The organism is Rhodococcus jostii RHA1 (assembly GCF_000014565.1).
Lineage (GTDB): Bacteria > Actinomycetota > Actinomycetes > Mycobacteriales > Mycobacteriaceae > Rhodococcus_F > Rhodococcus_F jostii_A.
This window is the reverse complement of sequence record NC_008271.1, coordinates 1-115,343: the sequence shown is the minus strand read 5'-3', so window position 1 is coordinate 115,343 and position 115,343 is coordinate 1. Positions and strand designations below refer to the sequence as shown.

Here is a 115,343-nt window from a genome sequence, read left to right as displayed (position 1 = left end):
GCGTTGGCGGCGAAGGCCCGCGGTCACGGGCACCGCCCGATCGCGCAGCGATTGGGCATCCCGGGGTCCACGGTCCGCGGCTGGTTGCGGGTGGAGGCGGCCCGAGCGGATGCGGTGCGTAGTTGGTTCCTCGCGGTCGCGGTCACGACGGGTGTGGATGTGGCGGTGCCGAGGACAACGGAGTCGGTGTGGGGCGACGTCCTCGCCGCGGTGCACGCGGCACACGGTGCGATCACCGCTCGCTTCGGAAGGTCCGCGGTCCTCGGCGCGGTGACGGCCGCGCAGGTCGCCGTCGCGGCCAGTGCTGGTCGGCTGCTCTCGCCCGGCTGGCCACCGGTCCCGGCATCGGATCCTGCAACACCAGTTGACCCTGCCGCCGACAATGATGATCCGTCATCGTCGCGGGTGTGACTGCCCGGCAACAGGTTCGGGCAGCGCATTCTTCGATGAATGGGGATCGTGTTGCCTACCGATGATGAGAAACGACGTGAGAGAAGCCATGCGGTCGGGTTGTTCCGCTACCAATTGATCTGCCCGGCGCTCGATGCCGGGTTGTCGACGAAGGCCCGGGGCCGGCTGGTGCGGGAGATCGCGAGCCGGCAGCACACCGACCCGTTCGGAACCCGGGTGAGGTATTCGCGGGACACGCTCGATCGGTGGATCCGCCGCTACCGGGCCGGTGGGTTCGAGGAGTTGATTCCCACCACGCGGGCGGGGACTCCGCGGACGGACACTGCGACCTTGGAGTTGGCGGCGTCGCTGAAACGGGAGAATCCGGCCCGCACCGTCGCGCAGGTGCAACGGATTCTGCGGGCCTCGGCGGGATGGGCGCCGTCGGAATCGACGCTGCTGCGCCATTTCCACCGGCTGGAGTTGATCGGCCCCGCCGCCGGGAACGCCCCGACTGTGTTCGGGCGGTCCGAAGCGGAGAACCCGAACGATCGGTGGACCGGGGACGCGCTGCACGGGCCGAGGATCGGTGGCCGCAAGACGTATCTGTTCGCATTCTTGGATGATCATTCCCGGTTGATCACCGGCTACCGGTTCGGGTTCTCTGAGGACACCGTCCGTCTCGGGGTCGCGTTGGAGCCGGCGCTCGCGGCGCGCGGCGTCCCGGGCTCGGTCTACGTCGACAACGGCTCGGCGTTTGTCGATGCGTGGCTGCTGCGGGCCTGCGCGAAGCTCGGTATCCGGTTGGTGCATTCGACCCCGCACCGCCCGCAAGGGCGCGGGAAGATCGAGCGGTTCTTCCGCACCGTCCGGGAGCAGTTCCTCGTCGAGGTCGCCGACACCACCGCCGAGGATCTCACCGCCGCGGGTCTCGATCACCGAACCGCGTTGTTGGAGCTCAACCGGCTGCTGACGGGATGGATCGAAGTCGAATACCACCGGCGGGTGCATTCGGAAACCGGGCAGAGCCCACTCGATCGGTGGGAGTCCGGGTGGTCGCGGCTGGGACGGACACCGGCGATGCCGACGGCCGCCGATCTGACCGAGGCGTTCCTATGGTCGGAGTATCGGACGGTGACCAAGACGGCGACGGTGTCGTTGCACGGCAACACCTACCAGGTCGATCACGCCCTGGTGGGACGGAAGGTCGAGTTGGTGTTCTCCCCATTCGACATGGAGACCATCGAGGTCCGCTACCGCGACGCCCCGCACGGACGGGCGGTGCCGCACAACATCACTCGGCACGTGCACCCGAAAGCCCGGCCCGAGATTCCGGAACGACCCACGCCCGCTGCGACGGGTATCGACTATCTGGCGTTGACGGCCCAGACCCATCATGAGCAGGTTCGCAGCGATCGGCGGATCGGGTATCACGCCCTCTACGGACCCACCGACGACGATAACGGTGGTGAGCAGCTTCCCGGGCAGTTGAGCATTGACGACCTCACCGATGAATTCACCCACCGCGACGGGCGGCCCGCATGAGTATCGAACGCCTGCAGTCCTACTACGGCTTCACCCGAATGCCGTTCGGCCGAGGGTTGGCACCGTCGATGCTGCACCGGCACCCCGGCCACGCCGAAGCCGTCGCCCGGATCTCCTGGTGCGTGGACCAACACGCGTTAGGAGTGATCACCGGCGAGGTCGGCGCCGGGAAAACCGTCGCCATCCGCGCCGCGACAGCGGCCTTGGACCCAGCCCGGCATGTGATCATCTACCTACCGAACCCGTCGGTGGGAGTGCGGGGAATGCTGCATCACATCGTCACCGCACTGGGCCGGGTGCCGAGTTTCTACACCGCGACCTTGGCGCCGCAAGCCGCCGAGGCATTGGCCGCCGAATACGCCGAGCGAGGCCGCACCCCGGTCGTGGTGATCGACGAGGCGCATCTACTCGACAACGCGCAGATGGAAGCCATCCGGATGCTGACCAACCACGACATGGATTCGGGGTCACCGTTCGCGGCACTGCTGGTCGGGCAGCCGACGTTGCGGCACCGGCTGCGACTCGGGGTACTCGCCGCGTTGGACCAGCGGATCGCGGTGCGCTACGCCTTGGCCGGGATGAGCCCGACAGATTCGGCGGACTACATCACCCATCACTGCAAGATCGCCGGCCGGACGGATCCGTTGTTCACCGACGACGCGGTCACCCTGATTCACAATGCGGCCCGCGGATATCCGCGGGCGGTAAACAACCTGGCGGTGCAGGCGTTGACGGCGGCGTTCGCAACGAAAGTGTCCATCGTCGACGAGAAGTCCGCACGGGTCGCCGTCACCGAAAGTGGCCACGACTGAGTCACTGATCGCGCGACGTCACCACGCCGACGATTCCCTTACCACTCCGACGAAGGCCCTCCCCGCGACCGCGGGAAGGGCCCTTCTCATATCGACATCAACGGCATCGACAGTGACGCCATCGTCGGCACGTTCAGCGACGGACAACAGCCGGTAGTGGATTGCCGGGGCGGCAGGTTTAACCGTCGCCCGGCCAGCGGTCGTTACTGACCAGGCGGTCCGCTGGTGTCGTCGCCGGTGGTGGCATCACGGGGGTCGGTGTAGGTGGATCCGCTGGTGCCGCCCCCCAGGACCACCACACGAAAGGACCTGAGTCACAATGCGTCTCCCGTGCCGTCGGAGCCGTAGCTGGGGTCGATGTAGGTGGATCCGCTGGTGCCGCCGCCGGTGCTGCCGGGGTCGGTGTAGGTGGATCCGCTGGTACCGACGGGATCGGGAGCGGTGTACGTGCCCGGATCGGCCCCGGTATCTTCGACGTCGACACCGGCACCGTCTGTCACAGCTTCCTCGGTCGCCGAACCCGCCGGCGGAACAAGACCCGGATCCGTATAGCCACTGGAACCCGCACCGTCTGTCACAGCTTCCTCGGTCGCCGAACCCGCCGGCGGAGCAGGACCCGGATCCGTATAGCCACTGGAACCCGCACCGTCTGTCACAGCTTCCTCGGTCGCCGAACCCGCCGGCGGAACAAGACCCGGATCCGTATAGCCACTGGAACCCGCACCGTCTGTCACAGCTTCCTCGGTCGCCGAACCCGCCGGCGGAACAGGACCCGGATCCGTATAGCCACTGGAACCCGCACCGTCTGTCACAGCTTCCTCGGTCGCCGAACCCGCCGGCGGAACGCCGCCCCCGGAACCAGTCGGATCAGTTCCCTCGCACGGGACAGAAAGGTCAGAAGTGTGGCAGGAGAAGCTGTCGGTACCACCCGGGCACGAGTGGACAGCGCTTTGGCAATAGTAGTCCTCCCCACCGGTACCAGCCGGAGCGGATTCCGCCGGATCCGGCGCGGGCTGCGAGCCGGGCATCGCCGGAGCCTGGGCGACCTGCCCACCGCCACCGGTGCCCGGAGCGGGTTGCGAGCCGGGCATCGCCGGAGCGGATCCAGCGCTGCCACCGACCCCAATTGGAGGGGTTCCGGCGCCTCCCGGGTCTGGGTTTGTGACGACGCCCTCCCCACTGATTACAGGAGCGGGTGGTCCGGGAAGGGTTCCGGTATGTCCAGGGTCGCTTGCGGGCATCGCCGGAGCCGGAGCGGACCCACCGCCATCAGAACCTGCCGGTGCGGCCCCGCCGACCCCGCCGGTACCGGCCGTACCGGAACCATTCGTGGCCGGATCCGACGCGGCGCCTCCACCTTGGTTGGGAGGGGACTGCGCGGCAATGGGCGCAGGCAGGGCGGGAATCGGCGGTACCGCGGCGGGCCCAGGATCGCCCGGAACTGCGGCGGGCTGATTCGCTCCATTGCCGGTCCCTTGGACCGGTTCGACGACGGGGGTCGGCCCACTGGTCGACGGGGTGTCTTGGTGCTGGATCCACACGAGGCCACCGGCGGCGAGCGTAAGCACCGCCGCGAGGGGTGCGAGGGCGTTGGCGGCGGTGCTGCCGAGTCCCCCGGCGCCGGCCGGGGCGAGGCTCGATGTCGGACCGGTCGGTGCGGTGGCGGGTCCGCTCGGTGTCGGTGTCGGTGCCGGCGCCGGCGCCGGGGGGTGCTCGGGAGCATGCACGGCGGGTTCGTCGTGTTCCTTGGCCTTTTCGAGCATTTCCCACACGACCAGGGGTGTGCCGGTGCCTTTCCACCACAGCGCGGCGAACGGCATCAGGACCGGTTGGACCACACCGCCCAGGAATTTCAATGCCTTGACGGTCTTCGAGTCGTTCTCCGCGAATGGAAGTTTGGTTGCGACGAAGTTGATGTAGGCCGCGCTCGCATTGTGCAATCCATCGTTGACCGCGCTCAATGGGAGCCAGGCCGGGGCGGCGACGAATAAGAGGAAATTTGCCGCCGACGTCCCCATCGAGTCCCCTGGATGCGGGGTCATCGCGTGGATGAGGTGCGGGGTAAGGCTTTCGTACGGTACGGGTCCTTGGTCAGACATGGCACTGCCTGCCGCCCGTGTCGGTGGTCGGCTGCCCTCCGGGCAGGGTGGGCGGGCGAGTTGTGGCACGGAGGCCGGTGGGTTTCATGAGATCGGGTCCTGAGAGGTGGACAAGGATGAACAGGCTGATCGTCCTCGGGGGCGTGATGTCCCGGCTCAATCCTCTTCCCGTGTGATCACGCCGTTATCCCCTCCTAGGGTGCGGGGAAGTACCCCCCCAGGGGGCATGGGCTCACCCGAGGGCCACTTGCCGACCGCTCCGAAGGCATGGGCCGTCGCAGAGCGACCGTCAACGGAAGAAGGAGAAATCCGTGGTGGCGGCCAGGAAGAGTTCCAGACATGGCCCTGGTGGCGAAGCCGCCATCGATCCGCCACTTCCCGCCAGATTCGGTTCTTTTCATGGTAGCGGTTGCGCTGCACCACGAGCCCCTGACCTGCGGAATCTCACCGGATTGGCCAATTGGCCACCCAGTGGCCATCCGGGCTGAGATTTGGCCACGATTTCTGATTCCCTACAAGAACTCCGCTGCGCTCCGCCCTGTTGAAGAACATCGTTCGTTTTTGACGTGCTGGCCTTCCGTTCCTGATCGACGGCGGTCCCTGGCGGCGCAAGCGTCGGCACAAGGCTCCGAGAACTTTCTCCACCCGCACTCGCTGGCGCTCGCAGAGAAACTTCCCGGCCCAGGGGTTGCGCCAGGCCCTGATACCGCCGATCCGATTTCAAGTTCTGCCGTCGATTGGCAAGTGCGCCGATCCGACACGGTCAACGCGTAGTCAGGGAGGACGATCTGCGATTCGGAGGTTGTGGGCAGACTCGTTCGACGAGCGGCTCGGGCTCCGGGTGCTGGAGCTGCGACCCACACTGACCGCGGGATCAGGCGCCGCGCTTACCCGCCGTAAGGTGCACCGCCCACAGGGCCGCAATCACCGTGGTGCGCCGCACCGCAGACGGGAACGCAGCGGCATAGGGAGCGTACGGCAGTGGCCAATTCCTACTGGCCGCGACAGTGAGGTAATCGTAGGTCTCGGGGCAGTCGAGGCACGCTCGAACATCAATGGCACTTCGGGTTCGACGCGGCGGACCAGGTCGGGGACGACGAGGGAATCCTTGCCGCCGGGGAACGCAGAAGTACCTGTCGTGGGTGGCGAGATGCGCCTCGATCCGGGCGGCGATGTCCGCGAGTGCTTCCGCGCCGGTCTTCGTCGAGCGCATCGGTGACGTGGGGCACGTCGCTCGGCACGGTGGTGTTCATAGGGACTATGGCTATGGGTGCCAAAATGCTGGTAGCGGTGCGTGGCGTGCTGGATACGGTGCCCGTGGTCCGGCGTGCCCATTCCCAGGATCCACCACCGGCACGATGTTGTGCGGCGGACACGATCTGATTGGCGGCGATGGGCAAGTCTCTGCGGCCAGGGTCTGCTGAGGCCATCCTCCGAGACGACGCCTCGCCCTACCAGATGCGCCGCCGGATCCCCGCCGACCAGAGGGCGGCCGTCTTCGGCAGGTCGTGGCAGGGATGTTGGGAAAGGAGCGTCAACACGAAGTCGGTTGCACTTATAAGTGCAAATCACTACGATTTATGGCATAGGAGGTGCTTGAGATGAGCGCTGTTGTGACCGATCGTGCCGCGAAGACCACCGTCACGGTCACTTCCACGGAGGTCGAGCAGGCCGGCGCTGTCGATCCCAGCAGCCTGGAGTCGGCGGTACCAGCGGAGCTTGCGCGGATTCTTACCGCGGTGGTGGCGGTTGTTGCCGCTGGTGGCACCGTCACGATCGGGTCGGTGCCGAGTGAGGTCACCACCACGACCGCGGCTCAGATGCTGGACATCTCCCGCCCGACACTGATGAAGCTCATCGGCGAGGGGGAGATCCCCGCCCACAAAGTCGGCACCCACACTCGGTTGACGAGCAGTGATGTGATCGCTTACCAAGAGCGGCAGCGTGATGCGCAGCGAGCAGCGTTCGACGACCTTCGCGCTTTCGAAGACGCAGAAGGCATGACGTACTGACCGGTGCTCCGCGTCCACGAGGGCCCCTGCGTTTATCCTCGTCGGGTGAGCGCAGGGGTTCTGACGGATGCAAACGTCCTCTATTCGAGGACGCTCAGGGACTGGATATGCCTGCTCGCCTTCCGGAAGTCGCCGATGTTCCACTTGACGTGGACCGAGGACATCCTCGCTGAGCTGATCTATCACATCCGGAAGAAGCACCCGCACTACTCCGACGCGCAGGTCGGCGGGATTCGGGACCGCATCATCGCGGTGGCGCCATACGGCCGGATCAAGGGCAACGTCATCGATTCCGACCTCGCGTACACCGACGACTACGACGCCCACCTGCACGCCGCCGCCGTGCAGTACGTCGTGACCGACGACAAACGGTTCCTCGACTTCGCGGAGACGAACGACGCGATCCTCAGCTACGAGGTGTACACCGCCGACGACTTCCTCATGCTGGTGAACCAGAGCTCACCAGCGGCGGTACGTGAGGTGCTGCTCGAGCAGATCGACTACCACCGGCGGCGTGGAGGTGCGTTCAATCTCCCAGCCTCGTTGGAGGCTGCTGGGGCAACACATTTCGCACAGGTGATCCGCGAATTGATGCGCAGTCGAGCTGTCGCCGACGCGCTCGCGCGTCCGCTCACCGCCACCGCTGAATGACCGCTACGGTCCGGCCTGGCATTTGATGGTTGCGTTGCGCGTAGATAGTGGCCGCTGGCGTGGTGGCAGCAGACGGTTTCGGCGGCGTCCGTGCGCGGGTGGTGTTCTTGCAGGTCGGGTCGCGTACCGGGCCGGTCGGTGCTTATGCTCGATCTCGGGAGTTTCGCCGAGCGAAGAGGTGCATCAGTATGGCCCGATACAGCGGCAGCCGGCCGGTCGATGGCCCGGAGTTGACGGTCGGTGTCCGGGTGCTGGTCCGCAGGAGCGCCGGGGCCGATCTCACCGGTGAGGTGGCCGAGGACTATGCGGCGGTGACCGACCCGGGCGGCGGCGGGCATGAGTGGGCGCCGGTGCATCGGTGGGCGGTCGCGCTCGACGACGGGCGGCTGGTCTTCGCCGACACCGAAGACCTGACCATCGATCCGGGCTTCCAGCGTTCCGACCCGAACCCGGACCCGGGCCCGGATTCGGCCATGCGGACACCCGGCCGCCACCGGGGAGAATGATCGGCGGCATCCGCCGCCCGCGGAGGCGTTCCGTCCTCAGGATTTCGGGGATGCGGTTGCGCTGCACGTCCGGTGGAGACCAGCGCGGAGCTCCTCTCTCACAGCGAAATCCGACCGCAGCAGCGAGGGAATCTCTCCTCCGATAGGTTTGGACGGAATTCGGATTCCGGTGCCGCGCCGTAGGTCCGTGCCGTCCGCCGCCGTGCTGAAGCAGCTATCGGTTCCGGAGTGGCGCCTGTCCGCGACCGGTGACCGTGCCGCGTGGGTTCCTACCCCAGGTACTGGGTGGGTGTTGTGTCCGGCGTCGGTCACCTGAGCCCGAATCAGGTGGCGCTGCGTTCGGCGGCTCCGACCGCGTCGAGCACGGCGGCACGCGTCGAGACGTGTGGGGTGAGAGCTGTCTCGACGGTTCCGATGTTGAGTAGTTTGCCGCCATTTGGCCTCGTCGAATCTTGCGGTCAGATAGCAGCGGTCGAGCATGGTCACCGTCTGTCCGCGCCAGTCGACCACCGCACGCAGGGTGCGTAGGTAGGCCTCGCACGCGGTGGGCTCGGGAAGTTCGGTCAAGATACGCACCAGATCCGGTGTGTCGTGCAGCGCCGCACCGGGGCGCAGGGCAGTGCCGTGCAGTCGAGTCAACACCGTTCCCACCCATCGCACCGCGGGCACCGCTCCCGGCAGGCGCAGCAATTTCAGTGCCTCGTTGAGGATCGGTGTCGCCGCGAGCCGCAGGAGTGGATGAACGTCCTTGGTGATACCGCCGGCGGAAACCAGGATGAGCCGATCCACCATCTGTGGGAACTGGTAGGCGAACTGCATCGCGATGCCGCCGCCGAGCGAATGTCCGATCACGGTGGCGTGGTCGATTCCCAGGGTCGAGAGTAGATCGCGCATGCCGTTGGCATAGGCGGCGACGGAGTAGTCGGCACGGGGTTTGTCGGAGCGTCCGTGGCCGAGGAGATCGGGTGCGATCACGGTGTAATTCTCGGCGAGGTGCGGGATGATCTCGGTCCATGTCGAGGAGTTGTCGCCGATGCCGTGCAACAGCAGCAGCGCGGGGCCGTCACCGGCCATGCGGAAGGCGCGCCGGTATCCGTGGATGGTGCGAAACAGCATTTGCGGCTCGGTGTCGGGCACCGGCCTGAGCCTGCGTATGCGGCTGGGGTTCATGGCACCCTCCTCGACTGTCGCGTTCTACGTCGATTCTTCGCTGCGCACCCCTCGGCACCCGTGACGACACGCCCCACCCGAGGTGTCGACATCAGGAGGGTTGTTGCCTTTCTCCCGTGCCCCGTAGTGGGCGCGAGAGCGTTCGCTGGTTATTCGCGGTGGAGGCCGCGGCGTTACACGCACGTCGGCGCGATTCGGGTCGAGTGTTGTTTGCTCCCGGACGGGGATCGGATCAGTCCTTGTATGACCCGAAAATAGGATGATGAGTGGGCAGACCGAAGGCACCCGGCTGAGCCGGGTTATGTTGTTCTGCCGCGTTGAGTTTGGGGTCAGGCGGCGGTGTCGGTGATGACGGCTTTGCCGTCGCGGATGGCGATGTGCTGGCCGGTGAGTGCCTGGAGCTGGGTGGCGAGGTCGCGGGCGCGGCGGTGTTTGTTGATCCGGGATTCGTAGTATCCGGGCCCGAGGTCGCAGAATTCGGCGTCTGGGTCCGAGAGTAGGTGGTAGACGACGGTGAGTACCGAGTTGCCGGTGGCGACGATCGCCTTCTGCTTGCCGCGGCGTCGCGCGAGGCGCCGATAGCGGGTGCCCAGGAAGGTGTCGGCGCGGGAGTTGGCGAACGCGATGCGGCCGAGAGTGCCGGCCAGCCATGGGTTGCCCTTTCCGCGGCCCTTGCTCATGGACTTGCCGGCGGACTGGTGGGTCTGCGGGCAGAACTTCGCCCACGACACCAGATGCGCGGCGGATGGGAATCGGGTCATGTCGACCCCGGTCTCGGCGATCAACTCGGCGGCGGCAACGGTGTTCACGCCGACGATGTCAGCGAGGCGGGTCGCCTGTCGGGAGAAAGGCTGATCGCGTCCTCGATCAGCGCGTCGAGTGCGGGATCTGGGCGCCGATCCGGTCGCTGTTGTCGAGCATCATCTTCAGAATCGTCGCGTGGTGGTCGGTGAAGAATCCGCGCAGCGCCTCTTCGAGCTGGTCGGTCTTCTTCCGTGCACCGCTCTTGGCCAGCCGACTGGTCATGCTTCCGACGCGAGCCCCAAGCCGATGCCCGCAGACACCACTTCAGGCGCCGACTCAAGATCCAGGCATTAGCCCTGTAGTACTAGTTCGCGTCGGAGGTCCTCACGCATCTCGTCGAGGCGCAGGGATGCACGATCGGTGAGGGTTTGAGCTCCGGTGGAGGAGGGGTTCATCGGTCAGGAGTTGATAAGGGATCGGTAAGGGCGGGGGCGGATTCTTGGATTTGTCATTCCGCCCCGTTTTGAGGAGTTTCCGCCATGTTTACCCCCCACATCCGCCGTTTTGCCCGTTCGTCGATGTTGTTGTCGGTTATCGGCTTGTCCGTGCTCGGTGGTGTCGGCGCAGCGAACGCGGCTTCGGCCGGCGCGCCGCGCCACACCGACGACGTCTACATCTGCTGGTATGACGACGGTTATTCGACCACGTATTGGTATTGCTGATACGGCTGCCCTGCATTACGTCCGCCCCGGTCCGATGTTGGACCGGGGCGGACGTAGTCGTGTGTGGGGGAGAGGGTTTCGCCGTGCCCGATCAGCGGCGGTGGACCGTACTCCGGGAGGTCGTTGGCCGGGTTGTGCGGTGAGGCAGGGGGTTCACGGTGCGGGACGGCCATACCTGTGCGTGGGCCGCTTCTGCCCGGCGTCGCCTGCGTCCGCGGCGAACTGCCTCGGACGGGGGATTGTGAACCATCCCGAGTCTGATGCACACAGTGTTGTTTGTGTGCGAACGGTTGATCGGCACGGTGTGCAGCGTACTGCTTGACGTCGTACTCGGTGGGCGGGATCCGCCCGGGCCGGTGCATCAGCCGGGCGGTGTTGTACCAGTGTGTCCAACGCCGAAGTGGCCTCCTCGACGTCGCTGACGGTGCGCAACGGCCCGACGCGGAACGGGGAGTGGTCAGCGATGCACTCGGTCGTGTAGGCCCGGCCGTCGTCTCGGTGAGGGCGTTGTCGAAGGCGTCGGCCAACGTCCCGATCGACGGCAGCAGTCCCTTTAAGAACAGGGTCTCCTGCGAAGCGCAGAGCCGTATATTGCGACCCTGATGTGATGAATATTTTTTTCGCGCAATGGGTCACCGGGCATCGTCCGCAACGTGCAGGTTTTCCGCTCGCGCCGCGATCGCGGTCTTGCGTCAGGCGTAGAAGGTCCTCGGGGCGATGGTGCACCGGTGCTCGGTGGGCACCCGGTGGATCGGTGCGACCGGCAGCTGATCGCGATGTTCGGTGATGAATCGGGATCATGTGTGTGTGGGGGGTAGCACTTCCGATCGGATAAAGGCGTTGCAGTCTTTAGTATTTCGATGGTCTTCTCCGGCTCGGCGTTCTTCCTCGCCATGCCTGCAGTTCAGCTTTGGCCTCGGATGCCGGCGCAGCGGGCATGTCGCCATCGCCCGATTCCGCCTTATGGACCCGCACCGCGCCGTATCCGTCTTCGGTGATATCCGCTCGGTGATCGTGCGGATCGCCTCGTACTCGTCAGGTGTACCCGTGGCGGTGCTCGAGGGCCAGGCGCACGGCCTTCCTCCCGTACCTGGGCGCGGTAGCTATTCGGCATGAGGATCACCTGCCCCGAGAAGGAAGGGGTGCATCGAACGCGGGACGATTCATGGTGTCGAGCTCGGTGGCCTGCCTGTCGGTTTCATTCTCGGGCGTTCAAGAATTCGGTAAGGGTTCGATCAGGCCGGTCTCCCAGACTTTCTCTTGTCAGTTTCCCCCGACGAAGACAAAAGGAACGCCTGTCATGTCCATTCGTATCACCACCGCCGCCCGCACCCTGACCCTGGCCGCCGTGATCGGGGTGAGTGCCCTCGGTGCCGTCTCGGTCGCCAACGCCGATACCGCCTCGTCGCTCTCCGGCCAGGACGCGGTGTTCGTCGAGGGCATGGCCGATGAAGGGATCGCGTTCAGCACTGACGACGCCGGGGTCGGGCTGGCCCATCACATCTGCGGCGAATTCGCTGATGGCGCCACCTTCGAGGAGGTCGCTGCGGAAGGTCTGCAGCATTCGTCCCTGTCCGCGTACGAGGTGGGTTACGTCATCGGTGGTTCGGTGTCGGTGTACTGCCCTCAGTACACCGACCAGCTGCCCGTCTGAGCGCGGTCCTCGTGCCCCTGTGCCGCCAGCGGTGCGGGGGCACGGGTGGGTCTGTCCGCGAGAGCAGGTGGAGTGGTTTCTGTGCCCGGACGCGGGCAGCGCCCTCGTTCACGCCGCCCCACCGACGCCGAACGCGAAGGCGGACCCGGAGTTCTCGGCGGACGCATGATCGCGGGTGTTCGGAGGCGCGACGATCCACCTCGGCACCCGTATAACTCGGATACCGAGTTATACTTGGTGGTGCGTTCGAGCGGTCTGCCGGTCGTCCGAGGGACCGCTGCTGCTCGCGTGGCGGGCGTGGCGGGCATGCCGACCATTCGTGGTGCGTGCCATGGATCGGTTCATCAGGCGAGGTGGGGCTCGTGTGGTGGCTGGTCCGTAAGGGCGGCGGTGACCTCGACCGTGACGCTCACGAGGACGACTACTCGTGCACACCGGAAATGAGTGAGGCGGTCTCCTGTGATGGGCAGGGTGGGTGCGTGGGGATGAGCGAGCACGATCTGGTGCCGGGTGCGATGTTCGCCGGATACACGATCGAGCGGGTGCTCGGTACCGGGGGGATGGGCACGGTCTATCTGGCGCGGCACGGGAGTCTGCCCCGGGGGGTCGCGGTGAAAGTTCTCGATGGGACCGCCGACGACTACGTGCGGGCGCGGTTCGTGCGCGAGGCCGAACACGCCGCGCGACTCGAGCACCCCAATATCGTGACTGTATATGACCGGGGCTGCGAGGGGGACCGACTCTGGATCGCCATGCAGTACGTGGCGGGAACGGACGCGGCGACGCTGCTGCGGCGCGGCCCGCTGCCACCGGATCTGGCCGTCCACATCGTCGCCGAAATTGGGCAGGCCCTCGACTTCGCGCACGAGCACGGCATCCTGCATCGCGACGTCAAGCCGGCCAACGTGCTGCTCGCCGGGCGACCGGCCGCCGGCGGCGGGGTGTGGCGAGTGTTGCTGACGGACTTCGGGATCGCGAAGAACCTGGACGAGACCCGGCGTCTGACCAGGACGGGCATGCTGGTGGCCACCCTGGTGTATGCGGCACCCGAGGCTCTGGTGGCGGGGGTCGAACTCGATCCCCGCGCCGACGTGTATTCCCTCGGGTGCATGCTGTTCCAGTTGTTGACCGGTCGGCTCCCGTACTCGGGGTCGGCCGCTGCGGTGGTCGATGCGCATCTCAACCAGCCGATCCCGCGGCCGACCGTGCTGCGACCCTCGCTTCCCGACGCGATGGATCCGGTGATCCGGCAGGCGTTGGCGAAGGACCGCGACACCCGGTTCGACAGTTGCGGCGCGTTGGCGCAGGCGGCGCGCAGCGCCCTGTCGTCCCCCCGGCCGGCGCCCGGACCACGGGAGATCCGGACCCCGCCGACACCCCCGGTACCGGACCGGATCCGCGCCCCGAGCCCTCCTCCTCAGGTCCGGGCGGCGACCCCGCCCCGCCGGGTGCGAATCGACACCCCGCCGCCCCACCGGGGTGTCGAGGGCGCAGACCGGCCGGGCGGCACCCGCGCAGGTGGGCAGGCCGGACCGGTGCGCTGGTGGCGACGCACGACGACGATCGTGGTCGGTGTGCTGGCCGCGATGGTGGTCGTGGGCGCGGGGGTGGGTGCGGTCGCCGCCTATCTCGCGTCGCCGCACCCACCGGCCGCCCGGACCCAGACCGCGCTCGCCTTCACCGGCCTGGCGAGCCCACAGGGGGTCGCGGTCGACGCGGACGGGACCGTGTTCGTCGCCGATTCCTTAAACAACCGCGTTCTCGAACTGGCCAGCGGCGCAACCACCCAGACGGTGCTGCCCTTCAGCGGGCTCGACGACCCGCTGGCGGTGGCGGTGGACGCCCGCGGGAACGTCTACGTCGCGGACACGGGCAATAACCGGGTCCTCGAACTGGTCGCCGGCTCCGCCACTCCCACTACCCTGCCGTTCACCGGACTCGATGAACCCCTTGGGGTTTCGGTCAGCGACGGCGGGGACGTCTATGTCGCAGACGGGGGCAACAACCGGGTCCTGAAACTGGCCGCCGGGTCCGCCACTCCCACCACGCTGCCGTTCACCGGACTCAGCCGGCCCACCGATGTCACCGTGAGCGATGCGGGCGATGTCATCGTCCCCGACTCGCGGAACCATCGGGTCCTCGAGCTCACGGCCGGAGCGTCCACCCCCACCACCCTGCCGTTCAGTGACGTTCACGCACCGAACGCGGTGGCGGTCTCCGACGACGGCGAGGTGCTGCTGACCACCCTGGACTCCAACGACGTGTTCGAACTGGAGTCCGGTTCATCGGCCCCGGCCACTCTTCCGTTCACGGGCCTCGATCGACCCGCCGGAATCGCCACCGGCGACGATGGTCACCTCTACCTCTCCGACCTCGGGAACGACCGGGTGCTCGAACTGGCATAGCCCCTGGCGACCAAGGTGGCCCCTCGACCTGCAGGGAGCCACTCGGATCGAGTGCCGCGCATGAAGACCCCGATCCGCGCTCCATCCGGGTGCGATCCCGCGGGGTCGACGAGAGCGAGAGCCCCTGCCACCGGCGCGCCCGTCAGGCCGTGGTCTTGTCGTCCAGCGCTCGTCGGGAGGTCTGCGGTTTCGCGTCCGCCCGGACCCGGTTGTTGATGGCGGCGCTGGCCTCGGTGATGAATTGATCGATCAGGCGCTGATCGGCGGGGGGCATCGGGTGGTAGACCTCGCCGAGCATCTCGCCGAGTTCCCCGTAGATGCGACTGAATTCGTCGCGGCCGTGGTCGCTGAGCGAGATGAGTCGCTTGCGCCGGTCGGTGGGATGCGGCACCCGTCGGGCGTATCCGGCCTGCTCGATCCGGTCGACGAGTTCGGTCGCGGAGGCACTGGTGATGGTCAGTTCGGCGGCGAGTTCGCTCGCGGTCAGGGGGCCGTTGACGTAGAGATGGCCCAGTGCCACGGTCTCGGTCACGCCGATGCGCAGGTGCCCGCGCGCCGCGTGACCGCGATACCGCTCCACCGCCAAGACCAGATCGCGGACGGCCAGCGCCAAGCGAATATCGCGTTCCATGCCTGTCAGAGTACCCGGGATCGACCAGGGCTCCGTGCCTTCAGGATTCCTTGTGTCTCGGCTACCGAGCTATTAGAGTCGGGGTGGTAGCGCAACGACTTTGTCGGCCTCGCGCGCGAGGCGATCTAGCGATGGAGGGGAATCTGGGCGGGAGCTTCCTCTACAGCGCCGTGGTCCTGCCCGCCGCAACACCAGTCCTGCGCCGATCGCGTGCGCGGCCCGCCCGAGGCGACAGAGGCCACCGCTCGACCTGCACTCCCCGTTCCCCTTGCCGATCACGATGGTCGCCGGCGGAAGGCCGCCTGCGACCATCGCGCCGAAGGGAGTGCAACGATGAGCGGCACCGCGCAGGGATCACGGATCGGTACCCAGTTCGGGCATTACCATCTCAAGAGGCTTCTCGGCAAAGGCGGCATGGGCGAGGTCTACGAGGCGTACGACCTCGACAAGGACCGCACCGTGGCGCTCAAACTCCTCCCCGACGCCTTGGCCGATGACCCGATCTTTCGGGAACGTCTGCGCCGCGAATCGCACGCCGCCGCCCGCCTGCAGGAACCGCATGTCGTGCCGATCCACGACTACGGCGAAGTCAACGGCGTGCTGTACATCGACATGCGCCTGGTGCAGGGCACCGACCTGCGCTCGCTGTTGACCCGCTACGGGCCGCTGGCCCCGCCGCGGGCGGTCGCCATCATCAGCCAGATCGCCGCCGCCCTCGACGCCGCCCATGCCGACAAGCTCGTCCACCGCGATGTGAAACCGGAGAACGTCCTCGTCACCCGGGAGGACTTCGCCTACCTCGTCGACTTCGGCATCGCGAACACGGCCACCGACGAAAAACTGACCACCCTGGGAACCGCCGTCGGTACCTACGACTACATGGCCCCCGAACGCTTCGAGGGCGACGGCAGCGAGGTCACCTACCGCGCCGACATCTACTCGCTGGCCTGCGTTCTACACGAATGCCTCACCGGCGCCAGGCCGTATCCGGCGGACAGCATCCGGGTGAAGATCAGCTCGCACCTGTTCGAGCCACCACCGCGGCCCAGTGTGGCGCGCCCCGGCGTGCCGGCGGGCTTCGATGCCATCATCGCCCGCGGCATGGCGAAGAGCCCGCAGGATCGCTACGCCACCGCCGGCGATCTCGCACTCGCCGCCCACGACGCCCTCAGCGCCGGCGATCAGGACGAGGCCGCCACCCTCATCGAGAAAACCCAGGGCGACGCCGCCGAGCCAGGCCCGCCGGATGTCGCGAGACGGGCCGGCACACCCCCACCGGCGCACACGCCGCCGCCCGCCCCCGCACCACCGACCTACGTCGACACCCCGCCGCCTCTGCCGTACGGAACCCGCACGCCGACACCTCCGACGTACGGCACCCGCACGCCGACACCACCGCCGTACGGCACCCGCACGCCGACGCCACCGCCGTACGGCACCCACACGCCGACACCACCGCCGTACGGCCCCGTGCCACCGCACGAACCCGGTGCCCCGAATGCCAACGCCGACACCTGGATCGACTCGCACTCACCGACCGCGGGGCACGGTGGGGCCGGCGCGCCCCCCGGGTGGGACAGCACGCAGGTCGGCCCACCCCCACCCCCGGGGTGGGGCGGCCCCCAGCAGAGCCAGCCGCCGCGCCCGGGTCCGTCCAAGCGGATGTGGATCGTCTTCGCCGGCGCCGCGCTCGTCGTGGTCGCGGCCGCGGCCGGTGTGGCGATGTGGCTCGCGAAACCGGCACCCACGCCGCCCGCACCGGCTCCCGCGCCGGTGTCCGCACCCCCGACGTCCCCGGAACCGTCCGGCCAATTCACCGCCGCCGATGAGCAGCTGATGCAGGTCATGCCCACCGGATACGGCGAATTCAACTGCCAATCGGAACAGCCGACCCCAGGTGAACTCTCCTCCCTCTCCTGCCAGCCGAACCAAGCCACCGGTGCACCCTCCGCCCGCTTCTTCCTGTTCACCGATCTCGCGGCACTGCAGAGCCATTACGACGATGTCCTCAACGAAACGGAGGTCATTTCCTGCCCGAGCGGTGGCGGCGGCCCCGGCCCGTACAGTTCGCACGGTGAACCCCAGACCGTCGGCCAGGTAGCGTGTTTCATGTCCGCCGACACCCCGCCGGTGCCCGCCATCGCCTGGACGAATGAAGCCGATCTGGCGATCGGAAAGGTCTTCGCGGACGACCCGAACGGCATGACACCCATGTACGAGTGGTGGACCAAGCAGGGGGCATTCGAATAGGACGGGAGCGGCCTGTGGCCGCCGCGCCGTGTCACGGGCACCGCGGGTGCTCGACCGACCGGGGTAGTCGCCGCGCGCCACCGCTGCCGACCCTCCCGCCCGCGGCGGAACCCATTGCCGCCGAGCCGGTATGGATTGCCGCTCGGTGGGTTTTCACCGGCGACTCGCAGGCCCGACCGCACCTGCCGCCTCCGAGGAACACCCCGGTGCGGTGCACGGGAGCAGGCGGGGGTTACGTCGTCATCGCCGCCGGGGGTGTCGGCGCGTTCATCGGTCGACACGACGGCGGGAATCGACTCGGCCGAGCAGCAGAGCGAGTACCACGATCATGATGACGGCGAGGACACCGCAGATCGCGAGGTCGGTCAGCCAGACTCCGGGGGTGTGCCGCCACAGCGGATCGCCGGCTCCGGGAGAGCCCGGCATCGCCGCCAGGTCCACGGTGGAGGCGGCCATCGCATAGGTCCACCGCGACGGGGAGAGCCAGGACAGCTGTTCGAGGGGCACACGCCCGTGCAGCGGGAACAGGCCGCCGCAGAGGATGAGTTGGGCCATGACGACGAGCACCAACAAGGGCATGCCCCGGTCGGCGTTGTCGATCATCGCCGAGATGAGCAACCCGATGATCATCGAGGTGACGGTCACCGCGATCACCGCGATCGCGATCTCGGCTTCACCGGATCCCAGCAGGGCGGCGCCGTCCGGCCCCGGCCGCCCGGCCCATCCCAAGATCCCCAGAACCAGCCCCTGCAGACCGGTGATCACGGTGAGCACCGCAAGCTTGGAGGCGAGATAGGCGTTGCGGGACAGACCGATTGCGTGTTCCCGTCGGTAGATGGCCTTTTCCTTGACGATCTCGCGGACCGCTGCGGCGCAGCCCATCAGGGCGCCGCCGATGATCAGCAGCACCAGTAGCTGGCCGGGCTCGTTCGAGTGCTGGACCGCTGCCTCGGTGAGCGAGAGCCCGGCGGTGCCGGGAACGGCATGGGTGAACAGACTGAGCAGGAGCGGCAGCGCCAGCAGGAAGGCCGTGTACTGGCGGTCGGCCGCGATGACGGCCAGGTAGCGGCGGCACAGGATCGCGAACTGGGTGAGCGCGGATTGTTGGGCGTCCGGGTTCTCGGGCGGGGACCGGTGTCCAGGGGGTGCGGGTGAGGCATCGGTCGGGCGCGGCCCGATGTACACCGGGTACAGCGGCGACTGCCGGAAGCGGGCGGCCCAATCGGTGACGGTGTCGTGCTCGAGCAGCGTGAACAGGTCTGGGAAGTCCTCGCAGCGAAAGTAGGTCAGCGCTTGCCCGGGCGGTCCGAAGTAGGCGAGCCGGCCGCCGGGGGCGAGGACGAGAAGCCGATCGCACAGGTCGAGTTGGGAGACATTGTGCGTCACAACCACCACCGACCGGCCCTCATCAGCCAAGGCGCGCAACGTCTGCATCACCGACTTGTCGTATCCGGGATCGAGCCCGGAGGTCGGTTCGTCGAGGAACAGCAGCGAGGGTTTGGTCAGCAACTCCAACGCCACGCTGGTGCGCTTGCGTTGTCCCCCCGAGAGGCTGGTGATGCGCTGATCCGCCTGCCCGGTCAGCCCGAGCTCACCGAGCACCTCGTCGATGCGCTGCTGCCGGGCCGCGGCGGACACGTCCTGCGGAAACCGGAGCCGCGCCGCGTAGTTCAGTGCACGGCGCACCGTGAGCTGGGTGTGCAGAATGTCGTCCTGCGGGACGAAACCGATACGGTGTCGCAGTTCCGCGTAGTTCGCGTACAGATCACGCCCACCGTAGTGCACGGCCCCACTCGTGGCCGGCCGGAACCCGGTCAGGGCATTGAGCAGGGTGGATTTTCCGGCCCCGGTCGGTCCCACCACCGCCAGCAGGCTGCGTTGATCCAGGGTGAACCCCACACCCGTGAGCAGGACACGTCCGTTTGCGGTGACCGACTCCAAGTCGGTGGCCTCGAAGGACACGTCACCGGTGTCGACGTATTCCTCGAGCCGGTCACCGTTCAGACGCAGCAGTTGATGACCGACGCCGATCACGTCCGGCTCACCGATACGCGCCTGGGACGCCCGGATTCCATTAACGTAGGTTCCGTTGGCGCTGCCGAGGTCGACGATGTCCCAGCTCCCGCCCGAGAACCGCAGTTCCGCGTGGTGTCGGGAGACCAGCAGGTCGTCGAGGATCACATCGTTGTCGTCGGTGCGACCGATCCTGATCCGAGGCTGCTCGATCGCATGAACAGCGGTGGGGGGCCGCGCTGATCGATCGCCCTCCGATTGTGTGGGCGCAGGTTCCGGGGGTGGTGCCGACGGTACGGGACGAAGGTGTAGGACCACACCGTGGGACGGGTTCCCGAGCACGACCGTCGTGGGTCCGTGCACCGGCACCTGATCAACCCGATGCCCGTCCAGGAAAATGCCGTTTCGGCTGTGATTGCTCAAGGTCCAGCCGTGCGGTGTCGTGGTCAGGACCGCATGCGAGCGTGAGATGCGCGGATTGGCCAACTGTGCATCGGCGGTCTCGGACCGGCCGATGGTGAAGGTGTGGCCCGGTGCCGCCCGCCACCGGTGCCCGTCGGCCGCAACTTCCAGTGCTGGTGGCCCGTTGGGTGGGGAGTCGTCGGGGTTCATAGGGGCAGTGCCGGGAGAATATGTGTGTCGGTGCGATGGTCGCGTACGCGAACGTCGAAGTCCGGCGCCCCGCGGCCGGTGGTTGCGTACCGCCCGCGGGTCGTACCTGCGGTTCGTACGCAGGATCTCGGCGTCCGGGCGCCCACCACTGTCATCTCGACGCCTACCGCCGTGATGACGTTCGCATGCCGACCTACTTCCTGCGTATCACCATGTCAACCGAGTCGTTGACGTTTCTCCCAGATCCTTCCTGCGATGTCGAACGCGGGTATCGCGCCGAGAGTCCGAGGTGGGCGCGGCCGGGTGGGGAACCCTCGGCACGAACAGTCGTCGTGAAACAGTCATCTCACTCGGCTGCCTAACAACAAGATTGCCGTAACATATGGCATTCTCATGATACGGACTGGTGCGCGATCGTGGTAGTCGCGTGCAGGTCATGCCGGCAGACCTCGAGAACGCCGGCGTCGATGACGACGCCGGCATTCTCGGGAAGCCTCAGTGAAAGGGCGCCCCGGTGGGCGCCGCACAGTCGATCTCTTCCCGATCGGACCGTCCGAATGATTGCGCACAGCCCGTGGGATCGGCGCGGCGTCGCCGCCACGACGGATCACGAGCTGCGGTCGGCTTCAGGTGGCGGTGCCGGACCGGTAGGCATCGAGCACAGCACCTACAGGGTGATGATCATCTCGAAGTTACTGGTGCTCCAGGAGGCGAGGAACACGTCGAGGCTGATCGTCTCGGCGCGACCGGTGTCGATGCCACTGTCGTTGAGGTAGACCACTCCCGCGGCGAGGTCGATGCCGGTGACGACGACGGCGTGATCGGCGGTGGTCCGGTCACCGCGTTCGCCCCAGATGCTTTCCGCGTTCACCCCGACGATGACCTTCCGGTCAATCGCGAGATCTGCGACGAGTTCCTCGATGCCGGCCGTCGCGTTTTCGGCGTGGCTGAGGACGGCGGCGATGTCATAGTGCGCCAGCAACGCGGGAATGTCCTCGGAGGCCGTCCCGCCGGTGCTGACATCGGCGTCCGCGGGTCCACCGGCCGCGTCGCCGGTGTAGATCGGGCCCGGTTCGACGGTGCTGGGGGTGCTGCGCGCGACCTCGACGATCTCGGCCTCGGAGGGAGCGCGGCCGGTGACATCTCCGACGACATCGGCGACCGCCATCTCCGCGCAGTCGCCACCGTGCTGACGTTGCCAGTATGCGGCGGCTCCTACTGGATCGCCGACCACCACCGAGGCTGACACGGTCGAGACCGCGGCGGGGCTCATCGCGTTCGCGGTGCCGACGAGGCCGAGAGCGGCCACCCCGACAACAGCGGCGGTGATGCAGGTACTTGCGGCGGTGGCGATCTTGCGGGTGAACACGACGGTGGACCTTCTCTCATGGTCTTGCTGGGGACGTGAAGAAGTGTGTGGTCCGCCGCTTATCCGATCCTGATCAAATCCCTATCCCGCATCCGTCGAGCGCATCCCCCGGCGAGCGACGCCGACGCCCCGTGCTGCCGGGCCTGGCAGATCCCGCGTCCGGGACGGCATAATTGATGCCGACGCAACAACCTCGCGCGGGCTCCCGGAGCGAAAAGGCTCGGTGATTGGTGTGGCAGAGAACGTCGAGGCAATACGGCACCGGCTCGGTCTCCACGTCCTGGGTGCAGTGGAGTTGACCATCGATGGAGCGCCGCAGTCCCTGGGGGGCACCAAACCGCGCGCTGTGCTCGCGATGCTGCTCATCCGGCGCGGTCGTGTGGTCGCGGCCGACGCCCTCGCCGCGGCGGCGTGGAATGACGATCCGCCCCCGGACTACCGGGCCAGTCTGCACGTGATCGTGTCCAAACTGCGAAAGGCCCTCGGCGGCGCCGACGTCGACCCCAAGACCGTATTGGCGACCGCAGCACCGGGATACCGACTGTCGGTGGCGGACGACGACTTCGACCTGGCCCGGTTTCGGGCATTGTCGTCGACCGGGGGCCGGCTCGCCGAGGCCGGACAATTCGAGGAGGCGAGCGCCGCACTGTCCCACGCCCTGGACGAGTGGAAAGGGCCGGTCCTCGACGATCTCCGCGGGCACAGCTTTGCCGATGCGTTCGCCGCCACTCTCGAAGAGGAACTGCTGGCGACCGCATCGGCGCGAACCCAGGCCGAAATTGCATGTGGCCGAGCCGAATCAGTAATCTCCACCCTGATCGATCTGACGAATGAGCATCCGCTTCGAGAGCCACTGTGGGCCCAACTGATCACCGCCCTCTACCTGGCCGGCCGGCAATCCGACGCCTTGGACGCCTGCCGGCGGCTACGCACAACCCTCGCTGACGAACTGGGCATCGACCCATCCGGACCACTACAAGACCTCGAAAAACGAATCCTGAATCAGGAACCGTTGACCGTGACGACCGGCGCCATGACGTTGACCTTGATCGAGCAGCAACAGAGAGTGGCCACCGGTCAGCTCCGCGACCGCGCCGGCACGGCGATCCCGATTCCCCCCGGTGGTCTGCGGATCGGGCGAAAGAACACCAACGATCTCGTGCTCAGCCACCGAAACGTCAGCCGGTACCACGCGATCGTCGTGGCTACCGGGCCGCGATACGAAATCCGGGACCTGCAGTCGTCAAACGGCACGCTGATCAACGGCGAGCGCATCATCGACTCCGTCGTTCTCGGCCACGGCGACGTCATCCGCATCGGCAGCACCGAATGGTCGTTCGAGGTCATCGATCCGTAGGGCCAACTGCGCCAACGGCTGTGGCGATGACCCTGTCGCCGCCAGGTGGCGCAGGCTACGCAGCGGGTTCGGGACCGCCAGTCCTGGTGCACCGATGGTGGTTGCCGAGGCGACCGCCGCTCGTCCGGTTGTGCCGGCTGACGCCGACGCAACCGGTTAGATTGTCGTAGCACCTCGCACACGGAAAAGTGAGGATGTCCCGAGCTCCGTGGAACTTCGGTGGCGGCCCGGTGAGTATCACGCTGCGTTCTCCTGATCATTGTGCACGATGGGTGCGACAGATTCGGAGAAGTGGCGTTCGAGCGCGGTGCGGAGTGTTGGTAGGTGCAGGTTGCCGTTGACGCGGCGGAATTGTTTGCCGGCCTCGACCATCCCGGCGGCGCACCAGCGCAGCGCCATCTGTCCGTCTCGCCACCGCTTGACGTTGGTGGCGTACTCGCGGCACACGGAGATCATCGACTCTATGGCGTTCGTGGTGGAGCGCAGCGTCCGGGCAAGGGTGGGCGGCACGCCCAGTCGCAGCACCGTGAGGGTCTCCTCCAGACCTTCGCGCAGGCTGGTCGCCGCCCCGGGGTGGGTGCGATCGAGTTCCTTGGCCAGCGCCACCAACGCGGCCTCGGCCTCGAGCGCCGAGGCGGCGTGGTAGGAGTCGGTCATCTTGCGGCCCACGCTGCTGCGGAGGCGTTCGGGGAGTCGGTCCTTCACGTTCCGAATCTTGTGCAGTTGACAGCGTTGGATGACCGGACGGTCGAGGACGTCGAGGACGGCCTTGCGCAGGGCCTTGGACCCGTCGAGGCCGACCAGCATCGGACGGGTGACGTCCAGGCCGCGTTCGCGCAGGTCCACCAGCAGACCGGTGACCAGGGTGGCGATCTCGGTGGCGCCCTCCACCAGAGCCAGCGGGTGCTTGTTGCCGTCCATGTCGATGCCGAGGGCGACGACACAGCAGGTTTCGGCGAAGTGGACCCCGTCGATCATCAGTGCCACCAGGTCCAGCCCGGACAGATCCTTCGACAGCAGGTCGGCCAGGGCGGTCTCGGTCATCGCCACGAACTTCCGGGAGGCCGCGGATTTACTTGTCGCCGTGGATATTTCGGTCACCTGTTCGCCGACCGGTTCGAGGCCGATCGGGTAGCGGCGGGTGGACAGGCCAGGCCGGCGAGCATCTTCTCCATCGTCATCTTGCCCAGGATCTCGGTCGAGGTGAACATCTCGTACGAGCCGATCGGCAGCTCCCCGGTCCCGTCCGCGGCCCGCACCCGTGGCCGGGTGACCGGCACCCGCCGGCCGCCGAGGGGCGAGGGTGCCGCCGTCCTCGGCGACGGTCACCTTCCAGCCGCCGGCGCGGTGGCGGCGACCGGCGAGGTGGCGTGGTGCCCGCACGTAGGGGGGTGGTGTGCGGGGTGTGTCGTCGTGTCCCGGGCATGATGTACCTCCTCGCTCTTGTTGTACGGGAAGTGCGGGGTATGCGGGAAGTGCGGCCGAGGTGTGCGGAACGGCGCGGGCGCTGCCTGGAAGGCCGCACGGCGGGAGGTGACGGCGGCTGCCCTGGTTCGGGGGCGAGGGTCGGGGTGGCGTGGGTGCGTGCGCCGGGTGGTAGGGCGCCGCATCGCAGACGCGGCGGTGCCGGCAGGGGTGGATCCGAGGTCCCTACCGCCGCCTTCGTGGGGCTGGGGCTTCGTCGCGCGTGCCCACGCACCCTCGGTGGGGGGGTTGCTCGGCCGACGCCCCGGGGGGTGGGGATGCCACAATCATGTCCATGCCCGAAACGCCGAAGGGGAACAATGGCCCGATCGTGCCGGGTGCGCGGGTCCGGGTCCGTGCGGGCAGCGGTGCGCGTTCGGCGTGGGTGCTCGGTGTGGTGGTCGACGACTACGCCGCGGAGGCGGGCGTGAGCGCCGGTCATGAGTGGGCGCCGGTGCGCCGGTGGGCCGTCGCGACGGATGACGGCACTTTGGTTTTCGTCGACGATGGTGCCATCGAGGCTGCCCCCGCAGCGGAGAGTTGAGACGAGGACCGGTCCGGTACTGCTCTCGGCCCCCGCTTTGACACGATGACGACGTGCGGGGCGGGGCGGTCCGCACGCCCGCTGTAACGGCACGCGATCTCCCGAGGGGAGAGGCGGGTTATCGCGGTGGGGTCTCGAGTTGTTTCCATTCGTGTGGCCGGCGCCGCATCCGGTTTCGGTGCAGCAGTGTGCGGGCGAGGGCGGTGGGGGGCGGGACGGTGCCGGCGGCGAGGGCCCAGACTCCGAGTGCGGCGGCCGCGGCGACGATCGTGTTCTCCCCGCTGCTCGAAATCGGGCCGATGGGGTTGCCGTCGGCGTCGATGCTGATGGTGACCGTCTGTCCGGCCTGTGTGGGGTGTCGGTGGGCACGGCGGCGGTGCGATCTCCGTGGGGTGTGGACCAGCGGGCTCGGGCGGTGTTCTGGGCGCCGGCGGTGCGGAGGGTGCCTGCGCTGGTGTCGGGTGTGGGGTGGGTGTCCTCGAGCAGTACGGCCGGCACCTGCTGCCGCTCGCCCGGGCTTGGGTTTGGTGTTCGAGTCGGGTGTGGGTCGCGGTTCAGTATGCGGCGGCGAAGGGGATCGCCAGCAGCACCAGGATCGCGGCGACCAACACGAGGAGGGCCTCAACGCGGTCGCTGGACCGCATCAGGTGGTTGCGGTTCCACGGGCACAGTCGCCACCACCGGATCGGTGTGGGTACCGGTGCGCGCGGTTCCGGTCGCATGGTTCACCCCCAGTTGGATTCCACCTCCTTCTATTTCGATTGTGCGCCGGAATCCGGTGAGGTGCCCTCGCGTGCGGGTCGAGCGGGCCCAGCTGCTGGGGGAGGCGATTCCCCCGACCGTCGACCGGTCCGAAAGCGGCGTCTCGACCTGCGGGGATGGCATGACCCTTTGATGGAGCGTTGGGCACGGTTGCAGCACCGCCAGTGTCTTCCTCGACGCTGCCGAGCGCACGAGTGGGGATGAGCACTCGCTTCACGGCAGGATGAGACCGTGAGCGACCGAACCGTGGCAGACCTCGAGCGTGAACTCGCCGTGCTCGCCTACGTCCGCGAACGCATCCGTGTGTCGGAGGGCGACACCTTCTGTATCCCGACCACCGCGGTCGATCAGGTGCTCGATCAGCTGAACAGTCTTGAACGGCCGCCGTGCGATCCGACGTGATGCCGGGTGAGTACTGGTCGAACTGGGCCAGCCAGTTTCGGTAGTCTGAGGTGCGCACGGCCGGAAGGCCGGCAACACGCATGGGAGCAAGTCACTGGTGTGGTCACCGGTATAGGGCGCTCCCGCGGTGACCCGCCCCTGGGGTTGGGTCCGAGCGTGGCAGGCCGTCAATTTGGGACACTCACGCCTGCCACGCCTTCGCCGTCTCAGGGTTGGGTTCGAATCAGGGGTGAGAGGAAAGCTGTTGGCGTACAACCTCACTCCGGACGCGCCCCCGGCTACCGGTCGACGGCTTCCTATGACGACCGCGCCCAGGAGCGCGATTCGGCTCAGGGAGCTGGACCGGATGGTCGAGGACGCCGAGTTCACCCGCGCCCGCAACGACCTCGAGCGTGCCTTCCCCCGTACCACGGTCCCGGAGGTCTCCGAGCACAAGCGGCGGGAGTTGCTGATTCCGGATTCGGTTCGCCTGCCGCCGAGTTCACGTCAGCGGAGTGCGGTCCGTCAACAAACACCGGGCGCAGTCATCGTTGCCGAAGGTCGGCTACACCGCGGTGCAGAACCTGATCGACACCGCGGAGCACTGGAACACCGTCGGGGAAGCGCTGTCGGCCGTCGTATCACCTTTCGAGGACCCGATCCGACACTCGAATCGGCTCGTTCCTCGTGCTGAGCGAAAACCTGCCTGGTGGCAAGGGTTCGAAGAAGCGCTTTGCGATCAACGGGTTCCAGTGCACGCAGACCGTACAGCATGCACCACTCGCATTGGTCACGCTTGGAATCGCCGCCTTCGCTGTGCAGCCGAACGAAGTCACCGCCGTCCCAAACCGGACCCCGTCACTGTCCTTCGCCGGAACTCAACTTGCGGTCAAATTCCCACGGCCTACTGCTCGACGTCGTCGCGTGATGCCGCCCTGTAGAGACAGCGTCGCGCACCTGCGTCAAACCTCCCGCCCCTATTGTGTTCGGAGCGGGCAGGCCGGGCGCCGGGTCCCCGGATGGGGCATGTGGTGGCACGGTCGTAGGGCGGTGCGCGCAGATAAGGATCCGATCAGGCAGTGTCGGTGGTCTCGGCGCCGATTCCTGCGCCGTGCGTCTGCATTGCGGCGTGGACGGAGATCCGCTGGGGCGGGACGTGCTTCGGCGCTCCGGTGAGCCAGGGTGGCTGGTCTGTGCCTGCCAGGAGCAGGTGTGCGTCCCGTCGTCCCATACAAATTGCGGCGTTGATGAATCCGCGGTCGAAGAGCAGGTAGCTGAGGAGGTCTCCGCGGCGGGCGCCGTCGCCACCGAGCAGTCGACCCAGGAGCAGTAGGTCCGGATTGCGAAGCATGCGCCATGCGCCGGCCGGCCACCGGTTCCGGTCGTCGAATGCCTCGGCGGCGAGGGTGCCGAGGCAACCGCGTGTCTCGGGGCCGAAGAACAGGTAGGGCACATCGACGTAGTGGTGGTGCCGGCCGGTGCCGGTCCGGCGACCATCGGCGACGAGTTCGTTGATCTTGCCGAGGGTGCGCAGATCCTCGACCATCCGATCGACCAGAGCGGCATCGAGCACCCGCACGACCATGTCGTCGACATCCGGTGGTCCCGGCTCCTCGCCGGTGTTCGGCACTGGGGGGTAGACCGCCGGGTGGGTGGCGACGACGACCAACTTGTGCGCGCCCAGGGACAGCGCCGGTTTGAGTGGGGCGTTGAGCCGGATCCCACCGTCCGCGTACCAGCCTCGCGCATCGTTGGGGGTGGATACCTCGACCGCGGGGAACAGTGCCGGAATCGCGGCGGAGGCCCGGACGTGCTCGGCGGTGACCCGCACATCGCGGTAGTCGATCGCGCGGTTGGCGTCCGGTGGCGGGAGCGGGGCGGCACCGTTCCTATCGACGAAGACCACCGTCCGGTTGTTGGCGGCCGAGGTGGTCACCACCGCCAGCGACGTCCGTCGGTCGTCGAGGTTCGCTGCGAGCTGTCGCCAGTCGACCAATCGGTGGGCGGTCCGGGCCAGTGGCGTGGTGTCGACCAGACTCGTCAGGCGAATCCCCGGTATTCCGCAGAGCTGACCGGCCCAGCGTGCGATCGTGGCGGGTCCGCTGTACATCAGTGGCCGGAACACGTCGTCGATGTCCACGCTCCGCCAGACCGCGAGGGCGGCGGCGGCCTGGTCGTCGGCTGGCAGGTGGGCGCCGGCGGCGAACAGCGTCGCATTGATCGCTCCGGCGCTGGTGCCGATGAACAGATCCGGTGTGATGCCGCCCGCGCGCAGGAATGGCACGACGACGGACAGAACGCCGGCCTCGTAGGCTCCGCGCGCTCCGGCACCGGCGACCACCACGGCGACCCGGGACGGATCGGGGCCTGGCCCTGGATTGAGGTTGTGCGGTTCGTGCGGTTCCATCGTCGATCCCTTCGTCGTGCTGATTGCCCGGTCTGTGCTCAGACGGTCGGTGCGGCGAGGCGCGGCACCGGACGGAGTGGGGCGCCCGGCTGCCTCTGCTGTGTCGGTCTGGCCGTCCGGGTCGGGGATGACCGCTGGGGCGAGGTTTAAACCCTGACCCGTCCCGGCGGGCCGGCAACACCTTCTCCCTCAGCACAGCCGATCTCGCCGCGCGGCGGACTCTGTGCGCCACGCAGTTCATTCTGTTAGGTGGCGCTGCCGGATGCCGAGCCGTGACGATGTGCCCCGGGACCTTGTCAGCGCTGAAGGGAACAGGTGCGATGGGGGAGTGGACCGCGGTGTATATCGGTTTGTCCGTGGTTGCCGAGGGAATACTGCGCGGCCAGGCATCGCACCGGACCTGATCGTCCGCACGCGGGCCGTTGGCCGACAAGTCGTTGACGGAACTGGTGTTCGACGAGGATGTCGAGGTGGCGGTCCTGCGGTGGCCAGCGGAACATCATCGGGCTCGGCCGGGGCGCCTCGCTGACGGCGTGCACGTGGGTGGGACTACGCGCAGACCCACCGAACCGCGACCGACATTCTGACCTACACGATCGTCGCGCGGGGGCTGCATTACGAGTGCCGGCACGGATGCACTGAACTCGCGCGCACGCTGGTCGGCGGACGGAAAACCACCGACGCTGATAATGGTGCGGTCGGCGCCGCTCGATGCCGACGGATGGGCCCGAGAGATGGTGCTCGCCTCGCTCCTTCACGATATTCGATCTGACATCGGGATAACGCGGCGACGTACGGGCTGACGCCAGCTGATCGGAGGGAGCACCGGCGGTGTCTCGGCCGGCGCGCGCCCCACTGTTGTCGCGAGGGGTGGCCGTCCCGGTGCCTGTTGATCATCGCGGTGTTGTGTCGAGTTGTCTCCACTCGTGTGCACGGTGCCGCAGTCGGTTTCGGGTGAACCGTGTGTGAGTGCGGTGCGGAAGAGAATGATGCCGGCTGGGGGTGAGCACACTCCGAATGCGGCGGCACGGCCACGACGGTGTTCTCCGGGCGGCTGGGGATGTGGCCGGCGCGGGGCCTTCGCGAGGGAAGGTTCGGTGCCGCTGTGGCCGGAGTCCGGGAGGTGCTGCACCGCCGGAAGTGTGGCGCAGTCTTCGGTGAGTTGGTGGTGGGCCGTCGGGCGCAGACCCTGCTCGGCACCGTGAACACCGGACTCGGCAGTGTCGACCACTCCAACACCGCAGCTGCCGAAGGGATTTCGGGATTTCGGTGGAGAATGGTCCCTGTCGGGGTGCGTCGTGCTCGTCCTGCATGAGGCTCGGTGCGATGTGATTTAGGGCTCGAAGACGATCGTGTGTGGTCTGTCCACATGGACAATGTCTTAAAGACGTTGAATTGTTAGTTCGGTGAGCTTCCGCATTTGCGGGACGAGCCTGCCGTTACTGTGTGCGTTCGACGATTGCCCTGACGTAGAAGGAGAGCACGATGGCGGTATCACCGAGGATTTCCGAAGGTTCGACGAAGGCGGCGACCAAGGAGATCCGCGAGTGGGCGATCGGAGAGGGCCGCGAAGTGTCACCCCGCGGCCGGATTTCGGCCGAGATTGTTCAAGCTTTCCATGACGCTCAGGCAACGAAGGCTCAGGCAAAAGCGGCGCCGGCGAAGAAGGCGGCCGAGGAGAAGATAGTCGCGGGGAAGGCTCCCGCGAAGAAGACGGCCGCGAAGAAGTCGCCGGCGAAGACGACAGGGCCGAAGAAGGCGTCTGCGGGGAAGTCGCCGGCGAGGACGGCTGGGGCGAAGTCGACGTCCGCGGAGAAGTTTGTCGCCACGGAGGTACCGGCGGTGAGCACGGCTCCGGCGAAGTCGACGACCAAGGATATTCGAGAGTGGGCGATCGGAGAGGGTCGCGAAGTGTCTCCCCGCGGTCGGATTTCGGCCGAGATTGTTCAAGCTTTCCATGACGCTCAGGCGACGAAGGCTCAGGCAAGAACGGTGCCGGCGAAGAAGGCGGCCGAGGAGAAGATAGTCGCGGGGAAGGCTCCGGCGAAGACAACGGCCGCGAAGGAGTCGCCGGCGAAGGCGACAGGGCCGAAGAAGGCGGCCGGAGTGAAGGCGGCTGCGAGGAAGTTGCCGGTGAAGACGGCTGGGGCGAAGTCGACGGCTGCGGAGAAGTTTGTCGCCACGAAGGTGCCGGCGGTGATCACGGCTCCGGCGAAGTCGACGACCAAGGATATTCGAGAGTGGGCGATCGGAGAGGGTCGCGAAGTGTCTCCCCGCGGTCGGATTTCGGCCGAGATCGTGCAAGCTTTCCATGACGCTCAGGCGACGAAGGCTCAGGCAAGAACGGTGCCGGCGAAGAAGGCGGCCGAGAAGAAGATAGTCGCGGGGAAGGCTCCGGCGAAGACAACGGCCGCCAAGAAGTCTCCGGCGAAGACGACCGGGCCGAAGAAGACGGCTGCGAAGAAGGCGGCTGCGAGGAAGTCTCCGGTGAAGACGGCCGCGAAGACGGCTCCGGCGAAGAAGACGGCCGCGAAGACGGCTCCGGCGAAGAAGACGGTCGTGGAGAAGGTTGTCGAGAAGGAGGCTCCGGCGAAAAACGCGGCAGCGGGGAAGACGGCCGCGGGGAAGACGGCCGGGGCGACAACGGCCGCGGAGACGACGGCCGGGGCGACGACGGCCGCGGAGAAGGTTGTCGAGAAGGAGGCTCCGACGAAGAACACGGCAGCGAAGAAGACGGCAGCGAAGAAGACGGCAATGAAGAAGACGGCAGGGGCGAAGACAGCAGCGAAGAAGACAGCAGCGAAGAAGACAGCAGCGGGGAAGACGGCCGGGGCGACAACGGCCGCGGAGAAGGTTGTCGAGAAGGAGGCTCCGACGAAGAACACGGCAGCGAAGAAGACGGCAGCGAAGAAGACGGCAATGAAGAAGACGGCAGGGGCGAAGACAGCAGCGAAGAAGACAGCAGCGAAGAAGACAGCAGCGGGGAAGACGGCCGGGGCGACAACGGCCGGGGAGAAGGTTGTCGAGAAGGAGGCTTCGGTGAAGGGAGCGGCGGCGGGTACGGCTCCGGCGAAGAAGACGGCCAAGGAGATTCGAGAGTGGGCGATCAGGGAGGGTCGTGAAGTGTCCTTCCGCGGTCGGATTTCGGCCGCAATCGTGCGTGCCTTCCATGACGCTGCGGCAAGGTTGCCGGCTGTGGGCGAACGGAGTGGTGTCCGCTCTTGAGCGTGACACACCGACTCCGGGTTGCCGGGTTTTCTCTCAATCCGACGGACGTTCAGTGGACGGACCTTGCCTGTCTTTTCGAAGCCAGGCTCACCGAAGATGAGCGCGCCGGTGTCATAGTCATGAACGCGGGCGTACGGTCGGTGCGACTGGTGCGGGAGGTTGCGTTCACGAGCGCTGGTCGACGGTGTGCACCGAGGTTCCGGGCCGGCACTGCCTCTGAATGCTCCCGCTCGCGGTGGCCGGCCGCCGGGGGCCCGGCACGGCCTCCTCCGAGGGCTTCTAACATTGCAATGTATCGCTGTATTGTCTCCGTACATGGCGCCACTGCTTTTCGCAGCAACCGGCTCGCCAGGGCGCAGTGACCGATTGTGGTGGCGGTGGGTGCCCTGGGGTGCGAATCGAGGTCCCGGGACTTACCGGAACAATGGCCGGTGATGAGCGAGACGAACATGGGCCGGGTACCGGTGGGGGATCCGATCCCGCTCCGCTTCGACCAGGAGACCAAGCAACGGCTTGAGGAGTTGGCCGCCGGCATCGGCCCGCGGCGCTTCGGGGCGCTGGTGCGGGTGGCCGCGCGTCGACTTCTCGCCGACGCCGACCGGGTGCCCGAAGCACTGGCCCAGGCCCGCCGAGCCTCCGCCGACGCCCGCCGCTTCCCCTGGGCGGAGCGACACCTCGACCTCGACCCCGCCACCAACACTCGCCTCCACCAGGTCGCCCACGAGTTCCATACCGACCGCAGCGCGATCGTCCGCGTCGCACTGCACCGCTTCCTCACCGGGGCAGGACGATTCCGCCACCCGGTGCTCCGCGAAGACACCCGCACCGATCTGACCTACCGCACCCGCGTGTACCTCAACCGCTCCACCCTGGTCCGCCTCGAAAAGCTGATCAGCCGCAACGGCGACGCCCGCACCGCCGCAGCGATCCGGGTCGCGGTCCGCCGACTCCTCGACAACCCGGGAGACCTTGCCGCCGACCTGGCCACGATCGGCACCTCCCGCGACCTGACCCCGGAAGCCCTCGGCCCGCGCACGAACGTGCACTTCGACGACGACCTGCGCGGCCAACTCGACACCCTCGCCGAACGGCTCGACTCCGACCGAGCCGAACTCATGCGCCTGGCCGCCCGCCAGCTGCTGGCGAACCCGCGGGACCTCGAGAAGGCGGTGACCGAGGAGATCTACCGCGGGGACGCCAACCGGGCCAGGCTCCTCGCCCGGGATACTCGCCGCCGGCAGGCCGCGGCCGCCGACCAACCGGCCCACACGCCCACTCGAGCACCGAGTCCGCAGGGGAACCCGTTCGGGCGCCGGCACGTCTTCCGGTTCGACGAGGACACCAAACGCCGCCTGGAAGAGCTGGCAGACGAGTACGGTCCCCGCCGGGTCTCCGCGCTGCTCCGCGTCGGAATTCGCAAACTCATCGCCTACCCGGCGGCTGGGGAGGCCCTCGCGCAGGCACACCGCACCGCCGCCCCGCCACGCATAGCCCGGGTCGACGTCGCCCTCGACGACGAACTCCTCGCGCACCTCGACGCCCTCGCCGAACGGCTCAGCTCGAACCGCCAGGAGCTGGTGCATCTGGCGGCCACACGCATCCTCCGCTTCCATCACAACATCGAGAACCGGATGCTCGACGAGATGTTCCGCGCCCCGAACAACCGGAAACACCTGCTCGCCAAACATGCCCGCCGTGAGCGGATTCGTCGGAGAGACCGCGGCAGCGGCACCTGACCTGCGAGAATGGGCGGTGGGTCGGGCTGTCCGCCGCCCATCTACTTCGCGCTCGGCCCCTTGAGGGATACCCGGGTGCACACCCAATAGGACCCCCGTCTGCTCCTGCGCCGTACAACCGGCAAGTGACCTGCGGAGATGACACGTCCCCGGGGTCGGTTGCCCTGATCGGCCGCCGCCGCCAGTAGGGTTCTGCCTGCTGTATCAGGCAATGTGAGAGATCGGGGAACTGTGGCGCGCAAGGTAGTTGTCGAACTGGTCGACGACATCGACGGAACCGTCTTCGGTGAGGACGGGGAGAGCATCACCTTTTCCGTCAACGGGGTGGACTACGAAATTGATTTGAAAGGCAAGCACGCCAGCAAGTTTCACAAGCAGATCGGATTCTTCATCGAGCACGCCACCCGGGTCGGTGGCCGGAAACGACGCTCGAATCGGCCCGTCGCCCCGGACGCCCCGCCGCGGCGGGGGAACTCCAAGGAGATCCGCGCCTGGGCGGCCGAACAGGGCTATGAAATCTCCTCGCGCGGGCGCATTCCCGCCGAGGTGGAGCAGGCGTTCCAGGACGCCCACTGAACGCGAAGGAGCGTTGATGCGATCGCTGCGTAATCCCTGGTACCGGGCCTCGGTGCGCCGAGCGGCGAGCGCGCATTGGCTGACCACCGGCAGCCGCGGGTTACGAGGCATGACCGGTGAGCCGGTGGAACTCAGCGACACCGAGGCGGCCACCGTCCTCGCTGCCCTGGTCGAAACCACCGGTGGTCGGTGGCCGGCCCACCCCGCGCGCATCGCCCGCACGCTCCGCCGGCTCGGCATCGACGGCAACACCGAGCAGATGGCCACCGCCATCACCGCTCTGGTACGCGACCCGGACTGGTCCCACCGCGCCCGAGAGATCACCTCCAGCGCATCGGACTGGTAAGCCGGATCGGCTCATTCACCTGGGGAGACGACACGTCCCCATCGACCGCAGTCCGGGCCCGGCTATTGGCACAGGGAAGCTCTCTAGTCAGGCGTTCTCGCTCTGCTTGTTCGCCACTTCGCCGACTGCACTCTTGAGCCACCACCGGAGATTCCGCCTTCCGACCAATCGCGCACCATCTCCGAACCGGCTTCGTTCCTGCGAAATGAACGGAACCGAATTGCCCTCGACCACAGGCTCTTGTGTCCAACGGTGCGGCGACCCGTAGATCGCCTTGAGGGCGTCGCGGTCATTTCCCAGCTCTACCAGCTCATCTTCGGAGATTTCATGGTGATGGAGCGGATCGGGAGCACCATCATTTCCTACTCGACGATTGAGCTCCTCGTAGAGCCTGACCAGCTCACCAGCAGCCTCTCCCACCTCGGAATGTCCGCGCAGACGTTCGATAAGGAAGGGCAGTACAGGGATGAGGGCCCTTCCTTCTGCGCGGTCGATCCAATCGTCTTCCCAACCGAGGGTTCCGTCGGGGCCTGTCTTTGGCTCCCCGAAGAGCTGACGTGCTCCATCGACCGTATATCCCTGGTCGTACAGTTCTTGGGCAGCGATCCACGACTGCTCGGGCATTTCACTCCTGCTCACTCTTGTTACGAGCTTCTCAGTCGGACAGTTGCGCGGTGCTTGGCGCGAAGACAGTGAATCCGCCAGGTGATGGTTTCTCCAAGGACCCCCGCACGCGCTCGGGCGTGTCGCTCAGCCGGACAGTAGTCGCGCCAGCTGAAAGTCAGGTCCTCAATGGTCCGATCCGCCGCTGGGTCAGCGGATCCAGGTCAGAGGTTCCAGAGTCGGAGTAGCGCGGCACGCAGGCTGGCGGAGATGATCCGGTGATCTGTGGTCAGCCGGGGATTGGGGTGCCCGAAATCGGCGAGCTGTTGTTCGGCGTCCGCAACCGAGACCGGCTGCAGATCCGCCCGAACGAGCAAGAGGTGGCCGAAGGCCCTGTGCGTGTGCGGAATCGCGATGGCGTCTGAGTCCACGACTGCCGGCGGGTAAATCCAGTCATTGTCGTCGGTGACGAAAATGAGGACATCGCCACGCCTGAGGCGGGCGCGCCGGTCGTCGAGGCGGAACCATTCGAGCTGATATGTCGCTGCCGGCCCCGCGGTGGCGGTGTGATGCCGGCGCGCCTGGGTGTCCCAGGTCTGTTGCTCGGTGACGCTGGGTTCGTACTCGACGATGTGCCGCAGGAACATCCGGGTCACCCGTGCAGGAAGGAAATCCAGTTCGGCGCGCACCCGGCCACCGACCCCGGGGATCGGCACCGACCGACCGATCTGCCATGCGGTGCTGGCGTTGTCGAGAAACGCCTGATCAACCTCGGTGATCTCCTCGATACCGTCGATGAACGTCCAGGCGGCGGCCACGACCTCCGGGTCGTCGGTGATGACGACGGCCTCATCGGCGATCGTCGAGCTGTGGGAGGCATTCGCGGAGCCGATGACCGCCCGCCGACTGGTGGCGATCACGTTGGCGTGCAGGTTCGGCGACGACAGGACCCGGACCCCGGCCTCGACGTAGTACGCAAGCGCAATCGGCGAGGTCACATGCGCGCGCACCGCCGCTCGGGAGGCGTTCACGACGAGGAGATCGCCGGCCCGCAACGGCAGCAGCGTCGGCGCGTCCTCGCCGAGATAGGCGATCGCGGCGTGGCGTGGCCCCCTCACTCGAATGGCGCGGGTGATGTGCGGCCAGGGACCCGGCCCGTGAAATGTCGTCCCCATACGTCGAACGGTAGCGCGGGCGTGATGCGCTGTAGCGCTATTGGCTAGGGCTCGGATCGTACGGTGCTGACCATGCGGCCAATTGCGCCGCCGGTTCTCTGCGAAAAGCGGTGATGAGCGGCGAATATGACACGTCCCCTGCCCCGAGCTTCGGTGCGCTGGTAGTCTTGTCGCCGCGCTCCCACCCGGGAGATTCCTGAGGTCTGTCGTGGTCGGCTTCAGAAGTGGCAATGAGCTTGTGGCACAGGTGTATCCACGTGCCGTAGGTCCCCGGGTGGATCAACCGTCTCGATTCCGCCCCCGGGCGTCGTCCTTGATTTTGTGGGGCAGCGGCGACTGACTGTCTGTCGCAGGGGATCGGATCGAGACGGATGGAGGAACCACATGAGTGAGCAACAGCGACGTGATTTCAAGGTCGCACCCTTTGGAGGGGGTGCAGATCGGACACCAGAGGAAGCAGCGCCCGCAGACTGTGGTCCGGCTCCCGGCCAGCCTGTCGGGTCAGGCCGTCGTGGGAATGGTGATCTCGGCTCTGCCGTCGATGGCCGATAGTAGGTAATGCGGGCAGGTGACCACCTGCCGAGGAACGGGAATCGCCCGGCGGTCGGTGTCGAGATAGAGGCGATATGCGAGCTGCCCGCGTCGATGGACGCTGGTGCCTGGGTCGACGGCGCCGAGGAAGTACCCGTGCGCGCCCTCGACGGTCGAGAAGATCGCGCGCGCCCACTCGGCGGGCTCCGCCGGCGGCAGATAGCGTGGCCGGCCCGTCGCCGCGTCGACGGTGTGCGCACGATGACCGTGACGGCGAACCCGGCCGCCGCGGGAAACCACTCCTCGGCCGCAACGTCGAACGCTGCGACGGAGGTGTGGCGTTCCGGTGCGCGCCGCCACCGTGATGAGGTGCGGATCCGCTGAGACGTCGACGGTGGCCAGAGACGGCAGCACCTCGTCGGCGCTGGGGTTTTCCGAGTCCAGACATGAGGGCAAGGGTACGGGGTCGCCGAGGCCCCGCGGCAGGGCGACCGGGAGTCGCACCGCCGAGGCCCGGACCGGCTAAATGTTCCATTTACCAGCGGAGACGACATGTCCGCTGAAGGATTTTTGGCCGAACATGCACACCGCCGGCCTTCGTCTCGACGTCGCCGGGCGGCACAGTTCGGATCACCGCTCACCCCCGGGCAGGATGAGACCGTGAGCGACCGAACCACAGCAGACCTCGAACGTGAACTCGCCATGCTCGCCTACGTACGTGACCGTCTCCGGGCTTCGGAGGGCGAAGGCTTCCGTATCCCGACCACGGCCGTCGACCAGGTTCTCGATGAGCGCAACAGTCTCGAACGATCGCCGTGGGATCCGACATGATTCCGCCCGTGCAGAGCCCGGGTATTAGCGCCGATGCCATGTGGTGGTGGTACTGGGAAGATTGCCGCCGCGATGGGGGATCTGCCAGATAGGCCGGGAGGGCTCATGTGCCGGCGGCGTGATGTGGCTCCTTTGGCTGTGGCGTCGAGGTGCCTTGCACTCGCCTCGATCCGTGCCGTTTCAACCTTTACACATCAGTTGGGGCCACCAGGAAAATCTTCCCGGTGGCCCCACTTCGGCAAAGAGGGTAGATGTGGACTCCGAAGTCCCAGTCCGACGGATCAACTGCCGTCGTCCATGATGCAGACGACGGCGACCCCGTGGCGCGGAGTCTCATCGGGCGGTGCGGTAGAGCCGATCGTCGGGAGGTGCGGGGACACCATCCCGATGACGATCGCCGCGACCACCCGCGCGGTCACCCGTCCCATCCAACGCTTAGTCGTCGAGCCTTCCGGAGTTGCCCCATTGCCTTGGGTCTGTCCTCGTAACTCGGTCATGAGATCCCCTCCTGCTCGATTCGACGGGCGGAACTGCCCGTCTACCAGGAGTGATATGTCCGATCGGCAATAGTTGAACCCAACCAAGAGGGTGTGATGTAAATCACATATAGGCGGTGGTCTCGACGCGGGGTGAGCGCACATATAACCCCCATATCTGGATGCCAGAAGGAGGTGGGCTAGTTGACGAACGCGAGTTTGGACTGGTCCAACGGAGACGAGGCCGATGATGGCTGGCCGCCCCGAACCCTGCACGATGTGAGCTCATTCCACGACGACGACGCGGAGGGCAGGAGGGAGGACGACAACCCGGTCGATACCGGCGACCTCCGGAACCATCTCGTCAACGACTGCGATCAGGGCGGGCCCGCTTCCACGAGACCAGCGGCAACCTCGGAAGGCCCTCACCCTTCCGTGGAGGCCGTGACCGCGCCGCTCGACATACCCCCCGAATTCCCCGCTGACGACGCGAACCTGGCAGACAATGATGAACAGCGTCGAAACCAGGGGGCGATCAAGGTGTTCGACATCGTCAAGGCCGACGGGTTCCGCGGCCCACGATGGGACGAACTGGTCATCGAGCTTTCGCGGTACGCGCTCGGATTACTCAACAAATGGATCAAGTCAGGGCAGATCTACAAAGAGGCCCACCAGCTAGGGCGCGGAGTTCCTGCGACCAGCGCCGAGCGGCAACTGTTGCGCACAGACGAACATCAGCGCGGTGATCTCGCCCACGGCGTGGTATTCGCCGCCTTGAAGCTGTTTCAGCAACGGTGCCGCAACGGCACGGGATGGCGAGAGGACGGCGGCGCCGACATCACGTCATACTTCACGACGACCTGCCTACTGGTGTTCAGCAACGAATTCAGAAGGTGGCAGCGAGACCAGGGGAAATGGCGCCACTCCGAGTGCAGCTTCGAGCCCGAGGTTATTCAACGCCATACCGAACACAATCCCCACCCACTAAGAAGACCCGCCGAACCCGACCCTGAACACACGGTGATGAATCGCGACGAACTCGCCCGTGCTTTTAAGTGCGTTCACGGCGAACGTGAAATGAAGATAGTCAGGCTCCGCGCCGACGGCTTGACGTTCAAAGAGATCGCGGATGCCCTAGGCGACCAGACCGAGGAATCGGTCCGCAACACTCTGCGCCGTATCCGCCGCAGAGCCTCCCGGACGGAGGGGAACAGCAATGACTGAATACAACGATCCCGACGCTAAGGGGTTGGAAGAGTTTCGTCGCCTGATTGAGGAATCTCCGCTGGGGACGCCCGAAGCCCGTGCTCTGCGTAGCCGGATCCCCAGGTTGCGTGCCGAGCGGCTCGCCCGTCGTTTGGCAGAGGAAGACGAGAAGCAGACCTCGGAGGACTGCTCGGCCGATCACCTCTTCGACCAGCAGGTCCGTGAACTGTTGTCGGGGGCAGCCAGCCGTCCACCGCGGTCTCCTGTGCAACGTAGTCCTGGCTCGCGGGAGGTTGTGGCCTTCTCCGCTGTGGCTGAGATCATCGTGGCGGTGACTGGCATCGAGCGGTCCCATCTCACCCCGCAGACCTCGTTGGTGGAGCACCTCGGCATTGAGGACATGTCAACAATGGTCGAGATTGCCGCGCAAATAGAGGACGCGTTCGGGGTCACGATTCCCGACGACAAGCTCTTCGGCATGCGCACGCTCGGCGACTACATGGCCTATCTGAAGCTCGTTGCGGAAGAGGCAATCGCCGAACCGGCGGACGAGGCAATTGCCGACCCGCTTGGGGCCGACGTGTCATGGTGGAACAGCGAATCTTAAATTCTGAACAGACCGGGCAAAGGGGGCGGCCGCGAGTTGACCAGGTCATCTCAAGACCCACGCACGGCGTGTCCAATCTGGGGTCTCGCATCGCTTCGGCTGCGAGGGATCTCCGGCTGCTTTCCCTAGCTGCACTTATGTTGCCGAGCGCGTGAAACCTTGTGGGTCGCTCCTGCAATAATCAGGCAGACACGAGCCGAGCGAAAGGAGGTGACTGGTGGCAACCGCTGATCAGGTGAAGGCGCTCGTGAAGAGCCATGCAGAAGGGGACAACTCTCGGTTCTATACCGTTGCGCTCCAAGTTGCGGCCGGCGCCGCCCGCAATGGGCAGAATCGCTTCGCGCAAGATCTGCGCGATCTCGTGGACGGTCTGCGTGTCCAGGAGAGTCACCGGAGGGTGACCCCGGTCGTATCGGTTGCTCAGCCGCGCGGTGAACTCGCACAGTTGCTCAGCGTCTCCTACCCGGACTTGGTACTGTCGGATCTCGTCTTGGAACAGTCGGTGCGGACTCGCCTCGAGCGGGTCCTGCTGGAGCAGCGGCAAGGCGACCGCTTGCGGTCACACGGCTATCTGCCGATGCGGCGACTCTTGTTGACTGGTCCTCCCGGGACTGGGAAGACGATGTCCGCGCACGTGCTGGCGGGCGAGTTGAGATTGCCACTGTTCCAGGTACGTCTCGACGGCCTGATCACCAAATTCATGGGCGAGACGGCTGCTAAGTTGAGGCTGATCTTCGACGCGCTGTCGGAAACCCGTGGGGTGTATCTCTTCGATGAGATCGACGCGCTCGCTGGTGAGCGGGGCTCGGCAAACGACGTCGGCGAGATCCGGCGGGTACTCAACTCGTTCCTGCAGTTTCTCGAGATGGATCAATCAGACAGCCTGGTCGTCGCCGCGACGAATCACCCGCAGCTCTTGGACCGGGCGATGTTCCGTCGCTTCGACACGGTGATCGATTATCCCTTGCCATCGCCTGACATTGCGCGCCAGGTGATCCGCAACCGGCTGGCTAATGTGCCGGTGGGTCGACTGGAATGGTCTAAACTCGCTGCAGATACTGAGGGACTCAGCCACGGCGAGATAGCCATCGCAAGCGATTTGGCCGCTAAGGAAGTGATTCTCTCGGGCGCCAAGCAGGTGACTACCGCAAGTCTGCGGTTGGCGCTTCGCGAGCGCCGCGGGCATGTGAGCTAACTTAATCTAAGGATGACATGGCAGAGCGCGACAAGCCGCACTTGTTCATTTCCACCGCACGCGCAGCGGAGTACCGTCCGCCGTCACGTGACATGGACACCCCGGCGCTCGCGCCACCACCTGACCGAGTAGCACACGGCACGAAGCTTCGTGGCGACCTGCGGCAAGTCGAGGCGGACGCGCGGGCCCGCCGCCAGAATATCGACGTCACTGTCGACGGGGCTGTGGAGGGAACGTACGTCGTTTTCGAGAGCTTCCCCGGAATCGAGTTGGCACTGCACACTCTCGACCCTCGGCAAGGGAAGGTTCATCCGGAGCTGCGGTCGGTCCAAGAGGGATTGGACAGCAGTGGCCAAGTCGTCGAGCGGGCAACAGTGTTCGTGCCCGATGGCACCATGAAGTACTTCCTCGACCGTGTCTCCGCTTATCTCGAATCGGCGGGTGAGAAGAAGCCGAAGAACAGTCCGGCCATCGATCGAATCCAAGAGATTCGGGCAGCATCGATCGAAAGTCTGTGGACAGATCCTCCGCAAGAGTTCCCGGATCCACAGCAATCGGTGTGGTGGGAGGTCTGGCTGCGCCGTCGTGATGGGCAGGAAGTCACGCGACTGCGCGCCTACGCCGAGGCAACCGGAATGCGAGTTGGAAGGCAGACGCTCGGGTTTGGTGAGCGATCCGTCATTCTCTTGCACGGGACGGTCGAACAACTTGCCACCTCTGTCGACATCCTCGACGATCTCGCCGAGCTACGACGACCACACGACCCCACCGACTTTCTCGCCGCCAGCGATGCCGTCGAACAGCGGGAGTGGACGGACGAGCTACTCGACCGGATAGAGGCGGCGGACGACAGATCGCCGGCTGTGTGCGTCGTCGATAGCGGGGTCTACTGGGAACACCCACTGCTGAAGACCTCGCTGGACGCACGCGACTGCCAGGTCGCCGACCCGACGTGGCCCCGCCACGACACCTGGGGTCACGGGACCGAGATGGCAGGCTTGGCCCTGTTCGGTGACGTCGGACAAGCGGTAGCCGGTTCTGAAACGATCCGGCTAACCCACCGTCTCGAGTCGGCGAAGATCTTGCCACCACCCAAACCACCGATGAGCGATGAGCGCGACGAGAGCGAATCTGATTCGAGCGAGCCGGAATTGTTTGGTGCGGTCACCGCTGATGCTCTCAGCTACGTCGAAATCGAACAGCCGAACCGGCGCCGCGTCTACTCATTGGCTGTGACAGCTCGCTGGCAGACCACGCCGCCTCCCGGCTCACGCTTGCTGATGTTCGGGCAGCCGTCTTCGTGGTCGGCAACGCTCGACGCTTTGGCTGTCGGTCGTCGCGTTGCCTTCGAGAAGGGGGAACTCACTTTCCTCAAGCAGACCGACGATCCGAACCCCAGGCTGTTCTGTGTTTCGGCCGGAAACGTCCGGAAGGACAGCTGGCAAGACGACCATTTGACCCGGAGCGATATCGAGCCCGTCGAGGATCCTGCTCAGGCATGGAACGTGCTCACCATCGGCGCATACACCCGGCTCGACACAATGAGCGGCGCCCCGAACGAATTCGACGGCTGGAGTCCCGTCGCATCCAGAGGTGAGCTATCTCCCGTAAGCCGCACCTCAGTGGCCTTTGGTAAGCAGTGGCCGATCAAGCCGGATGTAGTCCTCGAGGGTGGAAACGTTGCCCGGTCACCCGAGGGAACCGAGTTCGACGCGCCACCAAACCTGCAACTGCTTACCACGAAGGCGCCGATAATCCCCGGGATGCCCAGCCGCCCGTTTACCACCACACACGCAACCAGTGCTGCGACAGCGCAAGCGGCTGCAATGGCAGCGCAGATCACCGCGCAGTATCCGTCCTTGTGGCCGGAAACGATCAGAGCGCTCATTGTGCACTCGGCAGAGTGGACACAAGCAATGAACGCGCAATTCGCCAAAGACAACAAGAAGGGTGCGAGAGTTGCACTGCTACGCCGCTATGGGATGGGCGTTCCTGACCTGAAAAGGGCTACTCGCAGCGCAACTGACGCACTGACCCTGATCTCGGAGGGCACCATCCACCCGTTCCTCAGCGGGAAGATGCGTGAAATCCACTATCACGAACTGCCTTGGCCTGCCGACATCCTTGCGGACCTGGGTGACGCTCCGGTCAAACTGCGCGTGACGCTGTCGTACTTCATCGAACCCAACCCGGGCCGCCGGGGGTGGAACCGACGGTACAGCTATGCATCGCATGGTCTTCGGTTCGACATTCGGCGAGCCACGGAGAGCACAGCGGATTTCCAGAAGCGCATCAACCAGAAGGCGTTGGCGGAAGACGAGACGCGTCCTCTATCAGCGGAAGACACTGGCGAGTGGTTCTTCGGGAGTAGGCAACAGCAAGCCCCAGGTTCGCTGCACAGTGACATCTGGAACGGAAGTGCGGCGGATCTGGCACAGCGCGGTGTACTTGCCGTGTATCCGGTGACGGGATGGTGGAAAGAAAACGCTGGGAAGGACCGAAGTTCTGATGGGGCACGCTATTCCCTCATTGTGTCCATCGAGACCCCGGGCCAGGATGTGGACATCTGGACTCCGGTTGCCCAAGCGATCGGAGTGCCAGTAGAGATCGAAATCTAGCGCGAGCAGGTACGCAGGTATCGAGCCCGCGGTTGAGTCCGTGGGTTTCGGGTGGTCTAGGTATGCTGGCGAGCGTTCGGCGGAACCGCCGATGGTGCGCGTGGGAGCGAGTCGCTGGTTTGGTCACCGGTACATTCCGCCCCCGCGGTTGACCCACCCCTCCAGGGTTGGGTCCGAGTGTGGCAGGCCGTCAATTGGGACATAATGCCTGCCACGCTTCGTCATATCTAGGGCGTGTTCGACGCAGCGGGAGGAGATCTGGTGGCGTACAACCTCAGCCCAGATGCGCCAACGGCCCGCCTGGACCCAGAGGCCGGCACCAGTACGACGCCCGCGTCGAAGTCGGCCGGCTATCGGCCGGCCGTCACCTACGACGACCGCGCCCAGGAGCGGGAGGGGGCTCGGCAGCTGGACCGAATGGTCGAGGATGCCGCGTTCACCCGGGCCCGTAAGGACCTCGAGCGTGCCTTCCCCCGTGCGACCGTCCCCGAGGTCTCCGAACGTAAACGCCGGGAGCTGCCGGTTCCGGATTCGATTCGCCAGCTGCCGAGTTCACGCCAGCGCAAGGTGCGGTCGGTAAACAAGCACAGGGCGCAGTCGCAGTTGCCGAAGGTCGGATACACCGCCGTACAGACCCTGGTCAGCGACCCGGACCGGTGGAAGACGGTCGGTGAGGCGTTGTCGAAGGCTCGCGGTGACGCGCAGCAACTCGACGAGAAGATGCGGTCCCAGGTCCAGCGCGTGGACCGGGCCATTCAGACCGCCGAACGGTTCAATGACCGCGGCCACATCCTGTACTGCGCGGTGACCCTCCCGCACGCGGTGCCGCAGGAGGCGGCCAACCTACCCGCGACCCTGCATCCGGGATCCCGCCTGGATTTCGACCGGCACACGATGGCCACTCACGCCGCTCACGAACTCGATGGAACGCTGGGCGATCGGGATGTGGTGTTCGAGGTCGAAACCGGCAGGGGTATGTATCTGGGCCGCTCGGACACGGTCGACGACACCGCGCACCTGCTGCCGAGAGGGATGCGGTTCGAGGTGGTCTCGGCCGGGGAGGGGCGATACCGTCGCCCTGACGGCAGTATCGGCCGGCGGATGATCGTGCAGCTGCGGGACATCACTGAGGAATGAGGGAATGCGGATGGGACTGTTCACCGACGACAAGGGTCGCCCCGAGCTGGTGGTCCATCCGGACATCAAGCTGGGGAGGGCGACGTTCCGTCCGGTCGACGATGAGCCCGAGCCGGAGGAGACCCCGAAGCAGCGTGCCCGGCGGGAGCTGAAACTACGCCTGGGCGCGGAGCTCCGCGCGAAAAAGGAAACCGGAGACACCAACCCCGAGTAGGGGTGACTGCCTCCGGCTCATCCTGTGCATCTTCAGTGATCCGACTATAGCTACCTCTTGCGATAACGCTAGAAAGGCGAGTGGTACGTGTATCAACGGCTGGCAACTGAGGACGAAATCCGCGACAAGGTCTCGGGACTTTTCGCTAGAAACAGCGGCGGCGCGTTCGACGAGAACGGGAACGTGGCGGCGGCACCACCACGTACCTGATTACTGTCACCGAGCTTCGCGATGGATGGTGCACGCGGAACGAACTCATCGACTGGGGCTACAGCGATGCAGGTATCGACCGGTTCTTCGGACCGGAATCCGAGGGTCCGGAGGGAATTACCGGGTGGACGTGCGGACACATCGACCATATCGAGGCAACGGTCGTCGTCCCCGCGCTACGCGTGGTGGACGAGGCATTCTCCGACTCCGAGACGCCTGCTTCCATTCTCCGCGCGGCATCGACCTAAATCCGTCCCTGAGCGGTCGCCCAGACAGCTTCGCGTAGCCCACGTCACTGCCTTGGGGGACATGCCATGTCCGCAGTTCAGTCCCGCTAACATTCCGGTGACGCCGACTACTTCGAGCGTGACAGGACGGTGCGGGCGGGGTCGGGGCCGTGCGCGGACAGGGTGGCAGCGACGATGAAGACCCAGGGCTGACCGCCACGACGCCCACCACCGAGACCGGCGCCGCACGAGCTAGGAAGCTGATTTTCGCGCCAGGACTCGGCGGGTGGCGCTTTCGCCGGCCGCCGCACGGTCCTGCTCGACCCGACCACCGAGCCGCCTGCCGGTGGTACCGAGGTGGTGCGTCTCGGCCGGCCCCGCCGCCGAACCCGAGGCCTCCAACGAGTAGGTCCATCATCGAACCGCCACCGCTCGGTCCGAAAAAGCGCCTTGGCCTGCGGTGACGACACGCCCCCATTCCGATTCAATGTGCCATCAAGAGAGGCAGAAGACATATTCGAACTCCATACCGCGCGGGCGTTCATCGACGGCGCCGAGGAGATCACCGAGGTCGACCACGCGTTCCTCGACAAACGCCACCGCGCAGTGGCAGATCGGGCGGGCGGTGCCGATCCCCGGGGTCAGCGGCCGCGAGCAAGCCGACCCCGGCTTCCTGCCCGCCGAGATCACCCGAATGTTTCTGCGGCACATTGTCGAATACGAAACCAGCACAACCGAGAAACCGGCATGGTCCGCCACCCAGGCGCACCGACCCGGCGCCACCACCGGGGACCGGCGGCAACATATCAGTTCGAATGGTTCCACCTCGACGACCGACGTGCCCGCCTCAACCGTGGCGACGTCCTCATCTTCGTCACCGCCGACAGCGAACGTCGACAGAGATGTATCCGGGAATGCTCGGGTCTGCGTCAGGGCCAAGAGAACTTCCTGGGCTCGGTGTCAAGGCTGGTGCGGCCTTCTCGCCGCGCGGGGTGGTTTTCAGGCGGGCGTCGACATCGCCGCTGTCCCGAAGGACCGGTGGATCTTCGTGAGCACTTCGGTGATCTCGTCGGGTGTGTGGGTGTAGAAGCCGGTTCCGCTCTTCGCGCCCAGGCGTCCGTCCTCGACCGCGGCAATCAGCTCGCTCGGTGTCGAGATCTCGCAGGACAAGTCGGGAAAGAGCTTCGCGCAGAGCGCTTTCCATGTGTCGAGGCCGCCGAGGTCCATGACCTTGAACGGGCCTGCGGCCGCCCAACGTGGGCCGAGGCTGCTGGTGACGACGGCGTCGATCATCTCTGCGGTGGCGACATTGGCGCGTACGAGGGCCATCGCCTCGCGCACGAGCGCAGCCTGAAGCCGGTTGGCCACGAAGCCGGGAGCTTCCCGGTTCAACGGCACGACCGTCTTCCCTGCCGCCACCAGCGCCGAGGTCACGGCCGACACGACATCGGGCCGGGTGTCGGGCGAGGGCACCACCTCGACGAGGGGCACGACCTCGGCCGGGTTGAAAAAGTGCGCGATGACCAGGCGGCCGGGCTCACAAAGATTCTTGGCGAGCTCGCTGGGAGTGAAGGTCGAGGTGTTAGAGGCGATCGGGGTGCTCTCACTGAATCTCTCGATCTCCGCGAACAGGTCCCGCTTGACCTCCAGGTTCTCCACGACCGCCTCGAACAGCAGGCTGCTGCCCTCGACTGCGGCCTCGATGGTGTCGCTGGCCTCGATGTTGGGGTGGGCGGCGGCGGCTTCGCGCGCGACATCGGCTCGGGCGTCGTACAGCGACACGCGGTGGCCGGCATCGGCGAGGACTACGGCGATGCCGCGGCCCATGATTCCTGCTCCGAATACAGAGATCTGGCTGGCGTTCATATCTCAATTCCTTGTGTTTGAGCAAATGGCTTACGGGGTGCGGGAACTCGCCCCTGTGTTGGTCGTCGGATCATAGCCCGCTCCAAGCCCATGCGGGCGCGGGTGAACGCGGCGGGGCGACTATTGGGACAATCTGCTGCCCACCCGGATCCGGTTGTGCACCTACAACAGTGCGAACCTACGCCAGTGGTGGACCGCCTCGGCTCGGCCCCGCGCACCGACGACCAGCACTCCAGGCTGACCATTGGGGCAGCCTCAATACCGTCGACGTCGCCGGTCCGGACTCATCTGAGAGTCGGGAGTCTCTGTCGCCACGCTGTCAAGGCACTCTACCGGTTACCGGTGTCTCAGAATGAAGCATTCGAGACACCTTGATGGGGTTTACCGTAGTTGCTGCCGTTCAGAACTGATCGGCGTTCAATCGTATAGATCAGAGTTCGAATATGAAGCGTCTGTCTGACCTCGAAACCCAGCGGGAACCTACTTGACGGGGATACCTGGGTGACTCGGACTGGCCGACAAAGCTGTTGCTGCTGCCTCCCTAACAGCTACGTCGCAGTCGTTGCTTGTTCAGATCGGGGCATGGCACATATTCCTGAGTTACTTTCCAAAGCCCATCTCGAACAGCAACACCGACAGCAAGGATTGAAATGACAGTCAGGACTGAACTGCAAGGGATTCCGGATCTCTCCGATCCTGAGACGTTCAAAGAAGGCATACCGTATGAGGCCTATGACCAGCTGCGCTCACTGCCCGGTCTTCCCTGGCATCCGGCCGAATCGGGCACGCTGAATGGAGGTTTCTGGGTGGTCACACGCTATGACGAGGTGGTCGAGATACTCCAAGACCCAGCTCGGTTCAGCTCAGTGCAGGGATCAATATACCCGTTGCCGAATCCGACGGGTGACGGCCCGATGACCAAACACATTCTGTTGATGGACCCGCCCGAGCACAGCCGCGTACGCCGAGCGGCGGCCAAATCCTTCGGTCCCCGCATTGTGGCAAACTTCGAGTCATGGATCCGTGACGTGGTCGTCGAAACGCTTGATGATGCATTGCCCCTGGAGCGATTCGACTGGGTCTATGAAGTCTCTCGCTTGGTACCCTCCCGGGTAATCGCCCAGATCCTCGGGATTCCGCTTGAGCACCGCGGCTATATCGTCGAGGCGACGAATGCTCTCTTTGAGAGCCAGACCGTCAACGATGGCGGTGCGAGTTTGACTCGAGAGTTCATGAAAATTGGTGAGTTCATGACCCGCCTCGGGGAAGAGAAATTACGCAATCCGGCAGACGACATGACGACCGTACTCGCGCAGTCGCTGGAAAGCGGTGAGATCGACCTCGTCGAGTATCAGCTGTACACGGCATCGTTGTTCGCTGCAGGCTTCGAGACGACGCATACGACAATCTCGCACATCGGACATCTCCTAGCCACCGAGCCTGCGATCAGGGCTGCGACCACCCGTGCCCTCGATGAAGGCAAGTCAGCGGCACTTGTCGACGAGTTCCTGAGATACATCACTCCTGCGATGAGGTTCGCGCGCACCGCTACACAAGACACCGAATTCCGCGATCAGGCTATCAAGAAAGGTGACACGCTTCTGGTCGTGTTTTCAGCCGCGAACCGCGATCCCGCAGCGTTTCCAAATCCGAACGAGTTCAATCCGTTCCGCGAGGATCCGAAACCGCTCGCCGGTACCGGGGGCGCAGGCCTGACATTCGGTGCGGGTGCGCATCGGTGCATAGGACATATGCTCGCAAAACTCGAATTGCGGATCCTGCTCGAGGAGTTGCACGTGCGCAATATCGCCATCGAAATGGACGGTGACGCACAGCGCGGCGCCAGCGGTTTGGTGAACCAGCTGCTTGCACTCCCAGTGACCGTGGCGGTCGGCTAATGCGTGGCGCAGCAGGTTACAGGCCGATGGAGCATATCAATTCGGGTTCGACCACTACCCCCAACGATCATGAGGAACGATACGTGGCTGTCGTCTCGAAGGTGGCCTTCGTCAGCACCGAGGGAAAGCGGAGCGAGGTGCAGGTGCCTGTCGGCACTTCAGTGATGCATGCCGCCACGGACAATCTAGTCAACGGCGTCGTTGGAGAATGCGGTGGTGACCTGTCATGCGCCACATGCCATGTGTTCGTCGAACCTACGTGGTGGGGCCGGCTCCCGCCGCCGTGCGCAGACGAGATAGCGATGCTCGAAGCAACGGCAGAAGAGCCCACCGAATACAGTCGGTTGAGTTGTCAGCTCGTATGCACAGCCGAGACAGATGGAATCGTTCTCCACATTCCTGCGAGCCAATGAACCCGTGCACAACTTCAACGAGCTAAAGGATGTGGTCACAGTGAGCGACAACGATCATGTCGTGATCGTAGGTGCCGGGCAAGCGGGCGGCGACCTGGCCGCTAACCTTCGCGAGAAGGCCTTCTCCGGCAGAATCACGTTGATCGGCGACGAGGATTCATATCCGTACAGCCGCCCGCCCCTGTCGAAGGCGTACCTGCTGGGGAATAAGATCAGATCGGACCTCCTCGTTCGGTCCGACGAGATGTACGGACGCTTTGACATCGACGTGAAACTCGGCACGCGGGTCAAGTCCATCGACCGCCAGCGGAAGCGCATCACCTTCGGTGAGAGCGAACACCTCGATTACGACGCCCTCGTGCTGGCCACCGGAGGCTCCCCGCGGACATATCCCGATGAGCGCCTGAACAGTTCGTCGAACGTCTTCTACATGCGGGCACTCGATCAGGTAGAGCGATTGCGTCCACATTTGACATCCGGTACTCGCTTGACCGTGATCGGCGGCGGGTACATCGGTTTGGAAGTAGCGGCCGTGGCCAGAACCTTGGGTGTTGCGGTGACGGTCATCGAACGCGAGCAGCGACTACTGGCGCGAGTGACGTCGCCTGTTATGTCCTCGTTCTTCGACAGGATTCACCGTGAAGAGGGAGTTGCCCTGCACACCGGCCGATCGGTCAGTGGATTCGATTTCAGTCCGGATCGAGAACTGTCCAGAGTGGTGCTTGATGACGGCACCATCATCGAAACTGACGTATGCCTCATCGGAATTGGCCTGCAACCGAACACCGCTCTTGCAGAGGCCGCCGGAGTCGAAGTCAACGATGGAATCATCGTCGATTCCCTGCTCCAGACCAGCGACCCGTCGATCTTTGCAGTGGGAGATGTAGCGCGCTATCCGTGCTCAGAGTCGGGCGGTACCCGCAGGCTCGAATCGATCCCAAACAGCACCGAGCAAGCTCGTGCGCTGGCACAGACCCTCGTCGGTAACCCTGCGCCGTACAACGCAATACCCTGGTTCTGGTCCGACCAGTACGAACTGAAGCTGCAAGTTGTCGGATTAATAAGTCCGAGTGACGCAGTCGTGGTGCGCGGAGACCCGCAACATGATCGCAGTATCTCGGTCTTCTATATCAGAAATGACGAAGTTCGCGCAGCCGACGTCGTTTCAAATCCTCGTGAATTTGCAATGGCGAGAAAGCTCGTAACGAAGAGAGCCGTCGTGGACCCCGCAAAGTTGGGGGATGCATCATTCCCGCTGAAAGATCTGCTTCCTGTCGTGAATTCGAGCTTCTCAGTTGGAGGGATGCCGGCGTACCATCATTGATTTCGGTCTCCGCCAATTCGGCAGACGACGCCCCACAGCCCTGATCAGGTCGTTGCGCTACCTGATGGGGGATACGTGGCCGTGAGTGTCGATCGACTATCGCGCCATTTCGGACTGGACGGATCGGCTAAGAGCCTGTCTCCATGCGGGGAGTTTCTCGAAGCAGGTGAGTGCGGCGGCGAGGTGGAGGAATCCGGCGAAGTGTTCGCCGTGGCGTTCGTAGCAGATGGTCAGGCGTCGGTAGCCGGGGAGCCAAGGCGATGGTGCGTTCGATCTTCCACCTGTATCTGCCGAGTCGGTCGTTCCTCTCGATCCCGCGTCGGGCTATGCGCGGGTGCCCTGTCCGCGCAGCCATCGATGGTGGATGTCGTAGTCGTGGCCCTTGTCGGCGCGAAGCTTTGCAGGTTTGCGGCGGCGCGGAACAAGCCTGGACTTCACCGCCGGAATCGCGCTGACCATCGGTTGCAGCAGGGTGCTGTCGTAAGTGTTCGCTCCGGAAATGTCGAGACCAGTGGGATCTGTTCGAATCGGACAAAACGTGGATCTTCGATCCCTTCTTGCCTCGATCGACTGGGCTGGGCCCGCGAGCCCTTTTTCGCTCGGACGCTCGCCGCGTCCAGGATCGCTGCCGACCAGCCAGTTCGCCGGCGCCTTCGAACCGGTCGAGCACCTCAGATGCAGTGTCTCGAACACCCCGGCGGCCCCCATGCGGTGAACCGGCGGTGCGCGGTAGGAACGGTCACTCCGAACGAAGGCGACAGGTGCCGCCATGCGCACCCACCTGTCAGAACGGACACGATCGCGGTATAGATCGCGGTATAGATCGCGGGATCGTTGACCGGGGTTCTCCCACCTCCCTGTGGGCGGGCGACGAAGCGTGGGATCAACGGTTCGACGATCTCCCACAACGTATCCGGCACCAGCCGCAGAGACAGCTCATCTACCACGCGTCATAGGGCACTACAGGTCAATGCATCCACCTGAGACACGCTCTAATCTAAGGCGGGATGTCGTGAAGGCGGTCCACGGAGCCGAACGGGAGTATCCCCATGACGAGGCCTTCCCTGGGTAAGTGCGCGTCTCTACGCCGCCTTTTGCGACGGCAACAGATGGTTGGGGCGGTCTGCCTTGTCAGGCTCAGATCCCCAATTCATCAAGTATCCGATGTACCGCCGGTACGTCACCCCAGACCCAGGAGTTCTTCCACATGCCGTTGCTGATCCTTCACGCTGTGATCGCGTGCGCCATTCTGATCACACCCCGCCGCGCCATTGCATGGATCCAACGAATTCTTACGAATGTCGCCGTCGCACGAGCCGATGCGAGATGGATAGCGATGTCAGCGAGTGCACAACAAGAGCCCTCCATCCATCGAGCAAGTGACCGGCATCTGCGACGATCAGGCGGGCACTGATGTCAACGTCCGTTCGTGCTCCGGGCGCCCCATCACGCGGGATCGCCAGCTGGTCTAGCTGCGGCGCAGCCGAGTGAGATCGTCTCGGCCGCAGTTGATTGCGTCGCACAGGGCACGGTGACCGCGCCGATGCTCGGCGGCCAGTGACAACTCGACCAGGGCGGCCAGTGACAATTCGACCAGTATGGTGACCGAGCCGCCGTCGGAACACAGCAGCGCGTCGGTCTACTCGAACAAGGACCTCGGGTCGGTAAACACCGTTAGAACGCTTCGCGGAACGGCATTACGTCGACCCGCGGATTGGTGCCTCATTGTGCGCCGACCGCCGACCGCCGACCGCCGACCGCCGACCGCCGACCGCCAACGGCCGACTGTTCGGGTGGGCACACGTGATACTCACGTGCCACCGCCTGTCTTCGTCTCGAAAGCTCTGAGGAAGGAACGTCACGATGTCAGGCGCCGAACAACGCCAGCAAACAAATGCCCGACGCAACGGCAGAGGTATACAGACAAGCTAAGTTTACGCATTTCGCAGACCACAGCCCGCGTCGCTATTGGATTGCGCGAGCAGCTAACGTCCGGCCGCAGTCTTGATGCCCCGGCCGGATGGAAGCTGGGGAACTTTGCATCTCACGGCGCTTTTGGAGCGTCCTGCGCTCATCCTCGGTGTAGCCACCCCAGATTCCGTGGCGTTCGCTCGAATCGAGTGCGTAGTTGAGGCACCGGGCGCGCACGGGGCATCGGAGGCAGATCCGTTTGGCTGCACGTACTCGACTTGCACGGGGCTCGCCACGTTCATTATCGGGATGGAAAAACACCGCGGGGTCGGCGTCCCGGCAAGCGGCAGACAGTTGCCAATCCCAGGACTCGGCGATCGGCGAGGGAAGGCACACGTTCAAGGCAGACAACGGCGTTCCCCTCTCGCCAGCCGATAGGTACGAATCAACCCGGTAGTGGAACTATCCCCGACATAAGCGGCGCCATCTAGGTCCCAGAGGGCGGGGCCCAGTTCCAGGGCGGATGTTTTGCCGAGCTCAACTCCCCACTGGTCGAACGAGTCAATGCCCCACACGATTCCTTGTACGAAGACCTGATGTTCGTACAAGGCGATCAACTGTCCGAGGGTCGACGGTGTGAGCTTCGCTCCAAGGATCGTTGTCGACGGCCTGTTACCGGACATCACCTTGTGCGGCACGAGCGCGGAAGGCGTCCCGTCTGCGGCGACTTCATCGGCGTTCTTTCCGAAGGCTAGAACCTTCGACTGCGCGAACAGGTTCGCCGTCAAAACATCGTGCACGGAGCCGATACCATCGAGGGTGGGCAGATCCTCGATCGGCTCCGCGAATCCCAGGAAGTCGACGGGAATCAGGTGCGTTCCCTGGTGCAGGAGCTGATGGAACGCGTGTTGCCCGTTCGTGCCTGGTTCTCCCCAGAAGATCTCACCCGTGAACGTACCGACCGGGGTGCCGTCCGTTCGTACCGATTTGCCGTTCGACTCCATGGTCAGTTGTTGCAGGTACGCCGGAAACCTGGCCAGGTCGTGCGCGTAGGGCAGTACGGCGCGCGCGTCGGCACCGAAGAAGCTCGAGTACCAAACACCGAGCATGCCGAGGATGACGGGCGCGTTTGATTCCAGTGGTGTGGTGCGGAAATGTTCGTCGATCGCCCGCATTCCGCCGAGGAACTCGGTGAACCGTTCGCGTCCGATCGCGATCATCACCGAGAGCCCGGCGGCGGACCCGACCGAGTATCGTCCGCCCACCCATTCCCAGAAGCCGAAAATGTTGCGGGCGGTGATGCCGAACGCTGTGACCCGTTCTTCGTCGGTGGAGACCGCAACGAAATGGCGGGGCACCGCGTGCTCCCCCAGTGCCTCGGTGATCCAGCGGCGGGCGGCGGATGCGTTGGTCATCGTCTCCAGGGTCGAGAATGTCTTGGAGACGACGACAAACAGTGTGGTGCGCGGGTCCAGGTCGGTCAGGTTCGACAGCAGATCGGCGGGGTCGATGTTGGAGACGAACCGTACCTCGGGCCCGTCGACGTAGTGGCGCAGTGCGCGATAGGCCATGGCCGGGCCAAGATCCGAGCCGCCGATTCCGATGTTCACGACGGTTCGGATGCGCTCGCCGGTGGCCCCACGCCAGGCACCGGACCGGACACGATCGGTGAACTCACCCATTCGACGCAGAACCGTGTGCACATCGCCCACCACGTCCTGCCCGTCGACGATCAGCTCGCGCTCGGGGTTCGCGCGGAGAGCGGTGTGCAGGACAGCCCGGTCCTCGGAGGTATTGATATGTGCGCCGGTGAACATCGCCTCTCGGTGGCGCTCTACTCCGGCGGCTCGGGCGAGGTCAACGAGCAGGCCCATCGTCTCACGGGTGACACGATGTTTGCTGTAGTCGATGTAGAGATCGGCCGCGGTGACGATGAGATCGACGCCCCGATCGGGGTCGGTGTCGAACAGCTCCCGTAGGTGAGTACCTACGACCTCCCAGTGGTGGTCGGACAGTTTCTTCCACAGCGGGGTATCGGTAACGATGTGTGTCATGCGAGCCCTCGCAGCCGGGGGGCCAGGTCCCGCTGGAACAACTCCAGGAATCGCTTCTGATCGTGGCCGGGAGCGTGGAAGACGAGGTGGTTCAACCCGGCATCGAGATACGGGCGGATCTGCGCCACCGCCTCATCCGGATCCGACGCCACGATCCACCGCTTCGCCACCTGCTCGATCGGCAACGCATCCGCCGCCCTCTCCATCTCGATCGGATCGTCGATCGAATGCTTCTGCTCCGGTGTCAACGACAACGGCGCCCAGAACCGCGTGTTCTCCAGCGCCAACTCCGGATCCGTGTCGTACGAAATCTTGATCTCGATCATCTTGTCGATCTCCGCCACATCACGGTCGGCCTTCTCCGCCCCCTCCGCGACCGCAGGCATCAACTTCTCCGTGTACAACTCCATGCCCTTACCGGACGTGCAGATGAACCCGTCGCCGCTCCGACCGGCGTACCGGGCCACCACCGGACCACCGGCCGCGATGTACACCGGAATCCCACCCTCGGGCACGTCGTAGATCGATGCTCCAACCGTCTTGTAATAGTTGCCTTCGAAGTCCACCCGGTCACCGAGCCACAGTTCTCGCATCAAGGCGACGGCCTCCCGCAGCCTGGCGAACCGCTCCTTGAACTCCGGCCACTCCCCAGCAAAGCCTGTCGCGATCTCGTTGAGCGCCTCACCGGTACCCACCCCGAGCATGATCCGCCCCGGATACAGACACCCCATCGTCGCGAACGCCTGCGCCACCACCGCCGGGTTGTACCGGAACGTCGGCGTCATCACCGACGTCCCCAACTGCAACCGTGACGTGCGCTCCCCGACCGCCGTCATCCATGCCAGCGAGAACGGCGCATGACCGCCCTCGTGCCGCCACGGCTGAAAATGATCCGACACCGTCGCCGAATCCATCCCGTGCGCCTCCGCCAGAACACCCAGCTCCACCAACTCCCGCGGACCGAACTGCTCCGCGGACGCCTTGTACCCGAACTTGATCACCACTGCATCGCCTCCATGATCCGAACCTGATGTCCCCCGAACTGCTTCCGCAGCGCCGACACCGCCTTCATCGTCGGCGAATCCTCCTGTCGGGATGAGAATCGCGCGAAGAGGGCAGCTGAGATCACCGGCACCGGGACCGCGTGGGCGATGGCCTCTTGGAGGGTCCAGCGGCCCTCGCCCGAGTCCTCGGTGTACCCAGAGATCGAACTCAAGCCTGGGTCCTCCTGGAGTGCAGTCACCAGGAGTTCGAGCAACCAGGAACGCACGACAGTGCCCTGCTGCCACGCGCCCATCACATCGTCGGGGGCGCTGATCCTGGGTTCGGCGGCCAAGAGCTCATAGCCCTCGGCGTACGCCTGCATCAAGCCGTACTCGATGCCGTTGTGCACCATCTTGGCATAGTGGCCGGCACCGACTGGTCCCGCATGAACGAAACTCTCATCCCGATTTCCGGGAGGTCGGAGTGCGTCGAAGATCGGCATTGCACGGGCAACATCCGCTTCCTCACCGCCCACCATCAGTCCGTAGCCTTCTTTCAAGCCCCATATTCCACCGGACACACCGCAGTCCAGGTAGCCGATTCCATGCTCCCGAAGGACATCGGAGTGCAGTTCATCGTCGGAGAAGCGGGAGTTTCCGCCCTCAATCACGAGATCCCCCGGCGCCAGGAGCTGGCTCAGTTCGTTGATCACCGTGCGGGTCGGGTCGCCGGCGGGAACCATCACCCACACCAATCTCGGGGCGCTGAGGTGAAATACCAACTCGGCCAACGATTCGACGTCGCTCACGGATGGATCGGCATCGAATCCGACGACTTCATGACCCGCAGCCCGAACGCGCTCTCGCATGTTCCCGCCCATCCGCCCCAGACCTATCAAACCTATTTGCATCGGGAACTCCTCGAGATTTGCTTGGCGAACGGCGCGGGACCTAGACATCCACGCTGCACGGTTTCGCGCACGAAGTGCACGCAATCATGCCGTTCTAGTGTTCGAACTGTCAATATTCGTGCACCGAAAGCTAGAATCTCCCGAGACCGCCCTGGGTCCACAACGTCGAGTGCTGAGGAGTGCTTTTGTTGTCCGCAACTGAAAGACGTGGTGAGATACTCCAACGCCTCCAGGTCGACGGCTACGTCGAGGCCAAGGTTTTGTCGCGCGAGTTCGACGTGGATGGGTCTACGATTCGGCGCGATCTTGACGCGTTGGTTCGTTCCGGCCAAGTCGAACGGACCCACGGAGGGGCGAGGCCCGTAGTCGGCACTTCCTCCGAAATTCCGTACGCGGTGAAGGAGACCGAGCGACGACCAGAGAAGGTCGCGATCGCACATCGCGCGGCACAGCAGGTGGCGGATGGTCAAACGATCATCCTCGACAGCGGGTCAACCACATACCAGGTCGCTCTCGAGCTTCGTCACAAAACGGATTTGACGATCATCACCAACGACCTCCGAATCGGAAAGTACGTGGCCACTATCCCCGCGGTACGCCTGCTGGTGACCGGTGGCGAGCTACTCGGCTCCGTCTTCACACTCGTCGGTGAACGCGCGGTGGACTTTCTGTCCGACTACTCGGCCGATTGGGCCTTTCTCGGAGCCGACGCCATTGACCCCATCGCAGGCATTACCAATACCAACACTCTCGAAGTTCCACTCAAGCGGGCAATCATCACGGCCGCGACTCGCACCGCCGTCGTCGCGGATAGTTCAAAGTTCGGCCACCGCGCCCTCGCCAAAGTCGCCGCGATCGACGAAGTCGACCTGATCCTCACCGACTCCAAGCTCCCGAGCGACCAGGTCGAACAGTACGGTGACAAAGTTGCCCGGGCGTGTATCGCCCACGACTAGCTTCTAGCGACCAAGGTTCGCTACGCCGAGTCCGGGTCTGCGCCCGGAATCGGTGGCCCTTCGGGCAGTTTCGGCTCACCGAGCGCGGGTGAATGGTGTGGTTCTACATTGAGTAGATGGGCGACCAGTTCAGCGAGCGCGACGGTGATTTCCTTCTCAGCGGCTACGACTGCGTGGATTGTGCTCAACGACTACTACCCGCTCGGGCACAAACCAGGCGGGTTAGGTGCGGTGTTGGCGCTAGCACGAGGAACTCGACAACACCCATCTGATTGCGGATGACCGACCGGTTCGCCCGCCGCGTCAAGGCCTGGGGCGCGGCCAGCGGCGCGCCGTCATCTACCTCACGGCCGGGACACGAGGTGGGCACCGGGGTACTCGAAGGTCCTGGCGGCCAAGGCGCCGGCGGCGGTGTGGAACGTGAAGCGGCCCGGCGGGCCGGGTCGTCAACATCGAGAGGAGAGGCGAATACGTCAACTACTACTCGTTCCACATCATGGATCCCACCTGGGGGCATGTGACGATCAAGATGTCGGTCATCCGCCGTTCGGGGCGCAGATCATCCTCGGCGGCCACGAGTACGTGGCCCGGCAGGCGAAGGCGGCCGGGATAGCATTCACCAATGTCGGCTCTGCCTTCACCACGGTCGCCGCACCCGGGGTCGGATCGGATCGCAGATGCCTTGTCGCAGAATGCGGCTGTAGGGCGGCTGCGTCAGGCCTGCCAGCGGTGGATCTACCCTGCCTGTGCTTCGGGCTCGACCTCGACGAACAGCAGCGCAGCGGCTTCGGCGACGCCGTCTATACAACAGCTGTTGGGCGGCCGCGATGATCGTGGGTCTCAGGAACGCTTGTTCTGCGATTCGACCACCCACGTGGCAATCTGTGCACGTGAGTTGAATCCCAGTTTGGACAGAAGGTGTTCGACGTGCCCCTGCGCGGTGCGTGGCGAGATCGCTAAACGAGCGGCGATCTCTCTGTTGGTGAGCCCCTCGGCGATCAGGTCGGCGACTTCACCCTCGCGTTTTGTCGGTTTCGCAGTCGGACCAGCAGTAGCTGTCGTGGTGGGCAGTGGTTGCTCGCCCAACGCGTAGGTGACGGCGGCATCGAAACCGAGGGCCTCTCCTTCTCTGCGGGCCGCGGCGAACGTCTGCTCACTCATCACTCGTCGAGTCTCGTTTTCGCACTCGTCCTGGTGCGCCAGGTGGCCGTGAAAGAACACTGTCACGCTACCCATCGACCGGCTCATATTGTCCGCGGCTGCTGTCAATACGACGGCGCGTCGGGCGTTCCGGTCCCCGGCGGCAATCCATGCCAGCGCTCGCAAGCACATGCTGGCGCTCAGTCGGTCGTTGGCGCTTCGGCACACCTGCAGCGCTCGCTCGAGCAGCCGGACCGCTCGTGCGCCGTCACCGTGCCGCCATATCGCAACGGCGAGCGCCCACAGCGAATAGGTCCGATACATCGACTCACCGCGCGCCTCGGTAATCGCGAGGACCCGTTCATGGCATTCGATGGCCTGCTCCGTGTCGTTCAGCATGTCGTGCGTCAATCCGAGGCCAATGAGAGCGAGGACCTGGAAGAGGAGGTCGCCCCGTGCGGTGTACACCTGGACTGCATTCGCTAGATGTGAATGCCCGTCGGAAGGATTCCCTGTGAGCAGTGTCAGGTATCCGACCGCGAGGTCGATGTGCGCGCGTATGCCGGGGTCGGTAGTCCGGTCCACGAGCGCGCGACCCTTCTCCACCAGGGCGGTCGACGCTCGAACGTCGCCCTGCACTCCGGCTATGACGCAGCCGGTGTAGACCGCCTTGGCTCGTTCGACGGTGAGCGGGCCAGTCTGGAGGATCTGGAGGATCTGGAGGCGATCGAGCCAGCGTAGACCCTCGCTTAACCACCCTCCGGACATCCAGTACGGGAATAGGGCGGCGACGATCCCGACTCCGGTTTCGGGACTGTCGGACACGCAGAATTCCAGAGCTTCCCTCAGGTTCGATTGCTCCCGAACGAGTCTGGCGATCCACTCGAGCTGCCGGGAACTGATCCAGTCGGCCTCCGCATCGAGCGCCATCCGCTCACACCAGTCACGATGCCGGAAGCAGACCTCGGGAAATTCGCCGGCCTTCTGCGCCTTCTCACGGCCGTAGTACCGCACCGTCTCGAGCATGCGGAAGCGTAGCGCGCCACCTGACTCTTCTCGGATCAGGATCGACTTGTCGACCAGGGAGGTCACCGTATCGAGGAGATCCTCCGCGGTCAGGTCGCGGTCGCAGATCCGTTCTGCGGCTCCGAGCTCGCAGCTGCCGGCGAACACCGACAGCTGCGCCCACACCCGTTGTTCCACCGGTGTACACAGATTGTGGCTCCAGTCGATACACATCCGCAGCGTCTGCTGCCGCGACGGTGCGTCCCTGCTGCCGCGGGTCAGCAGGGCGTAGCGGTCGGTCAACCGCTCCAGGATTTGTTCGGGCGTCAGTCCCCGCAGCCGGGCGGCAGCCAGCTCGATCGGCAACGGCAACCCGTCCAGTCGCCGGCAGATTCGAGCGATGGTGGCCTTGTTGTCCTCGGTGAGCTCGAACCCGGGCACGGCGGCAGCGCCCCGTTCGGCGAACAATGCCACCGCGTCGTTGTGGGGCATTGTTCTCGGTAGGTGATCGGGATCGGGTATAGCTAGTGGGGGAACCAAGAGCACCGCTTCCGCGCCGATACCGAGTGACTCGCGGCTGGTCGCAAGTATCCGCAGCTGAGGACAGCTGCGCAGCAGGGATTCGGACAATTTCGCCACCGCATTCACCACCTGCTCGCAATTGTCCAGCACGAGCAGCAGTTGCCGAGGGGCGATGAACTCGATGAGCAGGTCGTGTGCGGGCCTGGCCGAACGATCGCGTAACCCCAGGGCGGTCGCCGCCATACCCTCCAACAGTGACCCGTCACGCAGGTCACCCAGCTCCACCAGCCACACGCCGTCGGGGAAATCGCGTTGTGTCTTGGCGGCAACCTGCAGCGCGAGGCGCGTTTTTCCCACCCCGCCGATCCCGGTCAACGTCACCAGCCGTGAGGCGGATAGCAAGTTCTTCGCTTCGGCAAGCTCCGTGCGGCGGCCGACGAAACTAGTCAGCTGAAGCGGAAGCTGACCTGGTGGGCCCGATTCCAGGGGTGAGGGTGATGACGGCAAGGGCCCGGGTGGTGTGCCTGGTTGCACGGCTCCCGGATCGGTGTGCAGTGCCATCTCGTCGACCGGGAAACCATGGAGAAGTTGGGATGCTCGGAGTTGCTGGCCGAGTTCGGTGGCGGATTGGCGGCTCGCCGGGGTGCCGGACATGGCATGTTCGATGATCATGCTGACGTCCTCGGGAATGCCGTGCTTGCGTGGGTCCGGAACGGGCTCGGCCGTAATCCTCAGGAACTGGGCTACCACCTGCTCCCCGCTGCGGCGTTCGAAGGCAGCGTGACCGGTCATCGCAGCGAACAGCGTGGCACCGAGGCCGTAAACATCGGCAGCGGCACTTGGGGGTTCGCCGGTCACTACCTCGGGGGCGGTGAAGGCTGGCGAACCCGTCACGACGCCGGCGGTGGTTTCGAACCCGCCGGCGATGTGGGCGATGCCGAAATCCGTCAGTGCCGGCTCGCCGTAGTCGGTGAGCATTATGTTTCCGGGCTTGACGTCGCGGTGGAGGATTCCGAGGCGGTGGGCGGTCTCGAGGGCGCCGGCCATTTTCACCCCGAGCCGCAGCGCTTCGTCGAGCGAGAGAGGTCCGTGGCGGCGGATCCGGGCGTCGAGTGAGTTCTGGGCGTGGTACGGCATGACGATGTAGGGCCGACCGGTGTCGGTGACGCCGACGTGGAGGACATTGACGACATTAGGGTGTCCGGTCAGCCTGCCCGCCGCGCGCTGCTCACGCAGGAACCGTTCCCGGTTCTGCTCGTCGAGGTCTGCGGTGAGGACCTTGATTGCCACGGTGCGGTCGAGCGCCGCCTGGGTGCAGCGGTAGACGACGCCGAAGCCGCCGCGGCCGATCTCTTGTGCGTCCTCGAATCCGTCCGCCGCCAGCTCCGCCGTGATCGAACCCTTCGCGTCGCGTTGCGTCGCGAAGGGATCGTCGTCGGTCATCAACTACATCGATTCATCTCATCCGAGCCACTGTCGAAGAAATGCACCACCGCTCACCTTCTCGGTGATCCACCCCCAACGATATCGCCGCACTGCCCAGCAGGTGCCCAACTGACGCTCTGATACGAACCCATGGCAGATCGGACGGTCGCAAACACGCAAGGTTCCCCTCTGCGCATCGGCGGTGATCTGCGCCCCCCGCGACGGCGACGACCTGGCGTTGGCCGGTTATCCCTTGCGGCTCGAATGCGACTACCTTTCGCCGAGACCAGACGTGGTGGGCATGCTCGCGGCGTTCGGGATGGCAGCGCTGGTGTCGTTCCACTCGGCGTGCCGGTTCTTCTCCCATCATGTCTGGGATCCGGATCGGTTCGGGCTCGCGGTCGCGCGGTTGATCGTCGAACGGCTGTTACCCACCGCCGCGTCGATCGCCGTCGCGGTGGACGACCATATCTTCCGCCGCTGGGGGGAAGAGAGCCCATCACGTGTTCTCGACCGACGACGGCGCCGCCCAGGGACCGGCTACACTCGGCCGCGGCAGTCGCTGGATCATAGCCGGGATCGTGGTGGATCTGCCGTTCCACGCTCACCCGGTGTGCCTGCCGATCCTGTTCGGCCTTCGGGCCGACGAGGGCACGCCCAGCGGAGGAGCATCGAACCGGCCAAGGCCATCGCAAAACAAATACTCGGGGTCGGCCAGGACCGGAATCGGGTTCCCCGCGCCGTGGCGTTCGGGTTCCTCGCCCAGACCGTCATCATCGCCTGGTACGCCACCTTGGCCACCACCGGGACGACCTCGTCCGCCGCCGAACCCTGATACCCGGCAAGACCGAACCCGCCTTCGAGACATGCTCGCCAAGCTCCGCCGCACCCCCGCCACCCGATTCTCTGAATCTATCCCAGATACGATCGACCCCAACATGATCCGCAGCTACCAACTAGACTTCGGCGCAGCCGCCCCGTAACCGCGAAAGTCGAGTCCAGCGGCGCCGATCGGAATTCAGCCCGCTTTTGTCGGATCCAATCACGCTGTGAAGCAACAGGTATGAAGCGTGGGATCCCGGTCGGTGCTAGGGAGAATTGCTGCAGACCCTTTCCAGAACTGAACACCTCAGCATGGGGGGGTCGTGACGCGCTGCCACGGGTGGTGCGGGAAAAGGGCACCGTCAGGCCAAGGTTCAAGGGTATCCGCTCGCCTGTATCGCGTGGCTCGCCGCCGTGGTCCCAGGTGTTGGAGAGTCCACGGCAGCTACCTCCCAGACGGACAGTGGTTCCGGGTCGACCTAGTAGCTGGCCCCGGTCAACCCTTGGAAACGTTGATGACATGTGTCTCAGTGAACTCCATGATGCCCTGTATCCCGAACTCCACCCCGATACCTGACTGCTTACGACCGCCAAATGGCACATCGGGAGCCAGTGAGAAGTGGGTGTTAACCCAGGAGGTGCCGCCCTCCAGGCGATCGGCCACTGCAGCCGCACGGTCCAGATCACTGCCCCAAACCGAATTGCCCAACCCATACGGGGTGTCGTTGACCCGCGCGACAGCATCCTCGAGGTCATCGTAACTCAGGATGGAGCGGACCGGGCCGAACGTCTCCTCCCGCACCAGAGCGCTGGCGTCGTCGATGTCCCGGACCACAGTGGGCTCAACAAAGTAGCCGGGCACATCCGGGATGTTCCCACCGGCGATTACTGTCCCGTCCTTCTTGGCCAGCTCCAGATAGGCCTTTGCGGCTTCGTACTGGCGGGCGTTCTGGACGGGTCCGAGATCAGTCTCCGGGGCCAGGCCGTGGCCGAGGGTTGCTGCGCGGGCGTGGCTGGCGAAGGCGTCACAGAAGCGGTCGTAAAGCGGGCGCGGGACGAACACGCGTTTGATGTTGATGCAGACTTGACCGCTGTTTACGAACGCCCAGGAGAAGATTTCCTCGGCAACCTTCTCCACGTCCGCGTCGTCCATCACAATCGCCGCGTCATTCCCTCCGAGCTCGAGGACGACGCGTTTGAGGGTCTCGGCGCTACTTGCCATGACCTTGCGGCCAGCCGCTGTCGAACCGGTGAATGAGACCTTCCCGACATCGGAGTGTGAGGTCAGATGGGGTCCGGCCTCGCCGAGATCACCCACGATGTTGACGACGCCCTTAGGGATGATCTCCTGCAGGATCTCGCCCATCACCATTGCGTTCAGTGGCGTTGTCGGCGCCGGCTTGACGACCACCGTGTTTCCGCAAAATAGTGCCGGAACGACCTTGTACACCATCTGGAAGAACGGAAAATTCCACGGAATGATGGCCGCGACTACTCCAATCGGCTTATGCCGTATCTTGATACGCGACGTAGCATCATCCCTGATGATTGTCGACTCGATCGAGCATCCAGCGACGTGGCGCGCCCACGACAAGGACCAATCAACCTCGTCCTGTGCGGATTTGAGCGGCTTGCCGTTCTCAAGCGTGATAATTCGGGCGATCTCCTCACGCCTCTTTTCTATGGCGTCTGCGATACGATCGATGATCGTCGAACGTTCGGAGAATGTCGAGTGCTGCCACGTGTGAAACGCCTTCAAAGCCGCATGCACAGCCTGATCCACTTGTGCTGAGTCGGCTACCGGCGCCGTTGCGATGACGTCCTCGGTCGCAGGATCGATGACATTCTGACTTGTCGCACCGTCGACAAGCTCACCGTCGATGAGCATGGCAAATCGACGGCCACGGATCATTGCCGCATGGTCCTGCTGTCGGGCTTCGACTGATGCCATCACAATTTCCCTCCACTTACTGGCTGACTTTAAATGCCGATTTACGGCACCTTGTACCGTACGGCTCCGCTCGAGGTGCTGAATGTTCAGTTTAGGAACACCGGTATCGACGACTCGTGTGGACGGGTAGGTTTCAGGCGACTTCGGATCCAGGGTTCGGGGATTCACGAATTCCAGGTTCGGGGAGATGTTGGTGGTCGTACGAGCGGCTTGCCCGTGAAAAAGATCATCCCCGGCCCGGACGAGGGCAACGAGGTGTTGAGCGTTGCCCGCCCGTCGGCGCCGCTGGGTACCGACGATGAGCTAAGGCCATCGTCGACCCTCCGCGGCGGGAACGAACCCTGATCTCAAATGCACTGTGCAATAGTAGATTCGATGGGTTTCATGGTGGATAGTGAACCCTGTGCTCAGCCGGATAGTTGTAGACCGGAGCAGCGCGCATCCGTGGCATCGGGGGGTTCGCGACGCCTTCGGATTCTTCGAGCTGTCGTCGAAAGTGGAACGATCCGATCGCCACATGCGCCATGTCAATGTCCTGGGAGGGATGCTCCTTCACCATCGTGAGCGCACCCGAAAGAGCCGAGTTCGGCAACGCAGTAATGCATAACAATCTGCTTGTCGAACTAACATCGCCGCTCGCGGGTTTTGAGACACGCCTCCCGAACCGTTCAGAACCCAAGGGCGCCGTCGCTGACCGCAGTACGGGAGCGGTGATGCCCTGGTGTTGAGGCCGATCGGACAGAACCGGGAGTCTCTGTCAACACGCCTGTCAAGGCACTCGACCAGCTACCGGTGTCTCAGATTAAAACATTCGAGACACCTTGATGGGGGATACCGTAGATGCTGGATGGTAGACGGATTGATCGGACGATGTGCATTACGCCGGTTCGGGCTACCGGGCGGGCTACCGGGCGGGCAGAACGCCTATCCAAAGAACGTAGCTATCGGGAGTGCAGCCGGTCCAATTTCCGGCGTGATCGTGGTGTCCTAACAAATGAGGTGAAATGAGTTTCGGTGTCCCCTTGTCGTCCAAAGGAAATGCACGGCCCGGATCGACACGAGAAGTCGTTGAGAAAGTGCTCGACGCACGCTTGCGCGGTGACGATACCCGCCTGAGCGAACTATTGTCGGATGACGTCGTGATGAGGCCGCCGCCGTCTCTCGTAGCCAGTCCTTTGCGCAACCGAGAGCTCATCGTTTCGTTGCTCGCTGGCCGCGTGATTGCATCAGTGATGCAGCCGGGATCCGTTCGCCGTGAGGTCGGGGGGATTGTTTGCGAGGGGAACACGGCGGTCGTGCGTCAGCGACTCCGCGGTGTCTTGCCCGATGGCTCGGCCTACGACAACGAATACGTGTGGATCTACGAGATTGGCGACGACGGTCGCGTCAGATATATAGAGGAGCATGCCGATACATTGTATGCTTACCGCACGGGTATCATCTCGCCATCTATGCAGGCGGAATTGGAGTGCGGAACATGAGCAGCTCCCTGCCCGTGCAGGGGCTCGACGCGCGGGAGTCGCGCCAACCGGACCGTCGAGGGTGCGGTAGTGGTGAAGACTCCAGACGTCCGCTCCGGCCGGTCATCGCAGCGTCGTGGCAGAGGTCAGCGGACTATGGAATCGCTCGAGACCGACTGAGCGATCCTTGCTACCGTGCGTTCGACCCCGAGTCTCGACTGCTCCGGGTAGCGCGGCCAGCGCTTGACTGCATCGCCGAGGAACTTGCCGGAACCAGAACTGCAATTCTTTTAGCTGATAACAACGCCACAGTCGTTTCCGTGCTCAGCGGCGGTGGTCGTGAATTGCGTAGTGCGCTCGACCAGGTCGGTGTCGAGCCGGGGATGGACCGCTCAGAGCAAGCGGTTGGAACCAGCGGTATCGGTACCGTGTTAGAAGCGCACCAGCCGTTGATGATTGTCGGAGACGAGCATTATAAGGAAAGTTTGGACCGATTCGTATGTTCGGGGGTGCCCATATTTGATCCGATCGGGAATCGGCTGGTCGGCGTCGTGAACCTGTGTAGTTCCACAGGGGAAAACAACGAGCTGATGATGTTGCTGGCTCGTCGTGTGGGGCGCTCCATCGAGGCGAGGCTCCGCGACACATCAACCCAGGCGCAGCGGGCGCTCCTCGACGAGTACATCCGTATGTGCCGAACTCCGGCGCAGGCAGTAGTAGCTTTTGGCCCTGAGACGCTCATGATGAATTCGCAAGCTTCTGCGATCCTTGGGCCCGGGGATCATGCCGTGCTCTGGAACTGGGCGGAGGAGTGGATCTCCCGGCGAAACTCTATGACTGGGGTGGTCGAGCTCACCGGGGGAGTGACCAGCCGAATCCGTGCCTCTCGAGTCCTTGTGGACAGCGTGACTTCGGGCGTTGTTCTATCGTTCCTACCGGACGAGTCCCCGCAACCTAGCCGACTGTTGTCCGAACCGCGGGGCGGTAAGTGGAGTCGAGTCTGGGAAAGCACCCTTGAGCGGGTACGAGCAGCGGGGAACACCAGCCACGTCGTGGCCCTGCGGGGCGAGTCAGGCGCCGGCAAGGCCACGCTCGCCGCTGGACTGCTCGATCGAGGAGTTGGCCACGTTGAGTTCCTCCTGCCTGCGAACGACGACGAGCAACGAGTAGTGCTTCACGACGTCCGCGCCGCCCTACACGGCAGCAAGACGGTGATTGTCCGGCGGGTCCAGAACCTGCATCGATCGCAAATCGCCAACCTTGCTTCCTACGTGGAGGCGGCGACCGCCCCAATTGTTCTCACCGGTGCGGAATCATGGGGATCGGAAGATGCATTCGCTCCGCTACTTCAGGCGGTTGATGTCATTATCGATGTGCCGCCGCTCCGCGAGCGGACCGCGGATATACCCCAGCTCGTCGCCGAGATTATTGCCGCCTCAGACATCGATTGCGCCCCACTGCGCTTCAGTCGAGATTCGCTCGGCGCACTCATGCGCTGTAGCTGGCCGAGAAATATAGCCGAACTATGTTGTGTCGTAAACAGTGCCATCCTGAATTCGGGATTCAATGACGTAAAGCTTCACGATCTTCCCGCCGAGTACCGTTATGTCGGCCCCAATATGCAGTTATCAACACTGCAAATAGCAGAACGTGACGCCATCGCGACGGCACTGGCCGGAAATGGTTGGAACAAATCTGCCACGGCAAAGCATCTCGCTATCGGGCGGGCAACACTATATCGAAAGATGCGCGAGTTCGGCATTGAAGCTTAGCTAGCCTATGCATATTCGAGTGGCTGAATAATTCGTCACAATTTCCCGCCCGCTCCAGGGCGAATGATTTCCGAGTCGAACTAGTTCCGCTTTCTAAGCAGGCCAACATCAAGGACGGATTCAATGGGAAATAAGCTATCGGGACTCAATCTGGGCTACGTGACAGTCCATGAACAATCGCTCCTCAACAATGTGCCTGAGTATGTGGGGGAGTCGTATTGCACACCTGCAATTGCTTACATAATCGATACCCCGGAAGGGAGAATTCTCTGGGAGACCGGATTCTCGGAACGTGCGCTGGACGAGTGGCCCACGGAGTGGCTCGATGTGGTCGATCTGTCGAAATTGACTCCGGAGATGTGCATCGAGTCCAGCCTACGTGCCCGTGGTCTCGGTCCTGAGGACTTCAGGTATGTCATTCAAGCGCACTTGCACAGCGACCATGCTGGCGGGCTGAGAGTCTTTGAGGAAGCGGGTGTCGAGATCCTCGTGCACGAGGACGAGTACAACTTCGTCACAAGCCTAGCCGGCGACGAATCCTTCTATTGTCGCGCAGATTGGGAGTTTCTCGACCGAAAGAAGCCAACACTGTTGAGTGGTTCCGAAATCGAGATAGCGCATGGCGTAACTGTGATGCACAGCCCTGGCCACACGCCGGGGCAGCTCTCTATGCGACTCGACTTGCCCAGCACAGGCAGTGTCCTGCTAACTTCGGACGCCTTGTACACACACGAGAGCTGCCCCGGCAAATCTGAACCGCAAATGGGTTGGGATACTGAACAGTGGCGCGATTCCGCGCGTGACCTGATCGAGGTCGCGAAGAAGCACGAATCCCTCCTCTTTCCCGGACACGACGAAACTGGGATCCGCTTTTACGGAGAGCGACGCGAGCTAGTCGAGATCGCGTTCGACGAGAACCAAACCTATGCATAATCTGCATCAGCAAGAGTCCAGCCTATTCGGTGTCACGTGGTAGAGCTTGCCGACCCTATGAGACACCTTGTGAAACCATGCTAAACCTTACAAATCCTGAGTTCGGAGGTCCTTATGCTTGAGGCCGTAAATCGTGCCTACCTCAACCTAGTCGAGCACTCGTGGCCCGTGTACAAGCGGATGTTAGCGCTCCACACCGTGGTCTACCGGGCCAGCGGCGGTCGGATTGGTCACCGCTTCCTGCACCTGAAGCAGACTCTGCTGATCGACCACGTCGGGGCGCGGTCCGGAACACACCGGACCTCGGGACTGGTGTATGCCAAGGACGGCGCGAACCTGATATTGGTCGCGTCGAAGGGCGGTCACCCACGCAACCCCGACTGGTTCCACAATCTGCGTGCGAATCCGGACACGACCGTTCAGGTTGGCACCGAGCGACGGACGGTGCACGCCCGCGTCGCGCAGCAGGACGAGCGGGAGCGGTTGTGGGCGCTCGCCATCGACGTCCATCCCGGGTTTGCCGCCTACCAAGCGCGCACAGACCGCGAGATCCCGCTCGTCGTGCTCGAGCCGCGACCTTAGACCGAAGGCGTCGACACGTCCTGTTCGGGCGCCTATGAGCGGATGTTCGCCGCTGCACGTGCGGCAGCCCCCGAACACGACATTGCGCTCGAACATCTGCTCTCGATCGACTCGACCATCGTGCCTGCCCACCAGCACTCCGCCGGCGCACTGACCGATGCCCACAAAGGGGCTCGGTCGAAGGGCAAGAATGGCCAACGAACCCGCCAAGCATGCACTCGGCCGACCTCGAGGCGGTTTGAGCACCAAGATCCACGCTCTCACCGACGTGCACTGCTGCCCGCTAACCCACATGCTCGCCCGGACAGACAGGGGCAACCCCTGCCTGGCTCCGTTGTTGGAGGCTCATCGCGCTCGTGAGACCACAGCATTCCGGCTGCTGGCAAACAAGGCGTACTCGCATCCACGTATCCGAAAGCAACTGAGGGACGCCGAATCTCACGTACCATCCCCGAACGCAGCGACCAGATCGCCCGCCGCAAGGCCAAGAGCTCGGCCGGCGGTCGACCACCCGCATTCGACAAGCGCAGGCAAGGGCAAATCCGGAAAGTGCGAACTCGTTTAAGCGATCCCGCTCGACAATGAGCGAACATTCCTCACGTAGCTCCGCTCGCACCGATCGAGATCTGAGACAAGAATCGCCGCAATCTAAGCCCGCGCATCGGAACACCGTAGAATACAAAGCTATTAAATCTCAGGTCTGTGCTGGCTGGAACCAAACCATGGAGAACGCAATTGTACTTCCGCATCACCGCCGACTCGGCCGATCTAGTTGACCCGCAAGATGTCACCGCCTTCCACGTGGTTTGCCCCTACGGACTAAGCGGTGACGACCTCATCGCCGCCGTGCGCCGAGCCGACATCGGAGAGGTGCTAGCCGACGGCGAACACGTCATGGTGCTGGTGAGCACCATCCGCCTGATGGCCGCCGACCGGGTCGGACCTGGATGGTCCGATGCCTTTACGGCGATGCTCGACTACGCCGAGAGCAAAGGGTGGACCGACAAGGACCGCGCCAGGGTCCGCGCGCACATCGAGCGAAACTAACAATGGCGCTGTCTTGACGTACTTGGACACCAGCCCTTGAACTCTCGGGCTGACGGGTCCGGGGATTTGCAGATCGGCTCGTACGGCTGTACACCTCGACCGAGATCCTGGGCACGATGGCGATGGAGAAGATGCTCGTCGGCGTGTCGACGCGCCGGTACAGAAGTTAGCCTCGGACCGGACGGTGATCGGGCAATTGAACGTCATCGGCGACATCCCCGCCGACGCCTGGACCCCGCTCTGTGTACCGACGGGAATTGTCGCGTCGGAGCCTGGGTGGTCCACGCGACCGGGGTGCTCGACCTGTCCGGGTGGCCCGACGGGATGCGGGTGATCATCCGTAAGGCAAGACCGCACCCCGGCGCGCAGTTGCCCTTACCGATGTCGACGGGGCTGCGGCAGACTGCGTTCATCACCAACAGCGCCCGCGGTGAACTGGCCGACCTGGAGTTGCGGCACCACCGCCGCGCCCGCTGCGAGGTCAGCATTCGCACCGCCGAGGACACCGGCCTGATCAACCTTCCCCTGCACGGATTCGCGCAGAATCAGATCTGGGCTCGCGGTCGTGGCCATCGCCGTCGAGCTGACCGCGGGATGCAGATTCTCGCCCTCATCGACAACGTCGCACGGCGGTGGGAACCCAAACGACCACGGCTGTGCCTGTTCTCGATCGCCGGCCGCATCGCCCGCCACGCACGATGAAACCACCTCCGTCTGCCCGCGTCCGCGCCCTGGGCGGGCATGGTCGTAATCGTCCTCGGCAGGCTCGCTACGCTACCCGTGCCCTTCCTGAACAGTAGAAACCGTGACCGACGAGATAGAAGGGCAACCGGCCTTCGGGCATGTGGATCCCGACGCCACCCGACCGCCTCGGTAGGTTCGCTCACGCCCTGTTCATCGGATTCACGGCCGAAGCACCGAACCCGATCAGGCCGACACATCAGCCGCAGGAAAGGTCGAGGCTAGGTCAGCAAGAATCCAATCGGCCACGGCTTGCATCGCGCTAGAGTTGACGCCCTCGTTCCGCTCGGTCGCGAATATGCCGCATGCGCGCGGCCCCCCGGGTGGACGCAAGTACAAGACGACGCCGCAGCCCTCAGCGCAGAACTGGAACATGGCCTTTTCGAGCTCCTGGCGGCATCCGCAGGCGGTCGAGCGGAAGACATCTCCACTGAGGCATTCGGTGTGGACGTGAACAGGCACTTCCTCGAATTGCCTTCCACCGGTGGGATCTACAACCAACGCCATGTGCTCCGCTCCGTCATGCGCACCGACGTAACCGACGGCCCGGAACCGTCCGAAGTCGGTGGGCAGTGACGTCACCGCCCCCCTCCGCACCTGAGGTTCAGTGCGCTGCCGGTAGTGGATCAGGTCCGCGATCGAGAGGAGCACGAGATCATGCTCCTTCGCGAAGCGTTCGAGTTCCGGGCCGCGGGCCATATCGACCGGCCGATCCTGCGACACGATCTCGCAGAGTGCGCCGGCGGCGGGCACCCCAGCGAGCCGGGTGAGGTCGACCGCGGCCTCCGTAAGGCCCGGCCGGTCCAGCACGCCGCCAGGCCTCGCCATCAGCGGGACGACGTGCCCCGGACGGACGAAGTCGCTGGCCAGCGAGTCGGGACTGGCCAGAGCGGCAATCGTCGCGGCCCTGGAAGCGGCGGAGATGCCAGTCCCGGTGCCCCGCATGTCCACGGTGATTCGGTACGCGGTGTCGAACCGATCGTCGTTACTGTGGTGCATCGCGGGGAGCCCAAGCCGATCACACTCGTCCCCAGGCAGGGCCACACACACGAAGCCGGATGTGTGCCGGACGGTGAAGGCGACGAGTTCCGTTGTGGCGAGGGCTGCGGCGAAGATCAAATCGCCCTCGCCCTCGCGGTCGGCGGCATCGATTACGACGACAGGCCTACCGGCCGCGATGGCCGTGAGAGCGTTGCGGACCCTTTGCTCCGCAGTATCGGGACGACAAGAATCCATGGGGCTCTCGTCTTCCATCAAACGGCGGTCAGGCGGCGGAACTGGCTGCCGTGGAAAATTAACGGGGACACTGAAGGGTCGGAACGAAGACCATGGATTCGCAGCACCACGATATCGTGGTCACCCGATGGCACCTCGGCGTGGATCGTGCAGTCGAGCCATAATGTTGCCCCATGGATAAACACGCTGCCATCGTCGGTGGCAAGCCAGTCGGTGCCCGCAAACCGGTCACCGATCTTGCTGGCCAGACGTTTACAGATCTCGCCCTGCCCCTCGGTGAGAATGCTCAGACCCAGCCGGGGTCTCTTCCGGAGAGTCGGCCAGGTCGTGGAGCTATGCTGCATACAGATCGACACCAGTGGGGGGTCGAACGATACCGATGTGAAAGAGCTCGCAGCCAGCCCCATGGGTACGCCGTCGAACTCCGCACACACAGCAGTAACGCCCGACGGGAAACATCCGAAGGCGCGGCGCAACTGGTCGCTGGACGTCACCGACTCGATCGTTGTCATCTGGATCTCTCCTTCCTGCAGGGGCGTCCATACCCCTACTCTGCGTGACGCTCACCCCTACTAAGTGCGCGCCGCTGTCAGTCCCGTCGGACCGCTTCCACTGAACAGGACGCATTCGCCACGACGCTTTACTCGGCCGCATCGAAGGCGCGGGCAGTGTCACCGAATCCATCTTCCCAGGGGAGAACCTTCTTCTTGGGGCCGAACATCAGGGCCACAGTCCTTACCTCATCGCCATCAACCATCGGCGGACGTCATTCCTCGACGGGCGAGAGATCAGGCCCTCCCAGCCGCGGCACGCTCCTTGACGTGCCGGTCCGTCGCCGCCTGGATCGCGTCGCCCTGACGTTTGTCGAGTTCGGCCCAGCGAGATACCGCGTAGTCCTCGGCCTTCTGCAGTCGGCTTGTACTGCCTTGGAAGCGGGGCTTGACGTGGTTCGCGAACAGCTCATAGCTCTTCAACACCGCGTCGTGCCGAGCCCATTCGTGATGCAGCAGCAGGTAGGAACCGAAGCCCTTGGACTGTTCCTCCAAGCGCTCGATCTGCCGCACGGCGTCGTCCGGTGTGCCGATCACGCCTAGTCCGGTCTCGTTGATCCAGTCGACGCGTTCCTCGAAAGTCTCGCCCACCGCCCGAAAATGTGGTGCGGCGAGGATGTGCTGGGAGTAGTGGCACCATGCGTCGAGGCCGTGCCGGACGTCCTCGATTGCCTGCTCCTTTGTCTCGGCGAGGTGCATCGGGCCGACCAGGCGCCAACCGGCACGGTCTGGCGTGTGCCCGAATTGGGGGGCCCGCTCTTCCATGACGTCCCAGTGCAGTGCCAGCGCGTCGAACCCGCCCTGCGCGGTAGCACCGACAGACATCAGATTGAGCCCGTTCTTCGCTGCCACACGCGGGCCGGTCGGGGTCGCGACCGCAGCCACGGTGATCTCGAAGTCGCTGTAGGGAGCGAACTGGGTCCGCGCGTCGTGCAGTCGGTAGCGCGGGGTCTCATGTGTGACCGATTCCCCGCGCAGAATCGCCATCAGGACGTCGACGTCCTCCTCGAATGCGCCGCGCTGCTCTGCCATCGAGATGCCGATCATTGCCGCGTCTGTCGGAAGCGAACCCGGGCCGAGACCAAGCATAAACCGACCACGCAGCAGGCGATCGGTGAACAGCGCGCGGTCAGCAATCCAGAGCGGGTTGTGGTAGGGCAGTGAGACCACACCGGTCCCGAGCTTGATGTGTCGAGTTTCCTGCGCGGCGTAGGCGATGAAGATGAACGGGTCGGGGACGAGCTCCGTCCCGCAGGAGTGGTGCTCACCGATCCACGCCTCTTCGAACCCGAGCATATCGAGGTGCCGGAGCACGGATAGGTCGCGCTCGATTGCGTAGGTGGGGTCTTGGCCCACCGGGCAGTGGAACGGAGCCATGAACGCTCCGAACTTTAGTGCCATGTTCAGCTCCCTTGCTGGAGTCCTACTTGCTGGAGTCTTACTTGCTGGATCGGCGCTGCTTTGCAGCGCCTCATATGGAATATTTGCACAAGAGAACACCTTTCGAATGTCCTCTTCTGAGGCACTCTTCCCCCAAGGATTGCCGGGTTCCGAGCGTCGTTCGGAACCGTCCCGGAATGCTTCAGTCTTGCCCACTTGCTTTCGGCGCCCAGATCCACCGTCGTTGATTCAGATCGCTGTACGCGGCGACGAGCATGCTGCGACGATGCTGCCGGACTGAGGGACCGGGTTCGGCGAACCAACGCTCAGATGCTCCTCGAGCGGCTCGTGCAGGCCACCTGTCTCGGCCAGCCGCACCACTGGGAACCAACCCCACCGCTGCCACGAAGTTGGAGCCAACGACACCAAGCGTGATGGTGAGATGCTTTCATCTGCGAGATTGCCCCCTGCTCGGCGCAGCCTGGCGGGTGGCAACTCCAATTATCCATCCCAGCAGTAATGTTCGCGCCGTACGACAGACTCGAACGGTGAAATCGCCTGGCGGATCTGGACTGAAGTCAAAGCGCCGGCTGTCTCACATTGGTACTTTCACGAACTGGCACATGACCTAGCATTTGTGGCGCGATCTACATCACATCAATGGAAGGAGATTTACTCCATATGCTCAGGTTGGAAGGTAAAGTCGCTCTCGTAACAGGCGCTGCTCGCGGGCAAGGGCGGAGTCATGCCCTTCGAATGGCGGAGGAGGGCGCAAATATTATCGCGGTCGACCTTTGTGATCAGATCTCGACTGTGCCGTATGACATGTCCGATCATAATGACCTGCACGAAACCGGCAGGCTTGTCGAAGAGTACGGGCGGAGGGTGATCACCGCTGTGTGTGACGTCCGCGACTCGGACAGCCTACGGTCTACTGTGGCACGGTGCGTTCAAGATCTCGGCCGACTCGATATTGTCTGTGCAAACGCTGGAATTTGGAGCGCGGGCGGGGTTCGGGATCTGACGGTTGATTCATGGAATGACATGATTTCGGTGAATCTAACCGGGGTTTTCAATACTGCACAGGCCACGGTCGAGCACCTAATTGCCGCCGGTGGCGGGTCGTTCATTGCGACCAGCTCCGTGTTTGGCCTGAAAGGGCGGGGCGGTATCGCACACTACGCATCTTCGAAGCACGGCGTAACTGGACTCGCGCGCGATATGGCAGGCGAATTGGCTCCCTTTAGTATTCGCGTCAATTCGATTCATCCGGGTGGCGTAAGGACCCCCATGGTCGAAAATGAGCACCTGTTCCGGTTATTCCGTCCCGATCTCGATCATCCCGGTTGGGATGACGTCAAGGAGACCCTTTCTTCCATGAACGCTTTGCCTATTGACAGCATTCCAGTACAGGATATTTCGAACCTGGTGCTGTTCTTGGCCTCTGACGAGTCACGGTACATCACTGGGACATCCATTCCCGTTGACGCAGGCTTCGTGCACCTCTGAACCACAAACGCCAGGGCCCGGCAATGTCGCATTTCAACTGCTTGTGAGTATGTCGATAGGATGTTGAGGGTTGGGACTGTGGTGTCTGATCGCGGCGGCGATGTTATCGTGTCCGGCCAGGCGCAGGAGGCTTGGCGCCAGGTTCCTGACGGTGGCATCACCTGCGGCCCGCAGAGGGTGCGGACCTGCGCGGTCCTCATCGAAAATGACATCCCGAATCCAACAGAGGCGATTTTCTATCGTCCCTGTCCGCGTAGCCATGTCGCGACCCGTCCGAGATGCGCATCGACCGCGGACAGGGACGTGACCGCGTAGACGACCTCGGTGTGACTCTTGCCGTTGCGGCCCGGCGGATGGTGCAGGCCGGCTGCAGCACCTGGACTGCGTGCGGAAACAGATCGTCGACTCGGTCGGCACGACACCGCGGTACCGAGCCGTTCTCGCTCGATATCGAGTACATGGCAGTCCATTCGCCGATCGCGGTGAACGCTGGCCACCGTCGCGGCCACCGCGATCGCCAGCACCGCCCCGATCGTGTTCCGCACACACCACGGTTAGCGTGGATCATGCACTGCGGCGGACACCTCGGGCACCGCGGCGTGATGGAAGTCCCGCCGAGTCCGTGGCCGGATGTCGACACCAGCGGTGGGCATGGGCGAAGATGACACGCCGGGATCGGCTTGTTCCTGGTTGTGGTGCTGGTGTAGGAACTTGAATCATTGCTGGGCGTCCGTGCCCGCCCTGAATTTTCAGCTTCATCGGCGTGTCATCCGAAGACACAGCAGGTGAGCACCGCTATCGAACGACGTGCCGAGACCCTGACAATCGCTCCTCTCCTCCGGCGACCGGCCGCAACGGCAAGTTTCTGCCCGGTACCACGGTGTTGGGGCAGTGTGGCATTAGCCAGGTCCATGCCAACGGTTACCGCACGATTCCGATGATCGCGGATAGAACCTCGAATCATCATGTGAGAACGGAAGCGCTGGATCAGCTGCTAGCAATCCGCCGTGCACTTCGATCAGTAACCGCCAGCAGAAAGACGATCGGATGACGCCTGGGAGACATCTCGACATCGATCCCTTGCCAACCGCAACCGTGCCGAGAGCTGATACCGCTGAAGCCCCGCATTCGTTTACGATGCGGCGGGTGCTGCGTCGTGCCCGCGACGGCGCCACTCTGAACGTGGGCGAGGCGACGACCCTGCTGCAGGCCCGCGGCGACGACCTGGCCGACCTGTGTTCGTCGGCGGCGAAGGTTCGGGATGCCGGGTTGCTGGCGGCGGGCAGACCCAGGGCCGTCACGTACTCGCGCAAGGTGTTCATTCCGCTGACGCGGTTGTGCCGGGACAAGTGCCACTACTGCACGTTCGTGACCGTGCCCGGCAAGTTGCGGGCCGAGGGGCGCGGCGCGTATCTGGAACCGGACGAGGTGCTGGAGATCGCCCGGCAGGGCGCCGAATTGGGCTGCAAGGAAGCCCTCTTCACCCTCGGTGACCGTCCCGAGGATCGGTGGCCGGAGGCCAAGCAGTGGCTGGACGAGCGCGGCTACGATTCGACGCTGGACTACCTGCGGGCGATGTCGATCCGGGTGCTCGAGGAGACCGGGCTGCTGCCGCACCTGAACCCGGGTGTGATGAGCTGGGAGGAGATCTCCCGCCTCAAGCCGGTGGCCCCGTCGATGGGCATGATGCTCGAGACGACGTCGACCCGGTTGTTCACCGACAAGGGCGAATGCCACTACGGCAGCCCCGACAAGGATCCGGCGGTGCGGTTGCGTACGCTCACCGACGCCGGGCGGTTGAGTGTGCCGTTCACGACGGGCATCCTGGTGGGCATCGGCGAGACCGTGCGGGAACGGGCGGAATCGATCATGGCGATCCGCAAGTCGCACAAGGCGTTCGGGCACGTTCAGGAAGTGATCGTGCAGAACTTCCTCGCCAAGCCCGACACCGCGATGCGCGACGCCCCGGACGCGGGTCTCGAGGAGTTCGCCGCGACCATCGCCGTGTCCCGGCTGCTGCTCGGCCCGGGGATGCGCATCCAGTCACCGCCCAACCTGGTGTCGAACACCGAATGCCTGGCGTTGCTGGGTGCGGGTGTCGACGACTGGGGCGGCGTGTCGCCGCTGACCCCGGACCACGTGAACCCGGAGCGGCCGTGGCCGAACCTGGACACCCTGGCCGCGATCACCGCCGAGGCCGGGTTCGAGCTCACCGAGCGCACGGCGGCGCAGCCGCAGTTCGTGCTGGCCGGCTCGCCGTGGATCGATCCGCGGATCACCGGGCACGTGCAGGCCCTCGCGGACCCGCACACCGGGCTGGCCAAGCTCGACACGAAGCCGGTCGGGTTGCCGTGGCAGGAGCCGGACGAGTCCTGGGAGTCGACGGGCCGGGTGGATCTGAACACCGAGATCGACACCGACGGCCGCAACACCGAGACGCGCAGCGACCTCGGCAGCGCGTTCGGGGACTGGGAGACCGTCCGCGAGCAGGTGCTGGAGTTGAGCGGCCCGGTCCGGGTGGACACCGACGTCCTCGCGGCGCTGCGCAGCGCCGAGCGCGATCCGGCGGGCTGCACCGACGACGAATACCTGGCGTTGGCGACGGCCGAGGGTCCGGGGCTCGAGGCGATGGTGGCGCTGGCGGATGCCCTCCGCAAGGACGCCGTCGGCGACGAGGTGACCTATGTGGTGAACCGGAACATCAACTTCACCAACATCTGCTACACCGGCTGCCGCTTCTGCGCGTTCGCGCAGCGCAAGGGTGACGCGGACGCGTTCACCCTGTCCACCGACGAGGTCGCGGACCGCGCCTGGGAGGCCCACGTCGCGGGCGCGACCGAGGTCTGCATGCAGGGCGGCATCGACCCGGAACTCCCGGTCACCGGGTACGCCGATCTGGTGCGCGCGGTGAAGGCGCGGGTGCCGTCGATGCACGTGCACGCGTTCTCCCCGATGGAGATCGTCAACGGCGCCTCCCGCGGCGGGCAGAGCATCCGGGACTGGCTGACGGAACTGCGCGAGGCCGGTCTGGACACCATTCCCGGCACGGCCGCGGAAATCCTCGACGACGAGGTGCGCTGGGTGCTCACCAAGGGCAAGCTGCCCACCGCCACCTGGATCGAGGTGGTGACCACGGCGCACGAGCTGGGTCTGCGGTCGAGTTCGACGATGATGTACGGGCACGTCGACAACCCGACTCACTGGGTGGGGCATCTGCGGGTGCTGTCCGGAATCCAGGACCGGACAGGCGGATTCACCGAGTTCGTTCCGCTGCCCTTCGTGCATCAGAGCGCGCCGCTGTATCTGGCGGGCGCGTCGCGTCCGGGCCCGACCAACCGTGACAACCGGGCCGTCCACGCCCTGGCCCGGATCATGCTGCACGGGCGGATCCCGAACATCCAGACCAGCTGGGTCAAGCTGGGGGTCACGGGCACTCAGGTGATGTTGCAGGGCGGCGCCAACGACCTCGGCGGAACGTTGATGGAGGAGACCATCTCCCGGATGGCGGGTTCGGAGCACGGCTCCGAGAAGACCGTCGCCGAACTGCGGGCCATCGCCGAGGGAATCGGCCGCCCGGCACGCGAGCGGACTACGACACACGCACGACGGGACACACCGCGTGAGTGACTATGGTGAGTGGGCTGTCATCGTGCCGTTCAGGAGTCTCGACGTCGCCAAGTCACGTCTCGCGGTCTCGTGCCGGCGTGACCTCGCGTTGGCCTTTCTCCAGGACACCTTGGCCGCCCTTACCCTAAGCAACCACATTTCCTCCGTGATCGTCGTCAGTCGAAACGCCGCCCTATCCGAAACAATCGGGACGCCGGTCATCAAGGACCAGGGGAGCGGAATCGACGACGCAGTAGAGATCGGTCATCGGTGGTTGCGCGAACATGGCCACGACGGCCACTATTCGGTGGTCATGCCAGACCTCCCGGCGCTCCGCACAGGAGACATCGACAACTTTTTGAGCGCGGCCAGTCGATTCCCACGTGCCTTTGTCGCCGACTCGGCGGGCACCGGCACGACATGCCTGACCACCCAACAGGCAGCGATACTCTCGGCGTTCGGTCGAAACTCGGCGCAGCGGCACACCCGGATGGGCTACAAACAGATCCCACTCGGCCTTCCTTCTCTTCGTCTCGACGTCGATACCATCGACGATCTGGAGCGCGCTGCAAGGATGGGCGTAGGTCGCCACACCCAACGACTCCTGATCAGCAACAACGAACTCCATAGTCTGCGTTTCCCTTGTGCGCCTGGTTGATTTGATTCCAAGGTTTGTGGCGTGTGTGGCTCTTCCCCAGAACCCGATCAGCAGCTCGACTTGACTGTGACCGACCGCGATGACGTCAGCGACGGGAGAGGCCGAGGGTCAGTTTGGCATGCACACGCCGGGACCCGTTCCTCGTGAGGCGGTATGGACACCGCGGATCTGTTCGGCTAGCCAGGCATGCCGAACAGCGTGCTGGGGAGGGCGGCCGGGTGCGCCCTGCGTAGCATCCGGCTTCGGGCACTGGAGAGCAGGCGGCAGGCCGGCGGCACGGGTAGTCCTTCCGCGGCCATGGCGCCCGATGGCAGCGAACCGCCATTTCGGGAGTGGGGCTCTTGCAGCAGATCACGGGCCCGGGCGAGGATCGCGACCTGAGTTTCGACTTCGCGGATCCGTTGGCGTGCCGCTGCCAGCTCGGTCTGTTCGCCTCGGGTGATGCCCTGCGCCTGTCCGGTGTCAATCAGCTCCTGTTTGCGCCATGCGTAGATCGTCTGGTCACCGATGTCGAGGTCGGCTGCCACCTGAGCGGCCGGCCTTCCTGCCGCCACCAGGTCGAGGACCTTACGTCGGAACTCTTCGGGATACATCTTCGGCCGCAGTTCCGCCTCCTTCGGGCGGGATCGTATGTCGGCCGGACATGAAAAGCGGATCTGGCGCACTTTCCGTGATTCTGTTGTGGGGCGTGGTTATACGGTGTGGATCACGCGCTTGCGGTGAAGGTCGAGGTTGGCGCGTCCGTACATCTGGCGTTTGCGCATTCTAAGTTTCAAAAGCTACGTGGAATCTGGCCGGGGGAAGATCATGTCTCCTCGGTGTTGATCACGGAACTGAGGACATGGCTTGAGCGGCACGCTGGTGTTGGAGGAGAAGTGGCCGGTGCTGGGCCGGCATGTGCAGGCGGCCGGGTGGCTGCCTGTGTGGACCGATCTCGGTAGGGCGCCTCGGACGATCGACGCCTACGCCCGGGGGCTTGCCGAGTACCTGGAGATGTGCGAACGGGAGGGTGTCGACCCGGTAACGCCGAGCCGGGCGCATGTCGGCGTCTATGTGCGGGAGTTGACCGAACGGCCCAGCCGCCGAGGCGCGAACGTGGTGTCGCTCGATTCCGGCTCCGGTCTGGCCAACGCCACGGTTACGCAGAGGATGGTGCCGGTGCGGCTGTTCTACGACCACCTCATGAAGGAAGGGTTGCCCGAGTCCAATCCCGTTGGCCGGGGCCGCTTCACACCCGGACGACGCGGTGGCGGGCATCAGCGGGGTTGGTGCCCCGGTTGAAAAGCTGCCCTGGTCCCCACCGAGCGGCAGTGGGCTGACATCCTGACCGTCGCCGCCGGGGAACCGGTCCGCAACCGGGTGATGTGGTGCTGGCCTACGATGCCGCGCTGCGCCGTGAGGAGCTGTGCTCGCTGTGAATCGTCCCCAGTTTGATGCTGCATCAAACTGCATCAAACTAGGGACGATTCACCACCGGTACCGGTACCGGTACCGGGCGCATCGTGGAACGCTACGCCCAGCGGTGGAGCATCGAACCGGCGCCCGCAACCGGGTTCAACGCGCGGTCGAACGCACGGTGCCGTTCGGGTTCCTCGTCCAGACCCTGGTCATCGTCTGGTGCGCCACTCACGGCTACCATCGCGACGACCTGACCGTTCGTCACGCTGCCGAGCCCTGGTATCCCGGAAAGACCGACACCGTCTTCGGGGACATGCTCGCCAAGGCCCGCTGCACCCTCATCGCCGCCCGATGTTCCGTGACTACGCCAGATCGGCTCGACCCCAACATAATACGCGACTACGAACTGGCTTGCCCCGCCGTCGCATAACCGCGAAAGTCGAGTAGTATTCGGCGTCTTCTTGCATTGATTACGGGCCAGGCGGTCATTTCCACACCTAAGTGCGGTGTGACGCAGACCTTATCGAGTCAGAAGTTGAACGAAAAGGGGAGTGCGCCGCCAGGGTCGACCCTGGCGAGTTCTCCAATTGGCCGGCCTCATCGAGCCGCGAAACCGCTGATCGGGAGCTGCGCGTCCAGTCCGTACCCACGTCCTTCGCCCAGGACTCCGTACTCGACGAGCAGCTGCTGGCTGTACACTACACGGCCACTGATCTCCTCCAGCGGTGCGGTGAGCAGGATCTCGATCGCGCGCGTCATGAATTCGGTCGACTCGGCACGCGGGTCCTTGGCCCCGCGTACGAGGTCGTTGAACACGGCTCCCGGAGTGGGCACCAGTTGAGACGGAGCGAGCGCGGCGACCCCCACGCCTCGGCCGTACACTTCTTCCGCCAACCCCTGAGTGAATCGCTCGACCGAAACTTTGTTCGCACCGTAAAGGGTGTCCCCGATCCGGTCACCGTCGGCATACGGGCCACGGCCTGGACCAATTGCCGACTCGGAGGTGACGTTGACGATGCGGCCACTGCCACGCGGCAGCATGTCCTGCAGCGCCAACTGACTCAGCAGAAATGTCGCATGGCACATCACACGCCACGACAACAACCACTGCTTGGATGGCATCGACTCCACCAGATCGAAGAACCCCACCGCCGCGTTGTTCACCAAGATGTCGACGGGGCCATACACCGATCGGGTCGCCTCGATCAGCGACCGGCAATCCTCATCCTTGGCGAGGTTGACCACAACCGGATGGGCCGTACCTCCCTGCTCCTGAATGGCGGCCACCGTCTGCTCCAGAGATCCTGCAAGCGGGTTGTCACCTTCGGTGAGGGTGCGCGCAGCGCATACGACCGATGCTCCCCGGGCTGCGAGGAGATGCGCTGTGTCCGCACCGATTCCCCTGCTCGCCCCGGTCACGATTGCGACCTTGCCGCGCAGCGGCTGCTCTGTAGTTGCCGATTGTTGTTCGTTTGTCACAGTTCACGTCCTTCTAAGTTCGATCGGCCGACCATTCGGATGGTCGACTCCGGAAAAGTCGTCGTGGTCACTTGGGGGCGCGAGCGGAATCGGTGCCGCGCTCGTACAGCGATGCGCCGCGACATCCTGACAGTTCACTGGACGCGCCCACATTCATCACCGTCCGCCCAACGAGGGATGGGCGCGAGCGGATACGGAAGGCGGTTGATCGATGGCCGCGGCGCAGCAGATCAATGCTCGGCGAAGATCAGTTAATCGGTCCATGGGCCGATCGTCCAAGCTTCTTCGCTCGAGACCAAAGCCCGCAGTTATCGCAGCCTGGCGACATCTCCAAGGCGATTGGTGACGTCGGACTCGCTCCTTGCCGGCGGCGGCGCTCACCGGGTTACGGTACGTAGGGTCATAGTCGGGTGGCCACGGCACATTCGCGTTGCCGCAGGTCGGTGCGCCGAACACCGCGGCGGCCGCACGGGCGCCGACCCCCGGTAACGGTCCCGACGCCGGCGGGGCGCTTCGGCGACAAGGGTCCTGGTACCCGTTATCGACCGATGAAGCGCGCTTGCCGTCGTGCGCGGAACGCCGCCAGCCCCTCTCGGAGATCCTCGGAGGTCAGAAGTGGTGCCAAGGCATCGTGGGTGGCGTCGATCGCATCGAACAGGTGGAGAGTGCGCCCGGCCCTGACCTCCGCCTTGGCGACCCGGAGCGCCAAGGGCGCGTTTCGGGCAATTGTTGCGGCCAGGCGTTGAGTTCGCGACGCCAGGCGATCGTGGGGGGCAACTTCATTGACAAGTCCGAGGTGTAGCGCCTCGGATGCGTTGACGGTACGTCCGGTCAGAAGTAGGTCCATCGCGCGCGCTTCCCCGATCAGCCGGGGGAGTCGTTGGGTTCCCCCTGCCCCGGGGATGAGTCCGAGCCGTGTTTCGGGTAGGCCGAGCATCGCGGTGTCGGCGGCGATGCGTAGATCGCAGGCCAGTGCGAGTTCGAGCCCGCCTCCTAGCGCGTGGCCGTTGATCGCTGCAATCGTCGGGACGGGAAGGAGGTCGATTCGATTGATCGCTTCGATCAGCGCTCGGTTGTATCGGGCGTTGGCATCGGCGTCGTTGCGGGCAATCTCGTTGAGGTCGGCGCCGGTGGCGAAGGTGTTCTCGGTGCCGGTGAACACCACGCATCTGATGTGCGGGTTCTGTTCTGCCGCTGTCAGTGCGGCTGTCAGGTCAGGGAGTCCTGCGGGGGAGAGCGGCAGCCGACCGGCTTGGCCGCTCAGCACGATCGTGGTGATGTCGTCCTGGAGTTCGGGGACGACGCTCGATGGGGATGGCACGGTGAAGGAGCCCCCTTCAGGGGTAGTGGGGGAGTGGATTTGTCGTTGATAGTTGCCCGCGAAGGCGGAGGATGAGTAGCGCCAACTGGCAACTGACTTGATGATCGCTGTTGCCGGTGAGGTCGAGGCCAGTCAGCTGATGTATTCGGGAGAGGCGATAGCGCACGGTGTTCTCGTGCACGGACAACGCCCGGGCGGTGTCACGGATGTTGCGCGCGTGATCGAAGAAGACGTCGGCGGTGTGGAGCATCTCATGGTCCCGAGCGTGGTCGGACAGCAGCCGACCGAGGGTTTTGTGTACGTGCTGGTCGGCGCCTGTCCGGTCGATCGCGGACAACAGGACACCGGCGAAACCGAGGTCGTCCGCGGAGAGGATCGTGGTTGACTCGGGACAGAGCTGACGTAGACAGTGCAGTACCCGCTGACTTTCGTCGAACGCCCGAGGGGCCTGGTCGACGGCCGTGATGGGGCTCGATATCGCCGCGATCAGGGTGTCCTCGGCGTCGGCCAATTTGAGCGCGGCCGCGGTGAGCGTGGATGCGCGCTGCGCGAGTTCGGAAGGAGAATCTTCGCCGAGATCGACAAGCACCGCGATCGCGCCCTCGGCGGTGGGAGTGGCCAGCGCTGGAGGACCAGCGGTGACACTGTCGAAGGCTTGAGCGAGGTCGCGTGCGTCCAACCGAATCGACGACGCCCGCCTCTGCGCCACCAGGCACACCACCCGCTGACAGTCCATCGGGATCGAGTGCAGCGCGGCACGGCGATGAGTTACGGCGTCGAGGTTGCCCTCGATCATGGCCCGCGCAATCTGCTGGCGGCCCTCGGAGGTCGTCATCGCAGATTGTGCTTCCACACGCAGTTCGACGGAGATGGCATGGGCCGCGGTGCGCAACACTGTCTTGTCGTGTTCGGTCATGGGGCGGCCGTCGCAAATGAGAGACATGTTGCCCCGCCGATGGCCATCGACGGTGATGGGGGCCACGAGCAGGCCGTCCGGTTCGGTGCTGAGGTCGAGGACACCCGAGTCGGGTAAGGCGCGCAGCGCCTCGATCGTGGCCGGACGGTTCAGCAGCCGTCCGATCCGGGCGGCGTTACCTCCCTCACCGCCGTGAGCGATGGGACGATGTGCGCCATCGGTGAACCAGCTGCCACGTCCCGTCGCCGTACTGGCAGAGGCCGCGATCTGTTGCGGGGTTGTGCCAGCACTCGACGCACACGCGATCTCGTCGGCGAATCGACGTGTTCGTGCCGATTCGTGGGAACGCATCTGCAGATCACGCACGGCGGAGTGGAGATCGTCGACTTGGTGCAGAACGGGGAGCAGGCCGGCGATGAGGTCGGCGTAGAAGGTCACAAGACGAGTCTCGATCGCGGAAAATCCGCGATGGTGCCCGACGAGGTCGAGGAACATCAGCCCATAGACTTGCTGGCGAAAGACGAGGGGGACGCCGAGAACTTCCCTTACCTGGAGGTTGACCATGGTCGAGCGGACCGGACGGCCGTCGGCCACGGCGTCGCGTACCAGCACAGGTTGCCGGGTTGCCACGATTTCCTGTGACATCCGATCCCTGGTAACGCCACACCGCAGGTGGCGGACTATGTCGCTGTCACCCGGTGACCGGGCGGCGACGCCATGAAAGATGCCCGAATTGGATCCGCGTAGGAAGATCGAGCAGCGGTCCACGGCCAACAGGTCGCATGCGTTGCCGGCAGCGACCCGCAACACCGGCTCGATCCCCGGTTGACTGGTCACGGTGCCAGCGACGTCGTGAAACGCCTCGATCACGGCTGCATCGCCTAACTCTGTTCGCGACCACGACGCCGGATCGCGGGCATCGCATGGGTCGGTGAACGTGGGTGCTCCGGACTCGGCTGTCCGGGGCAAGGTCAAATGCGAGAGAGTCACCGCGGAACACTCCAATGGCATGGGATATCGAAGTCGGGTGCCTCGAACGATAGGCTTGACCGCCCGTTCAGTCAATGTACGAGGGGAACGACAGCGATGGTGGAATTGGTAGTCGACGAACCGGTGTCACTGCGAGTGCGGATTCAGCGGGTGTTTACCGAATGCGTCGCTCAGCAGGGCTTTCGTGGAACCGCTCTGAGTGAGGTCTCGGACCGGCTGGGGATCAGCAAGGGAACGATTCTGCACCACTTCAAATCGAAGGAGGCCCTCCTCGCACGGATCGGTGAGGACTACATCGATCGGCGTGAGCGGGAGCTGCAGCACATCCTTTCTCACCTGGACGGCCCGCAGGACCGTCTGATCGCGGTCATCGTGTCGATCACGCTGTGCCACCGTGACGACCTAGCTGCCACCCGGGCCTTCGGACGGGAGTTCGCTCGGTACGCGGACTCGCCCCAGCTGGACCAGGTCCGTCTACGGCGTCACGCGTACACCGAGCGGGTGGAAGAGGTGATTGCAGAAGCCATGGCAGCAGACGTGGTGCGGGAGGATGATCCCCGCCTGGTGGCGTTGCAGATTTTCGGCATGTGCAACTGGACGTGGTCCTGGTATCGGCCCGAGGGGTCGTGGTCAATCGAGGAGATCGCCGACAGGTACGTGCGCACCTTGCTGCTGGGCCTGGGATGCGATCCGGCGCGCGTGGAACAACCCTCCGTCCCCTCGCACGTTCACGACGAAGTCGTGAGAGCCGCGGTGCTCGCGAGAGAGACGCAGTCGATACGCGATCACTGAAACATCGGACCGGGCTTGGAGAAGTCCACAACTCGCACTCGCACGGTTTGAGGCAGCCGAGAGAAGCCGACGTCAAGACCCGCACGCGGCGTCTGGCCATCTCGCGGTGCGGTTTCGCACGTCGGCGGTCGCGACGATGAGGGTTACCAGGTCAACCATGGCCGCACCTGGAGTGAAAGTGCCGCCGACGAACTAGTAGTCCTCACCAAGGCACGGGCGCGTCAAGACTGGATCGACGGTGACTGTCCAGGCTTTGCTGCACTCATCGCCCGCGTCCCTCTGGTTCCGGAACGCAGGCACGCAGGTATTCCGACTTGTCTGAGGTGAGGACGCAGAATGAAAACGGCGCTGGAAAGCGATGAGCACCGGTTGATGCGGGAAACGGTACGCAAGTTCGCCGCCGATCATGTTGCGCCCCTCGCAGCAGAAATTGATCGCGAAGAACGATTCCCCCGTGAGTCGTGGGAGGCCGCCGCCGAACTCGGACTGCTTGGCATCCGCGCACCGGAGCAGTTCGGAGGATCCGATCTCGGTTTGACGGAGACCTGCATCGCCGGTGAGGAGTTATCGGCCGTGTGTATGTCGACCGCCGTGACTGTTCTTCATCAGAGCAATCTGGTGGTCGATCGGATCGTCGATCACGGCACACCTGAGCAGCAGGCCCGCTATCTGCCGGGATTGTGTGACGGCTCGATCATTGGTTGTCTGGCCATCACCGAACCGGAGGCAGGTTCGGATGCAATGAGTATGCGCACCAAAGCCACCCGTACCGAAGGGGGCTGGCTACTCAATGGCGCCAAGACGTTCATCACCAACGGTCCAGTAGCCGACCTCGCCTTGGTCTATGCCAAGACCGGCCCGGTGGAGGACCGGGAACTCGCTCTGTTCGCCGTTGACACCACCGCCCCCGGCTTCTCCAAAGGCCGCAAGCTCGACAAGCTCGGCTGGCGGGGATCTCCCACCGGCGAATTGGCCTTCTCCGACTGTTTCGTTCCCGACGATGCGGTGATCGGTGGGATCGGGAACGGCATCAAGGTGCTGCGCGACGGGCTGGCGAGCGAGCGCGTCTTGATGGGTGCACAGGGGGTCGGACTCGCCGCCGGCGCGCTGCGGGAAGCGGTGCGCTATGCGGGCGAACGTCGGCAGTTCGGTCGCCCTATCGGCGACTTCCAGCTGATTCAGGCCAAGATCGCCGACATGTACGTCGGAATCGAACTGGGTCGCGCACTCGTATCCAAAACCGCGGCCGCAATCGACGCGGGAGATTCCGGGCTGACCAGGCTTGCCTCGGCGTGCAAATTGCACGGATCCGAAGTGGCCATGAATGCTGCGCTCGAAGCCGTGCAGATCTTCGGCGGATACGGCTATACACGTGAGTTCCCAGTCGAGCGTTACCTGCGAGACGCCAAGATCATGCAGATCGGTGGCGGCACGTCGGAGATTCAGCGGATCATCATCGGTAGGGAGATGCTGCGATGACAACAACGTCCAAGAAGCGTCCTCCCGCACAGCAGAATCCAGCCGCAGATGCGACCGTCACCGAACGCTCGGACGCAGACCTCCTATCGACCTACCGGCTGATGGTGCTCGCCCGCGAGTTCGAGGAACAACTCGGCGCGATCTTCGCGGCGGGCAAGCTGGGCGGCTGGTTCCACTCCTGTATCGGGCACGAAGCCACCGGTGCCGCAGCGGCAGCGCTGATGCGCGAGACAGATCACCTCGTGCCCTATCACCGTTCTCGGGTGTCGATCCTGGGTAAGGGCATGACGGCACGTGATCTCGCGATGGAGATCATGGGACGGGCCACCGCACCCAGCCGCGGGCGTGCAGGAGAGACCCACATCAACTACGCCCCCGCCCGGATCTACGGAACAACCGGCGTGCTGGGCGCGAACATCCCCATTGCTGCCGGAGTCGCATACGGGGTGCAGCAGCGCGGCCTCGACGAGGTCGTGGTCTGCGGCTTCGGCGAAGGCACCAGCAACCGGGGCGCTTTCCACGAAGCATTGAACATGGCCGCCATCTGGGATCTGCCTGTCATCTTTATCTGCGAGAACAACCTCTACGCGGAATTCTCCTCCTCCCGTGACCAGATGCGCTGCGCAGACGTCGCCGATCGCGCCGCCGGCTACGGCATACCCGGCGTCGTCGTCGACGGAAACGATCCCGGGGCTGTGTACACGACACTGGCCGCCGCATTCGAGCGCGCCCGAGGTGGCGGCGGGCCGACCCTGGTAGAGGCGAAAACCTACCGGCTCAACGGCCACTACGAAGGCGACCCCCAGTCGTACCGCGACAAGGCGGAGGTCGCCGAGTGGGCTGAGCGTGATCCCGTGACCTGCTACCGCGCGCGCCTGCTGCAACAACAGAACGTGACCGAGGAGCAGCTGCACACCGCCGAAAGGGAAGCCGCCGACGAAATCCGGACGGCCATGACAGAGGCACTGAACGCCCCACCGGCGGGCAAAGACGACATCTTCGGTGACATCTACGCAGGAGGTCCTCTGTGAACGCGTCCGCAGCACCAGGCCAGACCCTTGCGATGCGCTGGGCGATCAACCAGGCCCTCGACGAGGAACTCGAACGCGACCCAAGCGTGTGCCTGATCGGACAGGACATCGGGCGCGCGGGCGGAACATTCGGCCTGACCCGAGGATTGTTCGACAAATACGGCGCAATGCGAGTGCGGGACAGCCCGATCAGTGAGGAGGGGATGGCCGACCTCGCCCTCGGCGCCGCCATCGCCGGCTGCCGACCCGTGCTCGAGATCATGTTCATGGACTTCTTGACCTTGACGATGGACGCTCTCGTCAATCAGGCCGCGAAGACCTACTACCTATCCAACGGTGCGATTGCTGCACCGATGGTGGTGCGCACCCTCGCCGGGGCGGGAGTACGGGTGGGGGCGCACCACTCGCAAAGCCTCGAATCATGGTTTACTCATGTCCCCGGCCTCAAGGTCGCGTACCCATCGACGCCCAGCGACGCCAAAGGCATGCTGAAGGCCGCCATCCGCGACGACAACCCGGTGATCTTCGTCGAGAACAAATCTCTTCTCGGCTACAAAGGTGCGGCCCCCGCAGAGGGCGACCACGTGGTGCCGCTGGGCAAGGCCGAGGTCAAACGGGCAGGAACGGACGTGACCGTGGTCGCCTACGGCCGGATGGTGCACGTCGTGCTGGACGCTGCCGAGCAACTCGCGAAGGAAGGGATCGACGTCGAAGTCGTCGACCCCCGCACCCTCATGCCGTTGGACACGGACACGATCCTGGCATCCGTGGCGAAAACCTCCCGCTTGGCGATCGTGCACGAGGCGACCGGGCCCAGCGGCTTCGGAGCCGAGATCGCGGCGAGAGTGGCCGACGAGGGCCTGTACTACCTCGACGCACCCATCAAACGGATCGCCGGTGCTTTCTACCCCATCCCCACCGGCGAGGCCGAGGACCTGCTCTTTCCCGATGTCGCGAGAGTCGTTGACTCCGTGCGCGATCTGATGGCATGAGGTGACTCGACGATGAGCATCGATATAACCCTTCCCCAGTTGGGCGTGGAGATGAAGTCCGCGCTGCTGGCCGAATGGGTCCGCAAGGATGGCGATGAGGTCGACGGTGGTGAGGTGATCGCGATCATTGAAACCGACAAGGTCAGCTACGAGATCGAGGCCCCAACCGCTGGCGTGCTGCATACCGCGGCGGATGTCGACCAAGAGTACAAAGTCGGCGCCCGCCTCGGTGCGGTGTCCGCTTCCCGGAAGGAATACCTGGCCGTCGCCCGCGGTACGGACACACACCCGGACCCCCCGACATCCGGAACGGAAACGACCGTTCAGCCTGAACGCCGTGTCGAACAACCGCCGGCGTCGACCGCGGCGGCCGAGCGGAGTACGAACGGCATCGTGCTGGCGACCCCACTGGCGCGACGAGTCGCGGCCGACGCCGGGATGGACATCAGTACGATCGAAGGCAGCGGCCGTCGCGGCCAGATTCGTCGCCGCGACGTCGAAGCGGCCCAGGCTCAGGACCCCGCCGCCCAGGATGAGCCGCACCCGGTGTCGGAGCCGGTGGACTCACCTCAGCCGTCCGACTCCCCGAACCACGAACAAGGGAAGCCGCTGTCAGCGATGCGTCGCACCATCGCTGACCGTATGCAGCAGAGTCTGCAGACCACCGCGCAGCTGACCGATGTCCGCGAGGTCGAGGTCAGCGCACTGGTCGAACTCCGAAATCGGTTGGCAGCCAAAGCTGAGCGCATCGGATTCAAGGTGTCCTTTACCGACCTGTTCCTCAAAGCCACCGCTCTGGCACTGCGCGAAGTACCAGAGCTGAACGTAACCGTGCAGGCGGACCGCATCATCGAGCACGACCACGTGCACCTGGGCATGGCCGTGTCGGTGCCTGACGGGCTCATCGTCCCCGTTGTGCGAGACGCAGACCAGCTGAGCCTGCGCGCCATCCACCAGCGCAGTGAGGAAGCCGCCCTCGCAGCGCGTGAGCGCAAGGTCACCGCTGCCGATCTGACCGGCGGCACCTTCACCGTCACCAATATCGGCTCCTACGGTTCACATTTCGGTACCCCGGTGCTCAACCTTCCGCAAGTGGCGATCCTGGCGACAGGAGCGATCTTGGACCGTCCGGTGGTACGCGACGGCGAAGTCAGGGCGGGCAAAGTCGTACACCTGAGCCTCACCGTGGATCACCGCATCATCGACGGCGAACTGGCGGGCCGGTTCCATAACACGATGGCCGCGTTGCTGGCCGAACCCGACCGGCTACTGGTCGGCTGACCGATACGGCTCCCACGTCACAAGCGAGGAATGATCATGAAAGCAGCGGTATACCAGCGACCGGGTCTGATCGAGGTACAGGATGTACCGACACCACAGCCCGGCCCCCGCGATGTGTTGCTCAGAACTCGCGCTGTCGGGATCTGCGGCTCCGACCTGCATGTCTACCGCAAGGGCCTCTACGGTGCGACGACCGGTTGGATCATGGGGCACGAGTTCTGCGGCGAGGCGGTCGAGGTCGGCGAAGAGGTCCGCGGCGCCAGCGTCGGGGAGAGATACACAGGATTCTCCGTAGAGTTCTGCGGTCAGTGCTATTGGTGTCAACGCAACCAGCAACGTCTGTGCCCGCACTTGTTCGAGCATTACACCGGGTACGGCGAGCCCGGTGCGATGGCCGAATATGTACTGATCAGGCAGGCACAACTGGATCAGAATCTGTTCGCGATCCCTGCGTCGCTCAGCGACGAGGCAGCGGCACTCGCCGAGCCCCTTGGCACGGCGGCCTACTCGGTGCGGCGCGCCAAGCCGCAAGACGGGGACACGGTCGTTGTGATCGGTGGCGGAATGATCGGCAACCTTATCGTCCAGACCGTCAAGGCCACGGTGGACGCGAAGGTGATTGTCACAGAGGTCTCACCGGAACGAGCGGAGCTGGCCCTTCGGGTCGGGGCCGATGAGGTCATCGATGCGCGCCGCCCGGATCTCATCGACGCTGTCCGCGCCGCGACCGGGCGGGGCCGCTACATGTTCGGAGACAGCGGTATGGCTGACGTCGTGTTCAATGCGGCCGCCGCCCCACCCACCTATGCCCAGTCCCTGGACTTCGTGCGCAGCAGAGGAACTGTGGTCCTGGTCGGACTTTCCGAGGAACCGGCGACCGCGGACTTCTCCCTGATCGCCTACAAGGACATTCGGCTAATCGGCGCCATTGGCTCCTCGATCAGTAGCGGGATCGAACTTCTCGAGCAGGGCCGCGTGCAGGTCGACGCGCTGGTCACGAACCGGATCCCACTCAGCGAAGCGAACTCCGCGTTCCACCAGGCCGCGGACCCGACATCGATCAAGGGGGTTCCCCCCTGAGTGAGGACATCGTGAACACTGGGTCGTGAAGGTCCCAGAGGAAGAGATGTCACTGATGGCGATGAAGGCGTACTCGGCGGAGTTCAAGGCCGATGCCGTCGCGCTGTACCTGTCCGACCCGAGCCACACCTTTGAGGGCATCGGCAACGACCTGGGAGTCAGCCGCGAGACCCTGCGCAACTGGGTGCGGGCCGAACGCAAACGCACCGGTACCTCCACGGCCGAGCTCCGGGCCGACGGGGCTGCGCGGCCGGCATCCCGGGCCGGCGAGGTATCGTCCGAGTCCGTGTTGGAGGAAGAAAACAAGCAGCTCAAGGCCCAAATCCGGAAGCTCGAAACCGAGCGGGAGATCCTGCGCAAGGCCGCGAAGTATTTCGCGGGCGAGACGAATTGGTGAGCCGCTTCCAGTTCGTTGACGACCACTGCGACACCGTTCCGGTGAAGTGGCTGTGCCAGATCCTCGAAGTCTCCCGCTCGGGCTTCTACCGGTGGCGGACCTCCGGACCGGCCCGGGCCGCCCGTGCCCGCGCCGACGAGGAGCTGGCCGAGCGGATCCGCGCTATCCATGCCGACTTCGATGGCACCTACGGTGCCCCGCGCATCACGGCCGAACTGCGCGAGGCCGGGATCGAGGTCAATCACAAGCGGGTCGAGCGGGTGATGCGTGAGCACGGGATCGTCGGGGTGCACCTGCGCAAACCGGTGCGCACCACCGTCCCCGATCCGGACGCGGCCGCGGTGCCGGACCTGATCCGGCGGGACTTCACCGCGAGCGCACCGAACACTCGATACGTCGGCGACATCACCTACCTCCCAGTCGGTGACGGTGAATTTCTGTATCTGGCGACGGTGTTGGACCTGGGCTCGCGACGGTTGGCGGGGTGGTCGATCGCCGACCACATGCGTACCGAGTTGGTCACCGATGCGATGCGGGCGGCGGCGGCCTGTCGCGGCGCCGCAGGGCTCGAGGGGTCAATTTTCCACTCCGACAACGGAGCCCAGTATGCATCGGCCGAGTTCGCCGACCTCTGCCGCGAGCTGGGGGTGACCCGGTCGCGGGGTGCGGTCGGAACGTCGGCGGACAACGCGGCCGCCGAGTCGCTGAACGCGACGTTGAAACGGGAGACGCTGCAGGGGCGGAAGCGCTGGAACAGTGCGGGTGAGGCCCGCGCCGCCATCTTCCGCTGGATCACCCGCTACAACACGCGAAGGAGGCATTCCACCCTCGGTCAGATCTGTCCGATCGAGTTCGAGCAGCGATCGGCTACGCTGGCCACCGCTGCATAGGAATTGGTGTCCACATCTCGGGGGGAACGCCCCAAAGTGGTGATGACGCCGTGACGAGCATCGAGCAGCATCCCCCAGCGCCGACCAACCGGTGGTTCGACCCGGTCGAGCTCGGGCAGATGTCACGACCCACGATGGATCGTGCGATCGAGGCCATCGACCGCGGGGACCTCGCCGAGGCCCGCAACCTCTGCTCAGCGATGCGTCACGAGTGGCGATACCTGCACGATCTCATGGCCGAGCAGCTCCTCGGATTGGTGACCTTCATCCAGGAGCGCTTCGGTGAAAACTATGTCGCTGAGGCGTGGACGTCGAGCATGGAACGTGGCTGGCGTGCGGATGTCGGCAAGATTCTCAATGCCGACCGACGCGAGATCGTCAAATCGTTGGCCGCCACCTGGCGGGCGCACAGCACCAGCGGTGTCGGACCCCACCCCGGCGCGTTCACCATCGTCGAGGATGATGAGAAGTTCACCTTCACGATGAACCCATGCGGCAGTGGGCAACGACTGTGGCGACGCGGCCGTTACGAGGGCCCTAACGCCTACGGGGTCACCCAGGAAGCGCATGACTGGTCGTATGGGCGCGAGGGCTTCCCCTTGTACTGCACGCATTGCACGTTCATGAACGAGAGCCTGCCGATACGGTGGTACGGCGCCCCGTTGTACCCCTCGGACCCCCCCGAGAACTTCGACCACGATCCGTGTGTCTGGTACTGGTACAAGAACCCTGACGACATTCCGGCCCGGCACTGGGAACGGTACGGCGCAACCAAACCCGCTGTGTCGCCGGCAACCGCTGGGGGCACTGATGAGTGACGCATTTGACCTGGTGGTCATCGGATCGGGCCCCGGCGGGTATGTCAGCGCTATTCGTGGGGCGCAGCTCGGGCTGCGCACCGCGGTGGTTGAAGGCAATGCCCTCGGCGGTCGATGCCTCAATTACGCCTGCATTCCGGCCAAAGCGGTACTCCGCGCAGCCGACGTGTTGGACGAGGTACGCCATGCCAGTCAGTTCGGGATACATGTCGGCACTCCCAGAGTCTCCTTCGACGAGGTACGGGCACGACGCGACGAGGTAGTCGCGAGCTTGACCGGCGGGGTGCGAGGCTTGCTGAAGAAGAACGGAGTCGAGGTCAAGCACGGTTGGGCGCGGCTTGCCGGCGACGGCGCGGTCACGGTCGATGGTGAAACCGTGCACGGGCGTGCGATCGTCCTCGCGACCGGGTCGGTTGCGCGACCCCTGCCCGGCCTCGACTTCCACGGCCGGGTGATCGGCACGGAACAGGCATGGGCGCTCGACGCGCTCCCCGACACGATCGCCGTCGTCGGCGCCGGCGCATCCGGTGTCGAGCTGGCGTCTGCCTACGCCCGCTTGGGAAGCAAGGTCCGCCTGATCGAGGCCTCCGATCGCATCCTGCCGGCCGAAGACGCCGACATCTCGGCGATCGTGCACGCGAAACTGCGCCGTCAGGGCATCGCCATCAGCACCGGGGTAACCGTGTCTGATACCGAGCAGTCCACCGACGCGGTGTCGTTCACCGTCGACGGTCGCACCGAGCAAACCACCTGGCTGGTCGTGGCTGCCGGCCGCAGCCCCGACACAGACTCTCTCGCTCTGGACACTGCCGGGGTAGAACTGGACGATCGCGGTTTGATCCGGGTCGATGAACGACTGCGGACGACCGCCCCGGGAATCTGGGCGATTGGAGATCTCGTTCGGGGTCCCGCTCTGGCGCATAAGGCATCCGAAGAAGGAATCATCGCCGCCGAAGACGCTGCCGAACACATCCCAGAACCGTTGCTGCACAACCTCATACCCCGGGCCACGTTCTGCTCACCTTCGGTAGCCAGTGTCGGACTGACCGAGGAGCAAGCACGGCAACAGGGCTACGAGGTGGTGGTGGGCACCGCCCGATACGGCGCAGTCGGTGCGGGCACGGTGCTCGGCGAACGCGACGGGCTTGTCAAACTCGTCGGTGACGCGAAGTACGGCGAGTTGCTTGGCGCCCACATCGTTGGCGCCAAGGCTACCGAGCTGATTCAGGAGCTGGTCACCGCACGCGCGCTCGAAGCCGGACTTCCTGAGATCGCGACGATCATTCACGGCCACCCCACACTGTCCGAGGCCGTGTCGGAAGCGGCCCGCGATGCCCAGGGATGGATGATCCACGGATGAATGAGCAGTCAGATACCGCGAACGGTCACGCGGACTGGACCACTACCCCGCGGCCAGGGGCGCGAGTGCTCGTGACCGGAGCCCTCGGTGGCGTCGGCCGGGCCCTGCTGGCCGCCCTCGACGACCTCGGGTGCCGGACAGTGGGTATCGATCGCCCTGGAACAGAGGCACAGTCGATTCCGTGCGAACAGATGATCCGCGCAGACCTGTCCGAACCGGACGAAGCCGCACGCGCCGTCGCTGAGGCCGCGTCCGCACTAGGCGGACTCGATGCGCTGGTTGGTGCGGCTGGCATCGTCGACACGATCCACCGGGCTGCCACCTTCCCGATCCGAGACTTCCAACGCGACGTCGAGGCGAACTTGCTCGCCCAATTCTATGTGGCGCAGGCCGCCTACCCGCCCCTACAGACCAGCACCGCCAGCAGCATCGTGCTGTTCTCCTCCGTAGCAGGACAAGACGGTCTGCCCGGGCAGGCATCCTATGCAGCGGCGAAGGCCGGCGTACTCGGATTGACCCGCTCATTGGCCGCGGAATGGGCACGCGATGGCATACGCGTCAACGCCGTCGTCCCCGGCCTCGTCGCCACGCCCAAGGTCCTCGCGATGCCGGAGTCGGCACGGCAACGCCTGCTCCGCGGCGTGCCCATGGGACGCGTCGCTGCGCTGGGTGAAGTGGTCGGCGCGGTGCTCTATCTGCTCTCGCCCGCTGCCGGATACACGACCGGCCAGGCGCTGCGACTCGATGGCGGCCAAAACCTCAACAGCGACGGACTCTTTCGCTAACGCACATGCTCGCCGCCTCGGCGGCGCGTTTCCCAGAGGAGAAGTATCAGATGCTCGAATCAACACTCGTCGGCACGCCGACCACGATCGGGTCCATGCTCATCCAGGCCGCCGAGCGATACGGGACGCGCGAGGCACTGTCAGAGGGCAACACCACGCTCAGCTACGCTCGGACACTCGAGTTGGCACAGAAATGCGCGGTCTCCATTGTGGAACGCGGCGTAAAGCCCGGCGACCGCGTCGCGATCGCGCTGCCCAACGGACTCCACCACGCGGTCTCGTACTTCGGCACCCAACTGGCCGGTGCGATAGCCGTCGTGGTCAATACGCGGCTGAGCGCACCCGAAATAGCACACGTGCTGAGCGACAGCGGCGCGTCGCTTGTCGTCAGCGACTCCAGCTTCGCAGAAAGGCTGACTTCAGACGCAGACGTCGTCGATCCGCAGGTACTGCTTACTGAACGGCCGCCCCACGCCGATCATACGCCCTTACCGGGCTTGTCCCGCAGCGCCGATGACACAGCCCAGCTGCTCTACACCTCGGGTACCACCGGTCGACCAAAAGGTGCGGCACAAACTCATGCCAACCTACTGTTCAACGCGGCCACAGTTCGTGAGCAATTCGAACTGACCCCCAACGACCGGACACTGATCGTCGCCCCCATGTTCCACGCCAGTGGGCTCAACTCCCAGCTGATCGGCTTCCTCTCCGCGGGCGCATCGTGCGTGCTCGCACCAGAATTCAAGGCAGCCGTCACTCTGGCAACGCTCGCCGAGCGTCGCATCACCATCTTCGCCGGTGTCGCCACGATGCTCCAACTCATGCTTACCCGACCCGAAATAGATAGCCTCGACCTCAGTGCACTCAGGCTCTTCGCCATGGGAGGATCGCCGGTTCCCGAATCTCTGCCCGCGCAGGCAATCAGCAAGATGCCGAACATCGCTTTCGCGAACATCTGGGGAATGACCGAAGCCACCTCGATCGTGACCTTCGTCAAAGGCGACGACTATCTCGCCCGCCCGTGGTCCTCCGGCCGCGCGGTCCCCGGCACCGAACTCGGCGTAACCACAGAAGACGGGACGGTCGCCGACCTCCGCGAGCATGTAGGCGAACTTTGCATACGTGGTCCCGTCGTCGCAGCCGGCTACTGGAACAACCCGGAAGCGACCGCGGACACGTTCCGAGAGGGATGGCTACACACAGGCGACGTCGGCAGCATCGACACTGACGGATACGTCCATGTGCTTGACCGGCTGAAGAACATGATCATCCGCGGCGGCGAAAACATCTACAGTATCGAAGTTGAATCGGTATTGGCCGCACACCCTGCGGTGGCAGATGTGGGAGTGGTTGGTGTACCGGACGACATTTTCGGGGAACGTGTCAGAGCTGTAGTCAGCATCTCTCCTGGTCAACGGCTAACTTCTGATGATCTCCGTGCATACGCAGCCCGTCACCTCGCCGACTACAAAGTCCCCGCCGAAATTTTGTTCATTCACGAATTGCCCCGCAACCCATCAGGCAAGCTCGTGAAGGGAGCATTGGCGCAGTTGCCAGCTACCTCGCATGGCGAGGCTGACGTGTCGTGAGTATGACAAAGAACATGAGCACGCGAAGGAAGCGGCGGACCACCGAAGCTGCGACGAGGAGGACCGACAACGAACTGCTCGCGTTCGCAATCCGCTGGGAGCCGTTCGGAGGGGGCGACGAATTTATCCTTCCCGAATTTGGGTTGCCGCCAGTCTCGTTCTACCGAAGAGTCCTGGCCGACCTACAGTCCGGCGCCGGACCTGAACTCAGCTCCAGGGTGCACCAGCGCGTTAAGGTGCTGTGCGAAAGAAAGATCCGACAATCGTGGGCGGCCGGCGTGACCGGGAGACGTGCTGGAATCGTGTCGGGAGGAGCGGATTCCACGCTCGATCGAGGATAGAGGTCTCTGAACCCGATCTGGTTATGCCGCACAGAGATTCAACGGAAGACTTCAGAGCTCGCAGGGCTTCTCCTCCAAGATCATCGACGCAGTCAACAAGGCCCCTCAGCTCGTGGTGACACCGCGGGAGGAACAAACGGGCCCGCGGCCAGTCGTCCTTCGTGCGTCGGCATCACGATCGTATCGAAGCTGTGCGAGCGCTACGAGGTCGCCGTCGCGATGCAACTCGGCGACTTAACGTGGCCTTGTATGCGGCTGCGCACTCCGTGACGAAGCTTTCGCCTGAGACTGGCGTTCTCCACGGACGGTCTCGTCCCGGTGTCGGTGCGCCGGAATCGCAGGCGCCGTCTTCACCATGTCGTGGTTGGTGGGTGTCCCCGCTGCTGGTGTCGGACGATGGCGGTGGCACTGACCGCCCATGCACCGATCGTTCAGGTCACGTACCGACCTGTTTCGCTGTTGAGCGGCGTCGAGGATCACGCGCGGGTGGAAAAACTCGCGGGCATTGCAGCAACGAAGGCGAAGGACTAGTTTCAGGTCCGGCAGTCTTGCCGTTCACAATTCCCTGTCCCGGTGATCTCACGGCGCGTTCGCGCCGTGAGCGTTGAAGCAGTCCGCAGGACGCGTGATGGACGTTCGATCAGCGACCTGGTTGTGACTGCGATACACCCCCGGTAGGAGCCAGAAACAGCAGAAACACCTTCGGGTTCAGTCCGCTGATCCCGAGCCCTTTGACCGCCTGTCGCGCCCAAGATTCCGGTGCCTGCTCCGCCCCGGCCTGCGGCGGCGCCACAGGCCGGACGAGCATGGTGATTCCCAGCCACACCAGATACGCCGCCCCGACCGCCGTCAACGCGGTGAGCACCAACGGCGACCGGGTCACCAAGGCCGCGACGCCGGCGGCCACGACGGCGGTCATCGCCAGGTGCCCCGTCAACAGCCCTCCGACCGCGGGCACCACGGTGCGATGCCGCAGCCCCGTCGCGATCGCGTACGCCCAATCCGCCCCGGGTGTCAGCACGAGCAGAAACGACACCGCTCAGAACGCAGCAACGGTACTGATCGCCATGACCTCACTCATCCTTCACGCTATCGGAACACCAAACGGCGTTCCATAGAAAGATTAGGAAGAATGGGGGAGAGAACGTTGCCAAATATTGCCTGGGAACGGCGTATATGGGGGATTTCTTCCACATGGACGACGTGGACAGGAAAATTCTTGCTGAGCTTAAGCAAGATGGTCGACTCACCATCACTGAACTCGCCGATCGGGTCCGACTCAGCATCTCGCCCTGCCACCGCCGCCTGCGCGCACTGGAGAGCTCCGGCGCGATCAGCGGGTACCGCGCACAGCTCGACGGCACTGGGCCTCACGTTCGAGGCTCTCGTCTTCGTCACCATGCGCGCCGCCGACCGCGACACCATCGAGGCATTCGAACAGGCCGTCGCTGCCATTCCCCATGTCCTGCAGGCTCAACGACTGTTCGGCGACCCTGACTACCTCCTGCGGGTCATTACCCGCGACCTGCCCGGTTTCCAGACGCTCTACGACGAATCTCTGGCCGCGCTCCCCGGCGTCCAGCGTCTCAGCTCTACCCTCGTCATGAAGAGCGTGGCCGACAACCGACCGCTGCCCCTGTAGGTTCGCAAGCCGGCACGGCGCGTCCGTCCTTTGCCGGCCGCGTCGAAGTCTGTTGTCGTCGTGAGCGCTACGGTTCTCCGCGGGCGTTGCACGCGCGAGTTGCACGATTCACGCGGCTACGATAGCGGAGATGACACGTCCCCTCTCGTGGGTTACCGCCCGCTCGTCGAGGCGATCGCGTCGGTGATCTGCCCGCGCTGCTCGGCGGTCAGGTCGCGGACCCGGGCGTCGTCGGCGATGCCCAGCATGACCATGACCCCGGCCGGCCCGATCCCGGATCCGCGCATGTACGTGGTGAGGACGTCAGTGACGAGTAGATTGGCGGCGATCCGATCGTGCCGACGGTAGAGCAGCGACGTCAGCGGTATGTGGCCGGAGAGTAGGTCGTCGGTTCTCCTCTGCCGCAGGGCGTTCAGACTGATGATCTTCTGGTCGTCGGGTTCGGGTGTCGGCACTTGGTTCCTCTCGGTCGGCCGGCAGTATCGGGATCATGCGCAGCGGGGTGTGTGTTCGCGCCTGGCCTGACGTGTTCGGCCTGGCGTTCCCGCGCGCCGTATCAGCTGCCTGGACGCCGCGGGAGGTGGGCGGCGAAGACCGCGACGGAGCCGACGACGGTGATCTCGACCTCCTCGAACGCGGTGGCCAGGGCCGTGTGCAGACCGTCGAGGTCGTCGCCGTGGTTGTGGAACAGTTTGATCGGCCCGTTGTAGAGGCTGTTCAGGGCGCGGCTGAGAGGGGTGTGGTGCACTCCGGTGTCGAGGATGGTCGAGCCGAAGAACACCCCATCCTCGGTCAGGACCTTGGCGATGTGCCCGAACGCGCGGCCCTTCTGCTCCCAGGTGCCGGGCACGCAGTGCAGCACGAAGTTCGCGGCCACGGAGTCGAACACCCCGATGTCCGCGGGTAGTGGGGAGGATGCTGCCGGTGTGCGCGGCCGCGGTGATGCCGCGGTCGGCGAGACGTGTGGTGGTCGTCTGCAGGGTGTTCGGGTTGAGGTCGAGCAGCTCGATCGTCGGGTTCGGGGTCGGGTAGGTGGCGTGCTGGAGGTACCAGCCGGTTCCGGGGCCGATGTCGAGGTGCCGGCCACCGAGGTGGGAGTTGTAGTGCGCGAGCAGGCGTTCGCTGGGGCAGCGCCAGACGAGGGTGTTGCTCCACCGCACCACGACGGTGTCGTACAGCGCCAGATTGTATGGGGCGGGGCCGGCCTTCTCCGCCTGCGTGACCTCACTTGCAGACATGCGTGTTCCCCCTCGTTGTTCGCGTGATGGCGTTCCCCCGCCATCACCGATCGTAAACGGTGCCGATTCCAGGGACTCGGTCGATTCGTCTGCCACAATGTGCCGCGGCGTGTTCGGGAAGGTCGCCCGTGTGTGCCCAAGTTGCCTCCGGCTCCGCCGTCGCCGTAAGGAACGATCTTCATCTCAGTGTGTTTCGCTATGCTGGTGTGTGTTCGGCGGAAGCGCCGACAGCACGCGTGGGAGCGAGTTACTGGTTTGGTCACCGGACTGCTTCTCCCGCGGTAGACCCGCCTTGCGGTCGGGTCCGAGCGTGGCAGGCCGTCAATTGGGACATTAATGCCTGCCACGCTTCGTCATATCTGGGGCGTGTTCGACGCAGCGGGAGGGGATCTGGTGGCGTACAACCTCAGCCCGGACGCGCCTCCGACCCGTCTGGACCCAGAGGCCGGCACCAGTACGACGCCCGCGTCTAAGTCGGCCGGCTATCGGCCGGCCGCCACCTACGACGACCGCGCCCAGGAGCGCGACGGTGCTCGGCAGCTTGACCGGATGGTCGAGGACGCGGAGTTCACCCGGGCCCGCAAGGACCTCGAGCGCGCCTTCCCCCGCGCGACCGTCCCCGAGGTGTCCGAGCGTAAACGCCGGGAGCTGCCGATCCCGGATTCGATTCGCCAGCCGCCGAGTTCGCGCCAGCGCAAGGTGCGGTCGGTGAACAAGCACAAGGCGCAGTCGCAGTTGCCGAAGGTCGGCTACACCGGCGTGCAGGACCTGGTCAGCGACCCGGACCGGTGGAAGACCGTCGGCGAGGCGCTGTCCGCGGCTCGCGGTGACGCGCAGCAACTCGACGAGAAGATGCGCTCCCAGGTCCAGCGGGTGGACCGGGCGATTCAGACCGCCGAACGGTTCAACGATCGCGGCCACATCCTGTACTGCGCGGTGACCCTCCCGCACGCGGTGCCGCAGGAGGCGGCCAACCTACCCGCGACCCTGCATCCGGGATCCCGCCTGGATTTCGACCGGCACACGATGGCCACTCACGCCGCTCACGAACTCGATGGAACGCTGGGCGATCGGGATGTGGTGTTCGAGGTCGAAACCGGCAGGGGTATGTATCTGGGCCGCTCGGACACGGTCGACGACACCGCGCACCTGCTGCCGAGAGGGATGCGGTTTGAGGTGGTCTCGGCGGGGGAGGGGCGATACCGTCGCCCTGACGGCAGTATCGGCCGGCGGATGATCGTGCAGCTGCGGGACATCACCGGGGAATGAGGGGATTGCGGATGGGACTGTTCACCGACGACAAGGGCCGCCCCGAGTTGGTGGTCCATCCGGACATCAAGCTGGGGCGCGCGCATTTCCGTCCGGTCGACGACCAACCCGAGGGCGAACCCGTCGAGACGCCGAAGCAGCGTGCCCGGCGGGAGCTGAAACTACGCCTGGGCGCGGAGCTCCGCGCGAAAGCCGCTTCGCGTAGCCCACGTCACTGCCTTGGGGGACATGCCATGTCCGCAGTTCAGTCCCGCTAACATTCCGGTGACGCCGACTACTTCGAGCGTGACAGGACGGTGCGGGCGGGGTCGGGGCCGTGCGCGGACAGGGTGGCAGCGACGATGAAGACGCAGGACTGTGCAACCATGGGCTGCGGTCTGCCGGCCGCCTTCGTGACCCGAAGCAAACCCGCGTGGTGCACCGACTGCATCGACGGAATCTTTCGCACGGGTGGCCTCGAACCAGCGGAGCCGTTCACCACGCCGACCGCCTGGCGGTTGACGACGTGCCGGACCTGTGGTGTGCGCGCCCATTACCGACTCGACTACGTCGTCGGAAACAATGCCGCGGGGACACCGACCTGTCGAGCGTGCCATTGGACGAAGTGGGCGGCCAACACCCGCTCACACCCGTGGATGGAGTTCGACCGCACGATGCTCGAGTTACTGCGCCACTATTCCCCGGAGCAGATCCTTCACGCACATCCGCGGCCGGGGGTGCGTAAATTCCTCGAACAGCGATGGTGGCCGCACGAACGGATCGCCGACCATCTCGCCGAGCGCGGCTACGACCTCGTCGACCCGATCGGTGAGGTCCACGACGACAACGACCCGGTACTGGCCCGCTGCCGCAGATGTCACCGGATCAGCGCTGCGAGGATAGGAGACTTCGGCTCGGGCTGCACCTGTGCGCGAAATACCCGGTCCTCCGACCCCAGCAGACCCCGACCCGGCCGGGCATTGCTGTCGGAATCGCAGTCCCAGGCACTGGATTGGTGGGACCACGACCACAACGAGGCCACCGTCTTCGACACGGTGACGGTCCTGGCCACTCGCTCCTGCCACTGGCGATGCCCGGATTGCGGGCTGCGGTTCGAGGAGAAGGTCAACGTCATGACCAGTAGCCCGGCATGCCGGGCCTGCTCCGCCCGCCGCCGCGAGGATTGGCACGCTGAGCACACGCGGTGGAGAAGTACACCGGTCGCCGACGTTCCGGAGTTGGCAACGGCGTGGGCCGATGATGACGACCCCCGCAAGGTAATGGTCGCCGGAGGCGGGAAGTTGCGCCGGTTCCGGTGCCCGAACGGTCACCATCCCCGCATCAAACCCCTGCGTTTCCTCACCTCGGGGTGCCCCCATTGCCGTGGTGCGCAATCGGCGACATCGAAGAAGTGGCTCGCTGACCTGCTACCCGAAATTGCCGCCCAGTGGCATCCAACCCGTAACGGCAAATACACCCCGCAGAACGTGGTGTGGGACTCGCAGCGCGAGATGTGGTGGCGGGCCGACTGTTGCGGGCACGAGTGGCAGGAGTCGGTGCGGGCCCGCGACGGCGGCAGTCGGCTGCGCTGCCCGGCCTGCCGCACCATCCTCGGCTCGCTGGCCTGGCACGATCCGGGACTGGCGGCGGAATGGAGTGCCACCAACGCGGTCACGGCCTGGCACGTTCGCCCGCATGCGTCGCTGGCGTTCGTTCCGGAATGGGTCTGCGCCACCGACCCCGCCCACGTGTGGCGCGCGCCGCTGAGTAGCCGGTCGAACGGGGCGGAGTGCCCGGACTGTCGACGAGCCGGCAAATCGCGTGTCGAACTCGACCACCATGCGGCCGCCGTCGAGGTGTTTGGCAATGCCCGCTCCGGAATCACGATGACCGACGCCGCGTACACCACTCGCAAGTCTTGGACGACGGACATCAGCGTCGACCACGAGGGGCTCACCGTCGTGATCGAGTACGACGGCGCCTACTGGCATTCCGCGGATGCGAAGGTGCTTGTCGATCAGCGAAAGAGCCGGGATCTGCTCGCGGCCGGATGTGTGGTGGTGCGGCTACGGGAAGACGATTTGCCGTCGCTGGCGATCGACCATCCCCGTTACCGGGAAGTGCGGGTGCACTCGACGGTGCCGCGCCCCCGCAAGGTCATGGAGGACATCCGCGACTGGATGCGAGGACTTCCGGCCGGCCGATAACACCCGTGCGCCACGGCCTGAGGGGACGTGTCATCACCCCAGTTCACCGCATATGTTTGGTCAGATATGCCCGAGCGAGGCGTGGCCGGTGGTACCACCGTCTACCGAAGTCGGGGCTGTCCGGCACGATATGGGGCATGCGCCTACGTACGCTTGTGATCTGGGGTACCACTGCCTGGGCGTTCGCCGTGATCGGTGTCTTCTATTACCTGCTGTGGCTGCAAACGCGCCAGCCGTATACGCCGTTCGGATTCCTGGACGATGCCACAGGCGACCAGCTGTTCAACGCCGCGCGGACGTCGGCGACGCTTCTCGGTGTCTCCGGTCTCGGAGGGGCGGCGCTGATCGCGTACCGCAAGCAGCGTTCGACCGAAGAAACCCACGACAACGAGCGTGTCAGCGCGTTGCACGAGCGCTACAGCACGGCCGCAGAACAGCTCGGCCACGACAACCCTGCGATTCGGCTCGCCGGAGTTTACGGTCTCGCGTCACTCGCCGACGACTGGAAGTCGGCAGGCCGGCACGGCGAAACGCAAGTCTGTATAGACCTACTGTGCGCCTATCTACGTGCGGAGCACGAACCTTCCGACCTCCGCGAACACGATGTGCGAACGGCAATTGTCGCGGCGATCCATTCTCGGCTGCGTTCCGGAGATTCGGGCCGCCCGAGCTGGCGCCGCTATCGGTTCGACCTGACCGCGACGGATATGAAGGGGGCGGACTTGAGTGACGCCTACCTGGTCCACATGACCTTGATGGGTGTCTCGCTCGTACGGGCTGACCTGGCCCGGTCAGTGTTGGGCGTTGACGTGCGGTTGAGCGATAGTTTCGGGGAACAGCTCAAAGATTCCATGAGCTCGAAGAATGCCCCTCCACGACCGCCCCGCAAGGACACCGTGTATCTCGGCCCAATGTTCGAAGGTGTCGACCTGACGGAAGCGAACATGTGGGGCGCTCAGCTGTCAGGCTGCGTCCTCAGCCACGCGCGCCTGCGGGAAGCTGACCTCACCGACGCGGACATGACGCAGGCGGACCTGCACACCGCAGAACTGTCGAACGCAAGACTGGTGCGGGCAAAGCTGGTTGGCGCCGTAATGTGCGCTGACAGCGATCGTTCCTACGCCAAGTTCGACGGAGCGAATTTGACCAAAGCAGACCTGAAGTACGCCGTGATCGGGCCGGCCAACTTCTCCGGGGCGAACCTGTCCGATGCCGACCTGAGATACGCCTACATCGGGGCGGCAGACCTTTCCGCCGCAGACCTTTCCGGCGCGGATCTTCGCCACACGGATCTCGGCGCAGTTCAACTGACCGGAATCAAGCACGACGACGCGACACGGTGGCCCACCGGATTCGACGTGTCCTCCCTGACCAGCGTCGATACGCCATAGCGCGCCGCCCATGCTCGTGCCACGATGACATTAGAGCGTCACGTCAGTTGACGGATGCGGGGAAGGACGTCGGTGAGTTGCTCGCAGAGAGTGGGCCATCCGCGGCGTAGCCAGGTGAGACGGCCGCGGTCGAGGTGGCTGCCGTCGATGAGGTGGGAGAGGCGGTGCTGCTGTTCGGGGACACCCAGTTCACGGAGTTTGGCGTAGACGGGATTGATCGGTAGCTGGTGTCTCGCGATGTGTGCCCAGACGTCGATGATGGTCCAGTTCCAGATCGGCCCGTACGCGGTGGTGCCGTCGGCGCGGGTGACGATGCCGTCGCGGCGGCCACCTCGGGTGTAGAGGTGCCGGCGGGCGGCGGATTCGTCGGCCCGCACACCCCACAGCTCGCCGGGGCCGAGGAGCTGGTGGGCACGGCGGGCGGGTTCGGTGATCAGCACCTCATGCAGATCGAGGGGCGTGCCGACAGGGGCGGAGTGGTCCCAGTGGCCGGAGTCGGCGAGGACCTGCAGTAGTGGTGGGTCGGTGGGGATGCGGTGAAGGTCCAGTCGCCAGGTGTGGGTGAGTTCGGTGAGGTAGTCGTAGGTTTCGGGGTAGTCGAGGCCGGAGTCGAAGAACACCACCGGCACATCGGGTTCGATGCGGCGGGCCAGGTCGAGGACGATCAGGGAGTCCTTGCCACCGGAGAACGCGACGTACCCGTCATGGGCGGCGAGGTGCGCCTCGATCCGGGTCAGGATGTCGGCGACCGCGCCCGGGTCGGCCTTCGCCGACGGTGCCCGCAGGCCGCGGAGCATCGCCAGGTCCAGGCCGGGGTCCGGTGCGTTCACCACAGTGGGCAGGTTACGGTGCCGCCCATGACCATTGCCGCCCCCGTCGATGTGGTGTGGGCCGCGTACACCGCCGCCGTCGGGACCCCGAACGTGGCCGGCGCACCCGAAACCCGGGAGGCGGGGTGCGCGCGCTGCGGCCAGATCACCGCGGTGATGAGCCCGGTCGGGCAGGTCGTATCACGGCGGTTCACCGGGTACGAGTCGTGGACGAACCTGGCCGGCCGCCGCCTGTGCGAAGTGTGCGTCTGGGTCTATCGGCACCGGCCGCTGCGCACCGAGGCCCACATCGTCACCCGAGATCCGGTGACGCTGCGATCGGCGGACCCCACACTGCTACACCAGGTCCTCTCCACCACGATTGACCCGGATACGGCGGTGATCGTGCCGCTGCGGCCCGGCCGCAAGCACCTGCTCCCGGACGCACGGTGGGGCATGGTCACCGTGGAGGACGTCCACCTAAAGTGGCAGGCCGACGACGCCGCCCGCCTCGAGGTGATGTGCCGGCTCCGCGGCCACGGGTTCACCGAGACCATGCTTGGTGACGATGCCCCGCCCTACGCGGTACTGTGCCGCCTCCCCGCCGACGAGTGGCCGCAGGTTTTCGACGACTGGACCCGACTGACTCCATGGCGTCGTGCGGACCCGTGGTGGGAGGTCGGCCTGCGGGCCACCCGACGGGCGTAAACCGCCACCCCGACGTCCTATTTCGGCAGCTCAGGGCATCACACGCGTCTGCCCGCGCCTGGGGGTGGAGAACCTCTCCACTGAGGTATGGGCGATGCAACCCGGCATCACCCCGGCCCAGAGGAGTTCCCATGTTCGAACTCGTTATGTCCACCGCCCTCGGCGCCGCTTCGGTCGCCCTCTACGTTCAGGAACACCGGTGCAGCCGCGCGCTCGCCCGCTTCTACGCGCTCCCCGTCGGCTCAGCAGCGCGACGCAGTATCAACGAGCACGAGCTCCGGGACGCGTACTGGGCCCAGTACTTGGTGTTCCTGATCGGTATCGGGATGCACACGCTCACCCTGTCCGCCTTCATCTGGATGCAGTAGGGACATCTCCCGCGGACCTCGCACAAAGTCACACTGCCGCGGTGGCCGGGACGTCGCAGCCCCCGGCCACCGGCGCCCAGTGGACTCGAGAAAACACCACGAGTTCTCTAGGATCTGCGGTGATGAATATGTTGGGGGAGAACGAACTTTCAGTGACCGACCGCTGGCTGGCCGCGGTTCCACAACTACCCGGGCTGACCGACCCGGCCGCGCAGGTGGCGGAGCGGTTGGTGCTGTTGCTGCACTACGGAATCGACTGGTCGGAGCGCAACTGGGTGGCTGCGCGCCGCGGGGACTACTGGGACAACCTGCTGCCCACTCGGATCCGGTTGGCGACCTACAACAGCATCAACCTGCACCAGTGGTGGACCACCTCCGCGGCCCGGCTCGGATCGAGCCCGCGCACCGACGAGCAACGCGGCGAGCTGGCGATCCTGCTCATGTGCGAGCCGCGGCCGGTGCTGCAGGTGATGCGCGATCAGACGACCGCGCTGACGCTGCGGACCCGGATCGTGGCCGACGCGGTCCGCGCCGCCCGCACCGAGCACGGGTTGGCGTCGTGACCGTGTCGCGGGTGTGGGAGATCGAGATGACCGCCCGGTCGCCGATCTCGCACCGCGGGGAGCTGATCGGCACCACCGCGATCGGCCGGCGCATGAAAATCCTGCAGCCGGACGGGTCGGTGGAGCTGGTCCCGGTCATCTCCGGCAACTCCTTCCGCGGGGTGCTGCGCCGGATCGGCGAGGAACTGCTGCGCGATGTCCTCGGCTACGAGGGCAAGTTGCCCTTGGCGGTCGCGCACACCCTCCGTAACGGCGGCGCGATCGTGAAAACCCAGGCGGAACCGATCACCGGCCGACGCCTGCACCAACTCCGGGAGCTGATCCCGCAGCTGAGCGTGTTCGGCGGCGCCATCGGGGCCGCCCCGATCGACGGCTGCCTGCGCGTGGGGCACGTGGTCCCGATCGTCACCGAAGCCACGCCGATCCTGCGCCGTACCTACGAGGGGCCGATCCCGTCCCGGTTCGACATCGAGGCCCTCGAGTCGTACTCACACCTCGACGACGTGACCACCGGCCACGCCGGCACCACCGTCGACCCCGCCGCCGAGGGTGGTGGGTCGGGATCGCCGGTGATGCGCTACGACATCGAAACTCTCGCCCCTGGCACGCGGTTCGAATCGTGGGTGCAACTGGTCCGCGGCTCCGACCTCGATCAGGCCTTCACCGCCGACGTCCTGGCCGAGTTCACCCGATCGGGCTGGCTGGGCGGTCGCACCGGGATCGGGCACGGCCAGATCGCCACCATGCTCGCCTCAGACCCTTATGGTGCGCCGGTGGTCGATTGGCGGGAGATCGTCGCCGCACGCCGCACTGAGGCCCTGGAAACCCTGCTCTCACTCCCGGCATGACCCTCCAGATCGGCGCGGGGATGGTGCCGCTGACCGTCCGGGCGAGAATGGCCGCGGGTGTCGCGCACGCGGTGCCGTGGGGGATCAGCCTCGACGGGCTCCTCGCCTCGGAGATCCGGGAGAACACCAAGGCCGCCGCCCGGGCGGCCGGCACCGACTACACCCCCTACAGCCTCGATACGGTCCCGGAGGACCTGGACCTGCCGTTGGCCCGCTGCACCGGCGACGGCGCCGGCGGGTGGCACTGGGCGGCGACCTTCGCCTACCCGGAGGACGAGGTACCCGGACCGCACGTGCAGTACTGGTCCGCCCGCCCCGACCAACAGGCCCTGGACCACATGGCCGCTGACCTGCCAGCGTTGGTATCCGAACGCCAGGGCCGCTACCGCTCCCGCGTCATGCCGCTCCCGCTGACGGTCTGCCGGCACCTGGTGTGGCGCGGGGTCGGCGACCCGGTCGCGGTCGCCGAGCTGCTCGGGCCCATCGTCTCGATAGGGAAGAAACGCGGTGCCGGCAACGGGCACGTCCTGTCGTGGGAGGTCGCCGAACACCCTGCCGCCGACCTGTGGGAGTTCGCGCACCTGCACCCGGACGGCGGTCTCGGCCGTACCGCGCCAGCCGCCTGCCTGCGCGACCACGGTGAGATGCGAACGGGCGGCGACGGTCAGATGGGGCTTCGGCCGCCGTACATGCACCCGGCCCGCCGAACTCTTGTCTTCTTACCTGCACCGTGACCCGCGTCGAAACGGCGACCGGCGACGAGAATGACTTTTACACAACGCGGCGGCGTTGGTCCGAGGGCCTGGCCGGCCTCGCAATCTTCTCGGGCTCGTTGTTGTCGGCGATCAGCCAAACCCGGCCGTTGGCATCGGTGAGTGTGTACTGAATAATTGGTCCGTCTACGTGCGAAGTGTTGTCGCCGTCGTCGATCGCTCTCCATTGAGTCCTGAAACTTGTCCCAGCCTTCAGCTCCCGCTCCATGGGTATGGCGCCCGTCACCAACTCCAGTTCCCCAATCTTGGTTATCGCCATCGGGCTCAACCTAACCGCGGGTCCCTCTTCGGCGACTTGCGCTCTCAAGGAACGAACGTGGACTCCGTAGATGGATTTGTCACTTCGATTTTCGATGGTCACCCACCACGTGAACTTTCCATCTCGTTGAGTTCCAGGCATCAAGACCGCGTTGATCAATCGGGCCTGGTTAGCTTGTTCTTCGAGACCTTGCTGCTTCTGCGTCCGATAGGTCTTCAACGCAAGTAACACGCCAACGCACGTTGCCACTGCACCGAACGCCGAGATCCAAGTGGGTACCGTGCCAAGCTGTGCTTGAGGATGAAAACACACTGCAACGAGCACCATGAGTGTGATTGATCCTGTCAGGATTGCCCTACGACGTTTAATCCATCGACCAGTTGTTTGGTACCTGTTTCGCGCCGATCGCGCCAATTCACCGCGAAGATCCCGGATCTTTTCGGCACTTGTTCTAGCTTCGTCCCGCGGCTCTACGTCTGCGGTCTCGTCGGCGACTATTTCTTGCTGCACGGCCAAACGATAGAACCCGCACCTACTGTGCTGCTCCGCCACCTACCTCGAATGAACGACCGGGTTTGCCAGCGAACTGTGCGAGGAAAGGTGTCTCGTCGAACTGTCGTCGAGTGAACGGTCGCCGCACGTCCAGTGGCGGTCGGCGGCGCGGCGGCGTTATCGATAGAGCTTGGACCACTCCCTGACTGTCGGTGCGAGCCTCTTGGGGTAGTGGTACTTCCGGTCGGTCCTGCCCGTTGGGCGCTGCGCTTGCGCTTCGTACAGCGCGATCGCGCACTCAGTCATATTGACGGCTGCAGCGAAGCTGTCGGCGATCATGGCGAACAGATCACCGTTACGTCCGTAGTCCACGATCCACTGATAGCCATGGATCACGCCAGAGCTGATGCTGTAGACGCGCTTCGATCCGGCTGCCATGCCGTTCTTCGCAAGCTCTCCGGAGTCGTGGGCGGGCATGTGCTCATCGATCCACGTGGCAGCTAGCTCGACCGTCTTCCCAAATGGGCGCACGGGCTGGTGGTCTTCTTCCTGAAGGGCGGCGTAATCGTTGAGCAGGGACCTGTGCCCGTCGAGGAACGCGCTGGCGTAATCGGCCGGGAGATTCACGGTGCCGTTGTGGTGGTGCTCGACTTCGTTGTTGTTGAACAGTGTCTGTTGCTTCATCTCGGCGAGAGTGATCCCGATGCTCCGTTGGCGGCGTATGGCCCGGTCGGTATCACTGATTAGCCAGATTGCCCGTGCGGACGATTCGAGCGCTGAACGGCACAGCGACATGATGGAGGAAGCGCGAAGCTGATTGGACGTCGCCGAGTCGGTGAAGATTCGACCGGCACTGGAAACGTTGTCGGTTGCACAGTTGATTGGCCACATGGCGGCCCGTTGGACGAGGCTGCCGCCCCGCGCTGGGATGAAGCCGTCATCGTCTAGTGCAAGACTGCTGCCGGTATCGGCAGCCTGGGGATGCAGTCCCCAGTCGTGTAGCTCGCTGGCGCGTTGTGCTCGCGCCGTGATGCGCCCGATTCGATCAACAAACAGGGGAAGGTCTCCGAGCTGAGGGGACGTCATCGCCAGATCCTGGCAGATGACCATGACAACTGTGCACTCATCGGCGCACATGCCCGTGTTTCGTTCGTTTGGCTGACCCACCCATCCCGTGCCCCGGCACGGGATGGGTGGGTGGCGTTTTTCGTGTTCGGGGGCTTGATTCCGGGGTGCTTTTATGAGCGGTTTGCGGCTCGAATTCGTTTGTTGTGCAGCGTGTTTCGGGTTGTTTGTGTCGGTGGGGTGGGCTATGTTTTCGGTGTCCCAATTGATGCGGGGCGGAGGGGGCTGACCACCCTTCCGCTCCGGTGAGCCCGGGGTGTTGTCCGGGGGTTTGGAGTTGTGATGTCTGTGGACGTTGCAGTTATCGAGAACGTGACGAGCGGGGCGGGTGTAGCCGCCCCTGCCGGTGGGGTGTTCCCGGCGGATGGGGTGTTCGTCGAGGTGCGTGAGGGTGAGGCGTGGACGGCTGGCTGGCTGGTCGCGGACCGCATCGACGTGTCGGCGTTGTCGGTGAACGGTGTCGCCGAGGACAAGCGTCTGGTGTCGGTGGCGTTGGTGCCGCTCTCGCCGGATGCGCCGGTGTGGCAGGGCCGGGTCCATCCGGATCAGGTGGTGGTCGCGTCGGTGCAGCGCCCGGTGCCGGTGTTCTGGGATCGGGTGGCGGGTTCGCTGGCTGCGGTGATGATCTCGCGCCGGGAGGTGGCGACGCTGCGGGAGCGCCTCGAAGGGGCGCATGCCGATCACATGAAGTGGATCGACGCGGTCGCGACCTCTGCCCACCAGTGGGCCGACGAGAACAACTTGTGCAGTGAGTTCGATCAGTTCATGGAGGAGCACGGGCTGCCGCCGCGCAGTCGGGAGTTCACGGTCGAGGCCCTGGTGACGATCACCACGAAGGTGTCGGTGCCGGTGTCGGCCCGGTCCGAGGAGGTCGCGGAGGACGAGGTGGACGGGGAGGTGCTGGCGCGGGCGCTGGGTCGCCGGATCGGTGGGTTCCGCCGTCACGGTCTGGACCTGCGGGAGTACACGGTGACGGAGGTGCAGGCATGAGCACCGCTGCCAGCACGTTGACCGCGCAGGCGGTTCGGATCGGTGTGGACGGGCGCCTGGAGGTGATCGACCTCGGGGCGCGGGAGAGCACCGGGGCGGCGATCCGGTCCGCGATCGGGTGCCGCTGGTTCGACGTGGTGCGGCTGACGCCGGATCTGGACATGTGGGTCGACGACGAAGGCGCAATCCAGGCCGATGCTCAGGTCAATCTGATGGCGACGGCGATTGCGCGCGCTCACGGGGCGATCTGGCAGCCGTTCTGCGGGGCCGTGGTATTCGCGGCCCACGACGGCAACGGAGCCACGGTGGGTCTGTCTGACGCCCAGAAGGATGCCCTGCTGACCGGTGCGGTGTTCGCGCCCACCGTGAACCACTGACTGAGGAAGGCAACCCCACGATGACAACGACGACGAACACGAATATCGCCACCCCTGCCGAGGTCTACATGTGTCAGGGCGAGCGCGCCCTCAATCGCGGCACCCACTACATCGAGGAATCGATCTGGGTGTACCTGATGCGCGACTGGGACGGCATCGATCGGTGGGTGCTCGACCCGGTGACGGTGGACGGCTGCGGGCTGGACTCCGGCCTCGAGGACGGTGCCCGCAACAGTGAGTGCGTGTGCGAGGACAAGGTCGAGTGCAACGCGATTCGGGATCGGATGGACCGGGCCGCCTTGCCGTCGGCGGATGATCTGTTGCACCTGTTGGCGGAGTCGCTCGGTTACATGGTGACGAGGGCGGCGCAGTCGTGACGGTGGAGGTCGTGATCGTCCGCGATCCTGATGGGCCGACCAGCGTGTGGGTATTTGTGGGCGGTGAGGCTGTGGAGGTTGCCGAGAGCTGCATCGATGCCGGTGCGGGCTGGGACTGGGAGGACTGGACCGAGCACCGGGACGAGATGCTCGCCGGTGCCTCTCCTGCGGCGCGTGAGTTGCTGCTCACGCTGTTCGATGGTCCGCCCGGCGGGGTCTATGTGGAGGGCCGTGACGGGCGGCCCTGGCTGGACCCGGCAGCCTAGTTCGCCTCTCTCCGTGCACGGCCCGCACCCGATCCCCGGGGTGCGGGCCGTGTGCTGTGCGGGGGCGTAATCCCACTGTGACCTGGTGTGATGACATGTCCCCGGTTTGTGATGTGGGGGCGCCGGCGACCTGGTTCGGGGGAGTGCCGGCGCCGGGGTGTCGGCGGGCGCACGGGTGTCTGTTCGTCCTGTTTGAGCCGGTTTCGAAAGTTATTGATTGACAACATGTTTCGGTAATCGGTTGATGAGTCAGTATTTACGCGTGTTATGTACAAACGTCAGGTTGTAAGGTTCAGAATCTGTTATTAATCAACAGGTTTGGATGTTTGGAGATTTTCGACTGTTTTGAGTTGCGTGGGGGTGGGGTGGCATGCTGTGGGTATGGCAATGGAGCGGCGCGGGAAGGCGAGTGGGAGGCGGGTCGGGCGCACCCACTCGCCTCCCCAGCCTCGTTGGGGTGTGGGGGACCGGATCGAACGGGACGACTAAAAGCACAGGTGAGAACCTAATCTCCGAAACTCAGAGGAGCGAAGCGACTCGATCGACGGCAACGGGAATCGACCCACTGCGAGCCGCGCAGCGGCTCCCTGGCGGGGGAGCGAAGCGACTCGCCCCGTCTCACGGCGCGGAGCGCCGGGGGCAGCGCCGCGG

General features: G+C 64.8%; 100 protein-coding genes and 9 pseudogenes (1 of these 109 running past the window's edge). 69 read left to right on the top strand and 40 right to left on the bottom strand.

Annotation, left to right across the window (positions count from 1 at the left end; genetic code table 11):
- The 3 genes in view from RHA1_RS43355 to RHA1_RS43345 are tightly spaced (at most 51 nt apart) and all read left to right on the top strand, a layout consistent with a single transcriptional unit that may run on beyond the window.
- Positions 1–411, top strand: partial view of a hypothetical protein gene (locus RHA1_RS43355; protein WP_011600391.1) — the 3' portion only. The gene continues 246 nt to the left of window position 1, outside the view; the window shows 411 of its 657 coding nt (coding positions 247–657); its start codon lies beyond the left edge, outside the window; its stop codon occupies positions 409–411.
- Positions 412–462: 51 nt separating this feature from the next.
- Positions 463–1,935, top strand: coding sequence for a DDE-type integrase/transposase/recombinase (locus RHA1_RS43350; RefSeq protein ID WP_011600390.1), 1,473 nt, complete (start codon positions 463–465; stop codon positions 1,933–1,935).
- On the top strand, positions 1,932–2,747 hold the full coding sequence (locus tag RHA1_RS43345; protein ID WP_011600389.1) for an ExeA family protein: 816 nt from the start codon (positions 1,932–1,934) through the stop codon (positions 2,745–2,747). Before RHA1_RS43350 ends, RHA1_RS43345 begins: the two co-directional genes overlap by 4 nt.
- A 314-nt stretch (positions 2,748–3,061) precedes the next feature.
- On the opposite strand, the gene RHA1_RS50160 is transcribed toward RHA1_RS43345, so the two are convergent.
- A complete protein-coding gene (locus tag RHA1_RS50160) occupies positions 3,062–3,247 on the bottom strand; it encodes a hypothetical protein (RefSeq protein ID WP_050787703.1) in 186 nt (61 codons plus the stop codon).
- A gap of 3,200 nt (positions 3,248–6,447) precedes the next feature.
- On the opposite strand from RHA1_RS50160, the gene RHA1_RS43335 reads away from it, so the two are divergent.
- From RHA1_RS43335 to RHA1_RS43325, 3 genes are all read left to right on the top strand, one after another.
- Positions 6,448–6,858, top strand: coding sequence for a helix-turn-helix domain-containing protein (locus RHA1_RS43335; protein ID WP_011600385.1), 411 nt, complete (start codon positions 6,448–6,450; stop codon positions 6,856–6,858).
- Between the two features lie 45 nt (positions 6,859–6,903).
- Positions 6,904–7,509 (top strand): hypothetical protein, encoded by a 606-nt coding sequence (locus tag RHA1_RS43330; protein WP_041813730.1) that lies wholly within the window; start codon positions 6,904–6,906, stop codon positions 7,507–7,509.
- Between the two features lie 188 nt (positions 7,510–7,697).
- A complete protein-coding gene (locus tag RHA1_RS43325; protein ID WP_011600383.1) occupies positions 7,698–8,015 on the top strand; it encodes a hypothetical protein in 318 nt (105 codons plus the stop codon).
- 323 nt (positions 8,016–8,338) lie between these two features.
- Here RHA1_RS43325 and RHA1_RS43320 read toward each other — a convergent pair.
- From RHA1_RS43320 to RHA1_RS51270, 3 genes and pseudogenes are all read right to left on the bottom strand, one after another.
- Positions 8,339–9,185, bottom strand: a pseudogene (locus RHA1_RS43320) (alpha/beta fold hydrolase).
- Between the two features lie 329 nt (positions 9,186–9,514).
- Positions 9,515–9,994, bottom strand: a complete 480-nt coding sequence (locus RHA1_RS45265; RefSeq protein WP_050787702.1) for a transposase — start codon at positions 9,992–9,994, stop codon at positions 9,515–9,517.
- Between the two features lie 58 nt (positions 9,995–10,052).
- Positions 10,053–10,211, bottom strand: a complete 159-nt coding sequence (locus tag RHA1_RS51270; protein ID WP_011600380.1) for a hypothetical protein — start codon at positions 10,209–10,211, stop codon at positions 10,053–10,055.
- 257 nt (positions 10,212–10,468) lie between these two features.
- Between RHA1_RS51270 and RHA1_RS50150 the strand changes: the two genes are divergently transcribed.
- The 3 genes from RHA1_RS50150 to RHA1_RS43300 all read left to right on the top strand — a co-directional run bounded on the left by RHA1_RS50150 (position 10,469) and on the right by RHA1_RS43300 (position 14,710).
- Positions 10,469–10,651: a hypothetical protein gene (locus tag RHA1_RS50150; RefSeq protein ID WP_041813729.1), complete on the top strand. Its 183-nt coding sequence runs from the start codon at positions 10,469–10,471 to the stop codon at positions 10,649–10,651.
- A gap of 1,300 nt (positions 10,652–11,951) precedes the next feature.
- On the top strand, positions 11,952–12,305 hold the full coding sequence (locus tag RHA1_RS43305) for a DUF732 domain-containing protein (RefSeq protein WP_050787701.1): 354 nt from the start codon (positions 11,952–11,954) through the stop codon (positions 12,303–12,305).
- A gap of 362 nt (positions 12,306–12,667) precedes the next feature.
- Positions 12,668–14,710, top strand: a complete 2,043-nt coding sequence (locus RHA1_RS43300) for a serine/threonine-protein kinase PknD (RefSeq protein WP_011600376.1) — start codon at positions 12,668–12,670, stop codon at positions 14,708–14,710.
- A gap of 142 nt (positions 14,711–14,852) precedes the next feature.
- Here RHA1_RS43300 and RHA1_RS45260 read toward each other — a convergent pair whose 3' ends face one another.
- Positions 14,853–15,341, bottom strand: coding sequence for a MarR family winged helix-turn-helix transcriptional regulator (locus RHA1_RS45260; RefSeq protein WP_011600375.1), 489 nt, complete (start codon positions 15,339–15,341; stop codon positions 14,853–14,855).
- Between the two features lie 333 nt (positions 15,342–15,674).
- Here RHA1_RS45260 and RHA1_RS53135 point away from each other — a divergent pair, with 333 nt between their 5' ends.
- Positions 15,675–17,591 (top strand): serine/threonine-protein kinase, encoded by a 1,917-nt coding sequence (locus RHA1_RS53135; RefSeq protein ID WP_011600374.1) that lies wholly within the window; start codon positions 15,675–15,677, stop codon positions 17,589–17,591.
- Between the two features lie 267 nt (positions 17,592–17,858).
- Here RHA1_RS53135 and RHA1_RS43285 read toward each other — a convergent pair whose 3' ends face one another.
- Positions 17,859–20,216, bottom strand: a complete 2,358-nt coding sequence (locus RHA1_RS43285) for an ATP-binding cassette domain-containing protein (protein ID WP_041813727.1) — start codon at positions 20,214–20,216, stop codon at positions 17,859–17,861.
- Between the two features lie 667 nt (positions 20,217–20,883).
- Positions 20,884–21,585 (bottom strand): C39 family peptidase, encoded by a 702-nt coding sequence (locus RHA1_RS43280; RefSeq protein ID WP_011600370.1) that lies wholly within the window; start codon positions 21,583–21,585, stop codon positions 20,884–20,886.
- A 223-nt stretch (positions 21,586–21,808) separates the two neighbouring features.
- Between RHA1_RS43280 and RHA1_RS43275 the strand changes: the two genes are divergently transcribed.
- Positions 21,809–22,942 carry a BTAD domain-containing putative transcriptional regulator gene (locus tag RHA1_RS43275; RefSeq protein WP_011600369.1) on the top strand — a complete coding sequence of 378 codons (1,134 nt, stop codon included), beginning with the start codon at positions 21,809–21,811 and terminating at the stop codon, positions 22,940–22,942.
- Between the two features lie 237 nt (positions 22,943–23,179).
- Here RHA1_RS43275 and RHA1_RS43270 read toward each other — a convergent pair.
- Positions 23,180–24,237, bottom strand: a pseudogene (locus tag RHA1_RS43270) (IS256 family transposase); the annotation flags it as partial.
- Here RHA1_RS43270 and RHA1_RS50145 point away from each other — a divergent pair.
- Positions 24,146–24,370, top strand: a complete 225-nt coding sequence (locus RHA1_RS50145) for a hypothetical protein (protein WP_148228586.1) — start codon at positions 24,146–24,148, stop codon at positions 24,368–24,370. The pseudogene RHA1_RS43270 and the gene RHA1_RS50145 overlap by 92 nt on opposite strands.
- Positions 24,371–24,701: 331 nt before the next feature.
- Complete coding sequence (locus RHA1_RS43265; protein WP_041813813.1) at positions 24,702–24,950, top strand: hypothetical protein; 249 nt, start codon at positions 24,702–24,704, stop codon at positions 24,948–24,950.
- A gap of 554 nt (positions 24,951–25,504) precedes the next feature.
- On the opposite strand, the gene RHA1_RS53430 is transcribed toward RHA1_RS43265, so the two are convergent.
- Positions 25,505–25,672, bottom strand: coding sequence for a hypothetical protein (locus tag RHA1_RS53430; protein WP_041813726.1), 168 nt, complete (start codon positions 25,670–25,672; stop codon positions 25,505–25,507).
- Between the two features lie 271 nt (positions 25,673–25,943).
- On the opposite strand from RHA1_RS53430, the gene RHA1_RS51110 reads away from it, so the two are divergent.
- Positions 25,944–26,114 carry a hypothetical protein gene (locus RHA1_RS51110; RefSeq protein WP_011600367.1) on the top strand — a complete coding sequence of 57 codons (171 nt, stop codon included), beginning with the start codon at positions 25,944–25,946 and terminating at the stop codon, positions 26,112–26,114.
- Between the two features lie 1,051 nt (positions 26,115–27,165).
- Here the strand turns inward: RHA1_RS51110 and RHA1_RS43250 are convergent.
- On the bottom strand, positions 27,166–28,500 hold the full coding sequence (locus tag RHA1_RS43250; protein WP_011600365.1) for a patatin-like phospholipase family protein: 1,335 nt from the start codon (positions 28,498–28,500) through the stop codon (positions 27,166–27,168).
- Positions 28,501–29,985: 1,485 nt separating this feature from the next.
- Between RHA1_RS43250 and RHA1_RS52790 the strand changes: the two are divergent.
- Positions 29,986–30,114: pseudogene (locus RHA1_RS52790) on the top strand (Lsr2 family DNA-binding protein); the annotation flags it as partial.
- 26 nt (positions 30,115–30,140) lie between these two features.
- Here RHA1_RS52790 and RHA1_RS52785 read toward each other — a convergent pair.
- On the bottom strand, positions 30,141–30,374 hold the full coding sequence (locus tag RHA1_RS52785) for a hypothetical protein (protein ID WP_041813725.1): 234 nt from the start codon (positions 30,372–30,374) through the stop codon (positions 30,141–30,143).
- On the opposite strand from RHA1_RS52785, the pseudogene RHA1_RS52780 reads away from it, so the two are divergent.
- Positions 30,343–30,414: pseudogene (locus RHA1_RS52780) on the top strand (Lsr2 family DNA-binding protein); the annotation flags it as partial. The gene RHA1_RS52785 and the pseudogene RHA1_RS52780 sit on opposite strands and share 32 nt — an antisense overlap.
- A 65-nt stretch (positions 30,415–30,479) precedes the next feature.
- Here the strand turns inward: RHA1_RS52780 and RHA1_RS52775 are convergent.
- Positions 30,480–30,728, bottom strand: a complete 249-nt coding sequence (locus tag RHA1_RS52775) for a hypothetical protein (RefSeq protein WP_041813724.1) — start codon at positions 30,726–30,728, stop codon at positions 30,480–30,482.
- Here RHA1_RS52775 and RHA1_RS52770 point away from each other — a divergent pair.
- The 4 genes from RHA1_RS52770 to RHA1_RS43210 all read left to right on the top strand — a co-directional run bounded on the left by RHA1_RS52770 (position 30,634) and on the right by RHA1_RS43210 (position 34,386).
- Positions 30,634–31,725: an Lsr2 family DNA-binding protein gene (locus RHA1_RS52770; RefSeq protein ID WP_237727143.1), complete on the top strand. Its 1,092-nt coding sequence runs from the start codon at positions 30,634–30,636 to the stop codon at positions 31,723–31,725. The two genes, RHA1_RS52775 and RHA1_RS52770, sit on opposite strands and share 95 nt — an antisense overlap.
- A gap of 437 nt (positions 31,726–32,162) precedes the next feature.
- The gene (locus RHA1_RS43220; protein ID WP_041813723.1) at positions 32,163–33,464 is read left to right on the top strand and encodes a ribbon-helix-helix protein, CopG family; all 1,302 of its coding nucleotides are present in this window, start codon (positions 32,163–32,165) and stop codon (positions 33,462–33,464) included.
- Between the two features lie 231 nt (positions 33,465–33,695).
- Positions 33,696–34,040: a histone-like nucleoid-structuring protein Lsr2 gene (locus RHA1_RS43215; RefSeq protein ID WP_011600360.1), complete on the top strand. Its 345-nt coding sequence runs from the start codon at positions 33,696–33,698 to the stop codon at positions 34,038–34,040.
- Between the two features lie 16 nt (positions 34,041–34,056).
- Positions 34,057–34,386 (top strand): beta/alpha barrel domain-containing protein, encoded by a 330-nt coding sequence (locus RHA1_RS43210; RefSeq protein WP_011600205.1) that lies wholly within the window; start codon positions 34,057–34,059, stop codon positions 34,384–34,386.
- Between the two features lie 87 nt (positions 34,387–34,473).
- On the opposite strand, the gene RHA1_RS51105 is transcribed toward RHA1_RS43210, so the two are convergent.
- The 3 genes and pseudogenes from RHA1_RS51105 to RHA1_RS43195 all read right to left on the bottom strand — a co-directional run bounded on the left by RHA1_RS51105 (position 34,474) and on the right by RHA1_RS43195 (position 37,151).
- Entirely contained in the window at positions 34,474–35,010 is a 537-nt protein-coding gene (locus RHA1_RS51105; RefSeq protein ID WP_167541026.1) for a hypothetical protein, read from the bottom strand.
- Between the two features lie 203 nt (positions 35,011–35,213).
- The gene (locus RHA1_RS43200; protein WP_011600358.1) at positions 35,214–36,164 is read right to left on the bottom strand and encodes a phospholipase D-like domain-containing protein; all 951 of its coding nucleotides are present in this window, start codon (positions 36,162–36,164) and stop codon (positions 35,214–35,216) included.
- 501 nt (positions 36,165–36,665) lie between these two features.
- Positions 36,666–37,151, bottom strand: a pseudogene (locus RHA1_RS43195) (N-formylglutamate amidohydrolase).
- A 204-nt stretch (positions 37,152–37,355) separates the two neighbouring features.
- Between RHA1_RS43195 and RHA1_RS51100 the strand changes: the two are divergent.
- Positions 37,356–37,526: a hypothetical protein gene (locus tag RHA1_RS51100; RefSeq protein WP_167541033.1), complete on the top strand. Its 171-nt coding sequence runs from the start codon at positions 37,356–37,358 to the stop codon at positions 37,524–37,526.
- Between the two features lie 281 nt (positions 37,527–37,807).
- Here RHA1_RS51100 and RHA1_RS51095 read toward each other — a convergent pair whose 3' ends face one another.
- Positions 37,808–37,954: a hypothetical protein gene (locus RHA1_RS51095; protein WP_167541032.1), complete on the bottom strand. Its 147-nt coding sequence runs from the start codon at positions 37,952–37,954 to the stop codon at positions 37,808–37,810.
- A 252-nt stretch (positions 37,955–38,206) separates the two neighbouring features.
- On the opposite strand from RHA1_RS51095, the gene RHA1_RS43190 reads away from it, so the two are divergent.
- The 6 genes from RHA1_RS43190 to RHA1_RS43165 all read left to right on the top strand — a co-directional run bounded on the left by RHA1_RS43190 (position 38,207) and on the right by RHA1_RS43165 (position 44,979).
- Positions 38,207–39,226, top strand: a complete 1,020-nt coding sequence (locus RHA1_RS43190; RefSeq protein WP_011600354.1) for an RNA polymerase sigma factor — start codon at positions 38,207–38,209, stop codon at positions 39,224–39,226.
- Complete coding sequence (locus tag RHA1_RS53925; protein WP_011600353.1) at positions 39,219–39,815, top strand: acyl carrier protein; 597 nt, start codon at positions 39,219–39,221, stop codon at positions 39,813–39,815. The genes RHA1_RS43190 and RHA1_RS53925 overlap by 8 nt, the downstream gene beginning before the upstream one ends.
- Before the next feature lie 217 nt (positions 39,816–40,032).
- Positions 40,033–41,010 carry an AAA family ATPase gene (locus RHA1_RS43180; protein WP_041813721.1) on the top strand — a complete coding sequence of 326 codons (978 nt, stop codon included), beginning with the start codon at positions 40,033–40,035 and terminating at the stop codon, positions 41,008–41,010.
- 17 nt (positions 41,011–41,027) lie between these two features.
- A complete protein-coding gene (locus tag RHA1_RS43175; RefSeq protein ID WP_011600351.1) occupies positions 41,028–43,628 on the top strand; it encodes a S8 family peptidase in 2,601 nt (866 codons plus the stop codon).
- Positions 43,629–43,862: 234 nt separating this feature from the next.
- Positions 43,863–44,765: a hypothetical protein gene (locus RHA1_RS43170; RefSeq protein ID WP_237727125.1), complete on the top strand. Its 903-nt coding sequence runs from the start codon at positions 43,863–43,865 to the stop codon at positions 44,763–44,765.
- Positions 44,766–44,775: 10 nt separating this feature from the next.
- The gene (locus RHA1_RS43165; RefSeq protein ID WP_041813720.1) at positions 44,776–44,979 is read left to right on the top strand and encodes a hypothetical protein; all 204 of its coding nucleotides are present in this window, start codon (positions 44,776–44,778) and stop codon (positions 44,977–44,979) included.
- 932 nt (positions 44,980–45,911) lie between these two features.
- Here the strand turns inward: RHA1_RS43165 and RHA1_RS51090 are convergent.
- Both RHA1_RS51090 and RHA1_RS43150 read right to left on the bottom strand, forming a co-directional pair.
- Positions 45,912–46,175, bottom strand: coding sequence for a hypothetical protein (locus RHA1_RS51090; RefSeq protein ID WP_167541031.1), 264 nt, complete (start codon positions 46,173–46,175; stop codon positions 45,912–45,914).
- A gap of 240 nt (positions 46,176–46,415) precedes the next feature.
- Positions 46,416–47,282 carry a 3-hydroxyacyl-CoA dehydrogenase family protein gene (locus RHA1_RS43150; protein ID WP_011600346.1) on the bottom strand — a complete coding sequence of 289 codons (867 nt, stop codon included), beginning with the start codon at positions 47,280–47,282 and terminating at the stop codon, positions 46,416–46,418.
- A 650-nt stretch (positions 47,283–47,932) separates the two neighbouring features.
- Between RHA1_RS43150 and RHA1_RS43145 the strand changes: the two genes are divergently transcribed.
- Genes RHA1_RS43145 through RHA1_RS43135 form a run of 3 tightly spaced genes read left to right on the top strand, consistent with a single transcriptional unit; the run spans position 47,933 to position 50,917 of the window.
- On the top strand, positions 47,933–49,180 hold the full coding sequence (locus RHA1_RS43145) for a cytochrome P450 (RefSeq protein WP_011600344.1): 1,248 nt from the start codon (positions 47,933–47,935) through the stop codon (positions 49,178–49,180).
- On the top strand, positions 49,180–49,593 hold the full coding sequence (locus RHA1_RS53130) for a 2Fe-2S iron-sulfur cluster-binding protein (protein WP_011600343.1): 414 nt from the start codon (positions 49,180–49,182) through the stop codon (positions 49,591–49,593). Before RHA1_RS43145 ends, RHA1_RS53130 begins: the two co-directional genes overlap by 1 nt.
- 40 nt (positions 49,594–49,633) lie before the next feature.
- Positions 49,634–50,917 (top strand): NAD(P)/FAD-dependent oxidoreductase, encoded by a 1,284-nt coding sequence (locus RHA1_RS43135; protein WP_063721833.1) that lies wholly within the window; start codon positions 49,634–49,636, stop codon positions 50,915–50,917.
- Between the two features lie 199 nt (positions 50,918–51,116).
- Here RHA1_RS43135 and RHA1_RS48590 read toward each other — a convergent pair.
- The 6 genes and pseudogenes from RHA1_RS48590 to gnd form a co-directional block, all read right to left on the bottom strand.
- Positions 51,117–51,864: pseudogene (locus RHA1_RS48590) on the bottom strand (IS5 family transposase); the annotation flags it as partial.
- A gap of 530 nt (positions 51,865–52,394) precedes the next feature.
- A pseudogene (locus RHA1_RS53425) lies at positions 52,395–52,615 on the bottom strand (hypothetical protein); the annotation flags it as partial.
- A 267-nt stretch (positions 52,616–52,882) separates the two neighbouring features.
- Positions 52,883–53,239: a WhiB family transcriptional regulator gene (locus tag RHA1_RS48580; protein ID WP_011600339.1), complete on the bottom strand. Its 357-nt coding sequence runs from the start codon at positions 53,237–53,239 to the stop codon at positions 52,883–52,885.
- Positions 53,227–54,882, bottom strand: a complete 1,656-nt coding sequence (pgi, locus tag RHA1_RS43120; protein WP_011600338.1) for a glucose-6-phosphate isomerase — start codon at positions 54,880–54,882, stop codon at positions 53,227–53,229. Before pgi ends, RHA1_RS48580 begins: the two co-directional genes overlap by 13 nt.
- Entirely contained in the window at positions 54,879–55,886 is a 1,008-nt protein-coding gene (gene fgd / locus RHA1_RS43115; RefSeq protein ID WP_011600337.1) for a glucose-6-phosphate dehydrogenase (coenzyme-F420), read from the bottom strand. Before fgd ends, pgi begins: the two co-directional genes overlap by 4 nt.
- Positions 55,880–56,776 (bottom strand): phosphogluconate dehydrogenase (NAD(+)-dependent, decarboxylating), encoded by an 897-nt coding sequence (gene gnd / locus RHA1_RS43110; RefSeq protein ID WP_011600336.1) that lies wholly within the window; start codon positions 56,774–56,776, stop codon positions 55,880–55,882. The genes fgd and gnd overlap by 7 nt, the downstream gene beginning before the upstream one ends.
- A 188-nt stretch (positions 56,777–56,964) precedes the next feature.
- On the opposite strand from gnd, the gene RHA1_RS43105 reads away from it, so the two are divergent.
- Positions 56,965–57,732, top strand: coding sequence for a DeoR/GlpR family DNA-binding transcription regulator (locus tag RHA1_RS43105; RefSeq protein WP_050787734.1), 768 nt, complete (start codon positions 56,965–56,967; stop codon positions 57,730–57,732).
- A gap of 840 nt (positions 57,733–58,572) precedes the next feature.
- Here RHA1_RS43105 and RHA1_RS43100 read toward each other — a convergent pair.
- Positions 58,573–61,842 (bottom strand): protein kinase domain-containing protein, encoded by a 3,270-nt coding sequence (locus RHA1_RS43100; protein ID WP_011600333.1) that lies wholly within the window; start codon positions 61,840–61,842, stop codon positions 58,573–58,575.
- 184 nt (positions 61,843–62,026) lie between these two features.
- Between RHA1_RS43100 and RHA1_RS43095 the strand changes: the two genes are divergently transcribed.
- Positions 62,027–62,659, top strand: a complete 633-nt coding sequence (locus RHA1_RS43095) for a transposase (RefSeq protein ID WP_041813718.1) — start codon at positions 62,027–62,029, stop codon at positions 62,657–62,659.
- Positions 62,660–63,142: 483 nt separating this feature from the next.
- On the opposite strand, the gene RHA1_RS43090 is transcribed toward RHA1_RS43095, so the two are convergent.
- Complete coding sequence (locus RHA1_RS43090) at positions 63,143–64,597, bottom strand: aldehyde dehydrogenase family protein (RefSeq protein WP_011600331.1); 1,455 nt, start codon at positions 64,595–64,597, stop codon at positions 63,143–63,145.
- Positions 64,598–65,601: 1,004 nt separating this feature from the next.
- Here RHA1_RS43090 and RHA1_RS43085 point away from each other — a divergent pair.
- The 6 genes from RHA1_RS43085 to RHA1_RS43060 all read left to right on the top strand — a co-directional run bounded on the left by RHA1_RS43085 (position 65,602) and on the right by RHA1_RS43060 (position 71,093).
- Positions 65,602–66,078 (top strand): nuclear transport factor 2 family protein, encoded by a 477-nt coding sequence (locus RHA1_RS43085; protein WP_081437615.1) that lies wholly within the window; start codon positions 65,602–65,604, stop codon positions 66,076–66,078.
- A complete protein-coding gene (locus RHA1_RS43080; protein ID WP_148228583.1) occupies positions 66,075–67,829 on the top strand; it encodes a sigma-54-dependent Fis family transcriptional regulator in 1,755 nt (584 codons plus the stop codon). Before RHA1_RS43085 ends, RHA1_RS43080 begins: the two co-directional genes overlap by 4 nt.
- Positions 67,830–67,952: 123 nt before the next feature.
- Positions 67,953–68,762: an N-acyl homoserine lactonase family protein gene (locus tag RHA1_RS43075; protein WP_011600328.1), complete on the top strand. Its 810-nt coding sequence runs from the start codon at positions 67,953–67,955 to the stop codon at positions 68,760–68,762.
- Between the two features lie 114 nt (positions 68,763–68,876).
- Positions 68,877–69,344, top strand: a complete 468-nt coding sequence (locus RHA1_RS43070) for a nitroreductase family deazaflavin-dependent oxidoreductase (protein ID WP_011600327.1) — start codon at positions 68,877–68,879, stop codon at positions 69,342–69,344.
- A 735-nt stretch (positions 69,345–70,079) separates the two neighbouring features.
- Positions 70,080–70,391 (top strand): hypothetical protein, encoded by a 312-nt coding sequence (locus RHA1_RS43065; RefSeq protein WP_011600325.1) that lies wholly within the window; start codon positions 70,080–70,082, stop codon positions 70,389–70,391.
- Between the two features lie 276 nt (positions 70,392–70,667).
- Positions 70,668–71,093 carry an IS1380 family transposase gene (locus RHA1_RS43060; RefSeq protein WP_050787697.1) on the top strand — a complete coding sequence of 142 codons (426 nt, stop codon included), beginning with the start codon at positions 70,668–70,670 and terminating at the stop codon, positions 71,091–71,093.
- 225 nt (positions 71,094–71,318) lie between these two features.
- On the opposite strand, the gene ribB is transcribed toward RHA1_RS43060, so the two are convergent.
- The 3 genes from ribB to RHA1_RS43045 form a co-directional block, all read right to left on the bottom strand.
- Positions 71,319–72,386 (bottom strand): 3,4-dihydroxy-2-butanone-4-phosphate synthase, encoded by a 1,068-nt coding sequence (gene ribB / locus RHA1_RS43055; protein WP_011600323.1) that lies wholly within the window; start codon positions 72,384–72,386, stop codon positions 71,319–71,321.
- On the bottom strand, positions 72,386–72,880 hold the full coding sequence (locus RHA1_RS43050) for a flavin reductase family protein (protein WP_011600322.1): 495 nt from the start codon (positions 72,878–72,880) through the stop codon (positions 72,386–72,388). The genes ribB and RHA1_RS43050 overlap by 1 nt, the downstream gene beginning before the upstream one ends.
- Before the next feature lie 276 nt (positions 72,881–73,156).
- Positions 73,157–74,320 (bottom strand): LLM class flavin-dependent oxidoreductase, encoded by a 1,164-nt coding sequence (locus tag RHA1_RS43045; protein ID WP_050787696.1) that lies wholly within the window; start codon positions 74,318–74,320, stop codon positions 73,157–73,159.
- Between the two features lie 660 nt (positions 74,321–74,980).
- On the opposite strand from RHA1_RS43045, the gene RHA1_RS43040 reads away from it, so the two are divergent.
- Entirely contained in the window at positions 74,981–75,808 is an 828-nt protein-coding gene (locus tag RHA1_RS43040) for a mycofactocin-coupled SDR family oxidoreductase (protein ID WP_011600319.1), read from the top strand.
- 236 nt (positions 75,809–76,044) lie between these two features.
- Here RHA1_RS43040 and RHA1_RS50135 read toward each other — a convergent pair whose 3' ends face one another.
- Positions 76,045–76,353: a hypothetical protein gene (locus RHA1_RS50135; protein WP_041813713.1), complete on the bottom strand. Its 309-nt coding sequence runs from the start codon at positions 76,351–76,353 to the stop codon at positions 76,045–76,047.
- 502 nt (positions 76,354–76,855) lie between these two features.
- Between RHA1_RS50135 and RHA1_RS43030 the strand changes: the two genes are divergently transcribed.
- Entirely contained in the window at positions 76,856–79,435 is a 2,580-nt protein-coding gene (locus RHA1_RS43030) for a bifunctional FO biosynthesis protein CofGH (RefSeq protein ID WP_011600316.1), read from the top strand.
- Positions 79,428–80,072 carry a 2-phospho-L-lactate guanylyltransferase gene (cofC, locus tag RHA1_RS43025; protein ID WP_011600315.1) on the top strand — a complete coding sequence of 215 codons (645 nt, stop codon included), beginning with the start codon at positions 79,428–79,430 and terminating at the stop codon, positions 80,070–80,072. Before RHA1_RS43030 ends, cofC begins: the two co-directional genes overlap by 8 nt.
- Positions 80,073–80,248: 176 nt before the next feature.
- Here cofC and RHA1_RS45410 read toward each other — a convergent pair whose 3' ends face one another.
- The gene (locus tag RHA1_RS45410) at positions 80,249–80,737 is read right to left on the bottom strand and encodes a transposase (protein WP_011600314.1); all 489 of its coding nucleotides are present in this window, start codon (positions 80,735–80,737) and stop codon (positions 80,249–80,251) included.
- 181 nt (positions 80,738–80,918) lie between these two features.
- Between RHA1_RS45410 and RHA1_RS43015 the strand changes: the two genes are divergently transcribed.
- The gene (locus RHA1_RS43015) at positions 80,919–81,353 is read left to right on the top strand and encodes a site-specific integrase (protein WP_237727124.1); all 435 of its coding nucleotides are present in this window, start codon (positions 80,919–80,921) and stop codon (positions 81,351–81,353) included.
- A 241-nt stretch (positions 81,354–81,594) separates the two neighbouring features.
- Positions 81,595–81,900 carry a hypothetical protein gene (locus RHA1_RS43010; protein ID WP_041813712.1) on the top strand — a complete coding sequence of 102 codons (306 nt, stop codon included), beginning with the start codon at positions 81,595–81,597 and terminating at the stop codon, positions 81,898–81,900.
- Between the two features lie 167 nt (positions 81,901–82,067).
- Here the strand turns inward: RHA1_RS43010 and RHA1_RS43005 are convergent, their stop codons facing one another.
- The 3 genes from RHA1_RS43005 to RHA1_RS42995 all read right to left on the bottom strand — a co-directional run bounded on the left by RHA1_RS43005 (position 82,068) and on the right by RHA1_RS42995 (position 86,197).
- A complete protein-coding gene (locus tag RHA1_RS43005) occupies positions 82,068–82,889 on the bottom strand; it encodes an SDR family NAD(P)-dependent oxidoreductase (protein ID WP_237727140.1) in 822 nt (273 codons plus the stop codon).
- A 598-nt stretch (positions 82,890–83,487) separates the two neighbouring features.
- Positions 83,488–84,270 (bottom strand): enoyl-CoA hydratase/isomerase family protein, encoded by a 783-nt coding sequence (locus RHA1_RS43000; protein WP_011600310.1) that lies wholly within the window; start codon positions 84,268–84,270, stop codon positions 83,488–83,490.
- 16 nt (positions 84,271–84,286) lie between these two features.
- Positions 84,287–86,197: a GAF domain-containing protein gene (locus RHA1_RS42995; protein ID WP_148228581.1), complete on the bottom strand. Its 1,911-nt coding sequence runs from the start codon at positions 86,195–86,197 to the stop codon at positions 84,287–84,289.
- 75 nt (positions 86,198–86,272) lie between these two features.
- On the opposite strand from RHA1_RS42995, the gene RHA1_RS42990 reads away from it, so the two are divergent.
- The 12 genes from RHA1_RS42990 to RHA1_RS53125 all read left to right on the top strand — a co-directional run bounded on the left by RHA1_RS42990 (position 86,273) and on the right by RHA1_RS53125 (position 99,542).
- Positions 86,273–86,968: a TetR/AcrR family transcriptional regulator gene (locus RHA1_RS42990; protein ID WP_011600308.1), complete on the top strand. Its 696-nt coding sequence runs from the start codon at positions 86,273–86,275 to the stop codon at positions 86,966–86,968.
- A gap of 336 nt (positions 86,969–87,304) precedes the next feature.
- Positions 87,305–88,447, top strand: coding sequence for an acyl-CoA dehydrogenase family protein (locus RHA1_RS42985; protein WP_011600307.1), 1,143 nt, complete (start codon positions 87,305–87,307; stop codon positions 88,445–88,447).
- On the top strand, positions 88,444–89,478 hold the full coding sequence (locus RHA1_RS42980) for a thiamine pyrophosphate-dependent dehydrogenase E1 component subunit alpha (protein WP_011600306.1): 1,035 nt from the start codon (positions 88,444–88,446) through the stop codon (positions 89,476–89,478). Before RHA1_RS42985 ends, RHA1_RS42980 begins: the two co-directional genes overlap by 4 nt.
- Before the next feature lie 32 nt (positions 89,479–89,510).
- Complete coding sequence (locus tag RHA1_RS42975; protein ID WP_041813792.1) at positions 89,511–90,470, top strand: alpha-ketoacid dehydrogenase subunit beta; 960 nt, start codon at positions 89,511–89,513, stop codon at positions 90,468–90,470.
- Between the two features lie 12 nt (positions 90,471–90,482).
- Complete coding sequence (locus RHA1_RS42970; protein ID WP_011600304.1) at positions 90,483–91,751, top strand: dihydrolipoamide acetyltransferase family protein; 1,269 nt, start codon at positions 90,483–90,485, stop codon at positions 91,749–91,751.
- Between the two features lie 36 nt (positions 91,752–91,787).
- Positions 91,788–92,831, top strand: coding sequence for a zinc-dependent alcohol dehydrogenase (locus tag RHA1_RS42965; RefSeq protein ID WP_011600303.1), 1,044 nt, complete (start codon positions 91,788–91,790; stop codon positions 92,829–92,831).
- 55 nt (positions 92,832–92,886) lie between these two features.
- Positions 92,887–94,118 (top strand): IS3-like element ISRhosp5 family transposase gene (locus tag RHA1_RS42955; protein ID WP_085996103.1). Its coding sequence is split into 2 segments (ribosomal slippage): positions 92,887–93,208 and positions 93,208–94,118, totalling 1,233 coding nucleotides; the frame shifts between segments, so codons are not numbered across the junction.
- Positions 94,119–94,168: 50 nt separating this feature from the next.
- Positions 94,169–94,936 (top strand): hypothetical protein, encoded by a 768-nt coding sequence (locus RHA1_RS42950; RefSeq protein WP_011600302.1) that lies wholly within the window; start codon positions 94,169–94,171, stop codon positions 94,934–94,936.
- A complete protein-coding gene (gene lpdA, locus RHA1_RS42945) occupies positions 94,929–96,296 on the top strand; it encodes a dihydrolipoyl dehydrogenase (RefSeq protein WP_011600301.1) in 1,368 nt (455 codons plus the stop codon). Before RHA1_RS42950 ends, lpdA begins: the two co-directional genes overlap by 8 nt.
- Complete coding sequence (locus RHA1_RS42940; protein ID WP_011600300.1) at positions 96,293–97,081, top strand: SDR family oxidoreductase; 789 nt, start codon at positions 96,293–96,295, stop codon at positions 97,079–97,081. Before lpdA ends, RHA1_RS42940 begins: the two co-directional genes overlap by 4 nt.
- Positions 97,082–97,086: 5 nt before the next feature.
- Entirely contained in the window at positions 97,087–98,670 is a 1,584-nt protein-coding gene (locus RHA1_RS42935) for a class I adenylate-forming enzyme family protein (protein ID WP_011600299.1), read from the top strand.
- A gap of 737 nt (positions 98,671–99,407) precedes the next feature.
- A complete protein-coding gene (locus RHA1_RS53125; RefSeq protein WP_272942800.1) occupies positions 99,408–99,542 on the top strand; it encodes a hypothetical protein in 135 nt (44 codons plus the stop codon).
- Positions 99,543–99,690: 148 nt separating this feature from the next.
- Here the strand turns inward: RHA1_RS53125 and RHA1_RS42930 are convergent.
- Positions 99,691–100,047 (bottom strand): annotated as a pseudogene (locus RHA1_RS42930) (LysE family translocator); the annotation flags it as partial.
- 158 nt (positions 100,048–100,205) lie between these two features.
- Between RHA1_RS42930 and RHA1_RS42925 the strand changes: the two are divergent.
- Positions 100,206–100,653: pseudogene (locus RHA1_RS42925) on the top strand (Lrp/AsnC family transcriptional regulator).
- 152 nt (positions 100,654–100,805) lie between these two features.
- Here RHA1_RS42925 and RHA1_RS42920 read toward each other — a convergent pair.
- Both RHA1_RS42920 and RHA1_RS53420 read right to left on the bottom strand, forming a co-directional pair.
- Positions 100,806–101,108 (bottom strand): hypothetical protein, encoded by a 303-nt coding sequence (locus RHA1_RS42920; protein WP_011600295.1) that lies wholly within the window; start codon positions 101,106–101,108, stop codon positions 100,806–100,808.
- 101 nt (positions 101,109–101,209) lie between these two features.
- Positions 101,210–101,542: an SH2 domain-containing protein gene (locus tag RHA1_RS53420; RefSeq protein ID WP_337505458.1), complete on the bottom strand. Its 333-nt coding sequence runs from the start codon at positions 101,540–101,542 to the stop codon at positions 101,210–101,212.
- A gap of 742 nt (positions 101,543–102,284) precedes the next feature.
- On the opposite strand from RHA1_RS53420, the gene RHA1_RS42910 reads away from it, so the two are divergent.
- The 4 genes from RHA1_RS42910 to RHA1_RS42895 all read left to right on the top strand — a co-directional run bounded on the left by RHA1_RS42910 (position 102,285) and on the right by RHA1_RS42895 (position 106,737).
- Complete coding sequence (locus RHA1_RS42910; RefSeq protein ID WP_050787733.1) at positions 102,285–103,160, top strand: hypothetical protein; 876 nt, start codon at positions 102,285–102,287, stop codon at positions 103,158–103,160.
- Positions 103,157–103,417 carry a hypothetical protein gene (locus tag RHA1_RS42905; RefSeq protein WP_011600292.1) on the top strand — a complete coding sequence of 87 codons (261 nt, stop codon included), beginning with the start codon at positions 103,157–103,159 and terminating at the stop codon, positions 103,415–103,417. The genes RHA1_RS42910 and RHA1_RS42905 overlap by 4 nt, the downstream gene beginning before the upstream one ends.
- Before the next feature lie 84 nt (positions 103,418–103,501).
- Positions 103,502–105,346, top strand: coding sequence for a zinc-ribbon domain-containing protein (locus RHA1_RS42900; RefSeq protein ID WP_011600291.1), 1,845 nt, complete (start codon positions 103,502–103,504; stop codon positions 105,344–105,346).
- 137 nt (positions 105,347–105,483) lie between these two features.
- Positions 105,484–106,737 carry a pentapeptide repeat-containing protein gene (locus RHA1_RS42895; protein ID WP_011600290.1) on the top strand — a complete coding sequence of 418 codons (1,254 nt, stop codon included), beginning with the start codon at positions 105,484–105,486 and terminating at the stop codon, positions 106,735–106,737.
- A gap of 38 nt (positions 106,738–106,775) precedes the next feature.
- On the opposite strand, the gene RHA1_RS42890 is transcribed toward RHA1_RS42895, so the two are convergent.
- A complete protein-coding gene (locus tag RHA1_RS42890) occupies positions 106,776–107,570 on the bottom strand; it encodes a phosphoadenosine phosphosulfate reductase domain-containing protein (protein ID WP_011600289.1) in 795 nt (264 codons plus the stop codon).
- Positions 107,571–107,594: 24 nt separating this feature from the next.
- On the opposite strand from RHA1_RS42890, the gene RHA1_RS42885 reads away from it, so the two are divergent.
- The 5 genes from RHA1_RS42885 to RHA1_RS42870 all read left to right on the top strand — a co-directional run bounded on the left by RHA1_RS42885 (position 107,595) and on the right by RHA1_RS42870 (position 110,767).
- Complete coding sequence (locus tag RHA1_RS42885; protein WP_011600288.1) at positions 107,595–108,254, top strand: hypothetical protein; 660 nt, start codon at positions 107,595–107,597, stop codon at positions 108,252–108,254.
- Positions 108,255–108,385: 131 nt separating this feature from the next.
- Positions 108,386–108,622, top strand: a complete 237-nt coding sequence (locus RHA1_RS45245; RefSeq protein WP_050787692.1) for a hypothetical protein — start codon at positions 108,386–108,388, stop codon at positions 108,620–108,622.
- A gap of 128 nt (positions 108,623–108,750) precedes the next feature.
- Positions 108,751–109,185: a hypothetical protein gene (locus RHA1_RS45240; RefSeq protein ID WP_050787691.1), complete on the top strand. Its 435-nt coding sequence runs from the start codon at positions 108,751–108,753 to the stop codon at positions 109,183–109,185.
- On the top strand, positions 109,182–110,033 hold the full coding sequence (locus tag RHA1_RS42875) for an RAMP superfamily CRISPR-associated protein (protein ID WP_011600286.1): 852 nt from the start codon (positions 109,182–109,184) through the stop codon (positions 110,031–110,033). The genes RHA1_RS45240 and RHA1_RS42875 overlap by 4 nt, the downstream gene beginning before the upstream one ends.
- A complete protein-coding gene (locus RHA1_RS42870) occupies positions 110,030–110,767 on the top strand; it encodes a hypothetical protein (protein WP_011600285.1) in 738 nt (245 codons plus the stop codon). The genes RHA1_RS42875 and RHA1_RS42870 overlap by 4 nt, the downstream gene beginning before the upstream one ends.
- A gap of 37 nt (positions 110,768–110,804) precedes the next feature.
- Here the strand turns inward: RHA1_RS42870 and RHA1_RS48535 are convergent, their stop codons facing one another.
- Complete coding sequence (locus RHA1_RS48535) at positions 110,805–111,392, bottom strand: hypothetical protein (RefSeq protein WP_148228578.1); 588 nt, start codon at positions 111,390–111,392, stop codon at positions 110,805–110,807.
- Positions 111,393–111,734: 342 nt separating this feature from the next.
- On the bottom strand, positions 111,735–112,643 hold the full coding sequence (locus tag RHA1_RS45235; RefSeq protein ID WP_148228577.1) for a hypothetical protein: 909 nt from the start codon (positions 112,641–112,643) through the stop codon (positions 111,735–111,737).
- Positions 112,644–112,964: 321 nt separating this feature from the next.
- On the opposite strand from RHA1_RS45235, the gene RHA1_RS42855 reads away from it, so the two are divergent.
- Genes RHA1_RS42855 through RHA1_RS42840 form a run of 4 tightly spaced genes read left to right on the top strand, consistent with a single transcriptional unit; the run spans position 112,965 to position 114,692 of the window.
- Positions 112,965–113,672 (top strand): hypothetical protein, encoded by a 708-nt coding sequence (locus RHA1_RS42855; RefSeq protein WP_011600282.1) that lies wholly within the window; start codon positions 112,965–112,967, stop codon positions 113,670–113,672.
- Entirely contained in the window at positions 113,669–114,049 is a 381-nt protein-coding gene (locus RHA1_RS42850; RefSeq protein ID WP_011600281.1) for a DUF3846 domain-containing protein, read from the top strand. The genes RHA1_RS42855 and RHA1_RS42850 overlap by 4 nt, the downstream gene beginning before the upstream one ends.
- A gap of 20 nt (positions 114,050–114,069) precedes the next feature.
- Positions 114,070–114,426 (top strand): hypothetical protein, encoded by a 357-nt coding sequence (locus RHA1_RS42845; protein ID WP_011600280.1) that lies wholly within the window; start codon positions 114,070–114,072, stop codon positions 114,424–114,426.
- Positions 114,423–114,692 (top strand): hypothetical protein, encoded by a 270-nt coding sequence (locus RHA1_RS42840; protein WP_011600279.1) that lies wholly within the window; start codon positions 114,423–114,425, stop codon positions 114,690–114,692. The genes RHA1_RS42845 and RHA1_RS42840 overlap by 4 nt, the downstream gene beginning before the upstream one ends.
- Positions 114,693–115,343 lie beyond the last annotated feature (651 nt).

Excerpts from the sequence above, each read along its gene's own strand:
- RHA1_RS53430 (WP_041813726.1), bottom strand. The coding sequence starts at position 25,672 with ATGCGACCGGAACCGCGCGCACCGGTACCCACACCGATCCGGTGGTGG.
- RHA1_RS51105 (WP_167541026.1), bottom strand. The coding sequence starts at position 35,010 with ATGCCCGAGCAGTCGTGGATCGCTGCCCAAGAACTGTACGACCAGGGA.
- RHA1_RS45235 (WP_148228577.1), bottom strand. The coding sequence starts at position 112,643 with ATGACGTCCCCTCAGCTCGGAGACCTTCCCCTGTTTGTTGATCGAATC.
- RHA1_RS53130 (WP_011600343.1), top strand. The coding sequence starts at position 49,180 with ATGCGTGGCGCAGCAGGTTACAGGCCGATGGAGCATATCAATTCGGGT.
- RHA1_RS43100 (WP_011600333.1), bottom strand. The coding sequence starts at position 61,842 with ATGACCGACGACGATCCCTTCGCGACGCAACGCGACGCGAAGGGTTCG.
- RHA1_RS43285 (WP_041813727.1), bottom strand. The coding sequence starts at position 20,216 with ATGAACCCCGACGACTCCCCACCCAACGGGCCACCAGCACTGGAAGTT.
- RHA1_RS43175 (WP_011600351.1), top strand. The coding sequence starts at position 41,028 with ATGGCAGAGCGCGACAAGCCGCACTTGTTCATTTCCACCGCACGCGCA.
- RHA1_RS43090 (WP_011600331.1), bottom strand. The coding sequence starts at position 64,597 with ATGGCATCAGTCGAAGCCCGACAGCAGGACCATGCGGCAATGATCCGT.
- RHA1_RS42980 (WP_011600306.1), top strand. The coding sequence starts at position 88,444 with ATGACAACAACGTCCAAGAAGCGTCCTCCCGCACAGCAGAATCCAGCC.
- RHA1_RS42885 (WP_011600288.1), top strand. The coding sequence starts at position 107,595 with ATGACCATTGCCGCCCCCGTCGATGTGGTGTGGGCCGCGTACACCGCC.
- RHA1_RS42845 (WP_011600280.1), top strand. The coding sequence starts at position 114,070 with ATGACAACGACGACGAACACGAATATCGCCACCCCTGCCGAGGTCTAC.
- RHA1_RS43050 (WP_011600322.1), bottom strand. The coding sequence starts at position 72,880 with ATGACAACGATCGAGTCGGTGACGTCCAGCGACCAGTTGCGCCGCGCC.
- RHA1_RS43250 (WP_011600365.1), bottom strand. The coding sequence starts at position 28,500 with ATGGAACCGCACGAACCGCACAACCTCAATCCAGGGCCAGGCCCCGAT.
- RHA1_RS42850 (WP_011600281.1), top strand. The coding sequence starts at position 113,669 with ATGAGCACCGCTGCCAGCACGTTGACCGCGCAGGCGGTTCGGATCGGT.
- RHA1_RS53135 (WP_011600374.1), top strand. The coding sequence starts at position 15,675 with ATGAGCGGCACCGCGCAGGGATCACGGATCGGTACCCAGTTCGGGCAT.
- RHA1_RS43345 (WP_011600389.1), top strand. The coding sequence starts at position 1,932 with ATGAGTATCGAACGCCTGCAGTCCTACTACGGCTTCACCCGAATGCCG.
- RHA1_RS42900 (WP_011600291.1), top strand. The coding sequence starts at position 103,502 with ATGAAGACGCAGGACTGTGCAACCATGGGCTGCGGTCTGCCGGCCGCC.
- RHA1_RS42855 (WP_011600282.1), top strand. The coding sequence starts at position 112,965 with ATGTCTGTGGACGTTGCAGTTATCGAGAACGTGACGAGCGGGGCGGGT.
- RHA1_RS48535 (WP_148228578.1), bottom strand. The coding sequence starts at position 111,392 with ATGGTGCTCGTTGCAGTGTGTTTTCATCCTCAAGCACAGCTTGGCACG.
- RHA1_RS42985 (WP_011600307.1), top strand. The coding sequence starts at position 87,305 with ATGAAAACGGCGCTGGAAAGCGATGAGCACCGGTTGATGCGGGAAACG.
- RHA1_RS45260 (WP_011600375.1), bottom strand. The coding sequence starts at position 15,341 with ATGGAACGCGATATTCGCTTGGCGCTGGCCGTCCGCGATCTGGTCTTG.
- RHA1_RS43080 (WP_148228583.1), top strand. The coding sequence starts at position 66,075 with ATGAGCAGCTCCCTGCCCGTGCAGGGGCTCGACGCGCGGGAGTCGCGC.
- RHA1_RS43265 (WP_041813813.1), top strand. The coding sequence starts at position 24,702 with ATGCCCGAAACGCCGAAGGGGAACAATGGCCCGATCGTGCCGGGTGCG.
- pgi (WP_011600338.1), bottom strand. The coding sequence starts at position 54,882 with ATGACACACATCGTTACCGATACCCCGCTGTGGAAGAAACTGTCCGAC.
- RHA1_RS42905 (WP_011600292.1), top strand. The coding sequence starts at position 103,157 with ATGAGGGGATTGCGGATGGGACTGTTCACCGACGACAAGGGCCGCCCC.
- RHA1_RS43335 (WP_011600385.1), top strand. The coding sequence starts at position 6,448 with ATGAGCGCTGTTGTGACCGATCGTGCCGCGAAGACCACCGTCACGGTC.
- RHA1_RS51270 (WP_011600380.1), bottom strand. The coding sequence starts at position 10,211 with ATGACCAGTCGGCTGGCCAAGAGCGGTGCACGGAAGAAGACCGACCAG.
- RHA1_RS43150 (WP_011600346.1), bottom strand. The coding sequence starts at position 47,282 with ATGAACGCCAGCCAGATCTCTGTATTCGGAGCAGGAATCATGGGCCGC.
- RHA1_RS43165 (WP_041813720.1), top strand. The coding sequence starts at position 44,776 with ATGGGACTGTTCACCGACGACAAGGGTCGCCCCGAGCTGGTGGTCCAT.
- RHA1_RS42975 (WP_041813792.1), top strand. The coding sequence starts at position 89,511 with ATGCGCTGGGCGATCAACCAGGCCCTCGACGAGGAACTCGAACGCGAC.
- RHA1_RS42935 (WP_011600299.1), top strand. The coding sequence starts at position 97,087 with ATGCTCGCCGCCTCGGCGGCGCGTTTCCCAGAGGAGAAGTATCAGATG.
- RHA1_RS43070 (WP_011600327.1), top strand. The coding sequence starts at position 68,877 with ATGCTTGAGGCCGTAAATCGTGCCTACCTCAACCTAGTCGAGCACTCG.
- RHA1_RS43200 (WP_011600358.1), bottom strand. The coding sequence starts at position 36,164 with ATGGGGACGACATTTCACGGGCCGGGTCCCTGGCCGCACATCACCCGC.
- RHA1_RS53125 (WP_272942800.1), top strand. The coding sequence starts at position 99,408 with ATGGCGGTGGCACTGACCGCCCATGCACCGATCGTTCAGGTCACGTAC.
- RHA1_RS42970 (WP_011600304.1), top strand. The coding sequence starts at position 90,483 with ATGAGCATCGATATAACCCTTCCCCAGTTGGGCGTGGAGATGAAGTCC.
- RHA1_RS53925 (WP_011600353.1), top strand. The coding sequence starts at position 39,219 with ATGACTGAATACAACGATCCCGACGCTAAGGGGTTGGAAGAGTTTCGT.
- RHA1_RS43075 (WP_011600328.1), top strand. The coding sequence starts at position 67,953 with ATGGGAAATAAGCTATCGGGACTCAATCTGGGCTACGTGACAGTCCAT.
- RHA1_RS43085 (WP_081437615.1), top strand. The coding sequence starts at position 65,602 with ATGAGTTTCGGTGTCCCCTTGTCGTCCAAAGGAAATGCACGGCCCGGA.
- RHA1_RS42940 (WP_011600300.1), top strand. The coding sequence starts at position 96,293 with ATGAATGAGCAGTCAGATACCGCGAACGGTCACGCGGACTGGACCACT.
- RHA1_RS45240 (WP_050787691.1), top strand. The coding sequence starts at position 108,751 with ATGTTGGGGGAGAACGAACTTTCAGTGACCGACCGCTGGCTGGCCGCG.
- RHA1_RS50150 (WP_041813729.1), top strand. The coding sequence starts at position 10,469 with ATGTTTACCCCCCACATCCGCCGTTTTGCCCGTTCGTCGATGTTGTTG.
- RHA1_RS42995 (WP_148228581.1), bottom strand. The coding sequence starts at position 86,197 with ATGCCATTGGAGTGTTCCGCGGTGACTCTCTCGCATTTGACCTTGCCC.
- RHA1_RS43305 (WP_050787701.1), top strand. The coding sequence starts at position 11,952 with ATGTCCATTCGTATCACCACCGCCGCCCGCACCCTGACCCTGGCCGCC.
- RHA1_RS43030 (WP_011600316.1), top strand. The coding sequence starts at position 76,856 with ATGACGCCTGGGAGACATCTCGACATCGATCCCTTGCCAACCGCAACC.
- lpdA (WP_011600301.1), top strand. The coding sequence starts at position 94,929 with ATGAGTGACGCATTTGACCTGGTGGTCATCGGATCGGGCCCCGGCGGG.
- RHA1_RS43145 (WP_011600344.1), top strand. The coding sequence starts at position 47,933 with ATGACAGTCAGGACTGAACTGCAAGGGATTCCGGATCTCTCCGATCCT.
- RHA1_RS43220 (WP_041813723.1), top strand. The coding sequence starts at position 32,163 with ATGAGCGAGACGAACATGGGCCGGGTACCGGTGGGGGATCCGATCCCG.
- RHA1_RS51095 (WP_167541032.1), bottom strand. The coding sequence starts at position 37,954 with ATGGGACGGGTGACCGCGCGGGTGGTCGCGGCGATCGTCATCGGGATG.
- RHA1_RS43210 (WP_011600205.1), top strand. The coding sequence starts at position 34,057 with ATGCGATCGCTGCGTAATCCCTGGTACCGGGCCTCGGTGCGCCGAGCG.
- ribB (WP_011600323.1), bottom strand. The coding sequence starts at position 72,386 with ATGGAAGACGAGAGCCCCATGGATTCTTGTCGTCCCGATACTGCGGAG.
- RHA1_RS42895 (WP_011600290.1), top strand. The coding sequence starts at position 105,484 with ATGCGCCTACGTACGCTTGTGATCTGGGGTACCACTGCCTGGGCGTTC.
- RHA1_RS42870 (WP_011600285.1), top strand. The coding sequence starts at position 110,030 with ATGACCCTCCAGATCGGCGCGGGGATGGTGCCGCTGACCGTCCGGGCG.
- RHA1_RS43040 (WP_011600319.1), top strand. The coding sequence starts at position 74,981 with ATGCTCAGGTTGGAAGGTAAAGTCGCTCTCGTAACAGGCGCTGCTCGC.
- RHA1_RS43045 (WP_050787696.1), bottom strand. The coding sequence starts at position 74,320 with ATGGCACTAAAGTTCGGAGCGTTCATGGCTCCGTTCCACTGCCCGGTG.
- RHA1_RS42990 (WP_011600308.1), top strand. The coding sequence starts at position 86,273 with ATGGTGGAATTGGTAGTCGACGAACCGGTGTCACTGCGAGTGCGGATT.
- gnd (WP_011600336.1), bottom strand. The coding sequence starts at position 56,776 with ATGCAAATAGGTTTGATAGGTCTGGGGCGGATGGGCGGGAACATGCGA.
- RHA1_RS42965 (WP_011600303.1), top strand. The coding sequence starts at position 91,788 with ATGAAAGCAGCGGTATACCAGCGACCGGGTCTGATCGAGGTACAGGAT.
- RHA1_RS45245 (WP_050787692.1), top strand. The coding sequence starts at position 108,386 with ATGTTCGAACTCGTTATGTCCACCGCCCTCGGCGCCGCTTCGGTCGCC.
- RHA1_RS43325 (WP_011600383.1), top strand. The coding sequence starts at position 7,698 with ATGGCCCGATACAGCGGCAGCCGGCCGGTCGATGGCCCGGAGTTGACG.